The sequence below is a fragment of the Pseudomonas sp. FW305-25 genome, from assembly GCF_017351415.1.
GTDB classification, from domain to species: domain Bacteria; phylum Pseudomonadota; class Gammaproteobacteria; order Pseudomonadales; family Pseudomonadaceae; genus Aquipseudomonas; species Aquipseudomonas chlororaphis.
Genome location: NZ_JACNDE010000008.1, coordinates 1 through 111,980, shown reverse-complemented (window position 1 = coordinate 111,980; position 111,980 = coordinate 1). Strand labels below are relative to the sequence as shown.

Genomic DNA, 111,980 nt, shown 5'->3' with positions numbered 1-111,980 from the left:
GGTGGGGTTCGGCGAGCCGCTGGTGGGCCGCCTGTTGTTGATCGATGCCCTGGGCACACGCTTTCGTGAACTGCGGGTCAAGCGCGACCCGGGCTGCAGCGTCTGTGGGGGCCCACATGCGTGAGGCGCCGATCGGTGTCTTCGACTCCGGCGTCGGCGGCCTGTCGGTGCTGGCGGAGATCCAGCAGCGCCTGCCCCATGAATCGCTGCTATATGTAGCCGATTGCGGCAACATTCCCTACGGCGAGAAAACCCCCGAATTCATCCGTCAGCGTTGCAGCCTGGTCGCCGGGTTTTTCCGCGAGCAGGGCGCCAAGGCGCTGGTGCTGGCCTGCAACACTGCGACTGTGGCCGCTGTCGCCGACCTGCGTCGGGACTACCCGGACTGGCCTATCATTGGCATGGAGCCTGCGGTCAAGCCGGCTGCCGCCGCCACCCGCAGCGGCGTGGTCGGCGTGCTGGCCACCACCGGGACCTTGCAGAGTGCCAAGTTCGCCGCCTTGCTCGATCGTTTCGCCACCGATATCAAGGTCATTACCCGGCCATGTCCGGGCCTGGTGGAACGGATCGAAGCCGGGGACTTGCACAGCCCCGCGTTGCGCCAACTGCTGCAAGGTTATGTCGAACCGTTGCTGGCGGCCGGCTGCGACACCCTCATTCTCGGCTGCACCCACTATCCGTTTCTCAAGCCGTTGCTCAAGTCGATGATCCCCGAGGACATCAGCCTGATCGATACCGGGGCCGCGGTTGCCCGCCAGTTGGAGCGCCTGCTCGGCGAGCGCGAGCTGTTGGCTGCTGGGCCTGCACGCCAGGCCCGGTTCTGGACCAGTGGCGATCCGTGTCACTTCAGACATATTCTGCCGTTGCTCTGGAAAGAGGCGGGAGAGGTGCAAAGCTTCGCTTTATAAAAAAATCCTGCAGAAGCGCTGATTTACGCTGAACTTCTGTTCAAGCGCAGATTTCTATTAACGTGTCTGCGGAATCTGTACAACACCATACAAATCGTTTGAAAAGGATGTTCCTGATGAGACGAATGTTTTGTTTGGCCGCGCTTGCGGCCGCGCTGTTGGGGCAAAGTTTTTCGGCACAGGCGGCCGGCGTCGAGTTTTCGGTGGGGCAGACCAGCGATTCGACCCAGACCTATCGCCTGGGCATGCAATTTGATTGGGACAAAAGCTGGCTGCAAAGCGATGTCGGTCGCCTGACCGGCTACTGGAGCGGCGCCTATACCTTCTGGGATGGCGACGAGAAGTCCAGCAACCACAGCCTGTCGTTCTCGCCGGTGCTGGTGTACGAATTTGCCGGGCAGAACATCAAGCCTTACATCGAGGCGGGGATCGGTGTGGCGGTGTTCGCCAACACCGAGGTGGAGGACAACAAGCTCGGTTCGGCGTTCCAGTTCGAGGACCGCTTCGGTTTCGGCCTGCGGTTCAACGGCGGGCATGAAGTCGGTCTCCGTGCCACGCACTATTCCAACGCTGGCATCGCGACGCCCAACGACGGTGTAGAGAGCTACTCGCTGCATTACACCATGCCGTTGTAAGACCCTTTCAGCGATACGCCGTGGCGATGCCGCGGCGTTCGTTGAGGCAGTCCGCTTCTCCCATCTCGAATTCCCGGCAGATCAGTGGCCGCTGTTCGTAGATGCTGCACAGCATGCTGTTGCGATCCAGCGCGGCACACCAACCATCATCCAGTCGCAACATGACTTCGCCGCCCCAGTCGTCGGTGTCGATAAAACGTTCGGGCACCCCGGTTTCGGTGATCAGCATCACTTCCAGTTGGCAGCAGCAGGCCGCGCAGCTCGAGCAGGTGACCGCCGTTTCGGCGATCTGGGTGACAGGAATAGTGGTCATAGGCGCGCAGTGTAAGGCAGTGGCCGCAGGCTGTGTGAAACCACTGACGGACGCCTGCCGCCTCTTACTCCCGATATTCCTCGGCCGCCACCCGTGACGGCAGGTTCTTGAAGGCTACCAAAGCGCGCTCGCGGGACATCGACAGATCGACCATCGGCGGCGGGTAATCGGCCACGCCGAACAGGCCGCCCATGGCGGCCGGGTTGTGGATATCTTTTGCATTCAACCCCGCCAGCTCTGGCAGCCAGTGCTTGATGAACGTCCCTTGGCTGTCGAACCTCTGCGACTGGCTCAAGGGGTTGAAGATGCGGAAGTAGGGCGCCGAATCGGTGCCGGTGGATGAACTCCACTGCCAGCCACCGTTATTTGCCGCCAGATCGCCGTCGATCAGGTGGCGCATGAAAAAGCGCTCGCCCTGGCGCCAGTCGATCAGCAGGTTCTTGGTCAGGAACATCGCCACGATCATCCGCAGGCGATTGTGCATCCAGCCGGTTTCCAGCAACTGGCGCATGGCTGCATCGATGATCGGCAGGCCGGTGCGGGCCTGCTGCCAGGCCGCCAGCTCCTCGGGGGCATCGCGCCAGGCCACGGCTTCGGTTTCCGGGCGGAAGGCCCGGTGCCGGGACACCCGCGGGTAGCCCACCAGGATGTGTTTGTAGAACTCGCGCCAGAGCAGTTCGTTGATCCAGGTGACGGCGCCGGGGCTGCCGCTGGCGAACTCGCCCCGGTTGTTCTGCAGCGCCGCGTGCAGGCATTGGCGTGGCGACAGCACGCCGGCGGCGAGGTAGGGCGAAAGCTGACTGGTGCCGGGCTTGGCCGGGAAGTCGCGCTCGGCCTGGTAGTGGTCGAGCTGGGCCTCGGCAAAATGCGCCAGGCGTTGTTGCGCCGCGGTTTCACCGGCCGGCCAGAGCGTCTGCAGGTGCGGGCCGGGTGTCGGAAACCCTTCGACCTGCCGGGGCAGCGCATCGGCCTTTATCCTCAGCGCGGCTTGCGCCCTGGGAGCCGCCAGCTGTGGCGGCAGGGCGCTGTGCAGCCGGTTGTAGCAGACCTTGCGAAACTGGCTGAAGACCTGGAAGTAGCCGCCGCTCCTGGTCAGCACGCTGCCGGGCCGGAACAGCAGTTGGTCGAGGTAACTGTGGAAGCCCACGCCCTGGCTCTTCAGCAGGCTGGCCACTGCCGTATCGCGGCGACTCTCGTGAATGCCGTATTCCTCATTGACGTGCAGCGCCTCGATGGCCAGTTCCCGGCACAGCTGCAGCAGCACCTGGGGTGCCTGCTCCCAGCTCGGCGCTTGGCGGATCAGCAGCGGGATATTCAGCCGCGCCAGGTCGCCGCTCAACTGCTCAAGGTTACGCAGCCAGAAGTCGACCTTGCACGGCGCATCGTCATGCGCCTGCCATTGCCGCGGGCTCAGCAGGTACAGGGCCACGGTCGGCCCGCGCTGGGTCGCGGCGCTCAGCGCGGTGTTGTCATGCAGGCGCAGGTCGCTGCGTAGCCAGATCAGTTGCATGGGAATTCCTGCATTAGAGAAGCCCTAACCCGGTCAGGGCCTGGTGCGCCGAGAGCGGGTCTGCGGCGAGGTGCAGATTGGCGATCTCGGTAGTGCAGATGGCCAGTTCGGCGTGGTGGATGCTCACTGCTGGGCCGACGATGAGTACCGGGCGGTCGAGGCCGCCGAGCAGGCGTGGCAGTTGCCGCAGGTTGATCGACTGGCTCGAGTACAGCAGCACGCCCCGCGCTTTCAGGTGTTCGGCGGCCAGGGCCAGTTCACCGGGGGGCAGCGGCCAGTCGAAGACTTGCACCGGGCAGTCGGCATTGCTGATCAGCCAGGCGCAGAGCCACAGGTGCGGCTCCAGCGGCAGGTCCGAGTGATTGATCAGCAGCAGCGGGGCGCCTTGTAGCTGGTGATTGTTGTGATAGACCCGCACTGCGAATTTGCTGCGCAGCCAGGAATGGAAAAACACCCGCTCCATCCGCATGCCGAAGCGGCCCTGCCAGCGCTGTTCGAGTTCGCCCAGCAGCGGTAGCAGCAGGTGCTCGCACAAGGTTCGTGGCGGATAGAGTGCCATGGCCTGGTTGAAGCTTTCGTCGACCTGGCGCTCGGCCAGTTGGCTGATGGCCTGGACCAGGCGCTGGCGTTGCAGGTGCCAGTCGTTATGGGCCGGTTCGCTGGGCGCCGGCTCGGCGTCCAGCAGGTGCTTGACCTGGCTGACCGCCACCCCGCGATCGAGCCAGGTCAGGATCTTCAGGATGCGCTGCACGTGTTCGTTGGAAAACAGCCGGTGACCCTTGGCGGTGCGTTGCGGCACGATCAGCCCGTAACGACGTTCCCAGGCGCGCAGGGTGACGGCGTTGACCCCGGTCTGGCGGGTCACCTCGCGAATCGGCAACCAGCCTTGCTCATGGGCGCCATCGGATTCGCTGGCGGATGCATCCGGGTCGAGCCTCGAGTCGTTCATGGTTCAGAGCGCGTTGCGCAGGCTGAGGCTTTCCGGGTGGGGCTGCAGGTACGCCTGTTGCGCGATGTAGGGATCGGGGTGCCGGCGCAGATGATGCTTGAGCAAGGTCAGCGGCACCACCAGCGGCACGATGCCATGGCGGTACTGGGTGATGAGGTGCTGCATTTCCTGTTTGTCGTCGCGGCTGATGGCTTGCTTGAGATAGCCGCTGATGTGTTGCAGCACGTTGCTGTGGGTACGGCGGGTGGCGCACTTTTTCAGGGCCGCCATCAACTGGCTGAAATAACGCGGGCCGACGTGCGCCGGGTCGCTTTGGCCCATGCTGCCCAGCAGATTGCCGAGGACCTTGTATTGCTCCGGGTTGTGGGCCATCAGCAGGTATTTGTAGCGCGCGTGAAAGTCGGTCAGGCGGCGACGGCTCAGGCCCTGCCTGAGCACGTCCTGCCAGGCGCTGTAGGCGAATACCCGGGTCAGGAAGTTTTCCCGCAGCACCGGATCCTTGAGCCGGCCGTCTTCTTCCACCGGCAGGTCCGGATGGCGGCTGCAGAAAGCCTGGGCATGGATGCCGCGTCCGCTGAGCTCGGCGGGGCGGCCCTGGTCCTGGTAGACCTTGACCCGCTCCAGGCCGCAGGACGGAGATTTTTGCATGAAGATGTAGCCGCAGAGGCTGTCCAGTTCAGCGGCCATGCGCTGGCCGTAATCCGTGAGTGCCCGGGTGACATCCATGGTTTGGTCTACGCTGCCAACGGCCCGCGGTTGCCGCGGATCGCCCATCAGGCGGATCGGTTCGCGGGGTGTACCCAGGCCAATGGCGACTTCCGGGCACAGCGGGACAAACTCGAAAAACTCAGCGAGGGCCTGGCTGCACAGGCGCGATTCCTTGTGCCCGCCGTTGTAGCGCACAGGCGCCCCCAGCAGGCAGGCGCTGATGGCGATTCTCGGCTTGTCGGCCTGGGTTGGATTGTCGGGCATGTGAGAGGCTCCGGGTTTCATGTACAAAAATAAGATCTTGTACAACTTTGCCTCATCATAGGATCAAAGGTGTGCAAGTCAAATATTTTGTACAGGTTTGCGCCGCGGAGCCTTTCGGGTCATTTCCTGATCATCTGTCGTGCGATTGCCGGCTGGCTAACGCATGAGATTGTGGCGCGCGTTTTTCTTCGTCTCGGAACAATCCGATCAGCAGAAGGGTGTTTCGGGTTTTGGAGCGGAGGAGACAGGCTGCTGTCCATGGCGACAGCAGCAAGGTTACGCGGGGTGATGCGCTTACAGGTTTTCGTGCAACCGGCGGGCGGCCTCCTGCCCGCTGAGCCAGGCTCCTTCGACGCGACCGGACAGGCACCAGTCGCCGCACACATAGAGCCCCAGGTCGACATCCGCCAGGGCTCCCCACTCATGGCTGCTGGCCGGGCGAGCGTAGAGCCAGCGGTGGGCGAGGCTGAAGGTCGGGGCGGGCATGGCGCTGTGCAGCAGTTCGGCAAATGCGCCGTGCAGCTGTTCGATCACTGCTTCTTTCGGCAGATCGATGTGCTGGCGGCTCCAGGTGCTGCTGGCATGCAGGACCCAGGTGTCGAGGCTGTTGTCGCGCCCTGGCTTGCTGCGGTTGCGGGCCAGCCAGTCCAGCGGGCTGTCCTGTACGAAGCAGCCTTCCACCGGGGTTTCCAGCGCGGTCTCGAATGCCAGGGCGACAGCCCAGGTCGGGTCCATTTTCACCCCGGCGGCGGCACTCGCCAGTTTCGGTGCGGCGGCCAGCAGGGCGGTGGCCTGGGGGGCCGGCGTGGCGATGATCACGTGGCTGAACGGACCATGGGTGAAACCTTCGGCATCCTGCAGGTGCCAATGCTGCTCGCCGCGGTAGACCTCGGTGATGCGGCAGGCGAAATGCACCTCCGTTTCGCCCAGCAAGCCACGGGTAATGGCACTCATGCGTGGGGTGCCGACCCAGCGGGTCTGTTCGTCCGGCGACGGGGTGAGCTGGCCGCCATGGAAGTTGTACAGCTGCGGCGCCCATTCGGCGGCCCAGCCATTGGCTTGCCAGCGCTGGACTTCGGTGACGAAGCGCCGGTCGCGGGCGGTGAAATATTGCGCGCCCATGTCCAGCGCGCCGGCGTCGCTGCGTTTGCTGGACATACGCCCGCCGCTGCCGCGGCTCTTGTCGAAGAGTTGCACGACATGCCCGGCGTCTCTCAGCGCCTGGGTGGCGGAGAGTCCGGCGATGCCGGTACCAATGATTGCGATGGGTACGGTCATAGGGGCCTCGTTTACCTTTCTGTGCAGACTACGCCGTCGTTAAAATCTGTACAATTTTGTTTTTTGGTATAATTTTCGGCGTTATCGGTTTTACAGGGTGTCCTATTGTTAAACACAGAGCCTGCCCGATTGAAAAGATCCCTGCTTATAAAAATAGACTAGGGATGCGGGTAAAACGCCACGCGAGGAAGATGTCATGCACATATTGCTGACCGGCGGTACTGGTTTGATAGGACGTCAGCTCTGCCGTCACTGGTTGACCCAGGGCCATCAGTTGACCGTATGGAGTCGTCGGCCCACCGAGGTGCCCAAACTCTGCGGCGCTCAGGTTCGCGGCATCGCCCGCCTGGACGAGCTCGCAGAGGAACCGGTCGACGCCATCATCAACCTGGCGGGAGCACCGATCGCCGATCGGCCCTGGACTCACAAGCGCAAGGCGCTGCTCTGGAGCAGCCGCATTACCCTGACGGAAAAGTTGTTGGCTTGGCTGGAAAGCCGGGGGCAGAAGCCCGGGTTGCTGATCTCCGGGTCGGCCGTGGGCTGGTATGGCGATGGCGGGGAGCGCGAGCTGAACGAGGACTCGCCCCCGGTCAGTGAGGATTTCGCCAGCCAGTTGTGCATCGCCTGGGAGGAGACCGCGCAGCGTGCCGAGGCCATGGGCCTGCGTGTGGTGCTGATTCGCACGGGCCTGGTGCTGGCGGCCGAGGGCGGCTTTTTGTCGCGCCTGCTGCTGCCCTTCAAACTGGCGCTGGGCGGGCCGATCGGCAACGGTCGGCAGTGGATGCCGTGGATTCATATCAAGGATCAAATCGCCCTGATTGATTTTCTTCTGCACCGCAGTGATGCCAGCGGTCCTTATAATGCCTGCGCGCCCAGGCCGGTGCGCAATCGCGAGTTCGCCAAGACCCTGGGCAGCGTCTTGCACCGGCCGGCGGTAGTGCCGGTGCCGGCCTTTGTCTTGCGGGTCGGCCTGGGGGAATTGTCGTTGTTGCTGCTGGGTGGTCAGCGCGCGGTCCCCGCGCGGTTGCAGGCCGCCGGATTCACTTTCCAGTTCACTGATTTGCGTGCGGCCTTGGACGACCTGTCCAGCCGCCTCTGAAATAGGACGTTGCATGACCGATCACGCGTTGCTCCTGGTCAACCTGGGTTCGCCGGCCTCCACCTCGGTGGCGGATGTGCGCAGCTACCTCAATCAATTCCTGATGGACCCTTACGTGATCGATCTGCCGTGGCCGGTTCGGCGGCTGCTGGTGTCGCTGATCCTGATCAAGCGTCCGGAGCAATCGGCCCATGCCTACGCCTCGATCTGGTGGGAGCAGGGTTCGCCGCTGGTGGTGCTCAGCCGCCGCTTACAGGAAGCCATGACGCGGGAGTGGAAGCACGGCCCGGTGGAACTGGCGATGCGTTATGGCGAGCCGTCCATCGAGTCGGCATTAGTGCGTCTGCTGGCCCAGGGGCAGAAGAAGATCACCCTGGCGCCGCTCTATCCACAATTCGCCGACAGCACCGTGACCACGGTGGTGGAGGAAGCCCGGCGGGTGATTCGGGACAAGAAGCTGGACGTGCAGCTGTCGGTGCTGCAGCCGTTTTACGATCAGCCGGAGTACCTCGACGCGCTGGTGGCCAGTGCCAGGCCGCACCTGCAACAGGACTTCGATCATCTGCTGCTGAGCTTTCATGGCTTGCCCGAGCGGCACCTGAAAAAGCTCAATCCCGGCCACAGCCTGGAAGGCGATTGTTGCCGCAACGCGACACCCGAGGTGGCCGCGACCTGTTACCGCGGCCAGTGCCTGAGCACGGCCCGGGCATTCGCCGAGCGCATGGGGCTGGCGGACGGCAAGTGGTCGGTGTCGTTCCAGTCCCGTCTGGGGCGTGCCAAGTGGATCGAGCCCTACACCGAAGCGCGCCTGGATGAATTGGCCCGACAGGGGGTGAAGAAGATCCTGGTGATGTGCCCGGCGTTTGTCGCCGACTGCATCGAGACCCTGGAAGAGATCGGTGATCGCGGTCGCGAACAGTTCCGCGAAGCGGGAGGGGAGGAGTTGGTGCTGGTGCCGTGCCTGAACGACGACCCGCAATGGGCCAAGGCATTGAACACCTTGTGCGAGCGCGCGCCTTTGGCGTTGTAAACGCATCGCGGGCAAGTCTTGCTCCTACGTCAATACCGTCTGTAGGAGCGAGGCTTGCCCGCGATGGATTTCCGGCTGACGCGGATCCTCAGATCAGCGGTTCCTCAGCCTTCTTGTTCTTCCAGCCATCGTTGCCCGGCAGGATCAGGTTCAGTGCAATCGCAACGACGGCGCACAGGGCGATCCCTTTCAGGCCGAAGTCGTCCGGACCGGTACCGGTACCGATCAACACCCCGCCAATCCCGAACACCAGGGTCACCGAAACGATCACCAGATTGCGGGCTTCGCCCAGGTCGATCTTGTGACGGATCAGGGTGTTCATGCCCACCGCCGCGATCGAGCCGAACAACAGGCAGAGAATCCCGCCCATCACCGGTACCGGAATGCTTTGCAGCAGTGCGCCGAACTTGCCGATAAACGCCAGGCTGATGGCGAAGACCGCCGCCCAGGTCATGATTTTCGGGTTGTAGTTCTTGGTCAGCATGACCGCGCCAGTCACTTCGGCGTAGGTGGTATTGGGCGGACCGCCGAACAGGCCGGCAGCGGTGGTGGCGATGCCGTCACCGAACAGGGTGCGATGCAGGCCGGGCTTCTTCAGGTAATCGCGACCGGTCACGCTGCCGACCGCGATCACCCCACCGATGTGCTCGATGGCGGGTGCCAGGGCCACAGGTACAATGAACAGGATCGCCTGCCAGTTGAACTCCGGCGCGGTGAAGTGCGGCAGGGCCAGCCAGGGCGCCGCGGCGATCTTCGCGGTATCGACCACACCGAAGTAGAACGACAGGGCAAAGCCCACCAGTACCCCGGAGATAATCGGCACCAGGCGGAAGATGCCTTTGCCGAACACCGCGACGATCAGGGTGGTCAGCAGCGCCGGCATCGAGATCATCATCGCCGTCTGGTAATGAATCAGCTCGCTGCCGTCGCCGGCCTTGCCCATCGCCATGTTGGCGGCGATCGGCGCCATGGCCAGGCCGATGGAAATGATCACCGGGCCGATCACTACCGGCGGCAGCAGCCGGTCGATGAAACCGGTGCCCTTGATCTTCACCGCCAGGCCCAGGAAGGTATAAACGAAACCGGCCGCCATCACCCCGCCCATGGTCGCGGCCAGGCCGAACTGGCCCTTGGCGAGAATGATCGGGGTGATGAAGGCAAAGCTGGAGGCCAGGAATACCGGTACCTGGCGCCCGGTCACGAGCTGGAACAACAGAGTCCCGAGACCCGCCGTGAACAGCGCCACGTTGGGGTCGAGACCGGTAATCAGCGGCATCAACACCAACGCGCCAAAGGCCACGAAGAGCATCTGCGCGCCAGACAGCACCTGGCGCCAGAGCGGATCGTTGAACTCATCCCGCATGCTCAGGCGTCCTTCTGCTTGGTGCCGAAGATCTTGTCGCCGGCATCGCCCAGGCCCGGGATGATGTAGCCGTGCTCGTTGAGTTTCTGATCGATGGATGCGGTGTAGATGGTCACGTCCGGGTGCGCTTTCTCGACGGCTTCGATGCCCTCGGGGGCGGCGACCAGCACCATGGCGCGGATGTCCTTGCAGCCAGCCTTTTTCAGCAGGTCGATGGTCGCGACCATGGAGCTGCCGGTGGCGAGCATCGGGTCGATGATCATGGCCAGGCGTTCGTCGATTTCCGGAACCAGTTTTTCCAGGTAGGTGTGCGCCTGCAGGGTTTCCTCGTTGCGGGCCACGCCCACGGCGCTGACCTTGGCGCCCGGGATCAGGCTGAGCACGCCTTCGAGCATGCCGATACCGGCGCGCAGGATCGGCACCACGGTAATCTTCTTGCCGGCGATCTTCTCGACCTGGACGGGGCCGCACCAGCCTGGAATCTCATAGGATTCGAGCGGCAAGTCTTTGGTGGCTTCGTACGTCAGCAGGGCACCGACTTCCTGAGCGAGCTCGCGAAAGTTCTTCGTGCTAATGTCGGCGCGGCGCATAAGGCCAAGTTTGTGTCGGATCAGCGGATGGCGGATCTCACGGATGGGCATAGGGAAAGGCTCCGGCGGCGGGCAAAAAAACCGGCCTAGATTAATCTATCCGAGGGTGTTGTCCTATAGACATCTAAGTACGTTAGTCCAGAAACGCTTGATCTGACCGGGCCGGATGCGTACCTTTGCTCGCTTTTCCGAAACTGCCACCCCCCTGGAGAGCGCCATGTCCGCTGATCTCGAGCATATCCGTCAAATCATGCGCGAGGCTGACTGCCTGTACACCGAAGCTGAGGTCGAAGCGGCCATCGCCCGAGTCGGTGCACAAATCAATGAACAACTGGCGGAGCGCAATCCGGTGGTTTTCTGCGTGATGAACGGTGGCCTGATCTTCTCCGGCAAGCTGCTGACCCACCTGAAGTTCCCGCTGGAAGCTTCCTATCTGCACGCCACCCGCTATCGCAACGAAACCAGCGGCGGCGAGCTGTTCTGGAAGTCCAAGCCGGAAGTGTCCTTCATCGACCGTGACGTGCTGATCATCGACGACATCCTCGACGAGGGGCATACCCTGGGCGCGATCATCGATTTCTGCAAACACGCCGGTGCCCGCGCGGTGCACACCGCCGTGCTGATCGACAAGGACCACGACCGCAAGGCTCGTCCCGACCTGAAAGCCGACTACGTCGGCCTGCCCTGCGTGGACCGCTACATCTTCGGTTACGGCATGGACTACAAGGGTTACTGGCGCAACGCTGCCGGCATCTTTGCCGTCAAGGGCATGTAAGCCATGAGCGAGCCGAGCTATCTGGATCAGTCGCTGTTTGCCGAACTGGCCGAAAAAGCCTCGGCCAGCCCCCGTGGTCGCCATCACCACAATTTCCATCAGATGCAAGAGCCTTGTCACCGCATGGCGGTGGGGCTGCAGCCATCCACCTACATCCCGCCCCATCGCCATCTGAGTGACGACAAGGCCGAGACCCTGCTGGTGCTCAAGGGGCGCCTGGGCCTGCTGATTTTCGACGATGCCGGTCAGGTGCTGGGCAAGCGTGTGCTGCAGGCGGGTGGTGATTGCATGGGCGTCGACCTGCCGGTCGGCGTCTACCACGGCCTGGTGGTGCTTGAGCCCGATAGCCTGATGTTCGAATGCAAGGCCGGGCCTTATCGTCCGGTCGGCGAAGGCGAACTGGCCGATTGGGCGCCCCGCGAAGGCGAGCCGGGTGTGGCTGAATACCAGGCCTGGATGCGCGCCCAGTTCGACTGAGCGCTATCCTCGCGCTTGAGCTGTAGCCGCTGCAAAAAATCTGCGCTGACCCATGCTAGAGTGCCAGGTCTTGTGTCCGGAGCCTGTCATGAGCCTTTTGATTCGCAGTTGCGCGGCCTTTGTTCTGATCCTGAGCCTGCCCCTGGCCGCCGCCCCGGCGCCCATGCACGGGCAGTTCCTGCCTCCTGATGACCTGACCCTGCGTGACGCCGCCCCCGAGCAGCAACAGTTGTTGCAGGTCACCGAATACTCGGTGGTCATCGGCAGCCAGCGCCAATCCAACCAGCAACCGATCCCGGTCACTTCGCCGCTGCTGGTCCGGCTCAAGGGTAAGCCGCTGAACAAGGGCGCGACCATCAGCCAGGTGTTGGTGAATTTCGACGGCGAGAGCAAAAGCCTGAAAAAGCCCCAGTTCGACGCCAAGAGCAAGACCCTCACCCTGTTCTATCCATTGGCCCAGTATCGGGTGGTGATGGACCTGTTGCGCAACGACACGGTGTATTGCCAGTTCCTCAGCTACGCCAACGGCCACATCTGGGCCGATCTGCACACCGGCGCCGTACGCTCGCGTTGAGGCCCGACGCGGGCTGGGGGTAAACTGCCTGCCCCGTGAAATGTCTGCGAGCTGGAGTCGGCAATGCGTAAAGATAAGAAACAAGTGATTGGTGACGAGATCGGCGATGCGCAGATCAAACTGTTCCTCGATTTCGAGCCGGCCGATGCCACTTCGCCGTCCCTGCACAAGCTGATCAAGGCCTATCGTGGCCTGCGTATCGACGATTTCGAGCGTTTCCTGGTGTTCTTCGTCGAGGCCGGCTACGACCTGGACGGCAAGGACGAACACGGCAAGGACTTCGTGGCCCTGATCCAGGACCAGCGCAATGCCGCCGACTACATCGAGCTGATCGAAAAAGCCCGCGGCTGAAAATGCGCCGCGCCGGCTGTGGTTGTCTTTAAGCAGCCATAAAAAAACGCCCCGTTCTCCAAGAGAGCGGGGCGTTTTTCATGAGCGCGGCTTAAGCGTAGCTTTCGGCTTCGCTGCTCTGCTCGACCAGCTCCAGGCTGACGTTGTTCTCGCTGTTGATCTTGCGGTACAGCGCGGCGTCGGTTTCCAGGGCCTTTTCACGGGCCGGGAAGATTTCCTTGAGCTTAATGGCCCACTCGCCGCTGGCCTTGGCCGGGAAGCAGCGCTCGATCAGTTCCAGCATGATCGAGACGGTCACCGAAGCGCCTGGCGAAGCGCCGAGCAGGGCGGCGAGGGAGCCGTCCTTGGCCGCGACCAGCTCGGTACCAAACTGCAGCACGCCGCCTTTCTTCGGATCCTTCTTGATGATCTGCACCCGCTGGCCGGCCACTTCCAGGCGCCAGTCTTCGGCCTTGGCTTCCGGGTAGAAGCGGCGCAGGGATTCCAGGCGCTGCTCCATGGACTGCATCACTTCGCTGACCAGGTACTTGGTCAGGTCCATGTTGTTCTTGGCCACGGCCAGCATCGGGCCGATGTTGCCGGCGCGAACCGACATCGGCAGGTCCATGAACGAACCGTGCTTGAGGAACTTGGTGGTGAAGCCGGCGTACGGCCCGAACAGCAGGGACTTCTTGCCATCGACCACGCGGGTGTCCAGGTGCGGCACGGACATCGGTGGCGAACCGACCGCGGCCTGGCTGTAGACCTTGGCCTGGTGATGCTTGACCACTTCCGGGTTGTCGCAACGTAGCCACTGGCCGCTGATCGGGAAGCCGCCGAAGCCTTTGCTTTCCTCGATGCCCGAAGCCTGCAGCAGCGGCAGTGCCGCGCCACCAGCGCCGAGGAACACGAACTTGGCGTCGACTTCACGAGTGTTGCCGCTGTTGACGTCCTTGATGCTGACGGTCCAGCCGTTGTCCTTGTTGCGTTTCAGGCCGGTCACGCGCTTGCAGTACTTGACCTGGGCATCGGGTGCGCTGGTCAGGTGCTTGAGCAACTGGTTGGTCAGGGCGCCGAAGTTGACGTCGGTGCCGTTGATCACGCGGGTGGCGGCGAGGACTTCGTCAGCCGCGCGGCCCGGCATCATCAGCGGCATCCACTCGGCCATCTTGGTCTTGTCTTCGGTGTATTCCATGTCCGCGAAAGCGTGGTGCTTGCTCAGCACTTCAAAGCGCTTCTTCAGGAAGGACACACCGCTGTCGCCCTGGACGAAGCTCAGGTGCGGCACCGGGCTGATAAAGGACTTGGACGAGCCGAAGGTGCCTTTCTTGGTCAGGTAGGACCAGAACTGCTTCGACACCTCGAACTGGGTGTTGATGTGCACGGCTTTCTTGATATCGACGGAACCGTCGGCGGCCTGTGGCGTGTAGTTCAGCTCACAGAGGCCGGCGTGGCCGGTACCGGCGTTGTTCCACGGGTTGGAACTTTCCGCGGCACCCGAATCCATCAGCTCGACGACTTCCAGCTTGATCGCGGGGTCGAGCTCCTTGAGCAGTACAGCGAGGGTGGCACTCATGATGCCGGCCCCAACCAATACGACGTCTACTGCTTCGTTATGCGCCATTAACGCGTCTCCAAAATCTGCAGCACCAAATTGACGGCATAGCTGCCAGGAGTAAGGGGCGGTTCACGTTATGCCCCGGGTCACTCATGGCCAGGATCGCCATGTCCGAATCTTCGCAATTTTTCGCAACTTCGACGGACGCTACCAACCGGGCCTGATCCGCGTATGAACGCATTTCAGGGCAGGGCGGGCAATTCGACTTATGGTCAAGAGTCCGTTTGTGCAACCAAATCCGTAGCGGACAGGCTTCAAGCGCAAGTATCTGAGGCGTGCTCGGTCCTGTGTAATCGGGCTGTTGTAGACGCTAATGGTGCCAGTACAGACGCAAAACTATTCATTTGCTCGCCACACTCTTGTGAAGTTGTGAAAACCCGTTTTTTCACGCTCTTTTGAAGACGTGAACCTCAAAAAAGGGCTGTCCAAGCCTGGCACCGGCCCGAGGGGTGAATGCCGACATGGAGCACGTGGCATTAACGGGCGAACAGCTTAGTGGCCGAGCAATGGCAGCTCTGCAGATGCGCGAAAAGCGGTGGTTTGCAAGATGAACAGCAAGCACGCCGGCTTCACTCGATCTGTGTGGGCGGCTCTCTGTGGGCAATGCGGGGGAGCTGAAGCTGATGCATCAGCGATGCTGCGAGGCCCGATCAGGAGACGTCCTTATAATCGGGGGGAGATTGTAACGAAGAAACGCGCGGAAATGATCCTGTTTAATGACTTTTATTAGTCTTTTGGTCAGGTAGCCATCATCGGTTGCACCCGGGCGCGGGCAATGCGTGGGCTGACGCGGGCGCTGGCGGGTAGCGGCTGGTGCAACCAGTTGAGACGGATTTCCTCGATTTCCACCCAGCCGTCGCCCATTGGCGGCACTTTGCAGTGCTTGAAAGCCTGGCAGCGGCCCTGCGGGTCGAGCTTGGCGAAGCTGCGGTATTTCTGGCGCGGAGCGAACAAGGACCAGAGGAAATGCATGGCGATGTACCTGTTGGGCAGTTGCGATGAAGAATGCCGCCTGGGCGTTACATGGCCATGTAACGTCCATGACGGGGAGGTTACAGCAAGCGCCTTGTACCGAACCTGTATGAGAGCTGACTGACTCGCGCCGGGCCGCTGGTTAGCGGCCGCTGACCCCCGCTATACTGCGCGTCTGTCTGTGCCTGATTCCTGGAGAAATGAGCATGTTGCAACGCCTGTTGTTCGGTTTGATCACTGTGACCAGTTTGACGCTGGCTGGTTGCGCCCATAGCCCGCAACAACTCAGCCCGGAACCGAAGCTCACCACTCAGCTCGCGCCGGTCGGCCATGGCCAGCCGGTGGTCGTGAAAGTGGTCGATGGCCGTCCGTCGCCAACCCTGGGTACCCGCGGCGGGCTGTACCCTGAAACCAGCGCGATTACCGTCCAGGGCGCGCAGATCCTGCCGAAGCTGCAGGCCCAGGCCGAAGCCGCGGTACGCCTGCTGGGCTTTACCCCGACCGCCAACGCGCTGAACGCTCCGCAACTGACCGTGACCCTGGCCGAGCTGAAGTATCAGTCGCCCAAGGAAGGCCTGTACGTGACCGAGGCCACCATCGGCGCGACCTTCCGTTCCGATGTGCAGAACGCCAACCGCCGCTACAGCGGTCGCTACGGTGCGTCCCTGGACCAGCGTTTCGGCATGGCGCCGAACCAGGAAACCAATACCAAGCTGGTCAGCGACGTGCTCAGCGACGCCTTGACCCGCCTGTTCAAGGACCCGAGCATCGGCCAGATTCTCGGCGAATGATGTGAGCTTTGTGTAGCCGCTGCCGCAGGCTCGGGCCGCGTTCGGACGATAAGGCCCGAAGGGCCTTGCTTGACGGCTTCGGCGCTGTACACAAAAAAGCCCGGCTTCCACAGAAGCCGGGCTTTTTATTGACTGTCGATTTGTTTCGAGTTCGGCCTCACGCCGCCTCGACGTAAAAATCCAGCACGCTGACGCCTGTCAGCAGGTCGGTTTCCGGCAGGTCGGCATGCTGGTGCCCGCCGAGGGCGCAATACACCAGCCAGTGGCGGTCCTGGACGTTGAAGGCCAGGGCGCCGATCAAGGCTTCCTGTTCGTCGCTGGGGGCGATCAGGTAGAGGCGGTCCTGGTTTTCTGCGTGCAGCATGACAAGCTCCGTGTCGGTTTCGAGGGGCGCCAGACTGGCCTGTTTGTATGACGAACGTATGACAGGACGAATTAACCGGCAGGCGGCTTGTTATCTGTCGGAAAGCCCCAGGCAGAAAGTGGGCCTTTGGGTAAAATCCGCGCCGCGAGTCGCCAGGGCTCGTTATCCGGTTTCATTCGAGGTTCGTGATGTCGCTGCAACTGATCTGGTCGCTGTTCAGCGCCCACCCCGCCAAGCTGATCAATATTCTTGCCTTGCTGTTCGCCTTTCCCGGTAGCTGGTTGTTGCACGCCACCCGACGTCGTGAGCAGCGTGCGCTGGCCAATCTGGCCGCCCAGGGCCAATCCCGCTCCCAGGATCTGCCGGGGCAGGCATTGGACGATGCGACCTTGCGCATGAACCGGTTCTTCTACCGCTTCGGTTTTGCTTGCCTGGGGCTGGCGTTGCTGGTGTCCTGGATCAGCACCCGATTCTGAAAGCCGAGGCCGCTCTCGCGAGCAAGCTGGCGATCGGCATCGTTTCCCGGCACACATTGCACAAACGACAACGGCGCCTTCTGGCGCCGTTGTCGTGTGCGGTGAGTGTTATGGCAATGCCAGTCCCGCCTTGACCCGATACTGATTGCGCACCGGTGTCGCATATTGCAGCACCAGGTACGGGCGATGTTCCTCCGGGCAGGCGTCCAGGCGCCGTTGCCACTCTTCCTGGGCCTTGGCCAGTTCGTCCGCCGGGAACACCTGGGCCGCGCTCGGTACCTGCAGCGCCGGGTCGGCATCGCTCCACTGGGCGTAGGCCAGGTAATGCACCGGGAACAGGCGATAACCGCCGAGGATCTGCCGGTCCATCTCCACCGCCAATTGCTTGGTGTCCTCGAACAGCTCGCTGATCGGCGCGGCGAAGTTCACGTGGACCCGGCCCTTATAGCCGGTGATGCCCTTGGCGATGCTGATGTCGTCCTCGCCCGGGGCCTTGGTGTAGCTGCCGGTGGTGGCGCGGATATACAGCTCGCGGGCCTTGGCCTGATCGCAAGGGTCGTATTCGTAGCTGATCGACACCGGGGTCAGGTTCAGCGACTGGATGACCTCGCCGAACGGCTCGTCCTTGCGGCTCATGTGGAACATCTTGAGGATCGCCGACTCGGTACGGTCGTCGCCGTCCTTGGCCCGGCCTTCGGCCTGGGCAATCCAGATCGATGCGCAATCGTTGCGGATCGAGTGGTTGATGTAGGCCGACAGCAGCTGGTAGGCGGCCATCTTTTCCCGGCGTCCGGTGATAGAACGGTGCACGATGAAGCTCTTGTTCAGGCGCATCAGGTCGCTGACGAAGGGCTTTTGCAGCAGGTTGTCGCCGATGGCGATGCGCGGGGTCGGCAGCCCGGCGTGGTACACCGCGTAATTGACGAAGGCCGGGTCCATCACGATGTCGCGGTGGTTGGCGATAAACAGGTAGGCGCTGCCGGACTTGAATTGCTCGACCCCGGTGTAGGTCACGCCGTCGGTGGCCCGCTCGATGGTGCGGTCGACGTAGAACTCGACCTTGTCCTGCAGGGTCGCCACCGAAGTAACCGCGGCGAACTCACGGCGCAGCCGATGAGCTATAAGGGGTTTGAGCAGCCAGCCGAAAGCACCGGCAAAGCGCGGGAAGCTGAAGTGGGTGAGGATATCTAGAAACGCCTTGTCGCCGAGCAGTCGAGCCAGCACCGCTGGTACTTCAGTGTCGTCGTAAGGTCGGATGGCATCGAATTCGCCCATCATGCTCTCTTGTTGGAAACGGCTAGGTAAGAAAAGGTTTGGATCGAAAAATAGCCGGGCGCGGTCTGAAAAGTAAGCTCAGATCTCAATAGCCCTGCAAATAGACCGGCGATTATACGCACAAGTCACTCCGGAGGCCGCGATGCTGGAAACCGAGCGCTATCAATGTCCCTACTGTGGTGAAGAGGCCGAGGCTGTACTGGACCTGTCCGGGGGCGATCAGCAGTACATCGAGGATTGTCCGGTCTGTTGTCGGCCCATTGTGTTCACCCTGCAGACCGACGGGCAGGAATGGATGCTCGACGTGCGCAGCGAAAACGAGTGACGGGGGGCTTTATGCAGCGAATCTACGAACCGGAAAACCTGCTGGAGGCGGAATTGCTCCAGGGCATGCTGGCCAGCGAGGGGGTCGAGGCGCATCTGGTGGGGCGGGATTTGCTTGGTGGTACCGGGGAGTTGCCCATGTTCGGCCTCCTTGGGCTGGCGGTGGATAACGACCAGGCGCAATACGCTCGGGAGCTGATCGCCGCGTACAATGCCGCGCTGCCGATGCCCGGCGACGAGCCGGCCAATCATGCCGGTGTGCTGATCTGTTAGGCTGGCCGCCGATTTTCCGAGAGTTGTTTGCCCCATGTGTGGACGTTATGCCCTGTTTCGCTGGAACCAAGCGTTTGCCGCCTTGCCCGGATTTCCGGCGGACCAGCAGGCGCAGTGGAACATTTCACCCAACGATTCGGTGCTGATCCTGCGCAGCAGCGACGGCCAGCGCAACCTTGCCCGCGCCCGCTGGGGCCTGACGCCGCCCTGGCTGACCGATCTGTCACGGACCCCGGCCCATGCCCGCGCCGAAACCCTGGCCGAACAGCCGATGTTCCGCGAAGCCTTTCGCCAGCGCCGCTGCCTGCTGCCGGCCAACGGTTTTTACGAATGGCGCGGCGGCACCCGCAAACGCCCGTACTGGCTGACGCCGGGGGAGGGTTCGTCGCTGTTCTTCGCGGCGATCTGGGAAGCCTATCCGGTGCAGGAACAGGTCTGGCTGAGCACCGCGGTGGTCACCCAGCCGGCGGCCAGCCAGCGTCGGCCATTGATTCTCGATGCCCAGGGCCAGGAAGCCTGGCTCGACCCCGATACACCGTTGCCGGTGCTGCAAGCCTTGCTGGCCAGCCCACCGGCCGCCTTGCGCGAGCGGGTGCTGGCCAACCTGGTGAACGATCCGAAGCTCAACGCCCCGGAATGCCTGACTCCGGGTTGACGCCGTCCCTGAATCGCGTGGCCTGATTCGGCGAGCGCTTCGCACGGAGTGCCGCCCAACTCGATCGCAGCCTGCGGCAGCGGCTACAGAGCCCGTGTCGGGCTCTTGAATCGCGCCGCAATTCCTGTAGCCGCTGCCGAAGGTTGCGCAAGGTCCGCAGGGCCTTTTTTACACCTTGAACTGATTGATCAGGCGCCGCTGCTGCTCGGCCAGCTTGGTCAGGCCGGCGCTGGCCGCGCTGGATTCGTCGGCGCCGCCGGCCACTTCGTTGGCCACCTGGCCGATATTGATCACGTTGCGGTTGATGTCCTCGGCGACCGCACTTTGCTCTTCGGCGGCGCTGGCGATCTGGGTGTTCATGTCATTGATCACCGACACCGCCTGAGTGATGGTTTCCAGGGCCTCGGCTGCTTTTGCCGCGTGCTGCACGCTTTCGTCGGTGCGGTTCTGGCTGTCTTCCATGACCCGTACCACATCGCGGGTGCCTTGCTGCAGTTGCTGGATCATCGACTGGATTTCTTCGGTCGCCTGCTGGGTTTTCTGCGCCAGGTTGCGCACTTCATCGGCCACCACGGCAAAGCCGCGGCCCTGTTCGCCGGCGCGGGCGGCTTCGATGGCGGCGTTGAGGGCCAGCAGGTTGGTCTGTTCGGCGATGCCGCGAATGGCGATCAGGATTGCGTTGATGTTTTCGCTGTCCTTGGCCAGGGTCTGCACGACGCCCACCGCCCGGCCGATTTCCACGGCCAGGGCGCCGATGGCGGTCGAGGTGTCGCGCACGATCCGCATGCCCTGGCTGGCGGCCTGGTCGGCATGGTTGGCGGCTTGCGCGGCCTGGGTCGCGTTGCGGGCCACGTCCTGGGCGGTGGCGGTCATTTCATGCACGGCGGTGGCCACCTGGTCGATCTCGGCCATCTGCTTGTGCACGCCCTGGTTGGTGCGAATGGCGATATCGGCGGTGTGTTCGGAGGAGTCGCTGACGCTCTGCACCGAGGTCACCACCTGGCTGATCATCGCCTGCAGCTTGGCCAGGAAGGTATTGAAGCCCTTGGCGATCGAGCCCAGTTCGTCGGCGCGGTCGCTGCTCAGGCGGCGGGTCAGGTCGCCTTCGCCCTGGGCGATGTCGTCGAGCATGGCCACCATTTGCTTGAGCGGACGGGCGATGCCGTGGCCCACCAGCCAGATCACCAACAGGCCGAGGCCGGCGATGATCAGGCCGACCATGGCCATGCCGAAGGTGTCGGCCTGGCGTTGTTCGGCCAGGTCGCTCTGCAGTTTCTGCAGGTCGGCCATGACAGCGTCCAGCGGCAGTTGCAGCATCAGGGTCCAGCGGGCGTCGGCCTGGCCAATGCCGAACGGCAGGTACAGCTCGATCCGTCCGTTGGCCTGATCGACGTTGTAGTTCACTTCGCCGCGCTTGAGGTTGCCCAGCTTGGCGACTTCCTCGCTGTCGAGAATGTCGCTGACCTTTTCGCCGAACTTGCTCGGGTCCTTGGTGTAGGCCACCAGCCGGCCATTGCCACCGATCAGGGCCATTTCACCGACGCCGTTATAGAGTTTCCGGTTGGCGCCCAGGAGCATGTCCTGGATGAAGTTCACCGACAGGTCGGCGCCGACGATGCCCTGGAAGGCCCCGTCGAGCAGGATGGGCTCAATAAAGGAGGCGAGCATGACGATCTTGTCGCCGACCTTGTATGGCGCCGGGTCGATCACGCAGGATTTCCGGCTTTCCTTGGAGCACAGGTAGTACTCGCTGGCACGCACGCCAGTGGACAGGACTTTCTGGTCGTCCACGTCCACCAGTTTGTCCAGGCCCAGGCTGCCGTCTTCGTTGCGGAACCACCACGGCAGGAAGCGTCCGTTGCTGGCATCGATACCCACCACCTTGGTGTCGACATAGGCGCTGTCGTTATGGTCGATGGCGTTTTTTTCCCAGCCTATATAGGCACCGAGAATCTTCGGGTTCTGCGCGACGTTTTCCTTGATCAGGTTGATCAGCTGCTCGCGGCTGAGATTGAGCTGTGGATTGCCGTCCGCGCCCTTGCTGCCGATCAGCGCGTTGATCCGCACCAGCCCGCCGGCGATCAGCAGGGGCGCCTCGAGTTCGCGCTGGATCTGGCTGACCTGGGTCTGCGCCAGGCCGACCAGCCGTTGTTCGATGACTTGCTCGAACTGGGCCTGGGTTTGCTGCTGGACCATCTCCTGGGTCCGGGCGCCGGCGAACAGGGCGTACAGCACCAGGGCAACGACCACGCTGAGGACGATGGCACCGGCCAGGGCGGCCACGGAAAACTGGATCGACTTGAATTTCATAAGGGCTCCGGACGCAGGAATGACGTCTGCCCCGTTGTATCGGCAAGGCCCTCGCCGACCATGAGCGAGGATTGGAAAAATGGCTGTTTTGTAGGCTGGCATGTCGCAAATGGACAGCTGCCGGCCGTTGCCAGCGCGGAGGGGGAGGTTCTGTGAATTTTTTCCTACGGTGCCGTATCTGAAAACAGCGTGCTACACGTCCGTTGTATCTGGCGTCGATACACAACTGGGCCTAGGATACGCGCCATGTTTTCAGGGAGCGTTTTCATGAGTAAGAAGCAGGTTTTGGGTGCACTCACCGCTGCGTTGCTGCTGTCGGGTTGCCAGTCGGTCAACACCACCAGCGGTGGCGCTGTTGGGGTCGATCGCAAGCAGTACATGTTCAGCATGCTGTCGACCGATGAGGTCAACCAGTCCTACGCGCAGTCCTATCAACAGACGATCGGCGAGGCGAGCAGCAAGAACGTGCTGGACAAGTCCAGTGCCAATGCCAGGCGCCTCCAGGCGATCGCTAACCGGCTGATTGCCCAGGCTCCGGTGTTCCGCCCGGATTCCGCGCAGTGGAATTGGGAAGTCAACCTGATTAAGAACGATGAGCTCAACGCCAACTGTGGTCCTGGCGGCAAGATCATTTTCTACACTGGGATCATCGACAAGTTGCAACTGACCGACGATGAAATCGCCGCGGTCATGGGCCATGAAATCGCCCACGCCTTGCGCGAGCACGGTCGTGAAGCGATGTCCAAGGCCTACGGTGTCAGCGCGCTGAAGCAGATTGCGCTGATCGCCGGCGCGCCGCAGGAAGCGGTCGCCGTGGGCGACAACGGGGTCAACCTGTTGATGACTCTGCCCAACAGTCGCGGCAATGAAAACGAAGCCGACCTGATCGGCCTGGAACTGGCGGCCCGCGCCGGCTACAACCCGAACGCGGCCATCACCCTGTGGAACAAGATGAGCAAGGCTTCGGAAGGCGCGCCACCTGAGTTCCTCAGTACTCACCCGGCGTCCGGCAGTCGTATTTCCTCATTGGAAGCGGCGATTCCGAAGGTGATGCCGTTGTACCAGCAGGCCAAGAGGCCCTGATCGTCAGGCGTCGTTGTTGACGACAGGGTCGTGAACAAGCCGGCCCCCTGCAAAAGAAAGCCCCGACTGGTTCGGGGCTTTTTTGTGCTCGCAGGTTTGCCTGGAGGCGTGCCTGCTGATGGTGCGCTTACAACCAGCCGCTGCTTTGCATGGCCTTGTACACCGCGACAATGGCCAGGATGAAGAACGCCGAGGCCGCGAGGCGACGGATCAGGGTCAGGGGCAGTTTCTCCGCCGCGAAGTTGCCGGCCAGTACCACCGGGACGTTGGCGATCAGCATGCCGGCGGTGGTGCCGATGATGACCAGCCACAGTTCCGGGTATTGCGCCGCGAGCATGACGGTGGCGATCTGGGTCTTGTCGCCGATTTCAGCGAGGAAGAACGCGATCAGCGTGGTCAGGAAGGGGCCGAACTTGCGGGCGGTGCTGGCTTCGTCGTCGTCCATCTTGTCCGGCACCAGGGTCCAGAGTGCGGTCGCGGTAAAGCTCGCGGCGAGGATCCAGTGCAAGGTCGCGTCCGAGAAGAAGCTGCCGAACCAGGCGCCTACCGCACCGGCTGCCGCATGGTTGGCCAGGGTCGCGGCGACGATGCCGGCGATGATCGGCCAGGGTTTGCGAAAGCGCGCGGCGAGAATGAGGGCAAGCAGTTGCGTCTTGTCGCCGATTTCGGCCAAGGCAACGATCGCGGTGGGAACCAGTAGAGAATCCAGCATCAGGGCATTCCTAAGGGGCGGGTCGACACGGCTATGACACGTACAGCCTTCCCGCCCCGGGTAAGGTGTGCGTGTCATAGGTCTTGTCAAACCCTGCGGTCCGTCTGTGCGGACTCTTGGGTCGCATGCGCCATGATCTGAGGATCAAGTATGTTGACGCATGCCGGGCGAGCGTGGTGCTCGCGGGAGACTACTCCCCTAGGACGGAGCGGATTCTGCCTAGGCAAAATCCATTCGGCAAGCGTTCTTTTGCAAAAAGGTTTTCAGCCGCGCTTGGCGCTGTAGATGCGAAAACCCTGGCCTTCGGCCTTGATCGAACAAGGGCCGAGATGCTCTTCGATCAGCGGTTGATAACGCAGGAAGCTGTTGGCCACCAGCCGAAGTTCGCCCCCCGTTTTCAGATGTTTGGCTGCTTTTCGCAGCAGGTTCTCTGTTGCCTGGTAGTCCGTGTGGACCCCGACATGGAACGGCGGATTGGTCAGGATGGTGTTCAAGCCCATGGGCGCGGCATCGATGCCGTCACCGGTCAGGACCTCGGCTTCCAGGCCATTGGCGGCCAGGGTCAGGCGACTGCTGGCAGCGGCGAAGGCGTCGACATCCAGCAGGGTTACATTGTTATGCGGGTAGCGCCGTTTGATCGCCGCACCCAGAACGCCGGCGCCGCAACCGAAATCCAGCAGGTGGCCGCTGGGCAGTTTGTCCAGGTGTTCCAGCAACAGGGCGCTGCCGCGATCCAGGCGACCATGGCTGAACACCCCCGGCAGGCTGACCACTTTCAGCGGCCCTTCGGCCAACGGCAGTTCATATTCCTGGGCCAGGCTTTCCAGGCTGACGGCTTGTGGCGCGTTATCGACCGTCACTTGCCACAGCTGGCAGTGCCGCGCGCTGTCGAGCTTGCGCGGTTTGCCGAAGGGGTTGAGCTGCTTGGCCGCGCGTTCGATGCCGCTGCGTTTTTCCCCGACCAGATACAGGTCGCGCCCGGCCAGGCGCGAGGCGAGGGCGTTGAGCAGGTAGTCGGTCAATTCCTTGGACTTGGGCAGGAACAGCACGGCGTTGGCAAAGGCTTGCTCGGGGGCCGTCACGCCGAAGTGGCTGCGCCCGGCGAAACGCGCATCCAGGGCGGCCTGATCGCCGGCGTGCCAGCACCAGCCATGGGCGCCCGGCAGGCGGCCGAGCAGGTCATCGGCGGGCAGGCCGGCCAGCAGCAGCGAGCCTTGAAACAAGTCAGCCTGACGAAGCAGTACTTCACTGCGCGGATCCATAATCTGCTCCTGGGAAAAAAGTGGCGCAGTTTATCAACTGACGACCCGCAGCGCTGTACCGCTGAAAAACGCCTGGGCGTTTTCCGCCAGCTGGCCGACGATGCGCTGCCGGGCTTCGCGGCTGCCCCAGGCGTTGTGTGGGGTCACGATCAGCCGCGGGATGTCATGGGCCAGCAGCGGGTTGCCTGCGGTCGGTGGCTCGACGCTCAACACGTCGGTGGCCGCGCCGCCCAGGTGACCGCTGCGCAGGGCATCGGCCAGGGCCTGCTCGTCGATCAGGCCGCCACGGGCGGTGTTGACCACAAAGGCCTGGGGCTTGAGCAGGGCCAGCTCCCGGGCGCCGATAAAGTGCCGGGTGTGTTCGTTGAGCGGGCAGTGCAAGGTCAGTGCATCGACTTGTGGCAGCAATTCATCCAGCGGCAGGCGGTCGGCGCGGGCCGGGCGGCCAGGAATCTGCCCCAGCAGCACGCGCATGCCGAAGGCTTCGGCCAGGCGGGCGACGGCGCCACCCAGTTCGCCATGGCCCAGCAGACCCAGGGTCTTGCCTTGCAGTTCGACGATCGGGAAGTCCAGCAGGCAGAACTGCCGGGCCTGCTGCCAGCGACCGTCGCTGACCGCCTGGCGGTAATCGCCGAGGCGGGTGGCGAGGTTAAGCAGCAGCATGAGGGTGTGCTGGGCCACCGATGGCGTGCCGTAGCCCTGGCAGTTGGCGACGGTGATGCCCAGGGCGCGGGCGGCGGCCAGTTCGACATTGTTGGTGCCGGTGGCCGCCACCAGGATCAGTTTCAGCTCGGGGCTGGCGGCCAGGGTTTCGGCATTGAGCGGTACTTTGTTGCTGATCGCCACCTGGGCTCCCTGCAGGCGCTCGACCACCTGTTCGGGGCTGGTCCGGTCATGCAGTTGCAGTTCGTCGAAGCTGTGGCGCAGCGCGTTGAGGTCGAGGTCGCCGAGGTCCAGGGAGCTGTGGTCGAGGAAGACGGCGCGGCGATTGTTAGTCATCAACTGTACCTTTTGCACGAGGGTCTGAAGGCGTAATCTGCCGAGCCTAACAGATGAAATAATTAGATACACAGGAGTGTCCATGTACCTCGCCGAGTTCTTGACCGTCGCCCTTATTCACCTGCTTGCAGTGGCCAGCCCGGGCCCGGATTTCGCCGTCGTGGTGCGCGAAAGCGTGACCCACGGTCGCCGCGCCGGCACCTGGACCGCCTTGGGCGTCGGCACTGCGATCTTCCTGCACGTGGGGTATTCGCTGCTGGGTATCGGTCTGATCGTGTCGCAGTCGATCGTGCTGTTCAACGCGCTGAAATGGGCCGCCGCCGCTTACCTGCTGTACATCGGCTACAAGGCCCTGCGGGCGCAGCCGGCCAAGCCCGCTACCGAGAATCTGCACCTGGAAGCTGGCGAGCGCACCGCGCGCGGCGCCTTCACTTCCGGCTTCGTGACCAACGGCCTGAACCCGAAAGCGACGCTGTTTTTCCTGTCACTGTTCACTGTGGTCATCAATCCGCACACGCCCCTGGCCATCCAGGCCGGTTATGGCGTGTACCTGGCGGTGGCGACGGCTACCTGGTTCTGCCTGGTGGCGCTGCTGTTCAGCCAGCAGAAAGTCCGCGCCGGTTTTGCCCGCATGGGCCACTGGTTCGACCGCACCATGGGCGCGGTGCTGATCGCCATCGGGGTGAAGCTGGCCTTTACCGAGATGCATTGAGGCGGTCTTTCTCGTCCATGCTTATCGGATATTTCTGATCATTAATTGGGATTAATCGTACAATCGTCCGCTTTTATGGCCACTCCGGCAGGTCGAGCCCCTTGACCGTCCGGAGAGCGCGAGACCGGACGCTTGATGACGATACAAAAAGTACCGCAGCAGTTGCTCTATCTGGTTTATGGCGGCAAAGAGGTTTATCGCCATGAAGCGAAGTTCAGCATTCTGACGGCCCTCGACCAGAGCAAGAGTGCCGAGCCGCTGGTGATTCGGGTCATGACCGACCGTCCCGAGGATTACCACGGCTGGCCGGTGCAAGTGGTGCCGTTGAGTGAGCAAACGCTGGTCGAGTGGCAGGGTGACCAGGGCTACTACCACCGACGCAAGGCCTGTGCCTTTGCCGCAGGCCTCCTGCTGGCGGACAAGACCCTGTTTGTCGATACCGACACCTTGTTCGAGGCCGACCCGCAGCGGCTGTTCGATCGCATCGCACCCGGCCAATACCTGATCGATGAAGACGAGTTTCTCTGGTCCGAGGTCCGTACCCGCCCCGAGTTCGTCAAACTCGACCGCTACCTGCAGGCCAGCGGTCAGTCGGTAGCCGACGACCAGCGTCTGTTCAACAGCGGGGTTTGTGGCCTGACGGCCGGCGATGGTCCGCTGATGCAAGCCTCGATTGCCTTGATTGACGAGTGGAGCGCCCACATCAAGGACCTGCACACACTGGAACAGATCGCCTTGTCATTTGCCTTGCGCGGTCAATCCGTGGGCGAGAGCAAGAGTTGCATCTATCACTACTTCTCCGACAAGGACTTCTTCCACGCCATGCAAGCGCTGTTCTTCCAGCGCCATGGCGAAGCCTTCCGGCCGGAGTTGCTGCGCCTGCAGCGCGAGGTCCCACGGCGTAAACCCTTGCCGTCGCTGTTTCAGCGCTCGCGGATCAAGTTCTACTTGAGGCGGCAGAACAAGGACATGCAAAAAGTCGGACGCGACTTGCTGTATGGCAGCTGCGGTCCGATCTCTCCCTATGTCGAGGCTTGCCGCCATGTCTGGTGGGATCAGGGGCTGCGTCAGATCCAGCGCCGGGGCATGAGCCAGCAGGCGCCGATTCGCGCGCTGGCACGTGGCGAATGGCCGGCCGGGTTGCCCAGGCCGCGTAACCGCGATTTGGAAAAACGTCTGCGCAGCTACCTGCAACAGCATTTGCAACCGCACGGGGCTACACCCGGGGCTAACTGATGGGGCTGTAATGGGTCCTGGCGCCTTGAGCTGATTCGGGGCGCCGAGCTATTCCCGCGCAGGGTGGTCGAGCAAACGGCTTGACGCTCACGCATGTGCCTTCCCATGGCGAATGTCTGGTCGCGCGAATGCTGGCTTGGAGCTAGCATTCGTACGGCTCTGCAAATCATTCCTTTGGCTGATTTGGCAGAGCCAGCGGCGCTCTAGAGTGAGCGTTCTTCAGCCACGACCGTGCAGTCACGAAAAGGGATGCTTATGTTGCAGACTCGCGTTATTCCGCCAGCCGAAGGCGCCTACCAATACCCGCTATTGATCAAGCGGCTGCTGATGTCCGGCACCCGTTACGAGAAAACCCGTGAAATCGTCTACCGGGACAAGCTGCGTTACAGCTACCCAACCCTGATCGAGCGCGTGGCCAGGCTGGCGAACGTGTTGACGGCTGCCGGGGTCAAGGCCGGGGATACCGTGGCGGTGATGGATTGGGACAGCCATCGCTATCTGGAGTGCATGTTCGCCATCCCGATGATCGGCGCGGTGATCCATACCATCAACGTACGCCTGTCGCCGGAACAGATCCTGTACACCATGAATCACGCCGAGGACCGCTTCGTGCTGGTCAACAGCGAGTTTGTCGGGCTCTACCAGGCGATCGCCGGGCAACTGAGCACGGTGGAGAAAACCCTGCTACTGACCGACGGCCCGGACAAGAGCGCCGACCTGCCCAACCTGGTGGGCGAATACGAGCAGCTTCTGGCGGCTGCCAGCACCCAGTACGCCTTCGAGGATTTCGACGAAAACTCGGTGGCCACCACCTTCTACACCACAGGCACCACCGGCAATCCGAAGGGCGTGTACTTCACCCACCGCCAGCTGGTGCTGCACACCATGGGCGTTGCGGTGATCATGGGCAGCATAGACAGCGTGCGCCTGCTGGGCACCAGCGATGTGTACATGCCCATTACCCCGATGTTCCACGTGCATGCCTGGGGCCTGCCTTATGTGGCGACCATGCTCGGCCTCAAGCAGGTCTACCCCGGCCGTTACGACCCGGAACTGCTGGTGGAGCTGTGGCGCAAGGAGAAGGTCACCTTCTCCCATTGCGTGCCGACTATCTTGCAGATGCTGCTCAATGCCAAGGCGGCCCAGGGCACGGATTTCGGCGGCTGGAAGATCGTCATTGGCGGCAGCGCGCTCAACCGTGCGCTGTACGAGGCCTCCAAGGCCAAGGGCATTCAGCTGACGGCGGCCTATGGCATGTCGGAAACCGGGCCGCTGGTGTCCTGCGCTCACCTTAACGAAGAACTGCTGGTGGGCACCGAGGATGAGCGCACTACCTACCGGATCAAGGCCGGCGTGCCCGGACCTCTGGTGGAGGCGGCGATTGTCGATGGCGATGGCAACTTCCTGCCGGCCGATGGCGAGACCCAGGGTGAGTTGGTGCTGCGTGCGCCCTGGTTGACCGAAGGCTATTTCAACGAGCCGCAGAAGGGCGCAGAGCTGTGGGAAGGCGGCTGGCTGCACACCGGCGACGTGGCGACTCTCGACGGCATGGGCGTGATCGATATTCGCGACCGGATCAAGGATGTGATCAAGACCGGAGGCGAGTGGGTATCGTCCCTGGCCCTGGAAGACCTGATCAGCCGCCACCCGGCGGTACGCGAAGTAGCAGTGGTGGGGATCCCCGATCCGCAATGGGGCGAGCGCCCGTTTGCCTTGCTGGTGGTCCGTGAAGGGCATGCGATCGAGGCCAAGGAGCTCAAGGAGCATCTCAAGCCGTTTGTCGAACAGGGGCACTTGAGCAAGTGGGCGATTCCCAGCCAGATCGCCCTTGTTACTGAAATTCCCAAGACCAGTGTCGGCAAGCTCGACAAGAAGCGCATCCGCCTCGACATCACCGAATGGCAGGCCAACAACAGCACCTTTCTTTCGACGCTATAAACACCTCCTACCGTGCCCGAAAGGGCACGGTAGAGCCCACCAAGCAAGCGCTTGCCTTGTCAAATCCGAATTTTCAGCCATCCTTGCCGTGCCGGCATTTGCCGGACTGGCGAAAGGACCGTTCCAGAGTGGTTGGAGGCTGCAAATCACACTTTAGAGGGATCAAGCCGTACCACCTGCTGGCTATAGTCCGCCCAAGGATTTTTAAGAACGGGGCAACCGCACAACATGGGGCGATGCAACTTTGAACGACTTCGGGGCTGACTGGGTTCCGCCCGTTCAGAGCGTTTTTAAAAGTGCTCACTGCCATAACAATAAAGCACATGGAGTAGCGTCGATGACATCAGTAAACCAGTTCTGGCGCCGGGCGAAACTGCCTCTGGCCGTCAGTCTCGCCTCTACGCTCGCCGGACCTGCCTTCGGCGTCAGTTTCAACATCGGTGAAATCGAAGGTCAGTTCGACTCTTCTCTATCGCTGGGTGCGAGCTGGTCTACCCAGAGCCCCAACAAGAATCTGATTGGTGTCAACAACGGCGGTCATGGCCTGTCCCAGACCTCCGACGATGGCCACGCTAACTTCAAAAGCGGCGAAACCTTTTCCAAGATCTTCAAGGGCATCCATGACCTTGAACTGAAATACGGCGACACCGGCGTCTTCGTCCGTGGCAAGTACTGGTATGACTTCGAGCTCAAGGACGAAAGCCGCGAGTTCAAGGACATCAGCGACAGCAACCGCAAGGAAGGCGCCAAGTCCTCCGGCGGGCAGATCCTCGACGCCTTCATCTACCACAACTACTCGATCGCCGAGCAGCCGGGTTCCGTGCGCCTGGGCAAGCAAGTGGTGAGCTGGGGTGAAAGTACCTTCATCGGCGGCGGCATCAACTCGATCAACCCGATCGACGTATCGGCTTTCCGCCGTCCTGGTGCGGAGATCAAGGAAGGCCTGATCCCGGTCAACATGTTCTATGTCTCCCAGAGCCTGACCGAGAACCTCTCGGCCGAAGCCTTCTATCAGCTGGAATGGGACCAGACCGTCGTCGACAACTGCGGCACCTTCTTCTCCCAGCCGGACATCATCGCCGACGGTTGCAGCGACAACCTGCGCGTGTTGAACAAGCGCTCGACCATTCCGTCGATTGCCCTGGGGCCACTGGCTGCCGCGGGCGTCGACGTCAATCAGGAAGGCGTGCTGGTGCGTCGTGGCCCGGACCGCGATGCACGGGACAGCGGGCAGTGGGGCGTGTCCTTCAAGTACATGTACGAGCCGCTCGACACCGAGTTCGGCGCGTACTTCATGAACTACCACAGCCGTGCGCCGATCTTCAGCGCCACCGGTGCTCCGCAGTCGGTCTTCGACCGTGTCGCGGCCTTGCCTCCAGCGTTCCGCGCCCTGGGCCCACTGGTGGTGGCGGGCAGCTCCGAGTACTTCGTCGAGTACCCTGAGGACATCCGCCTCTACGGCCTGAGCTTCTCCACCACCTTGCCTACCGGTACCGCATGGAGCGGTGAGATCAGCTATCGCCCGAACGCTCCGGTGCAGCTGAACTCCACCGATATCCTGTTCGCCGGTGTTCGCCCCCTGGGCGGCACCCTGGCCAATGCCTCGTTGCTCGACGGCTCCCCGGGTCAGGACCTGCACGGCTATCGCCGTAAAGAGATCACCCAGCTGCAGACCACCTTCACCCACTTCTTCGATCAGATCATGGGCGCCAGCCGCCTGACCCTGGTTGGTGAAGTCGGCCTGACCTACGTGGGCGGCCTGGAAAGCACCTCCAAGGTTCGTTACGGCCGCGATCCGGTCTATGGCCCGGGCGAACTGCCTGCCACCGGCAGCCTGGACACCTGCTCGCAGATCCTCAATACCAGCACCATCAACGGCGCGGGCCCAGGCGCGGCGACCAACAATCGCAGCCGCAACTGTAACGACGACGGCTTCACCACCTCGACTTCCTGGGGTTATCGCGGTCGTGCAATCTGGGAATACAACGACGTGTTCGCCGGTGTGAACCTCAAGCCGAACGTGGCCTGGTCCCATGACGTCAGCGGTTACTCGCCTGGCCCTGGCGGCAACTTCGAGGAAGGTCGCAAGGCCATCAGCCTGGGCGTGGATGCCGAGTACCAGAACACCTACACCGCGAGCCTGGCGTACACCAACTTCTTCGACGGCAAGTACACCACCGTGGATGACCGTGACTTCGTGGCCCTCAGTTTCGGCGTGAACTTCTAAGCACTGCATTTTCAGGAAGAACAAGAATATGAAAGTAACCAAGAGTCTGTTGCAGGTCGGTGTCCTCGGGCTGTCGCTGCTGGCGACCGGGGTCATGGCCGCGGTCTCGGCCGATGAAGCGGCCAAGCTGGGTACCTCCCTGACGCCGATGGGCGCGGAAATGGCCGGTAACTCAGCCGGCACCATTCCGGCCTGGAAAGCCTTGCCGACCAACGCCGGCAGTGTGGATGGCAAGGGTTTCCTGTCCAACCCGTACGCCAGCGAGCAGCCGCAGTTCACCATCACCGCGCAGAACGTCGAGCAGTACAAGGACAAGCTGGCGCCAGGGCAGTACGCGATGTTCAAGCGCTACCCGGAAACCTACAAGATGCCGGTCTATCCTTCCCATCGCGGCGCCACGGTGCCAGCCGATGTGTTCGCCGCGATCAAGGAAAACGCCACCAAGACCAACCTGGTCAGCGGCGGCAACGGCCTGGAAAACTTCAAGACCGCCATTCCTTTCCCGATTCCGAAAAGCGGCGTGGAAGTCATCTGGAACCACATCACCCGCTATCGCGGCGGCAGCGTGACCCGCCTGGTGACCCAGGCGACGCCACAGGCCAACGGCTCCTTCAGCCTGGTGTACTTCCAGGACCAGTTCGTGTTCCGCGACAAGATGAAGGACTACGATCCGGCCAACCCGGGCAACATCCTGTTCTACTTCAAGCAGAAAGTGACCGCGCCGGCGCGTCTGGCCGGTGGTGTGCTGCTGGTGCACGAAACCCTCGACCAGGTGAAGGAGCCGCGTTCGGCGTGGGTCTACAACGCTGGCCAGCGTCGTGTGCGTCGCGCCCCGCAAGTGTCGTATGACGGTCCGGGTACCGCCGCCGACGGCCTGCGTACCTCCGACAACCTCGACATGTACAACGGTGCGCCGGACCGCTACGACTGGAAGCTGGAAGGCAAGAAGGAGATGTACATCGCCTCCAACAGCTACAAGCTCGACTCGCCGCAGCTGAAGTACGCCGAGATCATCAAGGCCGGCCACATCAACCAGGACTTGGCTCGCTACGAGCTGCGCCGTGTCTGGCACGTGGTCGCGACCCTGAAGGAAGGTCAGCGCCATATCTACGCCAAGCGTGACTTCTACATCGATGAAGACACCTGGCAGGCCGCAGTGATCGACCACTACGACGGTCGTGGCCAGCTGTGGCGCGTGGCCGAGGCGCATGCCGAGAACTATTACGACAAGCAAGTGCCGTGGTACGCCCTGGAAACCCTCTACGACCTGCAGTCCGGCCGTTACCTGGCACTGGGCATGAAGAACGAAGAGAAATCGGCCTACGACTTCGGCTTCACCGCCACCACCAGCGACTTCACTCCGGCGGCCCTGCGCCAGGATGGCGTTCGTTAACCCGCGGTAAATCGAGGCGCATCCTCGATCGACGCCCCGACTGGTTCGGGGCGTTTTTTATTGTCTGCGTTTTTCTACAAGGCCCGGGGTGGCCTCTGGAGCGAGCTTGCTCGCGAAAAAAACTCCAGACAATGCCACCTCCCGGTAAAACCGCGCTGCCCTTATCGCGAGCAAGCTCGCTCCTACTGGTACGCGGGGAACGCTGAAAAACCCGGTTGTATTCTTTTTCTATCCATCTGTAGCAAAAATCTTCAACAGGGGGCTTTTTACCGCTAGTCTGCCGACATCTGTATTGCCGACAACAGCACTTCAATAAGAGTTGGCCATGACTGATCTGTCCCGTATCCAGGGGCCTGCCGGTGCGGCCATTCCCGCGCCGGAAGGGCGCTTCTACCGACCTCCCTTGCCCGACGGCTACGTACTGCGGCCGCGTCTGTGCGAGCGCTTGAGCGCGGGCCTCAATGGCCGGCTGCTGTTGGTCAGCGCACCGGCCGGTTTTGGCAAGAGTTCGCTGGCGGTGGAGTTCTGCCAAAGCCTGCCGCCGCACTGGCGCAGCCTGTGGCTGGGGCTCAGTCGCCGGGACAGCGATCCGGGACGTTTTCTCGAACGCCTGCTTGAGGGGTTGCAACAATATTTCGCCCAACTGGGCAACCAATCCCTCGGGCTGCTGAAGATGCGCCAGCGCCACCAGCCCTTCGCCTTCGAAGAGTGGCTGGACGGGCTGCTCGATGAGTTGGCGGCCCATCTTTCCAGTGCTTCTCCCTTGTTGTTGGTACTGGACGATTACCACCTGGCCCAAGGGCCGGTGCTCGATCGCTGCCTGCAGTTCTTCCTCAATCATTTGCCCGATGGCTTGCTGGTGCTGGTAACCAGCCGCCAGCGCCCGGACTGGCACCTGGCGCGTCTGCGCCTGTCGCGGCAGTTGCTGGAGCTGCACGAACAGGACCTGCGCCTGACCTACGACGAATCCCTGACCCTGCTCGACTGGCACAGCAGTTCGCTGCGCGGCGAGGCGCTGGAAAACTTGATCCTGCGCAGCGAAGGCTGGGTGGCGGGGCTGCGCTTCTGGCTGTTGGCGGCCTCGGAGGCGGGCAGTGGCGCAACCTTGCCGCAGTCGCTGAATGGCGGCGAAGGCCTGATTCGCGATTATCTGCTGGAAGAAGTCATCGATTGCCTGCCTGCCGAGGTGCAGTCGTTCCTCTACGACACGGCGCCCCAGGAACGTTTCTGCAGCGACCTGTGCGATGCATTGCGCGAGTCCCACGACAGTGCCGAGATCCTGCGTTACCTGTTGGCCCACCAGGTATTCCTGGTGCCGCTGGACGAGCAGGGGCACTGGTACCGTTATCACCACCTGTTCTCCGACCTGCTGCGCACCCGGCCCACCGCCAACGCGATATTGCCGCCAGCCAGCCTGCACCTGCGGGCCTGTCGCTGGTTCAACGCCCAGGGGCTGCTGGACGAAGCGGTGGAGCAGGCGTTGCGCGCCGGGCACCTGGACGTGGCGGCGAACCTGGTACAGAACCTGTCCGAGGAACAACTGCTGGCCGAGCAGAACGTCGGCATGCTGCTGCGCTGGAAAATGGACTTGCCCGACAGCCTGCTGATCAGCACCCCGCGGCTGATCGTGCTGTACAGCTGGGCGCTGGGGCTGGCGTGCCAGTTGGATGCCGCCGAGGAGCTGGCCAGCCATTTGAGCCGCTTCCTGCCAGCCCCCTCGGCCACCGCGCAGAAATCCATGCTGGCGCAATGGCTGGCCTTGAGCGGGATCGTCGCCCGCGGACGGGGGAATCGCGAGCTGACCCTGCTGTACTGCACCGAAGCCCTGGAAACCTTGCCCCAGAAACGTTACGGGCAGCGGCTGGTGTGCCTGTCGACCCTGTCCAACCTGGCGATCGCCGATGGCGACCTGTGGCGTGCCCGGGGGCTCAACCGCGAGTCCCTGGAACTGGCGCAGCGGGTCGGCAACCCCTTGTTCGAGGCCCTGGCCCATTACGACCGGGCCCGGGTGCTGCAAGCCCGCGGCGAGATCCTGCGGGCGCTGGATGAAGTCCGCCAGGGCTTGCAGCGCTTGTATGGCCTGTCGGCGCAACGCCTGTACGCGATACGGGCGCGGCTGACGCTGTACGAAGGTTACCTGCTGGCGTTGCGCTGCCAGCCCGAGACCGGACTGGCGCGCCTGCGGGCGGGGCTGGTCGAGGCACGGGCCTGTCGCGATATCAGCGTGCTGATCGGCCATTGCGTGATCGCCAACCTGGAAGGTCACAACGGTGAATTTGCCAAGGCCTTTGCCGAGCTGGCCGAGGCTGAACGCCTGATGCACATCTGGGACGTACCGCCGATCTACTACCTGGCGATGATCACCCTGGTCAAATGCGAACTCTGGCTGGCCCAGGGCCGCACCGACCTGGCGCAGGCCTGGCTGGCTCGCCTGGGGCAGACCTACACCGGCGACCAGGCTGCCGCCGCGCCGGAGTTTCATCCACAGCTGCCGCTGCATATCGAGTTGCAGCAAGCCTTGCTCGACAGCATCCAGGGCGAGCCGACCCTGGCCGAGCAGCGCCTGGACAAACTGCTGGAGCATGGCCGGCAGACCGGGCGGCAGATGCTCAATGTGATGGCGCTGAACCAGAAGGTCGCGCTGTTGCTGGCCCAGGGGCGCGACCCCGAGGCCCGACAGGCCTTTGCCCAGGCGCTGGAGGCTGCCGTGGGCGGGGCATTGCAACCCTTCGAATGGGCGGTGCGGGCGCATCCGGCCTGGGTTCGCGAGCAACTTCAGCAGGGGGCGGCGACACCACTGCGCCAGACCTTGCTCGAACGCCTGCCGGCCGCCGTGGCACGTGATTCCCTGGAGCAGCATCACGGCGAAGCCCTCAGCTCCCGCGAGCTGGCGGTGCTGCAACTGATCGCCCAGGGCTGTTCCAACCAGGAAATCAGCGATCAGTTGTTTATCTCGCTGCACACCGTGAAGACCCATGCCAGCCATATCAACAGCAAGCTGGGGGTGGAGCGTCGCACCCAGGCCGTGGCCCGGGCCCAGGAGTTGGGATTACTGGGCTGATTGAGCGCTCAGCTGATCTTGCAGGTATCGTCCTCGGCTCGCTCCTGGGGCGAAGCAGGTGGCTCTGCGGTGTTGAAGTCCAGGGTCACGGTGAAGCGCTGTTGTTCGGTGAGGACCTGGATGTGCCAGCCCAGCCTGGCGCACAACTGGCGCATCAGCTCCAGGCCCAGGCCGTAGCCGAAGTCGCTGGATTCTTCTGACTGGCTGGTATCACGGATACGGTTGACGATGCGCAGTTGCAGCTGTTCGAAGGTGATTTCGATGCTGCCTTCTTCAGCATATTGCAGGGCATTGCGCAGAAAGTTACCAACCACGATTCGGCAGGCGGTCAGGGGCAGGCGACAAGGCTCGTTGCTGATGTCGAGGATCAGTTCGATATCCCGCTTGCCGATCAGGTAGCGATGCTCCTGGATCAATTCGTTGAACAACTCGGCCATGTCGATGGCTTCTTCCGGCAAGGGTTCAGCGCGCTCGCGGCTCATCCACAGTAGCGTCTCGGCAATGCGCTGCATGTTCAGCACCGAGCGTTCGATACGTTGCAGAGGCAGGGGCAGCGAGCCCCCGGCCTGCAGGGTCAGCAGTTCCAGGTTGGCCTTGAGCACAGCCAGCGGCGTGCGTAACTCATGGCTGGTGTAGCGCAGCAGGCGCCCTTCGCGCTGGCTGGCGGCCTGCACCTGCTGCACGCTCTGGGCCAGGGAGTCGGCCAGGACATTGAACTCCTTGAAGCGGAAATTCGGGCGTTGGCTGGACACCTCCTCCGGATCTTTCAGGGTGGTGGACCACTGGGCCAGCCGGCCGAGAGGACGCACCAGCCACCAGACCAGCAGGGCGATGATGATCAGTGCCGGGATGAATACCGCCAGACTGATGACATTAATGCTGTTCAGTTCGTGATCGAGATAGGCATCCGACAACGGGGTCTCGACCTCGCCACCTTCTTCATGGTCGTGGTCGACATCGAACATGTAGAGGATTTTGCCGTCACCCAGGGGCTGGGCCAGGATCGCCTTGACTTCATCCTGTCCATCGGCGTCCAGTTCACCGAACACCTGCACGGCGCCGAAGGACAGGGTTGGCGGCGTATCCAGTAACTGGCGAATTTTCGGCGGCAGCGCTTCCTTGCCGATAACGCTGCTGAAGAAATAGTTCTGCGGCGGGGCAAGGCTTGGGTCTTTCTTGTAGTGCCTGACGAAATACAGGGCTTCTTCTTCCATCATGGCGCTGGCGGTATAGAGCAGGCCTCGGATGCTATAGCTCGATAGCAGCTGGCTGTAGATCAGCAGCACCACGGCGATCAACAGCAGGAAACTGCCGCTGATCACCCATTTCAGACTCAGCCCTTTACGCATGGAGTCCTCAACTGCACACCGACGCCAGAAATAGTGTGGATCAGCGCTTGGCTGAAATCCTTGTCCACCGCCTTGCGCAAGCGGTGCATGTGCACCTTGAGGGTGTTGCTGTCCGGCGGCTCGTCGCCCCAGACCGTTGCCTCGAGACGTTCGCGCCCCACCGGCTCGGGACTGGCACGCATCAGGCATTCCAGCAGGGTCCAGCAGGTGGGCGACAGGTGCAGTTCCTGTCCGGCGCGGCTGACCTTGCGGGTGGACAGATCCATGGTCAGGTCGGCCACTTGCAGGCGGCTGGCCTGGCCGCTGCGCCGCAGGCTCAGGGCGCGGATCCTGGCCACCAGTTCGGCCAGTTCGAAGGGCTTGACCAGGTAATCGTCGGCGCCCATGGCAAAGCTGGCGAGCTTGTCCGGCAGGGCATCCAGCGAGGTGAGCATCAGGATCGGTGTCTGTTTGCCCTGTTCGCGCAGCTGTTTGCACAGCTGTTGGCCGTCCAGGCGCGGCAGCATGATGTCCAGCAGGATCACATCATAGTGTTGGCTCAGCGCCAGGTTCAGGCCGGTCTGGCCATTACTGGCGTGATCGCAGACGATCCCGCTGATCTCCAGGTATTCGATGACGGTGTTGGCCAGGTCGAGGTTGTCCTCGACCAGCAGCAGGTGGATATGCACGGGAACGTCCCCTTGGACCTGTGTCGCTCAGTGGCCCAGAGGATAACGGAGCCGGCGCGTTTTTTACCGATGTTTACCTGGCGTTAACCCGCCGGGCTCTAGGGTGGCGGCTTTTACACCAAGAGAGCGCCACCATGAACCTGTCTCCCGTCGTCAAAGGCATTCTGCTGGTCTTGATTGTCATCGGCCTGATGGCCTGTGCCTTGTCGCCCGGCACGTCTGTGGCGCGCCTGGGCGGGGGTGGGCCGCTGTCAGGGTTCTTGACCGGGAATGGGGGTGGGCTGGCAGCAGGATCGGGCTCTATTGCCTATGCCTTCTGAAAAGACCTGCGCGGGTTACACCGACCAGTTGGTGTTGTGCCTGTTGCTGATTCTTTGCGTGGCGCTTGCGCTGGGCACCTATATCGTCCGGCTCAATGCGCGTATCGATCAACAGCGTGAACTGTCGCCGGTGCATCTGCTGGAGTGCGGCAACGGGCGTGGGGCTTTTATCGTCGATCCCCACGGCCGGCGCAGCAGCAGTGACAATTGTTATCTGATCGAAGAGGATGAATAGCCGATGTAGCGGCCCCAGGAAAATCCGGCACTGAGTTCAAGCGCAAGAAACGTAGTTCTTGCGCTTGAATGTCGATCTACAGTGCAGGCGTACCGAGATGAAGGCCAGGTCCGGGCCTGATCTCCCTGGAAGATAAAGGAGGCTTACCATGTCCTGCGTATTCAAATTGATCAACTCGCCCGTCGGTCAACTGACCCTGGTTGCCAGAGGCACGAAGCTCGCCGCGATTCTCTGGGAGAACGAACGCGAAAACCGGGTGCGTCTCGGCCCGTTGCAGCCTGCCGACGATCATCCGGTCTTGCTGGAAACCGAACGCCAGCTCAAGGAGTACTTTGCCGGCAGCCGCGATCGCTTCGAACTGGAACTGGACTTTATCGGCACCGAGTTCCAGCGCAAGGTCTGGCAGGCGCTGCTGACCATTCCTTTCGGTGAAACCCGCAGCTACAGCCAGATTGCCGCGCAGGTGGGCAGTCCCAAGGCCGTGCGCGCAGTCGGTGCGGCCAATGGCCGGAACCCGATCTCGATCATCGCACCTTGCCACCGGGTGATCGGCGCCTCGGGCAGCCTCACCGGTTTTGCCGGCGGCCTGCAGGCCAAGCAGTTTCTGCTGGCGCTGGAAGGCGAGGAAACCCTGCAGTTGGCGTTCTGACTGTGAATGATTGCCGCCCCGGGGGCGTGGGCGGCAGTTGTCGTTGTCTGCATTGCGCGGCAAAGCAGCGGCTGCAAGCTGTGCGAGAATGGCCCATCGATTTCTTCAGGAACATCCCATGGAAGCCGCCAAGCCCACTCTTATTCGCGAAACCTTCCCCGTCGGCCCCTTGCAGTGCAACTGCACGATCATTGGCGATCCTGTTACAAAAAAGGCCATAGTCGTCGACCCGGGCGGCAATCCCGACCTGATCATGGCGCGGCTCGACGCGCTGGGGCTGAAGGTGGTGAGTATTATTCATACCCATGCCCACCTGGATCACTTCCTGGCCTCCGGACAGATGAAGGAGAAAACCGGCGCGACCCTGCACCTGCACAAGGAGGATCAGTTCCTCTGGGACAACCTGGAGATGCAGTGCAGCATGTTCGGCGTGCCTTACACGCCGGTACCGGCACCGGATCGCTGGCTGGCGGACGACGAAGAACTGGCCTGCGGTTGCGGCGTGGCCCTGCATACGCCGGGACATACCCCGGGTTCCATGAGCTTCTGGTTCGCAGAGGCTAAGCTGCTGATTGCCGGCGACACGTTGTTCAAGCGCGGGGTAGGGCGCACGGATCTGTGGGGGGGCGACCAGGCCACCATCGTGCGTTCGATCAAGCAGCGTCTGTACACCCTCGATGAAGACGCGACTGTGGTGGCCGGGCATGGTCCGGACACCCGCCTGGGCGATGAAATGCGTGAAAATCCCTTTGTCAGGGCCTGACCTTTGCTGTCAAAAGTTTCACGGAATTTTTGTCATTGGCCGTGTTCAAACGCCTGCAAAGGTCTGTTGCCAACGTCCGCTGCATCACAGAATGAAAAAAGTAGGAGCTTCTCCATGTTCACCTCGCGTCGTTTGATCGTTGTTGCTACCGCTGTGGCCTTGTTGTCCGGCTGTGCTTCGCCTAACCCCTATGACAATCAGGGGCAGGCCGACGGCTCCACGGGCATGAGCAAAACTGCAAAATACGGTGGCCTGGGTGCCTTGGCCGGTGCGCTGGCCGGTGCCGCCATCGACCACAACAACCGTGGCAAGGGCGCGCTGATCGGCGCCGCGGTAGTCGGTGCTTCCGCCGCCGGCTACGGCTACTACGCCGACCAGCAGGAAAAGAAACTGCGTGCCAGCATGGCCAATACCGGGGTCGAAGTGCAGCGCCAGGGCGATCAGATCAAACTGATCATGCCGGGCAACATCACCTTCGCCACCGATTCGGCGAACATCGCCCCAAGCTTCTATCAACCGCTGAACAACCTGGCCAACTCCCTCAAGGAGTTCAACCAGAACCAGATCGAAATCGTCGGCTACACCGACAGCACCGGCAGCCGCCAGCACAACATGGACCTGTCCCAGCGTCGCGCCCAGAGCGTGGCGACCTACCTGACCTCGCAAGGTGTCAGCGGTGCGAACCTGTCGGCCCGTGGCGCTGGCCCGGATAACCCGATCGCCAGCAACGGCGACGTCAATGGCCGTGCGCAGAACCGTCGGGTGGAAGTGAACCTCAAGGCGATTCCTGGCCAGCAGTATGGTGGTCAGCAGCAACAGCCGGGTACGGTTCAGCAGTATCCGTAACTGATCGTTTGAATGAAGAAATGCCCGATCCTGTGATCGGGCATTTTTGTGTGTGGCCTTTTCCGGCCTCTTCGCAGGCTTGCCCGCGAAGAGGTCCGATCAGCCGCTATCAAATCACCAGATACAAAAAAGCCCCCGGACAACCGAATTGTCCGGGGGCTTTTTACTGGACGCGAAGCCTGATTACTTCTTCAGACCATAATGCTCGTCGAGCATGCCAGGCGCGTTAGGCGTCTTTGGCGCGTAGTCCCGTGGTGGTTCCTGGTCGCGCGGTGGCGTCAGGCGTTCCCGTGGAGCCTGCACCGAGTCGGAGTGCAGCGCGGCCAGCAGGCGTTGGCGGGTCAACTCGTCCAGGGCCAGGCGGTTGGCGCCCTCGGCGAGGTGGTCCTGCACTTCCTGATAGCTTTGAGTGAGTTTTTTCACCAGGGTGGCGGTGCTGTTGAAGTGGGTGACCACTTCGTTCTGATAGCTGTCAAAACGTTCCTGAATATCATCCAGCTGACGTTGCGTGCGGTTAGGCGCGGCATTCGGCAGCAGGCGAGCGACCAGAAATCCAATGGCGACACCCGCGATCAGGGCAAGAGTCGGCAACAACCAAACTAGGAGCGAGTGTTCCACGAGTCCTTCCTCTATAAACGGCTTTGCTTTACGTTAACGGCTCGAACCTGCGCTGTATACCGCGATTCACTCGCAATAGATTGGCACAGACAATTTGCTAGACGAGTCGACCCGATTCGAGGTCACGGAGTTCCTTCCTTGCTTATGCGTGAAACCCCCGTAGTGATTGCCGGCCCGGTCGGCCAACTGGAAGCCCTGTATCTGGATGTCGCCGACGCCCGTGGCGTGGCGCTGATCTGCCATCCGAACCCGGTGCAGGGCGGCACCATGCTCAACAAGGTGGTCTCGACCCTGCAACGTACGGCGCGTGACGCCGGCCTGATCACCTTGCGTTTCAACTACCGTGGCGTCGGCGCCAGCGAAGGCAGCCACGACATGGGCAGCGGTGAAGTCGACGACGCGCAGGCGGCTGCCGAATGGCTGCGGGCCAAGCACCCGGACTTGCCGATGACCCTGCTCGGCTTCTCCTTCGGCGGCTTCGTCGCCGCCAGCCTCGGCGGGCGCCTAGAGGCCCGCGGCGAGCCGCTCAAGCACCTGTTCATGGTCGCTGCCGCCGTGATGCGTTTGCGCGATAGCGACCTGCTGCCGCAGAACTGCCCGCTGACCCTGATCCAGCCGGAAACCGACGAAGTGGTCGACCCGCAGCTGGTCTATGACTGGTCCGACGCGCTTGAGCGCCCCCATGAGCTGCTGAAAGTGGCAGAATGCGGACACTTTTTTCATGGCAAGCTCACCGATCTCAAGGATCTGGTACTGCCACGACTCTCGAATTGATTGCAGTCTGATAAGCGATTACCCATGACTACTCGTACGCGCATCCTCACCGGCATCACCACCACCGGCACGCCGCACCTGGGCAACTACGCCGGCGCCATCCGCCCGGCGATCCTCGCCAGCCGCGACAGCAATGCCGACTCGTTCTACTTCCTGGCCGACTATCACGCGCTGATCAAGTGCGATGACCCGCTGCGTATCCAGCGCTCGCGCCTGGAAATCGCCGCGACCTGGCTGGCCGGTGGCCTGGATGTGGAGCGCGTGACTTTCTATCGCCAGTCGGACATCCCGGAAATCCCGGAGCTGACCTGGTTGCTGACCTGCGTGGCGGCCAAGGGCCTGCTCAACCGTGCTCACGCCTACAAGGCTTCGGTGGATAAAAACGTCGAGACCGGTGAAGACCCGGACGCCGGCATCACCATGGGCCTGTACAGCTACCCGGTGCTGATGGCCGCGGACATCCTGATGTTCAACGCCCACAAGGTGCCGGTCGGTCGCGACCAGATCCAGCACGTGGAAATGGCCCGTGATATCGGCCAGCGCTTCAACCATCTGTTCGGCCAGGGCAAGGAGTTCTTCACCATGCCCGAGGCGCTGATCGAGGAAAGCGTCGCCACCTTGCCGGGCCTCGATGGCCGCAAGATGTCCAAGAGCTACGACAACACCATCCCGTTGTTCAGCAGCGCCAAGGACATGAAGGACGCGATCTCGCGCATCGTCACCGACTCCCGCGCTCCTGGCGAAGCCAAGGACCCGGACAACGCTCACCTGTTCACCCTGTTCCAGGCTTTCGCGACGCCGGCCCAGGCTGACGAATTCCGCAGCGAGCTGCTGCAGGGCCTGGGTTGGGGCGAGGCGAAGAATCGTCTGTTCCAGCTGCTGGACAACCAGTTGGGTGAGGCGCGCGAGCGTTATCACCAGTTGATCGAGCGTCCTTCGGACCTGGAAGACATCCTCCAGGCCGGCGCCAAGAAAGCCCGCGCCGTGGCCACGCCATTCCTCAACGAGCTGCGCGAGGCCGTGGGCCTGCGTTCGTTCGTCAATCAGGTACAAGTGGCGGCGACCACCAAGAAGAAAGCGGCCAAGGCCGCGCGCTTCGTCAGCTTCCGCGAAGACGACGGCAGCTTCCGTTTCCGCCTGCTGGCCGCCGATGGCGAGCAACTGTTGCTGTCGCGCAACTTCGCCGACGGCAAGACCGCAGGTGCAGTGACCAAGCAACTGCAATCCGGCCAGGCTCTGGATCTGCGCACTGAAGCGCTGGGTTTCAGCGTGTGGCTGGAAGGCGAGTGCGTGGCCGATAGCCCGGCCTTTGCCGACACGGCGGCCCGCGATGCGGCGATCGATGCGCTGCGCGTCGCCCTGGCGCCTGTGCAGGACTAACCGCAATCTCCCGACCAAGGGCTGATTGCCATTCTCAAGGGCCGTCGCTACAGTGACGGCCCGTTTTTGTTGCCTTGCTAACGAATTATGACGCCCCTAGAACGATACCAAGCTGATCTGAAACGCCCGGAGTTCTTCCACGACGCCGCGCAGGAAACCGCCGTGCGTCATTTGCAGCGCCTGTACGACGATCTGATCGCCGCGTCGAACAACAAGCCGGGCCTGCTGGGCAAGCTGTTTGGCAAGAAAGACCAGGTGCCGGTCAAGGGCCTGTACTTCTGGGGCGGGGTAGGGCGTGGCAAGACGTATCTGGTCGATACCTTCTTTGAAGCCCTGCCGTTCAAGCAGAAGGTCCGTACTCACTTCCACCGCTTCATGAAGCGTGTGCACGAGGAGATGAAAACCCTGGGCGGCGAGAAGAACCCGCTGACCATCATCGCCAAGCGCTTCGCCGACGAGGCCCGGGTGATCTGCTTCGACGAATTCTTTGTTTCCGACATCACCGACGCGATGATCCTCGGCACGCTGATGGAAGAGCTGTTCAAGAACGGCGTGACCCTGGTGGCTACCTCGAACATCGTGCCGGACGGCCTGTACAAGGACGGCCTGCAACGTGCGCGTTTCCTGCCGGCCATTGCCCTGATCAAGCAGCACACCGAGATCGTCAACGTCGACAGTGGCGTCGACTACCGTCTGCGTCACCTGGAGCAGGCCGAGTTGTTCCACTTCCCGCTGGACGAAGCGGCCCACGAAAGCCTGCGCAAGAGCTTCCGTGCGCTGACGCCGGAATGCACCCAGGCGGTGGAAAACGATGTGCTGATCGTCGAGAACCGCGAAATCCGCGCCCTGCGTACCTGCGATGACGTGGCCTGGTTCGACTTCCGCGAACTGTGCGATGGCCCACGCAGCCAGAATGACTACATCGAGCTGGGCAAGATCTTCCACGCCGTGCTGGTCAGCGGTGTCGAGCAGATGAGCGTCGCCACCGACGATATCGCCCGTCGCTTCATCAACATGGTCGACGAGTTCTACGACCGTAACGTCAAGCTGATCATTTCCGCTGAAGTCGAGCTCAAGGATCTGTACACCGGCGGCCGCCTGACCTTCGAGTTCCAGCGCACCCTCAGCCGTCTGCTGGAAATGCAGTCCCACGAGTTCCTCTCGCGGGCGCACAAGCCTTAACGGTTTCCGGATAAAAAGAAGGGCCTGCATTGCAGGCCCTTTTTCATTTACGCGGCTTGTTGGTGAAACTGCTGCCGGTACTGGTTCGGTGACAGCTCGGTGTGCTGGCGGAACAGGCGGGCGAAGAAGCTCGCATCGTCATAGCCGACCTCGTAGCTGATGGTCTTGATGCTCTTGCGCGTCCCCGAGAGCAGGCCCTTGGCGGTTTCGATGCGCAGGCGCTGCAGGTAATGCAGGGGTTTGTCGCCGGTGGCGGTCTGGAAGCGGCGCATGAAATTGCGAATGCTCATGCCATGTTCGCGGGCCACGTCCTCGAAGCGGAACTTGTCGGCGAAATGCTCTTCGAGCCAGTGCTGGATCTGCAGGATGATCACGTCCTGGTGCAGCTTCTGGCCGCCAAAGCCGATACGCCCCGGGGAATAGCTGCGCTGCACTTCATAGAGAATGTCGCGGGCCACGGCCTGGGCCACGTTGGCGCCGCAGAAACGCTCGATCAGGTAGATGTACAGGTCGCAGGCCGAAGTGGTGCCGCCGGCGCAATACAGGTTGTCGGCGTCGGTCAGGTGCTTGTCCTGATTGAGCTGGACCTTGGGGAAGCGTTCGCTGAAGGCATTGAAGAAACGCCAGTAAGTGGTGGCTTCCTTGCCGTCGAGCAACCCGGCTTCGGCCAGCCAGAACACCCCGGTGGCCTCGCCGCAGAGCACGGCGCCGCGGGCGTGTTGCTGGCGCAGCCAGGGCAGGATCTGTGGATAACGTTGGCAGAGGGTTTCGAAATCGTCCCAGAACGCCGGGAGGATGATCACGTCGGTATCTTCCAGGCCGCCGTCCACCGGCATGATCACGTTGCTGAAGCTGCATACCGGTTTGCCATCGGGGCTGACCAGGCGGGTTTCGAAGGCCGGGGTCAGGCCCTGGCCCAGCTGCTTGCCGTAGCGCAGGCTGGCCAGATGGAAGAAATCCTTGGCTTGCATGAGGGTGGAGGCGAAAACCCGGTCGATGGCCAGGATGCTGACGCGCCGCAAGGGCGTGGAGGTTTGGTTAGACATAATTCAATTGTTCTTATAGGGGAAAGTGGTCACCAGACGGCTGGATCGTCTTATTTTTTGTCGGATGTGTCCAGTGTCCTGTGTCGTACGCGTGGGCTTAGGCTCTGTGGGCCAATCCCGGCTAACAATAACGACAGGTGGCCCCATGATCCCCAGAACCTTGTTCAGCTCCGAGCACGAACTCTTTCGTGACAGCGTACGTACCTTCCTGGAAAAGGAGGCCGTGCCATTCCATGGGCAATGGGAAAAACAGGGCTACATCGACCGCGCCTTGTGGAACAAGGCCGGTGAGGCGGGAATGCTCTGCTCCCATCTCCCCGAGGAGTACGGCGGACTGGGGGCTGACTTTCTCTATAGCGCGGTAGTGATCGAGGAGGTAGGGCGCCTTGGTCTGACCGGTATCGGCTTCTCCCTGCATTCCGATATCGTCGCGCCTTACATCCTGCATTACGGCAGCGAGGCGCTGAAGCACAAGTACCTGCCGAAACTGGTGTCCGGCGAGATGGTCACGGCCATTGCCATGACCGAGCCAGGCGCCGGCTCCGACCTGCAGGGGGTCAAGACCACTGCGGTGCTGGACGGTGACGACTATGTGATCAACGGCTCCAAGACCTTTATCACCAACGGTTATCTGGCCGATCTGGTGATTGTCGTGGCCAAGACCGATCCGAAGGCCGGCGCCAAGGGCACCAGCCTGTTCCTGGTGGAGGCGGATACGCCCGGTTTTTCCAAGGGCAAACGCCTGGAAAAGGTCGGTATGAAGGCCCAGGACACTTCCGAACTTTTCTTCCAGGACGTCCGTGTGCCCAAGGAAAACCTGCTGGGGCAGGCCGGAATGGGCTTTGCCTACCTGATGCAGGAGTTGCCGCAGGAGCGTTTGACGGTGGCGGTAGGCGGTCTGGCGTCAGCCGAGGCGGCATTGCAGTGGACCCTGGAGTACACCCGCGAGCGCAAGGCCTTCGGCAAATCGATCGCCGACTTCCAGAACACCCGCTTCAAACTGGCGGAAATGGCCACCGAGATCCAAATCGGCCGGGTCTTCGTCGACCGCTGCCTGGAATTGCATCTGCAAGGCAAGCTCGATGTACCGACCGCCGCCATGGCCAAGTACTGGGGCACGGACCTGCAATGCAAGGTGCTCGACGAATGCGTGCAGTTGCACGGCGGTTACGGCTTCATGTGGGAGTACCCGGTGGCCCGGGCCTGGGCGGATGCGCGGGTGCAGCGGATCTATGCCGGGACCAACGAGATCATGAAGGAAATCATCGCGCGTTCCCTGTAGCGGCATTGGGTTGCGCGTAGGAGCGAGCCAGGTAGGCTCGCTCCTACGAGCGGGTTACGGCGCCGGATTCGGGTGGTCCTTGTGGATCGCCTCGATGCCGGCCAGCACCTCATTCGACAGCTTCAGCTCGAGACTGGCGATATTGCTGTCCAGTTGTTCGAGGGTGGTCGCCCCAATAATGTTGCTGGTGACGAACGGTTGCTGGGTGACGAATGCCAGGGCCATTTGCGCCGGATCCAGGCCGTGCTCGCGGGCCAGGGCGACATAGCGGCTGCAGGCCGCTTCCGATTGCGGGTTGAAGTAGCGGCTGAAGCGGCTGTACAGGCTCAGGCGGCCTTTGGCCGGGCGCGCGCCGCCTTCGTATTTGCCGGAGAGGAAGCCGAACGCCAGTGGCGAATAGGCCAGCAATCCACATTGTTCGCGAATGGCGATTTCCGCCAGGCCCACTTCAAAGCTGCGGTTGAGCAGGTTGTAGGGGTTCTGGATCGATACCGCCCGTGGCCAGCCGCGGCTCTCGGCGAGGGCCAGGAACTTCATGGTGCCCCAGGGGGTTTCGTTGGACAGGCCAATGTGGCGGATCTTGCCGGCCTTGACCTGCTCATCCAGGGCTTCGAGGGTTTCCTCCAGCGGGGTGAAGTCTTCTTCCTTGTGCTTGTAGCCCAGTTGGCCGAAGAAGTTGGTGCTGCGCTCTGGCCAATGCAGCTGGTAGAGGTCGATCCAGTCGGTCTGCAGGCGCTTGAGGCTGGCGTCCAAGGCTTGGACTATGTGCTTGCGGTTGTGTTTGAGCTGGTTGTCGCGAATGTAGTCGATGGTGTTGCCGGGGCCGGCGATCTTGCTCGCCAGGATCCAGTCGGCGCGATCGCCGCGAGCCTTGAACCAGTTACCGATGTAGCGCTCGGTGGTGGCATAGGTTTCGGCCTTTGGCGGCACCGGGTACATCTCCGCGGTGTCGATGAAATTGATCCCGGCAGCCTTGGCCCGTTCGATCTGGGCGAAGGCCTCGGACTCGCTGTTTTGCTCGCCCCAGGTCATGGTTCCCAGGCAGATTGCACTCACGTTCAGGTCGGTCCGGCCTAGCTGGCGATAGTCCATCGGGTGCTCCTTCGGCAAAACAATCATAAAAGCAGGTTGAATTTTTTTTCGCAATCTGCATAATTCCGCAGCTCTTTCTGCAGTGGAAGTGATGCGCCGCCTGCCGAAGAATCTTGCCGTATAACGGACGCGCTGACCCGAGCCCCCGATAGCGTCTGTATCCGGCTGCCTTTGACTTGTCAAAGTACGCACTATTCAGTAAGATCCGCCGTCTAATTTACAGGGCGGCCCCTGAGGCTATAAAGAATGAAAACTTTTACTGCTAAACCGGAAACAGTTAAGCGCGACTGGTTTGTCGTCGACGCTGCTGGTCAGACCCTGGGTCGTCTGGCCACCGAAATCGCGAGCCGTCTGCGTGGCAAGCACAAGCCTGAGTACACCCCTCACGTCGACACCGGTGACTACATCGTCGTGATCAACGCTGAGCAAGTACGTGTTACTGGCGCTAAAACCACTGACAAAATGTACTACTCCCACTCCGGTTTCCCGGGCGGCATCAAGTCGATCAACTTTGAAAAGCTGATCGCCAAGGCCCCTGAGCGCGTGATCGAGACCGCGGTAAAAGGCATGCTGCCTAAGAACCCGCTGGGTCGCGACATGTACCGTAAGCTGAAAGTCTATGCGGGCGCTGCACACCCTCATACTGCTCAGCAGCCCCAAGAACTGAAGATTTAACGGAATAGTTCATTATGTCGGCGACTCAAAATTACGGCACTGGCCGTCGCAAGACTGCAACCGCACGCGTTTTCCTGCGTCCGGGCACTGGCAACATCTCCATCAACAACCGCTCCCTGGATAACTTCTTCGGCCGCGAAACTGCCCGCATGGTAGTTCGTCAGCCGCTGGAACTGACCGAGACCGTCGAGAAGTTCGACATCTACGTCACCGTTATCGGCGGTGGTGTGAGTGGCCAAGCTGGCGCAATCCGCCACGGCATCACTCGCGCTCTGATGGATTACGACGAAACTCTGCGCAGCGCTCTGCGTAAAGCCGGTTTCGTAACCCGTGACGCACGTGAAGTTGAACGTAAGAAAGTTGGTCTGCGTAAAGCGCGTAAGCGTCCGCAGTACTCGAAGCGTTAATTCGCTTTCGCGTTCAAAAAACGCCCAGTCTCCTTACGGAGCTGGGCGTTTTTTTATGGGTGATTATTTTGCGCTGTGACAACTTGCCACATCTGCAGAGCCCCTATACTACAGGGCTTGGGGCAGGGCCAAGTTGGTAATTACCTTGTCAGAGTAGGGGCTTTTCATTACCATTCGGCAAAATTTTTATAAGTTCAGATTTTTACTTAGTAGATGCCTGATTTAACAGGCCACAAAGCTGATGGGAGAGGACTGAATGAGCAATGACGGCGTGAATGCAGGCCGGCGTCGCTTCCTTGTAGCAGCCACATCCGTGGTGGGTGCTGCAGGAGCGGTGGGGGCTGCGGTCCCGTTCGTGGGGTCATGGTTTCCCAGTGCCAAGGCGAAAGCCGCAGGGGCACCGGTGAAAGTGAATATCAGCAAGATCGACCCAGGTCAGCAGATGATTGCTGAGTGGCGTGGTCAGCCGGTATTCATCGTCCGCCGCACACAGGAAATCCTGGGGAATCTCAAAAAGATCGAGGGTCAACTTTCCGACCCCGACTCCAAGAACTCTGTCCAACCAACCTACGTCGACCCGGAAGTGCGTTCGATCAAGCCAGAGATTCTGCTGCTGATCGGTATCTGCACCCACCTGGGTTGCTCACCGACTTTCCGCCCTGAAGTGGCGCCTGCGGATCTGGGCAAGGATTGGGTAGGTGGCTATTTCTGCCCTTGCCACGGTTCCCACTACGATCTGGCTGGCCGCGTCTACAAGTCGCAACCTGCGCCTTTGAACCTGCCAGTACCCCCGCATTCCTATGAGTCGGACGACCTTATTGTCATCGGCGTCGATACGGAGAAAGCGTGATGAGCAAGTTCATGGATTGGGTTGATGCGCGCTTCCCCGCGACCAAAATGTGGGAAGACCATCTCAGCAAGTATTACGCCCCGAAGAACTTCAACTTCTTCTACTTCTTTGGTTCCCTGGCTCTGCTGGTTCTGGTTAACCAGATCGTCACCGGCGTCTGGCTGACCATGAGCTACACCCCGTCGGCGGAAGAGGCTTTCGCTTCCGTCGAATACATCATGCGCGACGTCGAGTACGGCTCGATCCTGCGTCTGTTGCACTCCACTGGCGCCTCGGCGTTCTTCATCGTGGTCTATCTGCACATGTTCCGTGGCCTGCTCTACGGTTCCTACCAGAAGCCGCGTGAGCTGGTGTGGCTGTTCGGCATGCTGATCTACCTGGCGCTGATGGCCGAAGCCTTCATGGGCTACCTGCTGCCTTGGGGGCAAATGTCCTATTGGGGCGCCCAGGTGATCATCTCGCTGTTTGGTGCGATCCCGGTCATCGGTAACGACCTGACCCAGTGGATTCGTGGTGACTACCTGATTTCCGGTATTACCCTGAACCGCTTCTTCGCCTTGCACGTAGTGGCCCTGCCAATCGTGATTCTCGGTCTGGTAGTGCTGCACATCCTGGCGCTGCACGAAGTGGGTTCGAACAACCCGGATGGCGTGGACATCAAGAAGCACAAAGACGAAAACGGCGTACCGCTGGATGGCATCGCTTTCCACCCGTACTACACCGTGAAAGACATCGTCGGCGTGGTGGTGTTCCTGTTCATCTTCTGCTCGATCGTGTTCTTCTTCCCGGAAATGGGTGGTTATTTCCTCGAGAAGCCGAACTTCGAACAGGCCAACCCGTTCAAGACGCCTGAGCATATTGCCCCGGTTTGGTACTTCACCCCGTTCTACGCGATTCTGCGCGCGGTTCCGGACAAGCTGCTGGGCGTGATTGCGATGGGCGCGGCGATCGCCGTGTTGTTCGTGCTGCCATGGCTCGATCGCAGCCCGGTCAAATCCATGCGCTACAAGGGTTGGCTGAGCAAGATCTGGCTGGTGGTGTTCTGCATCTCGTTCGTGATCCTGGGGATCCTCGGCGTTCTGGCACCGACGCCGGGTCGCACGCTGCTGTCGCAGGTATGTACCTTCCTGTACTTCGCCTACTTCATTCTGATGCCGTTCTACACCAGGCTCGAGAAGACCAAACCGGTTCCGGAAAGGGTGACTGGCTGATGAAAAAGCTATTTGCTGTACTGATTCTTGCTGCTATGCCTGTACTGTCCTTCGCGGCCGAACACGGTGGTCCCGAGCTGGAAAAAGTCGACATCGACGTCTCCGACAAGGCCGCCATGCAGGATGGCGCACGGACATTCGCCAACTACTGCATGGGCTGCCACAGCGCCAAGTTCCAACGCTATGAGCGCGTTGCCGACGATCTGGGGATTCCTCACGATCTGATGATGAGCAAGCTGGTGTTCACCGGTGCGAAAATCGGCGATCACATGAGCATCGGCATGCAGCCGGCTGACGCCAAGACCTGGTTCGGTGCGGCTCCGCCCGACCTGACCCTGGTGGCTCGTGTGCGTGGTACCGACTGGCTCTATGGCTACCTGCGCTCCTTCTACGAAGACCCTGCGCGTCCATGGGGCGTGAACAACAAGGTCTTCCCGAACGTGGGTATGCCTAACGTCCTGGTCGGCCTGCAGGGGCGCCAGGTTGTTGGCTGCAAACAGGTGCAGATCGTCGAAGACGGCAAGAAGCAATACGATCCGCTGACCGGTACCGCTTTGACCCATGAAGCCTGCGACCAGCTGACCGTGCTGCCAAAAACCGGCACGCTCAACGAAGAGCAGTTCGACGAGAAGGTCAAGAACCTGGTGACCTTCCTGGCCTACTCGGCCAACCCGGTCAAGCTGGAGCATCAACGTATCGGCACCTATGTGTTACTGTATCTGGCCTTCTTCTTCGTGTTCGCCTATCTGCTCAAGCGCGAATACTGGAAAGACGTTCATTGATAAAGCTGTAATTCATTGCTGTTAATCGTGCGCGCCCAAGGGCGTCTCTGAAGGTGTAACGAGTCTGGATCATCCAGGCGTTACGGGAGGCGCCCTCTGGGCGCGCTCGTTTTTCTGCTTCCGATAATTTCAACAAGCGAGGAGGACCGCCATGGGCGTGACCAATCGGTTGGCCTGTTACTCCGACCCCGCCGACCACTATTCCCACCGGGTACGTATCGTGCTCGCAGAGAAGGGTGTCAGCGCCGAGATCATCAGTGTGGAGGCGGGGCGTCAGCCGCCGAAGCTGATCGAAGTGAACCCTTACGGCAGTCTGCCCACCCTGGTCGATCGTGACCTGGCGTTGTGGGAGTCGACCGTGGTGATGGAATATCTGGATGAGCGTTACCCGCACCCGCCACTACTGCCGGTTTACCCAGTGGCGCGTGCCAACAGCCGTCTGCTGATTCATCGGATCCAGCGTGACTGGTGTGGGCTGGTGGATCTGATCCTGGATTCCCGGACCAAGGAAGCCGCTCGGGCTCAGGCTCGCAAAGAGCTGCGCGAGAGCCTGACCGGCGTTTCGCCGCTGTTCGCGGAGAAGCCGTTTTTCCTCAGTGAGGAACAAAGTCTGGTGGATTGCTGCCTATTACCAATACTCTGGAGATTACCGGTCCTGGGTATTGAATTGCCACGGCAAGCCAAGCCGTTGCTTGATTACATGGAGCGCCAGTTCGCCCGTGAGACGTTCCAGGCAAGTCTGTCTGGCGTCGAACGCGACATGCGCTAAGGCTTAAGGAGCCGCTATGAACTCCAGTCGACCTTATCTGGTCCGCGCGCTCTACGAGTGGATTGTGGACAACGATTGCACCCCGCATATGCTGGTCAATTCCGAATACCCGGCGGTGCAGGTGCCTCAGGGTTTCGCCAGTGACGGACAGATCGTCCTGAATATTTCGCCGAGTGCCGTGCGTCATTTGCACATGGATAACGAGGTGGTGACTTTCGAGGGGCGCTTCGGTGGCGTCCCGCATAGCTTGTACGTCCCTGTGCCGGCGATCCTGGGCATTTATGCCCGGGAGAATGGTCAGGGTATGGTGTTCGATCTGGAGTCGCCCGTGGATGACGAGGACGATGAAATCGAGCCGGATGATGATATTCCACCACCGGATAACGAGCCGCCGCGTCCAAGCGGTCGACCGAGTCTGAAGGTCGTGAAGTAATAAAAAAGGCGATCCATCCGGATCGCCTTTTTTGTGCCCGTACCTTTCGCCTGTATCAGTCGATGTATTCGAACAGTTTGACGATTTTCTGCACGCCGGAAACGCCCTGTACCAGATTGGTCGCCTGGGTGGCTTCCTGTTGGGTCAGCAGGCCCAGCAGGTAGACGATGCCGTTTTCCGTCACGACCTTGATGCGCGAGCCTGGAATGCTGGCATCGGTCAGCATCTGGGTCTTGATCTTGGTGGTCAGCCAGGCATCGTTCTGCCGGGCCAGCAGGGAAGAGGGCGGTAGAACCTGCAGTTCATTGTGGACTTTCTTCACCCGTTGCACGGCGCTGGCGGCCTGCTCGGCGAGTGTCTTGAGGTCGGCGCGCGGGGTCTGGCCAGCCAGCAGGACGATTCCGTTGAAGCTGGTCACCACGATGTGCGAATTGTGGTCCAGGTCCGGACTGGCCTTGGCGACGTTCACTTCGACTTTGGTCTGGATCAGTGAGTCATCGATCTTGCTGCCGAAGGTGCGGGTGCCGCGGTCATCTTCGATCGGGCTTTCGCGGGTGGCGGTAATCACCGAGCTGCAACCGCTGATGCTCAAGGCTAGGGTCAGGGCCAGTAGGCCAAGGCGATTAGGGGTCATTCTTCACTCCCGAACAGTTGGCTGTCGATCAAGTCGCAGAGGCAGTGGATCGCCAGCAGGTGGACTTCCTGGATACGTGCAGTGACATTGGCCGGTACGCGAATCTCGACATCTTCCGGCAATAGCAGGGACGCCATGCCGCCGCCATCGCGACCGGTCAATGCTACGACAATCATTTCGCGATCATGTGCGGCCTGGATCGCTTGAATAATATTCGCCGAGTTGCCGCTGGTGGAGATCGCCAGCAGGACATCGCCAGGCTGGCCCAGGGCGCGAATCTGCTTGGAAAAGACTTCGTTGTAGCTGTAGTCGTTGGCGATCGAGGTAATCGTCGAGCTGTCGGTGGTCAGCGCAATGGCTGGCAGGCTCGGGCGCTCGCGCTCGAAACGGTTGAGCAGTTCGGAGGAGAAGTGCTGGGCATCGCCGGCCGAGCCACCGTTGCCGCAGGAAAGCATTTTTCCTTCGTTGAGCAGGGCGTTGACCATGACCTGGCTGGCTTGCTCGATGTGCGGTGCAAGTACGTCCATCGCCTGCTGCTTGGTGTCGATACTGGCCTGAAAAAGCTGGCGAATTCGGGATTGCATGTCCATCTGTGTGACCTTAAGTGGCGCGGCTTTCTGGCACATGAATGTGCTGCCCGCAAAGCAAAGAGCAAAAATGTTGAGTGAAAATGTCCGGCTCGGCCCGAGAGCGTCGATCAGCTTTCAAAGGCATTCCGTAGCCAGTTCAAATGAGTGGTCGTACCTGGGGCGCTGTCTATGGCGACCACATCGAAACGGCAAGGGTGGTTGGACCAGCGCGACTCGCGCTGCAGGAAAAGCTGTGCGGCGAGTATCAGTTTCTGACGCTTGCGTGCGTCGATGCTGCCTAGTGCGCCACCCCATTGCGTGTGTTGTCTGTAGCGGACTTCGACGAATACTACTGTATCGCCGTCAAGCATGACCAGATCAAGCTCGCCGCGTTTGCACAACCAGTTCTGCGCCAGCAGGCGCAGCCCCTGTTGTTCAAGATGCCGGAGCGCTTGGGCTTCGGCATCCTGACCGCTTTGCTGACGTGATCGTTGTGGCATTAGCGCTGGGTGTCAGGCAGGCGAGTGATCTGGCCGCTGACGAACTCGGCCCATGGCAGCTGGCGTTGAACACGCTGGCTCGGGCTCATGGTCAGGCTGCCCGACAGGCCTTCGATGCGGCTGTCCGGCAGGGCTTTGAGTTGCCCCAGGCGTGGTGCCAGGCGGTAGGCGTCGGCGCCCATCGCATACAGTCGACCCAGGCTGCCACCGGCTTGTGGCCACTGCGCGGCGACCTGTCGGCGCAGCGGGTCATTGGCATCCAGCAGCCAAGGCGTCTCGCAGAAGCGTATGCCGTTCATGTCGTTGTACTGGTTCTGGTCGCCGCTGGCGCTGAAGACATGAGAGGTGGCGTAGACAGGTACATCGCCGGCGTACTGGAAGTTCAGGGTCGGCTTGATCTGTTGTGCCTGTTGCGGAGTGGATGCCAGGAAAATGAACTCGATGTCCTGGCGACGTGAAGGTTGTGCGGCCACTTGAGTACCAGCGGCGTTCTGCAGGCTCTTGGCGCGGGCTTCGCTCTGGCGCAGTTGGAACAGGTCGGCAATCTGCTGGGCCAGGGCTACCGGCTGATCGACGCGTTCGATACCTACCACGCTACCGCCGTTACTTTCCCAGTCCTGACGGAAAGCCTTGAGCACACGATCACCCCATTCGCCGCGTGGCACCAGGACCGCAGCGCGGTGCAGGCCGTCGGCGCGGGCGCGGCGGGAGACTTCGCGAGCCTCATCTTCGGCGGCCAGGCCGAACTGGAACAGTTGCGCGGGGCCTTGTTCGCCTTCGCTGTAGTTCAGCGCCAGGGTGGTGATAGGCAGTTGCGGGCGTGCGGCGAGCTGTTTGACCAGCGGTTTTTCCAGCGGGCCGACGACCAGTTGCACGCCATCTGCCTGGGCCTTGCGATAGAAGTCATCCAGCGAAGTCAGGCGCGAGCTGTCGTAGAACTCGATGCTGGGTGGTTTTTGACCGGCTTGCTGAGCCTGATAGTGCGCGGCCATGAAACCGTCGCGCAGGGCCTTGGAGACCGCGGCCAGCGGGCCGTCCTGCGGCAACAGCAGGGCGATCTTGGACAGTGGCTGGCTGGCCAGCTCCTTGAGTTTGGTCAGCGGCAGCGGCAGCTGAATGGCAGCCGGATGCTTGGGGTTCTGTGCGCGCCAGTTGTCGATGGCGGCCTGCTGTTGTTCCAGGGTGCCGGCGGTCTTCACTGCCAGCGCCAGGCTCATCCAGCCGCCCAGGTCATCGTTGCCGACGGCTTGCAGTTGATCGGTCGGCAGGCTGGCAATCAATGCCCAGATGGCTTCGTGGTTCTTGCTCGCGGCGTCGTCCTTGAGCAGTGGCGCAATGAAAATGCGCTCCCGTGTCGCGGCGAGGGCCTGGCCGTCAGCCTCTAGTGCGCGAGCGTGGACAGTGCCGGTGCGGATTTGCTGCTCTTCCGGCAGTTCGCTCAGGCGTTGCAGGCTCGGGTGGCTCAGGGCAGTCAGGGCGGCCTTTGGCTGGTTGCGAGTCATGGCCAGTTCGGCGGCCAGGGTGCTGGCGAAAACCTGCTGGCCGGGTTTGAGTTGCTCCATCGGCACTTGTTGCAGGATTTGCGCGGCCTGGCCGGCGTTGCCCTGACGATAGGCCAGGTCGGCAGCGCTCAAGCGCAGCAGGGCTGCCTTGTCGGGCGTTTTGCTGTTGGCGGCCTGTTCGAGCAGTTGCTCGATGCTGGCATCCGGGGTCCGTGGAAGTTCGCCAAGGCTGGAGGAGGGCGAGCTGGCGCAAGCTGCCAGGAGGGCGGCAAGGCATAAGGCAGAGAACAGCCGCAGGCAAGCGATCATGTAAGTGTTCCTGATACTCGATCAAATTAGCGTGGAATTGTACCCAAGCACTGGCCGGGGCGCGATGTTACTGGCAATAAACCGTCTATTTTAGGTCGAGCAAATGTTGCAGTGCTTTAGAACGGCAGACGCTGTCGCAGGCTTGAGGTGCCTGCGACACGCATTCCGAAGGCTTCTACGCGCTACAATGGCGCTTTTACCGATCAAGAGGTGTGCGCTTTGACTGCTCCAGGTCCTTTGAATTCCGCTGCTGGCTCGCTTTATGTGGTGGCGACGCCCATCGGCAACCTGGACGACATCAGTGCCCGGGCCTTGAAGATCTTGCGTGAGGTGGCGCTGATTGCCGCCGAAGACACGCGCCACTCGCAACGCTTGATGCAGCACTTCGGGATTTCCACGCCGCTGGCCGCCTGCCATGAACATAACGAACGGGATGAAGGCAGCCGTTTTCTCACGCGTCTGTTGGCGGGAGACAGCGTTGCGCTGATTTCCGATGCGGGCACGCCGTTGATCTCCGATCCGGGTTACCACCTGGTGCGTCAGGCGCGTGCGGCCGGTATCAATGTCGTTCCTGTTCCTGGGGCTTGCGCTCTGATTGCGGCCTTGTCGGCGGCGGGGCTGCCTTCCGATCGTTTTATCTTCGAGGGCTTTCTGCCGGCCAAGGCGGTAGGGCGGCGCGGGCGTCTTGAGCTATTAAAGGAAGAGCCGCGTACACTGATTTTCTATGAGGCGCCACACCGTATTCTCGAGTGCTTGCAGGATATGGAGTCGGTGTTCGGTGGCGAGCGCCAGGCATTGCTGGCCCGGGAGCTGACCAAGACCTTTGAAACCCTCAAGGGGCTGCCGCTTTCGGAGTTGCGGGCTTTCGTCGAGGCAGACAGCAATCAGCAGCGCGGCGAATGCGTTGTACTGGTAGCGGGATGGTCAGCGCCGGAGAGCGACGAGGCTGTGAGCAGTGAGGCGATGCGGGTTCTCGACCTGCTGCTCAACGAGATGCCACTCAAGCGTGCCGCGGCATTGGCGGCGGAAATTACCGGCGTGCGCAAGAATGTGCTCTATCAAGTGGCGCTGGATAAACAGAAAGGCGAGTAAACGCGATCGGCGGAATGGCAAAAGGCTTTTATCACTTGTTCTTCTGCCGCTCTGCCGTTAACCTGCGCGGCGGAGAGTCGATTGGACAGTCGCTGCCCTCTATGAAAATTAGAGGGGGGAGGAAAGTCCGGGCTCCATAGGGCGGAGTGCCAGGTAATGCCTGGGAGGCGTGAGCCTACGGAAAGTGCCACAGAAAATAACCGCCTAAGCACTTCGGTGCCGGTAAGGGTGAAAAGGTGCGGTAAGAGCGCACCGCACGTCTGGCAACAGTTCGTGGCTAGGTAAACCCCACTCGGAGCAAGACCAAATAGGGTTCCAAGGCGTGGCCCGCGCTGGAACCGGGTAGGTTGCTAAAGATGTCCAGTGATGGCCATCGTAGAGGAATGACTGTCCTCGACAGAACCCGGCTTACAGATCGACTCTCCACCTTTTCCCTCCCTGCTTGAATCAATAGCAGAAGCGCTTTTGTAATACCGAAAAGATCTTACTCTTAACAAATTACTTTAACTTCGCGATACAGCTTCTTGAGCTGATTGAAGTTATTGCACCAAATCCTTCGCCAAATTCCCGTTACCCCTCCTTTTAGTCTCCTAAATCTCCGTTCTATAAGGCTTTTCCGTCGCTCCGTGCCTTGACGGTGTGGTGGGCGCATTCCTATAGTGTGCGCAAGTGGCGGAAAGTGGCATGAAGTGGGTTTTTTGGACGTAAAACGCTAAAATTTGGAGAAACGCTGACGTGTTTCGCGGAGCTAACGCTATCAGTCTCGACGCAAAGGGCCGTCTCGCCATGCCGAGCCGGTACCGTGACGAGCTCGTTTCGCGTAGTTCCGGGCAACTTATCGTCACTATTGATGCCGTTGATCCGTGTTTGTGTGTCTACCCCCTCGACGAGTGGGAAATTATTGAAACCAAGCTGCGCGCGCTGCCTTCGCTACGTGAAGAAAACCGTCGCTTGCAGCGTTTGCTGATTGGTAATGCCGTCGACCTCGAACTCGATGGCAGTGGTCGTTTTCTGGTTCCGCCGCGTCTGCGCGAATATGCCAAGTTGGATAAGCGCGCAATGTTGGTAGGCCAACTGAACAAGTTCCAACTGTGGGACGAGGATGCCTGGAATGCTGTTTCCGCAGCGGACCTGGCAGCTATTCAACAACCGGGCGCCATGCCTGATGAACTGCGTGATTTGATCCTGTGACTATTGATAGCGGCTTTAACCACATCACCGTACTGCTTGACGAAGCCGTCGAGGCTCTCGCCGTACGTCCTGATGGCTGCTATCTGGATGGCACCTTCGGTCGCGGTGGTCATAGTCGTCTGATCCTCAGCAAGCTTGGGCCGGATGGCCGGCTGCTTGGATTCGACAAAGATCCTCAAGCGATTGCCACCGGGCAAGCGCTAGCGGCCGAAGACGGCCGCTTTGTCGTTGTGCAGCGCAGCTTTGCCGAGCTGGGCTCGGAAGTGGCCGAGCGTGGCCTGGATGGCAAGGTCAGCGGCGTGCTGCTCGACCTGGGAGTGTCTTCGCCGCAGCTCGACGATCCTGAGCGCGGCTTCAGTTTTCTCAATGATGGTCCCTTGGATATGCGCATGGACCCGTCCCGCGGCATCAGCGCGGCGGAGTTCGTCAACACCGCGCCGGTGGAAGAAATCGCCCGTGTATTCAAGGAATACGGCGAAGAGCGTTTCTCCGGTCGTATGGCCCGCGCCGTGGCTGAGCGCCGCGACATCAAGCCGTTTGAGCGCACCGCCGACCTGGCGGAAGTCTTGAAAGTCGCCAACCCGGCCTGGGAAAAGGGCAAGAACCCGGCAACCCGTGCGTTCCAGGGGTTGCGCATTCATGTCAACAACGAACTGGGCGATCTGGAAGCCGGCCTCGAAGCCGCGCTGGAATGCCTGGAGGTCGGCGGCCGTCTGGTGGTCATCAGTTTCCACTCGCTGGAAGACCGCATCGTCAAACTGTTCATGCGCAAGCTGGTGAAGGGCGAGGCGGACAACCTGCCTCGCAACCTGCCGGTGCGCCACGTGGCTTTCGAGCCGAAAATCAAAGTCCATGGCAAAGCGCAGACGGCCTCCGATGCCGAGCTCAAGGCCAACCCGCGTGCCCGTAGTGCTGTCATGCGCGTTGCGGAGAAGCTGCGGTGAGCAAGCTTTTCGCCAAGCCACTTCCAGGCGGAAGCTTTTTCATGCTTCTGCTGTTTATCGGCGTCCTGGTGTCCGCGATTGCGGTGTCCTATAGCGCTCACTGGAATCGCCAACTGCTCAACACGCTGTACGGCGAGTTGAGTGTGCGTGACAAGGCACAAGCGGAGTGGGGACGGCTGATTCTCGAACAAAGCACCTGGACCGCCCATAGCCGGATCGAAGTGCTGGCCACCGAGCAACTGAAAATGCGCATTCCCGGCGCGGCAGAAGTTCAGATGGTGGCGCCATGATGAAGCTTGAAGGCGCACTCTTCCCCTGGCGGTTCCGCCTGGTGCTGGGCTTGCTCGGCATCATGGTGGCGGCGATCGCCTGGCGCATCATCGATCTGCAGGTCGTCGATCGCGACTTCCTCAAGGGGCAGGGTGATGCGCGCAGCGTTCGGCATATTCCGATCCCGGCTCACCGTGGCTTGATCACCGACCGTAACGGCGAGCCGCTGGCGGTCAGTACGCCAGTGACCACTCTGTGGGCCAACGCCAAGGAAATGCAGCTGGCCAAGGACAAGTGGCCGGCATTGGCTGCTGCCTTGGGGCAAGACCCCAAGGCGCTGGCCGAGCGCCTTGAAGCGCAAGCCAATAAAGAATTCATCTACTTGGTACGCGGCCTGACGCCCGAGCAGGGCCAGCAAGTTCTCGATCTCAAAGTGCCGGGGGTGTATGGCATCGAAGAGTTCCGGCGCTTCTACCCGGCCGGCGAAGTGACCGCGCACATGGTCGGTTTTACCGACATCGACGATCGCGGTCGCGAAGGGGTCGAACTGGCTTATGACGAGTGGCTCGCCGGAGTTCCGGGCAAGCGCCAGGTCATCAAGGACCGGCGCGGCAGACTGATCAAGGATGTCCAGGTCACCAAAAACGCCAAGGCCGGCAAGCCCTTGGCGTTGTCGATTGACCTGCGCCTGCAATACCTGGCTAACCGCGAACTGCGCAATGCCATCGTCGAGAACGGCGCCAAGGCCGGCAGCCTGGTCATCATGGACGTGAAGACCGGCGAGATCCTGGCCATGGTCAACCAGCCGACCTACAACCCGAACAACCGTCGCAACCTGCAACCGGCGATGATGCGTAACCGCGCCATGATCGACGTGTTCGAGCCGGGTTCGACCATGAAGGCCATCTCCATGAGCGCGGCGCTGGAAACCGGCCGCTGGAAACCGAGCGACACCGTCGAGGTGTATCCAGGCACGCTGCAGATCGGCAAATACACCATTCGTGACGTCTCCAAGAGTGAAGGCGCGGTACTCGACCTGACCGGGATTCTGATCAATTCCAGTAACGTTGGCATGAGCAAGATTGCCTTCGATATCGGTGGCGAAGCCATCTTCCGCCTGGCCCAGAAAATCGGTCTTGGCCAGGACACCGGTCTCGGCTTTCCGGGTGAGCGAGTTGGCAACCTGCCGAATTACCGCGAGTGGCGCAAGGCCGAGACCGCCACGCTGTCGTACGGCTACGGCATTTCGGTGACCGCGATCCAGCTGGTTCACGCCTTCTCGGCCCTGGCCAATAACGGTCGCATCGCTCCGCTGACTCTGATCAAAACCGACAGGACGCCGGAAACCACCCAGGTGATTCCGGAAAAGGTCGCCAAGACCATGCAAGGCATGTTGCAGCAGGTGATCGAGGCGCCGCGCGGTGTGTTCCGTGCCCAGGTACCGGCTTATCACGTGGCCGGCAAGAGTGGTACTGCGCGTAAGACTTCGGTCGGTACCAAGGGTTATGCCGAGAACTCCTACCGCTCGCTGTTCGCCGGTTTCGGCCCGATGAGCGATCCGCGCTACGCCATAGTCGTGGTGATCGACGAGCCGAGCAAGGCCGGTTACTTCGGTGGTCTGGTATCGGCGCCGGTGTTCAGCAAAGTGATGTCCGGCACCCTGCGTCTGATGAATATCTCGCCGGACAACCTGCCACCTACCCAACAAGCCAATGCGGCACCAGCTAAAGGAGGGCGCGGCTGATGTCTCTTAGCCTGAACAAGATTTTCGCCCACGCTGGTCGTGATCTGCTGATTCGCGAACTGACCCTGGACAGCCGCAATGTGCGCGCCGGCGATCTGTTTCTTGCGGTTCCTGGCGGCAAGTTCGATGGTCGTGCGCACATCGCCGACGCCTTGCAGCGCGGTGCAGCTGCGGTGGCTTATGAAGTCGAAGGCGCGACTGTCCTGCCGATTACCGACGTGCCGCTGATTCCGGTCAAAGGCCTGGCGGCGCAGTTGTCGGATATCGCCGGGCGTTTTTATGGCGACCCGAGCCGCAACCTCAACCTGATTGGCGTGACCGGTACCAACGGCAAGACCAGCGTGACCCAGTTGGTGGCGCAGGCACTCGATCTGCTGGGCCAGCACTGCGGCATTGTCGGCACCCTCGGCAGCGGTTTTTATGGCGCGCTGCAAAGCGGCATGCACACCACGCCGAACCCGATTGCCGTGCAGGCCACCCTGGCCGACCTGAAAAAGGCCGGCGCCAAAGCCGTGGCGATGGAAGTGTCGTCCCATGGTCTGGACCAGGGGCGAGTCAGTGCTCTGGCCTTCGACGTGGCGGTGCTGACCAATCTGTCTCGCGACCATCTGGATTATCACGGCACCATGGAAGCCTACGGCTCCACCAAGGCCAAGCTGTTCGGCTGGACCGATCTGGGGTGCCGTGTCATCAACCTCGACGATGAGTTCGGTCGGCTGCTGGCCAGTGACGAACAGGATTCGCGGCTGATTACCTACAGTCTCGAGGATCCGCGGGCCTATCTGTACTGCCGCGAAGCGCAATTCGACGACGAAGGCGTGCGTGCAACCCTGGTGACTCCGCAGGGCGAACATCATCTGCGTAGCACCTTGCTCGGTCGTTTCAACCTGAGCAACGTGCTGGCCGCTGTCGGCGCCTTGCTCGGCCTGGATTACGCCCTCGACGAAATCCTTAACGTACTGCCGAAACTGGAAGGCCCGGCCGGTCGCATGCAGCGCCTGGGCGGTGGTTCGCAACCGCTGGTGGTGGTCGATTACGCCCACACCCCGGATGCCCTGGAAAAGGTACTGCTGGCCCTGCGTCCTCATGCCAAGGGCCGTTTGCTGTGCTTGTTCGGCTGTGGCGGCGATCGCGATCGCGGCAAGCGTCCGCTGATGGCGGAAGTGGTCGAGCGCCTGGCCGACGGCGTTCTGGTCACCGACGACAACCCGCGCACGGAAGATCCGGCGCAGATTTTCGACGACATTCGTGCCGGCTTCAGCGCAGTGGACAAGGTCGAGTTCGTTTCTGGTCGCGGCCTGGCCATCGCCCAGTTGGTCGCCGGCGCTTCGGCGGACGACGTGATTGTCCTGGCCGGTAAAGGTCATGAGGACTATCAGGAAATCAATGGCGTGCGTCTCGACTTCTCCGACCTGGTGGAAGCTGATCGAGCGCTGACCGCGTGGGAGGTGGCCCATGCTTAAGGCCCTGAAACTCAGTGAACTGAGCGGACCGCTGGCGGGGCGCCTGCTGGCTGGCGATTGCAGCTTCGATGGCGTGAGCATCGACAGCCGGGCGATCAAGCCGGGCCAACTTTTTATTGCCCTGGCCGGCCCACGCTTCGACGGGCACGACTACCTGAATGAAGTCGCCGCCAAAGGCGCCGTCGGTGCCCTGGTCGAACGCGAAGTGCCAGACAGCACGCTGCCGCAGCTGCTGGTCAGCGATACCCGGCAGGCGCTCGGCCAACTGGGGGCGTTGAATCGCGCGGCTTTCACCAAGCCGGTAGCGGCGATTACCGGCTCCAGCGGCAAGACCACAGTCAAGGAAATGCTTGCGAGCATCCTGCGCACGCGCGGGCCGGTGCTTGCCACACGCGGCAATCTGAACAACGACCTGGGCGCGCCCTTGACCCTGCTGGAACTGGCCCCGGAGCACACCGCGGCCGTGATCGAGCTGGGGGCTTCGCGCATCGGCGAAATTGCCTACACCGTAGCGATGACCAAGCCGCAGGTCGCCATCATCAATAATGCCGGTACCGCTCATGTGGGCGAGTTTGGCGGGCCGGAGAAAATCGTCGAGGCCAAGGGCGAGATCCTTGAAGGGTTGGATGCTTCCGGTATCGCTGTGCTCAACCTCGACGACAAGGCCTTCCCGATCTGGAAAGCCCGCGCCGCTGGCCGTCAGGTGCTGAGTTTTGCCCTGACCAACAATGCCGCCGACTTTTACGCCTCGGATATCCAGCGCGATGCCCGCGGCTGCCCGAACTTCACCCTGAACGCGGGCAACGGTTCCGAGCGTGTCCAGTTGAACCTGCTGGGTACCCATAACGTTGCCAATGCCCTGGCCGCTGCCGCTGCCGCGCATGCCCTGGGCGTGTCCCTGTTCGGCATCGCCACCGGGCTCAACGCGGTGCAGCCGGTCAAGGGCCGCACTGTCGCCCAACTGGCGAAAAACGGCATGCGGGTAATCGACGACACCTATAACGCGAACCCCACGTCAATGTGCGCGGCCGTTGATATACTCGCCGGCTTTTCCGGTCGCACCGTCCTGGTGCTCGGAGATATCGGCGAGTTGGGCGATTGGGCGGAGCAGGGGCACCGCGAAGTGGGTGCTTATGCCGCCGGCAAGGTGTCGGCGCTCTATGCCGTGGGCCCGATGATGGCCCACGCGGTCGCCGCCTTCGGTGAGCACGCCCGACACTTCGCCAGCCAGGCCGAGCTGATCGCAGCCCTGGGCGCCGAGCAAGATACAAACACCACTATTTTGATCAAGGGATCGCGCAGCGCGGTGATGGAAAACATCGTCGCGGCTTTGTGTGGTTCCAGCACGGAGAAACATTGATGCTGCTGCTGCTAGCGGAGTACCTGCAACAGTTCTACAAAGGCTTCGCGGTCTTTCAGTACCTGACCCTGCGCGGGATTCTCGGGGTACTGACTGCACTGGTGCTGTCCTTGTGGCTGGGGCCGTGGATGATCCGCACTCTGCAGACCCGTCAGATCGGCCAGGCCGTGCGTAACGACGGTCCGCAATCGCACCTCTCCAAGTCGGGTACTCCGACCATGGGCGGCGCGTTGATTCTTTCGGCAATCGGTATCAGCACCCTGCTGTGGGCCGACCTGAGCAACCGTTATGTGTGGGTGGTGTTGCTGGTCACCCTGCTGTTCGGCGCCATCGGCTGGGTCGATGACTATCGCAAGGTGATCGAGAAGAACTCCCGTGGTCTGCCGAGCCGCTGGAAGTACTTCTGGCAGTCTGTATTTGGCCTGGGCGCGGCGATCTTCCTCTATGTCACCGCGCAAACCCCGGTCGAAACCACCTTGCTGATCCCCATGCTCAAGGACGTCAGCATTCCGCTGGGCATTGGCTTCGTGGTCCTGACCTATTTCGTGATCGTCGGCTCCAGTAACGCGGTCAACCTGACCGATGGCCTCGACGGCCTGGCGATCATGCCGACCGTGATGGTAGGCGGCGCCCTGGGCATCTTCTGCTACCTGTCGGGTAACGTGAAATTCGCTGAGTACCTGCTGATTCCTTACGTTCCGGGCGCGGGTGAACTGATTGTGTTCTGCGGCGCGCTGATCGGCGCCGGGCTCGGTTTCTTGTGGTTCAACACCTACCCGGCACAAGTCTTCATGGGCGACGTCGGCGCGCTGGCGCTGGGCGCGGCCCTGGGCACCATCGCGGTGATCGTTCGCCAGGAAATCGTCCTGTTCATCATGGGCGGCGTGTTCGTGATGGAAACCCTGTCGGTGGTCATTCAGGTGGCCTCCTTCAAATTGACCGGTCGTCGTGTCTTTCGCATGGCGCCGATTCACCACCACTTTGAACTCAAGGGCTGGCCCGAGCCGCGTGTGATCGTCCGTTTCTGGATCATCACCGTGATTCTCGTGCTGATCGGCCTTGCCACCCTGAAGCTGAGGTAGAACGAGTGTCTCTGATCGCTTCTGACCACTTCCGCATCGTTGTCGGCCTCGGCAAGAGCGGCATGTCCCTGGTTCGCTTCCTGGCGAACCGGGGCGTGTCGTTTGCCGTCGCCGATACGCGGGAAAATCCACCGGAACTGGCCACGCTGCGCCGTGACTATCCGCATGTGGAAGTGCGTTGTGGCGAGCTGGACGTCGACTTCCTGTGCCGCGCCGACGAGCTCTACGTGAGCCCCGGCCTGGCCCTGGCGACCCCGGCCCTGCAAGCCGCCGCCGCCCGTGGGGTGAAACTCTCCGGCGATATCGAGCTGTTCGCGCGTAACGCGAAGGCGCCGATCGTCGCCATCAGCGGTTCCAACGCGAAAAGCACCGTGACCACCCTGGTGGGGGAAATGGCCGCGGCGGCGGGCAAGCGGGTCGCCGTGGGCGGCAACCTGGGTACGCCGGCCCTGGACCTGCTCAGCGACGACGTCGAGCTGTATGTCATGGAACTGTCCAGCTTCCAGCTGGAAACCACCGACCAGTTGGGGGCCGAAGTGGCCACCGTGCTGAACATCAGCGAAGACCATATGGACCGCTACAGCGGCCTGCCGGCGTATCACCTGGCCAAGCACCGGATCTTCCGTGGCGCCCGGCAAGTGGTGTTCAACCGCCAGGATGCCCTGACCCGGCCATTGATCGGCGAAGGCCTGCCGTGCTGGACCTTTGGCCTGAGCAAACCCGATTTCAAGGCGTTCGGCCTGCGTGAAGAGAATGGCGAGAAATACCTGGCCTTCGAATTCCAGAACCTGATGCCGGTGCGCGAGCTGAAGATCCGTGGCGCCCATAACCAGTCCAACGCCCTGGCGGCGCTGGCCCTGGGGCATGCGGTCGGCCTGCCGTTCGATGCCATGCTCTCGGCCCTGCGCACCTTTGCCGGCCTCGAGCACCGCTGCCAATGGGTTCGCGACCTGGATGGCGTGGGGTATTACAACGACTCCAAGGCCACCAACGTCGGCGCCGCACTGGCGGCCATCGAAGGCCTGGGCGCGGATATCGAAGGCAAGATCGTGCTGATCGCCGGTGGCGACGGCAAGGGTGCCGAGTTCAAGGACCTGCGCGATCCGGTGGCGGCCAACTGCCGTGCCGTGATCTTGATGGGCCGCGATTCCGACAAGATCGGCGAGGCCATCGGCGATGCCGTGCCGCTGATTCGTGTCGGCTCCCTGGTCGACGCCGTGGCGCAATGCCGTGCCGCCGCCCAGTCCGGCGACGTGGTGCTGCTGTCGCCTGCCTGCGCCAGTTTCGACATGTTCAAGAACTACGAAGACCGTGGTCACCAGTTCGTCCGCGCCGTGGAGGATCTGGCATGAACCTGAGAGACATCATCAAGCCTTATCCATCGCCGATCATCACCGGGCGCGGCGTCGACCTCGACTTCCCGATGCTCGCCGGCTGCCTGACGCTGCTCGGCCTCGGGCTGATCATGATCGCCTCGGCCTCCACCGAAGTGGCGGCGGTGCAATCGGGCAGCGCCCTGTATTACATGATTCGCCACCTGATCTACGTGGTGCTGGGCCTGGGTGCCTGCATCGTCACCATGATGATTCCGATCGCCACCTGGCAACGCCTGGGCTGGATGATGCTGCTCGGTGCCTTCGGTTTGCTGGTGATGGTGATCATCCCGGGAATCGGCCGCGAGGTGAACGGTTCGATGCGCTGGATCGGCTTCAGTTTCTTCAACGTCCAGCCTTCCGAGATCGCCAAGGTGTTCGTGGTGATCTACCTCGCCGGTTACCTGGTGCGTCGCCAGAAAGAAGTGCGCGAAAGCTGGATGGGCTTCTTCAAGCCATTCATCGTCCTGTTGCCGATGGCTGGCCTGCTGCTGATGGAGCCGGACTTCGGCGCCACCGTGGTGATGATGGGGGCCGCGGCGGCGATGCTGTTCCTCGGTGGGGTCGGGCTGTTCCGTTTCTCCTTGATGGTGGTCCTGGCGGTCGCGGCGGTGGTCCTGCTGATTCAGATGCAGCCCTATCGAATGGCGCGCCTGACCAACTTTGCCGACCCCTGGGCCGACCAGTTCGGCGCGGGCTACCAGTTGTCCCAGGCCTTGATCGCTTTCGGCCGCGGCGAATGGCTGGGCGTTGGCCTGGGCAACAGCGTGCAGAAGCAGTTCTACCTGCCGGAAGCCCACACCGACTTCGTGTTCTCGGTCCTGGCCGAAGAGCTGGGTGCCGTGGGTTCCCTGTGCACGGTGGCGTTGTTCGTCTTCGTCTGTATCCGTGGCATGTACATCGGCCTGTGGGCCGAGAAAGCCAAGCAGTTCTTTGCCGCCTATGTCGCTTATGGCTTGTCGTTCCTGTGGATCGGCCAGTTCCTGATTAACATCGGGGTGAACGTCGGCCTGTTGCCGACCAAAGGTCTGACCTTGCCGTTCCTCAGTTATGGCGGCAGTTCGTTGGTGATCTGTTGCGCCTGTCTTGGCCTGTTGCTGCGCATCGAGTGGGAGAGTCGGACCCACCTGGGCAGCGAAGAAATGGAGTTCAGCGAGAGCGACTTCGCCGAGGAGCCAAGCCATGGGCGCTAACGTGCTGATCATGGCCGGTGGCACCGGCGGTCACGTGTTCCCGGCGCTGGCCTGTGCCCGCGAATTCCAGGCGCGCGGTTATACCGTGCACTGGCTCGGCACCCCGCGCGGCATCGAAAACGAGCTGGTGCCGAATGCCGGCCTGCAGCTGCACCTGATCAACGTCAGCGGCCTGCGGGGCAAGAGCAAGCTGTCGCTGCTCAAGGCGCCATTCGTGCTGCTCAAGGCAGTGCTGCAGGCGCGCCGGATCATTCGTCAGCTCAAGCCGGTCTGCGTGCTGGGCTTTGGCGGTTATGTGACCGGCCCTGGTGGCGTCGCGGCAAAACTGTCCGGCGTGCCAGTGATCGTTCATGAACAGAACGCGGTCGCCGGTACCGCCAATCGGCTGCTGGTGCCGTTGTCGGCCCGAGTCTGCGAAGCTTTCCCGGACACCTTTGGTGCCTCCAGCAGCCGGCGTACCACCGGCAACCCGGTGCGCACCGAGCTGTTCCTCGATACACCGCGCGAGGCCCTGGCCGGACGCAAGGCGCGTTTGCTGATCCTGGGTGGAAGCCTGGGAGCAGAGCCGTTGAACAAGTTGCTGCCTGAAGCCCTGGCGCTGGTCTCCCCCGAGCTGCGTCCGGAAGTGTTTCATCAGGCCGGCAAAAACCACGATGAAGTGACTGCAGAGCGCTATCGCGCCGCCGGCGTCGAGGCGCAGGTGCAGCCGTTCATCAAAGACATGGCCCAAGCCTACGGCTGGGCTGACCTGGTGGTCTGTCGCGCAGGCGCGTTGACCGTCAGTGAACTGGCTGCCGCCGGTCTGCCTTCGATGCTCGTGCCTTTGCCTCACGCCATCGACGATCACCAGACCCGCAATGCCGATTATTTGGCTCGTGAAGGCGCTGCCTTCCTGATGCCGCAAAGAACGACTGGCGCAGCGGACCTTGCCGCTCGCCTGACAGAGGTTTTGATGCAACCGGAACGACTCAACAGCATGGCCGACGCCGCACGTCGCCTGGCCAAACCCGATGCCACCCGTAGCGTGGTCGATATCTGCCTGGAGGTGGCCCATGGTTGAGAATCAGAAAGCCATGCCACAACCGGAAATGCGCCGTATCCGTCGCATCCACTTCGTCGGTATCGGCGGCGTGGGCATGTGCGGGATCGCCGAAGTACTGCTGAACCTGGGCTACCAGGTTTCTGGCTCCGACCTCAAGGCGTCGCCGGTCACCGAGCGCCTTGAGTCCTTTGGTGCGCAGATTTTTATCGGCCACCGTGCCGAGAACGCCGCCAACGCCGATGTACTGGTGGTGTCCAGCGCCGTGAACACCTCCAACCCGGAAGTGGCCACCGCCCTGGAACGCCGTATCCCGGTGGTGCCGCGCGCGGAAATGCTCGCCGAGCTGATGCGCTACCGCCACGGCGTCGCCGTTGCCGGTACCCACGGCAAGACCACCACCACCAGCCTGCTGGCCTCGGTGTTCGCCGCCGGTGGCCTGGACCCGACCTTCGTCATCGGTGGCCGGCTGAATGCAGCTGGCACCAATGCACAGCTGGGCACCAGCCGCTACCTGATCGCCGAAGCCGATGAAAGCGACGCCAGCTTCCTGCACCTGCAGCCGCTGGTGGCCGTGGTGACCAACATCGACGCCGACCACATGGCGACCTACGACGGTGACTTCAACAAGCTGAAGAAAACCTTCGTCGAATTCCTGCACAACCTGCCGTTCTATGGCCTGGCCGTGCTGTGCCTGGACGACCCGGTGGTGCGCGAGATCCTGCCGCAGGTCAAGCGTCCGACCGTCACCTACGGTTTCAACGAAGGCGCTGACGTGCGCGCGATCAATGTACGCCAGCAAGGCATGCAGACCTTCTTCACCGTGCTGCGTCCCGATCGCGAGCCGCTGGATGTCTCGGTGAACATGCCGGGCAACCACAACGTGCTGAACGCCCTGGCGACCATCTGCATCGCCACCGACGAAGGCATCAGCGATGAAGCCATCGTCCAGGGCCTGTCGGGCTTCCAGGGCGTGGGACGTCGCTTCCAGGTCTACGGCGAACTGCCGGTGGACGGCGGCAACGTGATGCTGGTGGACGACTACGGCCACCACCCGACCGAAGTCGCGGCGGTGATCAAGGCCGTGCGCGGTGGCTGGCCTGAGCGTCGCCTGGTGATGGTCTACCAGCCGCACCGTTTCAGCCGCACCCGCGACCTGTACGACGATTTCGTCCAGGTATTGGCGGACGCCAACGTCCTGCTGTTGATGGAAGTCTATCCAGCGGGCGAAGAGCCGATCCCGGGGGCGGACAGCCGTCAGCTGTGCCACAGCATCCGTCAGCGCGGTCAGCTGGACCCGATCTACATCGAGCGTGGGGTCGACCTTGCGCCGCTGGTCAAGCCGCTGCTGCGCGCCGGCGACATCCTGCTGTGCCAGGGCGCCGGTGATATTGGCGGTCTTGCGCCGAAGCTGCTGGGCAGCCCGTTGTTCGCGGGCGCCGTGCCTGCCGGTCAGGGGAAGTCGAAATGACCGCCGCCTACGCCTCTCTGTTTTCGACCCTCGCGCCGAAGGATTTCGGTCGCGTCGCCGTGCTGTTCGGCGGCAAGAGCGCCGAGCGCGAAGTCTCGCTGAAGTCCGGCAATGCCGTGCTTGAAGCCTTGCTGAGCGCCGGTGTAGACGCCTTCGGCATCGACGTCGGTGACGACTTCCTGCAGCGCCTGCTGAACGAGAAGATCGACCGTGCCTTCATCATCCTCCACGGTCGTGGCGGCGAAGACGGCAGCATGCAGGGCCTGCTGGAATGCATGGGCATTCCCTACACCGGCAGCGGCATCCTGGCTTCGGCGCTGGCGATGGACAAACTGCGTACCAAGCAGGTCTGGCACAGCCTCGGTATTCCGACGCCACGCCACGCCGTACTTGGCTCCGAGGCCGATTGTATTTCTGCGGCTACGGAACTGGGCATGCCTTTGATCGTCAAACCGGCGCATGAAGGTTCAAGTATTGGTATGGCCAAAGTGACATCCGCGTCCGAACTGATCGACGCATGGAAAGCGGCCAGCACCTACGACTCGCAAGTCTTGGTTGAACAATGGATTCAAGGTCCGGAGTTCACCATCGCCACGCTGCGCGGCCAGGTATTGCCACCGATCGCCCTGGGCACGCCCCACACGTTTTACGACTACGACGCCAAGTACCTGGCTTCCGATACCCAGTACCGGATTCCGTGTGGCCTCGACAGCGACAAAGAGCAGGAGCTCATGGACCTGACGGCGAAAGCCTGCGGGGCGCTCGGTATCGCCGGTTGGGCGCGTGCCGACGTGATGCAGGACGCCTATGGCCAGTTCTGGTTCCTGGAAGTGAACACCGCTCCCGGCATGACCGATCACAGCCTGGTTCCGATGGCGGCCCGTGCCGCCGGTCTGGATTTCCAGCAGCTGGTTCTGGCCATCCTGGCGGAGAGTGTCGTCAGTAACGCAGAGCCGCGAGGTTAAGGCCATGCAAGGCGCCCAGCTACGTCATCAGCAACCCGCTCCCGGCCGCAAGCCGGTGCCGCGTGGTGCCAGCCGGATGGTGGCCAAGGAGCCGATGTCGGCGCGCCTGCCGAAAGCCAACTTTGGCGTGCTGAAAAGCCTGATGTGGCCGGTGCTGCTGGTCGCGCTGGGCTTCGGCACTTACGAGGGCGCGCAGCGCCTGTTGCCCTATGCCGACCGGCCGATCACCAAGGTCGCGGTGCAGGGCGACCTGAGTTACATCAGCCAGCAGGCGGTGCAGCAGCGGATCGCGCCCTACGTCGCGGCGAGCTTCTTCACCATCGACCTGGCGAGCATGCGTACCGAGCTGGAACAGATGCCATGGATCGCTCATGCCGAGGTAAGGCGTGTGTGGCCGGACCAGGTGGTGATTCGCCTGGAAGAGCAGTTGCCGGTGGCCCGTTGGGGCGACGAGGCGCTGTTGAACAACCAGGGCCAGGCCTTCACCCCGCGTGAGCTGGCGAACTACGAGCACTTGCCACAGTTGTTCGGCCCGCAGCGGGCCCAGCAGCAGGTGATGCAGCAGTACCAGGTGTTGAGCCAGATGCTTCGCCCGATGGGTTTCTCCATTGCCCGTCTGGAGTTGCGCGAGCGCGGCAGCTGGTTCCTGACCACGGGGGCCGGCAGCGCCGGTCCTGGTATCGAACTGTTGCTCGGACGCGATCACCTGGTGGAGAAGATGCGCCGCTTCATTGCCATTTATGAAAAAACGCTGAAAGAACAGATTACGAACATCGCGCGCATCGATCTGCGTTATGCCAACGGCCTGGCCGTCGGCTGGCGGGAACCTGTAGCGCCCACGACGGCCCAACCCGCCGTCGCGAAGAATTAAGAAGAGGCAGGACCATGGCAAACGTGCAAAGCGGCAAAATGATCGTCGGTCTGGATATCGGCACCTCCAAGGTGGTGGCGCTGGTGGGCGAGGTCGCGGCCGATGGCACGCTGGAAATCGTCGGTATCGGCACCCATCCATCGCGCGGCCTGAAGAAGGGCGTGGTGGTGAATATCGAGTCCACCGTTCAATCGATCCAGCGCGCGGTAGAAGAAGCGCAACTGATGGCCGGTTGCCGTATCCACTCGGCGTTCGTCGGCGTGGCGGGCAATCACATTCGCAGCCTGAACTCCCACGGCATCGTGGCGATTCGTGATCGCGAAGTGAGCTCGGCGGACCTGGAGCGGGTACTCGACGCGGCGCAGGCCGTGGCGATTCCGGCCGACCAGCGGGTGCTGCACACCCTGCCGCAGGATTACGTGATCGATAACCAGGAAGGCGTGCGCGAGCCCCTGGGCATGTCCGGCGTACGCCTGGAAGCCAAGGTGCACGTGGTGACCTGCGCGGTGAATGCCGCCCAGAACATCGAAAAGTGCGTGCGTCGCTGCGGCCTGGAAATCGACGACATCATTCTCGAACAGCTGGCCTCGGCGTATTCGGTGCTGACCGACGACGAGAAAGAGCTGGGCGTGTGCCTGGTGGATATCGGTGGCGGCACCACCGACATCGCGATCTTCACCGAAGGCGCGATCCGCCATACCGCGGTTATCCCGATTGCCGGCGACCAGGTGACCAACGACATCGCCATGGCGCTGCGTACGCCGACCCAGTACGCCGAAGAAATCAAGATTCGTTATGCCTGCGCCCTGGCCAAGCTGGCCGGTGCCGGCGAAACCATCAAGGTGCCAAGCGTCGGCGACCGTCCGCCGCGCGAGCTGTCCCGCCAGGCCCTGGCCGAAGTGGTCGAGCCGCGTTACGACGAGCTGTTCACCCTGATCCAGGCCGAACTGCGTCGCAGCGGCTACGAAGACCTGATCCCGGCCGGCATCGTGCTGACCGGCGGTACTTCGAAAATGGAAGGCGCGGTCGAACTGGCCGAAGAGATTTTCCACATGCCGGTCCGCCTGGGCGTGCCGCACACCGTCAAAGGTCTGTCCGACGTGGTGCGCAACCCGATCTACTCCACCGGCGTGGGCTTGCTGTTGTACGGGCTGCAGAAGCAGTCCGACGGTATCTCGTTCTCCGGCATCGGTAGCCGGGACAGCTACAGCAGCGACGAACCCAAGGCCGCCTTGCTCGATCGCATCAAGAGCTGGGTGCAGGGCAATTTCTGAAGATTTACCGCAACACCGTTGTAAGCAGTAGGCGAAAAAACTAGAGAAATGAAAGGAGAGGGAAAATGTTCGAACTCGTAGACAACGTCCCCGCAAGTCCGGTAATCAAGGTTATCGGTGTCGGCGGTGGCGGCGGCAACGCCGTCAATCACATGGTCAAGAGCAACATCGAAGGCGTCGAATTCATCTGCGCCAACACTGATGCTCAAGCGCTGAAAAACATCGGCGCGCGGACCATCCTGCAACTGGGTACCGGCGTGACCAAGGGCCTGGGTGCTGGCGCCAATCCTGAAGTCGGCCGTCAAGCCGCCCTGGAAGACCGCGAGCGTATCGCTGAAGTGCTGGCGGGCACCAACATGGTGTTCATCACGACCGGCATGGGCGGTGGTACCGGTACCGGTGCTGCGCCGATCATCGCCGAAGTGGCCAAGGAAATGGGCATCCTCACCGTTGCGGTGGTGACCCGTCCATTCCCGTTCGAAGGCCGCAAGCGCATGCAGATCGCCGATGAAGGCATCCGCGCGCTGAGCGAAAGCGTCGATTCGTTGATCACCATTCCCAACGAAAAACTGCTGACCATCCTCGGCAAAGACGCCAGCCTGCTGTCGGCTTTCGCCAAGGCCGACGACGTCCTGGCCGGTGCCGTTCGCGGTATCTCCGACATCATCAAGCGTCCGGGCATGATCAACGTCGACTTCGCCGACGTACGCACCGTGATGAGCGAAATGGGCATGGCGATGATGGGCACTGGCTGCGCCAGCGGTCCTAACCGTGCACGTGAAGCGACCGAAGCGGCGATCCGCAATCCGCTGCTGGAAGACGTGAACCTGCAAGGCGCGCGCGGCATCCTGGTGAACATCACCGCCGGTCCCGACCTGTCCCTGGGCGAGTACTCCGACGTGGGTAGCATCATCGAAGCCTTCGCTTCCGAGCACGCGATGGTCAAGGTCGGTACCGTTATCGATCCGGACATGCGCGACGAGCTGCACGTGACTGTGGTTGCCACAGGTCTGGGCGCGAAAATCGAGAAGCCTGTGAAGGTCATCGACAATACCGTGCAAACCTCCATGGCCGCTGCACAGGCGCCAGCACCTGCTCGTCAGGAACTGCCGTCGGTCAACTACCGTGATCTGGACCGTCCGACCGTCATGCGCAACCAAGCTCAGGCCAGTGCTGCGACTGCGGCGAAGCTGAATCCGCAAGATGATCTGGACTACCTGGACATCCCGGCTTTCCTGCGTCGCCAGGCCGATTGATGGAATGTATCAGGGGTATTAGGGTGATTGGTGTTCAGCAAAGGTCTGGTCTGCTATTATCGCCAGCCTTTGTTGATACCAGTTCGCAATTTGCGCTGAAGCGGCCCAAGCCATGATTAAACAACGCACCCTGAAGAATATTATCCGTGCCACAGGTGTAGGCCTGCACTCCGGGGAGAAGGTTTACCTGACCCTCAAGCCTGCGCCTGTCGACACCGGCATTGTGTTTTGTCGTGCCGACCTGGACCCTGTGGTGCAGATTCCTGCTCGCGCGGAAAACGTTGGTGAAACCACTATGTCGACCACCCTGGTCAACGGTGACACCAAAGTGGACACGGTGGAGCACTTGCTCTCGGCCATGGCTGGCCTGGGCATCGATAACGCCTACGTCGAGCTCTCCGCGTCCGAAGTCCCGATCATGGATGGCAGCGCTGGACCCTTCGTATTCCTGATTCAATCTGCCGGCCTGGAAGAACAGGACGCAGCCAAGAAGTTCATCCGCATCCTTCGCGAGGTGACAGTGGAAGACGGCGACAAGCGCGCCACTTTCGTGCCTTTCGACGGTTTTAAAGTGAGCTTTGAGATCGATTTCGATCACCCGGTTTTCCGTGACCGCACCCAGAGTGCAAGCGTGGACTTTTCCAGCACTTCGTTCGTGAAGGAAGTCAGCCGCGCCCGTACCTTTGGTTTCATGAGTGATATCGAGTACCTGCGCAAGCACAACCTCGCACTCGGCGGCAGCGTGGAAAACGCCATCGTGGTCGACGCGGATGGTGTACTGAACGAGGACGGCCTTCGCTACGAAGACGAATTCGTGAAGCACAAGATCCTCGACGCAATTGGTGACCTCTACCTGCTGGGCAACAGCCTGATAGGTGAGTTCAAAGGCTTCAAGTCGGGCCATGCACTGAACAACCAGCTTCTGCGCAAGCTCATTGAGCAGAAAGACGCTTGGGAAGTCGTGACCTTCGAAGATGCCAGCACTGCACCGATCTCTTACATGCGTCCGGTTGCGGCCGTGTAAGTAACACTCTCTTTCCTTTAGTTTTTAAAGGCTGCCCTCGGGTGGCCTTTTTTTATGTCCGCAGATTCCTGCGCGGCTGATGAGGTTATCGCGGGCAGCACGGGACCAATAGAAGCGAGGCTTGGCCACGATGGGCTCAGCCCGCCACGACCCGGTTTCGCCCTTCGGCCTTGGCCTGGTACAGCGCCTTGTCGGCCATCGAGCACAACGCTTCCAGGCTGGACTTCGGCGTGCCCGCCCAGGTGCTGAGGCCGATGCTGATGGTGATTGGCGAGGCGCCATCCCGGATCGGCGGCAGGCGCTCGATCGCCAGGCGGATATGCTCGGCGATACGCCGGGCGCCTTCGTTATCGGTCTCCGGCAGGACCACGGCGAACTCTTCGCCGCCGTAGCGTGCGGCCAGGTCGCCGGGGCGACGGATATTGTCACTGATCACCCGGGCCACGATGCGCAGGGCTTCATCGCCAAGCGGGTGCCCGTGGCGGTCGTTGAAGGCCTTGAAGTGATCCACGTCCAACATCAGCAGCGACAGGGCGCTGTGGGAGCGTTGCGCGCGTCCCCATTCGCGGGCCAGGGTCTGGTCCAGGCTGCGGCGGTTGTCCAGGCCGGTGAGAGCGTCAGTGGCGGCCAGTTGCGCGAGTTCCTGCTCGGCGCTCTGGCGGCGGCGCAATTCCCGGCAAAGCAGCCAGGTCAGCCACAACAGGCCCAGGCACAGCGCACCGGTGGCGCCGCCGACCACCAGGGCGGTGCGCTGCCAGGAGGCGAAGACTTCATTGCTGGAAAGCGCCACGATCACGATCAGCGGCAGGTCTCCGACCTGGGAGAAGGTATACAGGCGCGGCTGCTGGGTGCTGGACATGCCTTTGAAGCTGCCGTTCCCCTCGCGCAGGATGCGGATGAAATTGGGCCGTTGGCTGAAGTCCTGGCCGATCAGGTTGTCCGCTCGCGGCGGTTCCTGGGCCAGCAGGATACCGTCGCGACTGATCAGGTTGACCGAGCTGTCGCGGCCGACATTCAGGCTTTTGAACAATTGGCTAAAGTAGTCCAGGCGCATGGCCGCTTCGGCCACTCCGAGGAACTCCCCGCGCTCGCCGGACACCCGCCGGCTGAAACTGATGCGCCAATCCAGCTCGGGCGGGCGGGCGCGGAACGGTCGGCTGATCAGCATGCCCGGATCAGGGTTATTCACATGGGACTGGAAATACTCCCGGTCGGCAAAGTTGCCCTGGCGCGGTTCGACCGAGGCGGAGTCGGCGAGCACGTTGCCGCGCGAGTCGAACAGCAGGATGTTGCCCTTGTAGGGGGCCGCGGTGGCCCGGTCGAACAGCGCCATATGGCGAATGGTCGGCGATACCTGTTTCAGGTCGTCGCGTTGCGAGGCGCTGATCAGGCCACGCAGGGATACGTCGTACAGCTCGACATTGCGCAGCACGTCGGCGTCGATCAATTGCACGATGTTGGAGGCCGCGCGGGTGGCGGCCATTTCGGCGCTGCCGCGTTCGCGAATCAGCAAGAAGGTCACGATGCTCAGGATGGAGATGACCATCAGTGAGCTTCCAAGAATCAGCATCCTTTCCGACCGGGTCAAAGTGGTCGTGTTGCGGGGTGTCGCACTACTCACACTCATAGTTCTGACTTCTGCGGTGTGTACGTTTCAGGGGTGTTTCCGGATGAAGCAAGCAGAGTTGCAGAGACCGATCGCGCCTGCGGGCGCATGTATAAATCGCAGACAAAAAAAAGGCCAGCAAAATGATGCTGGCCTTTTGCTTAACCGAGCTTAGAACACATTGAATGGGTAATCGACGATTACCCGGTATTCGTCGGTGTCATTGTCCAGCGCGCCATAACCGTTGCCGCCACGGTTGGTGGCCCACTGCAGGCGGACCGCCAGATCCTTGGCCTGGCCACCCTGCACCACGTACTTGAGGTCAAGGTCGCGTTCCCAGTGCCTGGCGTGCTCGCCGCCGGCGCTGTACCAGTTGGCGTAGCCAAGGCTGTGCGGGTCGACCTTGGTCAGGTCCAGCTCGCCGCGCGAGTAGGAGAGCGCCGAAGTCAGGCCCGGCAGGCCGAGGCCGGCGAAGTCGTAGGCGTACTTGAGTTTCCACGAACGCTCGTTGGGGCCGTTGAAATCCGAATACTGCTGGGAGTTGTCCAGGTAGATGCTGTCACCCTGGTTGATGTAGTCGAACGGGGTGTTGCCATTCACCCGCTGGTAAGCGGCGGTGAGGCTGTGATGGCCGATGCCCAGGGTGAAATGCAGGCTGTAGGTGTTGTTGTCGATGTCGCCCAGCAGCGCGTCGCCGGTGTCTTGGGTGTGATAGAAGTGCAAGCCCGGGTTCAGGGTCACCAGCTCGTTCAGCGCGTAGCTGTAGTCGAGGTCGTAGTAGTACTGGTTCCAGATGTCCTTGAGTTCGGCGGCGTACAGGCTGCTGGTCAGCCCGGGCACGCCGCTCCAGGCCACGCCGGCCCAGTTCAAGTGGCGGCTTTCGTCGCCATTCGCCAGTTTGCCGTAGGCCGTGTCGATACGTCGGCGGCCGCTCTGGTTATAGGGCTTGGTGAAGCTGGCCTGGCCACCTTCGAGCAGCCAGCCGTCGAAACTGTGGTTGGCCAGGCTGACCCCGCGGAAGGTCTGCGGCAGCATGCGGCTCTGGCCACCGGCGATCACCGGATTGTTGAGAAACAGATCGCCGGCCTTGAGCTCGGTGTCGAAGGCGCGGATTTTCAGGGTGGCGCCAGCCGTGGAAAACGACGTCGGCGCTTTGCCGCTGCCATCGCTGACCGGCAGGATGCTCGAGCTGTCGGTGCCGCCACCGCCATCGAGTTTCAAGCCGAGCATGGCGTTGGCATCGATGCCGAAACCGACAGTGCCCTGGGTATAACCCGACTCGAAGATCCCCAGGAAACCCTGGCCCCATTCGATATTGTCGGGAGCCTGCTGGTGGCGGTTGCGATTCATGTAGTAGTTGCGGGCGTTGAGCTTGAGGCTTGCGCCTTCGACGAAGCCTTCGGGGCTGGCCTCGTCGGCGGCCTGGACACTGGGGGCGATAGTTGCAGCCATTGCAATGAACAACGGGCTGAGAGTGGAAGTGACCTTCACCGGTAAAAAGCTCCTTGGATGAATGATGACAGTTGTTATTGTCGATTCGGGTGTTTCTTGTTCTGGGTGAAACGAATGAAACAGGCAGTTCTACATGGCAAAAAAAAGCCGCTGTTATCAGCGGCTTTAAGACAACTTACTCCGGGGTTAGAGCAGAGAAGTTGTCGAGGGAAACGAGTCGGTAGCAGGTGTCAGCTGTCCTTCTGAACGTCCGGCTGGCGTTGTTCCGCCGTGATCTCCTGCGGCTGCTTGCCGTTCTGTTGCTTGGTAGCCAGCGCTTCCTGGGCGTCCTGGAAGGCAGCGGCGCGCGCGGCGTTATGCGCGGCGAAAGTCTGCGATTCTTCGGCCATGGCCATAGGGGCCAAGAACAGGGAGGACAAAACAAAGGCGCTGGCAATACCCATACTGTTGGACATTTCTGAAGACCTTCTTGCAGAGCAAGTTCAAATTAGGTGCGACAAAAATATAACTTCAAGACGGCTGGAAAAAGCGCCGAACAGGATAAGCACTGTTACGCCAAAAGCAATAGTTGACACCACTTCTGTAGGCGCCAGGCTTGCCGGCGATGGGGCAATGCGCTGTGCCTGATGCACCGCCATCGCGAGCAAGCTTCGCTCCTACAGGTCCGTGGCGAGCCTGCTTCTGTAGGAGCCAGGCTTGCCGGCGATAGAGGTAATGCGATGTATCTGACATGCCGCCATCGCGAGCAATCGCGCGTCGACCGGCTGCTCCTACAGAGGAGAGGGAGAGGTCAGATCGGCAGGTAGAGGCCGAAGGTGTTCATGCCGTCATCGCTGCGCACGAACACGTCGCCGCCGTGCATCAGGGCGATGGCCTTGACGATCGCCAGCCCCAGGCCGTGGTTGGCGCCGCTGTTGCTGCGGGAGGCGTCGACCCGGTAGAAGCGCTCGAACAGCCGGGGCAGGTGCTCGCTGGCGATGGCCTGGCCGGGATTGCTCACGGCGATGGTCACCTGGTGTTCCTGCACATCGATCTGTACCTGGATCACCTGCCCGGGCTCGGTGTGCTGCACGGCATTGCTCAGCAGGTTGATCAGCGCCCGGCGCAGGTGGGCGATCTCGATCTGCACCTGGGCATCGCCGCGGACCTCGACCTTGACCTGGGCGTCTTCGAGGATGAAGTCCAGGTAGTCCAGGGTGGTCGCCACTTCACTGGCCAGGGAGGTGCTGGTGAGCTTGGTGGCCTTGCTGCCCTGGTCGGCGCTGGCCAGGAACAGCATGTCGTTGATGATCGAGCGCAGCCGTTCCAGCTCTTCGAGATTGGATTGCAGCACCTCGAAATAATGCTCGGCGGAACGCCCGCGGGTCAGCGCCACCTGGGTCTGGCCGATCAGGTTGGTCAGGGGCGAGCGCAGTTCGTGGGCGACGTCGGCATTGAAGGATTCCAGGCGCGAATAGGCTTGCTCCACCCGCTCCAGGGTCGAGTTGAACGAGTTGGCGAACTGCGTCAGCTCCGGCGGTAGCGACGACAGTTGCAGGCGTCCGGAAAGCCTCGGCGGGGCCAGGCGCTGGGCCTCTTCGGACAGCCCGATCAAGGGCTTGAGGCCGATGCGCGCCACCCAGTAGCCCAGCGCCGAGGCCAGCAGCACGCCGACGATGGCCAAGCTGATCAAGGCAATCAACAGCTGGTGCTGGGTCTCGTAGAAGGTCTCGGTGTCGATGGCGATCAGAAAGCGCAGCGGCGGGCGCAGCTCCTTGGCCGGCAGCTGGCTGACCAGCACTTTCAGCGGATAGGGATGCCCGGGCAGGGTCAGGTCGCGCATGCCCAGCGGGCCCTGGGCAAAGCGGCGGATCTGCGGGTCGGGGTTGCCGTATTCGTAGGCGGGGTCGCCGCTGACCACCCAGAAACGGATGCGCTTGTCTTCTTCGCTGAGCAGCTTGAGCTTGTTGTTGATCTTGGCCCAGTGCTCCGGGTTGCCGAAGCGCGTCAGGGCCGACTCCAGCACGCTGTAGCGCGCATCCAGCTCGGCCTCGGGCAGCAGGCCCAGGCCCTTGTCCACCTGTTGATAGAGCGCGCCGCCGATCAGCAGGAAGATCAGCAGGGCCACCAGGGTGAAAAGCCCGCTCAGGCGCAGGGCTATCGAGTTACGAGACACCGCGGTTCTCCAGCACATACCCCATGCCGCGGATGGTGTGCAGCAGTTTCTGTTCGAACGGCCCGTCGAGCTTGGCCCGCAGGCGCTTGATCGCCACTTCGACGACATTGGCGTCGCTGTCGAAGTTGATGTCCCAGACCATCTCGGCGATCGCGGTTTTCGACAGGATCTCGCCCTGGCGCCGGGCGAGCACGCTGAGCAGCGAGAACTCCTTGGCGGTCAGGTCCAGGCGCGTACCGGCGCGGCTGGCCTTGCGGCTGATCAGGTCGATCCACAGGTCGGCGATGCTGATCTGCACCGGTTCGTGGCCGCCGCTGCGGCGGGTCAGGGCCTGCAGGCGCGCCACCAGTTCGAGGAAGGAAAAGGGCTTGCCCAGATAATCGTCGGCGCCATCGCGCAGGCCCTTGATGCGGTCTTCGACGCGCTCGCGGGCGGTGAGCATGATCACCGGCGTCTGCTTGCGCGCGCGCAGCGCCCGCAGCACGCCGAAGCCGTCGAGGCCGGGCAGCATCACGTCGAGCACGATCACCGCGTAGTCGCCTTCCAGAGCCAGGTGCAGGCCCTCGACGCCGTCGCGCGCGAGGTCCACGGTGTAGCCTTGTTCGGTCAGGCCGCGGTGCAGATAGTCCGCGGTTTTCTCTTCGTCTTCGATAATCAGAACGCGCATGACCCCGCCTCAGGATGTGCTTGCCAGCGCTGGCGCTGGTGTGGGCCGATGGAATAGCCGCTCGAGCCACAAGTATATGACCGGAGTGGTGAACAGCGTCAGCGCCTGGCTCACCAGCAGGCCACCGACCACGGCGATCCCCAGCGGCTGGCGCAACTCCGCTCCGGCGCCATAGCCGAGCATCAGCGGCAAGGCGCCGAGCAGCGCGGCGAGGGTGGTCATGATGATTGGCCGGAAACGGGTGATACAGGCCTGGTAGATCGCCTCCTGCGGCGACAGCCCGCCCTTGCGCTGGGCTTCGAGGGCGAAGTCGATCATCAGGATGCCGTTTTTCTTGACGATGCCGATCAGCAGCACCAGGCCGATCAGGGCCATGATCGAGAAGTCCTGGCCCAGCAGCCAGAGCATGATCAGCGCGCCAAGGCCGGCCGAGGGCAGGGTGGAAATGATCGTCAGCGGGTGGACGAAACTCTCGTAGAGCACGCCGAGGATGATGTACACCGCCACCAGCGCCGCGAGGATCAGCCACGGCTGGCTGGCCAGGGAGCTCTGGAAGGCCTGGGCCGCGCCCTGGAAATTGCCGGCGATGGAGGCGGGCATGCCGATCTGGTTTTTCGCCTGGTCGAGCATGATCACCGCGTCGCCCAGGGCCACGCCCGGCGCCAGGTTGAACGACAGGTTGGCGGCCGGGAACATGCCGTCGTGGGCGATGGACAACGGGCCGACGGTGGGCGGATCGACCTTGGCCAGCGCCGACAGCGGCACCATCTCGCCGCTCAGGGGCGAGCGCAGGTAGAAGTAATTCAGGCTCTCGGCCTTGCCGCGCTGCCGGGCGTCCAGTTCGAGGATCACGTTGTACTGGTTGGTCTCGGTCTGGAACTCGTTGACCTGGCGCTGGCCGAAGGCGTCGTAGAGCGCTTCGTCGACGTCGGTGGCGGTCAGGCCGAAACGCGCCGCGGCGCTGCGGTCGATGCTGATATGGGTGATGCTGCCGCCCAGTTGCAGGTCGTTGGACAGGTCGCGAAAGGCCGGGTTGGCCCGCAGTTTTTCCGTCAGGCGCTGGGTCCAGGTATTCAGCGTCGGCCCGTCGTTGCTCTTGAGCACGTACTGGTACTGGCTGCGGCTCGGCCCGGAGCTGAGGTTGATGTCCTGGCCGGCCCGCAGGTACAGGACGATGCCCGGGACCTTGGCCAGCTGCGGGCGAATGCGGTCGATGAACTGGCTGGCGGAGACGTCCCGCTGGCCGCGGTCCTTGAGGGCGATCCAGAAGCGGCCGTTGGCGATGGTCTGGTTGTTGCCGGTGACGCCGACCGAGTGGGAGAAGGTTTCCACCGCCGGGTCGGCGCCGAGGATCTTCGCCAGGGCCAGGTGCTTTGCCACCATGTCCGGGTAGGAAATATCGGCCGCCGCTTCGCTGGTGCCGAGCACGAAGCCGGTGTCCTGGACCGGGAAGAAACCCTTGGGAATGAATACATAGCCGGCGATGGCCAGGCCCAGGGTCAGGCCGAACAGGCCGAGCATCAGCCGTTGATGGGCCAGGGCTCGGCGCAGCCCACGCTCGTAGAGTGCCAGCAGGCGTTCGCCGAAGCCTGGGCGATCGTGGGGATGATCAGTCGGCGCGCGCATGAACAGCGCCGCCAGGGTCGGCGCCAGGGTCAGCGACACCACCACCGAAATCAGGATGGTCGAGGTGGCGGTCAGGGCGAACTCCTTGAACAGCCGCCCGACCACGCCGCCCATGAACAGCAGGGGAATGAACGCGGCGATCAGCGAGAAGCTGATGGACACCACGGTGAAGCCGATTTCGCCGGCGCCCTTGATCGCCGCCTCGCGCATGCCATCGCCGGCTTCCAGATGGCGATGGATGTTCTCCACCACGACAATCGCGTCGTCGACCACGAAGCCCACCGAGATCACGATGGCCACCAGGGTCAGATTGTTCAGGCTGAAGCCCATCACATACATCAGCGCGAAGCTGGCCACCAGCGACACCCCGAGCACGCTGGAGACGATCAGCGTCGCCGACAGCTGGCGCAGGAACAGCGCCATCACCGCCACCACCAGCAGCACCGCGATCAGCAGGGTGATTTCCACTTCATGCAAGGACGCGCGGATGGTCTTGGTGCGGTCCGAGAGCACGGTCACGTCCACCGAGGCCGGCAGCATGGCCTCCAGGCGCGGCAACTCGCCCTGGATGCGGTCCACGGTGTCGACGATGTTGGCCCCCGGCTGGCGGAAGATCACCAGGTTGAGCCCCGGCTGGTCGTTGGACCAGGCCTGCACGTAGGCGTTTTCCGGGCCGCTGATGACCCGGGCGACGTCCTTGAGCTGCACCGGCGCGCCGTTCTTGTAGGAGACGATCAACTGGCCGTAGTCCTCGGGATGGAACAGCTGGTCGTTGGTCGACAGGGTCGAGATGCTCGACTCGCCATACAGCGCGCCCTTGGCCAGGTTGAGGCTGGCCTGCTGCAGGGCGACGCGGATATCGGCCAGGGTCAGGCCGATGGCCGCCAGCCGGTCGGGCGAGGCCTGGACGCGGATCGCCGGGCGTTGCTGGCCGGTGATGTTGATCAGGCCGACACCGTCGATCTGGCTGATCTGCCGGGCCAGCAGGGTTTCCACGTAGTCGCTCAGTTCAGTGCCGGGCATCTGCGTGGAACTGATGCTGAGGATCAGCACCGGGCTGTCCGCCGGGTTGACCTTGCGCCAGGTGGGCAGGCTCGGCATGTCGTTGGGCAGCTTGCCCGAGGCGGTGTTGATCGCCGCCTGCACTTCCTGGGCGGCGGTGTCGATGCTCTTGTCGAGGGTGAATTGCAGGGTCAGGTTGGTCGAGCCCAGGGCGCTGCTGGAGGTCATCTGGGTCATGCCGGGGATGGCGCTGAACTGCACCTCCAGCGGTGTGGCCACCGAGGAAGCCATGGTTTCCGGGCTGGCGCCGGGCAGCTGCGCGGTGACCTGGATGGTCGGGAATTCGGCCTCCGGCAGCGGCGCTATGGGCAGCCGGGGAAAGGCGATGGCGCCCAGCAGCACCAGGGCGAAGGTCAGCAGCAGGGTGGCGACCGGATGGTCGACGCACCAGGCGGAGATCGAGCCGTGGCCCTTCATGGCTGTGGCTCCGCGTTCGCCGCCTGGATCTGTTGCGGCGGTTCGCTGAGCACTTCGATATGTGAGCCGGCCTTGAGCCGCGACTGGCCGTCACTGACCAGCAGGTCGCCGGCCTGCACGCCCTTGATGATGTTCTGGCCGCTGTCATGATAGACCATCTGCACCGGGACGATTTCCACCTTGTCGTCCTTGACCCGATACACGAAGTGTTTGTCCAGGCCGCGTTGCACCACGCCGGGCGGTACCACCAGGGCGGCTTTTTCCACGGCGGTCTGGATCTTGATGGTCACCAGTTGGCCGGGCCAGAGCTTTTGCCCGGGGTTGCTGAATTCGGCCTTGGCGCGGATGGTCCCGGTGTTGGTGTCGATCTGGTTGTCGATCAGGCTCAGGTGGCCTTCGCCCAGGCGCTCGCCCGTGTCGGAGTCGGTATCGGCGCCCAGGTAGGCGTCCACCGAGGCCGGGTGCTCGGCGACCAGCAGCCCCTGCAGGGTCGGCAGCATCTGTTGCGGCAAGGAAAACTCGACCGCGATCGGGTCGATCTGGGTCACCGAGAACAGGCCCTGGGTATCGCTGGTGCGCAGGAAATTGCCTTCGTCGACGGTGCGGATGCCGACGCGGCCGGACACCGGCGAGCGGATCTGGGTATAGGACAACTGCACCTGCGCCGCATCGATGGCGGCCTGGTTGCCCTGGACGCTGGCCTTGAGCTGGTTGACCAGCGCCTGCTGCTGGTCGTAGGTCTGCTTGGACACGCCGTCATCCACCGACAGCAGCTTGTAACGCTTGAGGTTGACCTGGGCCACTTGCAGTTGCGCCTGGTTTTCCGCCAGTTGCGCCCGGGCCTGATCGAGGCTGGCGCGGATCGAGCGGTCGTCGATGGTCGCCAGCAGGTCGCCGGCCTTGACCAACTGGCCTTCCTTGACCAGCAGCCGGGTGAGGATGCCGTCCACCTGGGGCCGGATCACCACGTTGTGCAGCGACAGTACCGAACCGATGCCACTGACATGCCGCGGCACATCCTGCTGGGCGACGCTGATCACCCGCACCGGCACCGCGGTCGGCGCCGCCAGCTTGGTGCTGGGCGGCTTGAGCAGGGACCACAGGCCAGCGGCGGCGAGAACGGTGAGCACGCCTGCGAGCACAAGGGTTGTTTTTCGATTACGCATGGACGCCAGCGCCGGGGGGTAAGGGGGACGGGAGGATGGCCAGAATCGATGGCCCCTTTATAGCCGGCCGACCCGGTCAGCAACGTGACGCCTGCCTGACAGCGCTGTCAGCAAAGGCCGACCGATGACCTTTGGCCGATGACGGTCGCGGCCGCTCAACGATCCGCAACGCGGGTATACTGCCGGCCTTCGCGGCCCGCTTCCCCGGGCCCGGCCTTTGCTTTTCACCCGGAGCTTCCATGACTACCCCAGCACAACCGCCTGTGTCCGACGCGCCCAGCGCCGACCAGGTCGATGACGCCAGCGCGCCTGGCGAAGGCAAGCCGGCGATCGCGCCGTTCAAGTTTCCGTTCAAGCCGTCCGAGTTCGCCCAGGCCAAGAATGCCCAGCAACCCTGGTACAAGAACGGCGCCACCAACGGCCACACCAAGACCCCAGGCGCGGCGCCACCCGGCACCCGCCGCTCGATGGGCAAGCGCTGAGTCCAAGCTTCTGTAGCCGCTGCCGAAGGCTCGGGCCGCGTTCGGACGATCGACCGCGAAGCGGGCGCACGACCTTAAGATCGCCGAAGGCCTTCGGCCTTATCGCAGCCTGCGGCAGCGGCTACAAGTTCCGCGAATGCCGCGATATCCCAATCCGTGCAGCCGCTGCCGCAGGCTGCGTACGAGCGGCACGCTCGCAATGATTTGACGGACACCGGAGACTCTGCGGGTCAGCGGCAGGGCTTCATGCTGCCCGCAAGGAAATGAAGGCGTAGGTGAGCGGCGCCTCGGTCACCACCTGGGCACCGGCGTCCTGCACTTGCCCGGCAATGTCTTCACCGGATACATGAAACAGCCACTCGCCGGCCGGCGCCGCCAGCGGTTGCGCCTGGACCCGCTCGATGGCTTCGGCCAGGGCGGCCATGTCCGGCAGGTAGGCGGTAAAGCCGTCGCCCTTGAGGGCGGTGGTGTGAATGCCCAGTAGTTGGCAGATGGCTTGTTTGCTGTGGATATCGTCGCGGTCGGCCTGGCGCGAGCGCTGGATCAGTTCAGCCAGTTCCCGGTCCACCAGTTCGCCACCGACGATCAGCTCCGGGCCTTTTTCCCAGGACTCGGGCGGGCAATCCTTGACCGCCGGGTTGAGCGGGATGTGCGGATTGATTTCCATCGGGTAGATGCGGCACACCAGCGGCCGGCGTTCATAGATCCGGCACAGCTGGTCTTCGTCAAGATTCCGGCAGGGGCCGACGTTGTAGGCGGCGAAGGTGATCGCCACGTGGGCCTGGGTATTGCCGCTGGGCACCACGCAGGAACGCCGCTCGGCGTGCTCACGCTGCTGGGCCGGCAGCCCCAGGCCATTGCTCAGGAAGCCTTCCACCAGCACGATCACCTGGCCGCCATCCAGCGCCCACTGGTGGGCTTCGCCGAGGGTCAGGGGAACGTGGTGATCGTTGCAGCACTTGCCGCAGCCTACGCAGGAAAAACGAGTATTCATTGAGCCGGCAGCCATAGTCGAAAGGCGGAAGCGGCGACGGAATGACTCACATCGCCCTCTAGATAGCGCTCTCGAAGCAAGTTATGCGCCAGTCACCGGCCCTTGGCCTCGAGGGCGGGACGGATCGAATCCCACTCGGTGACGTGGGCGTTCTTGCGCTGTTTGTCGTACAGGCACAGTTCCACGCCAATCTGGCCCTTCATGTGTTTTTGCGGGTACTGGCCCTGGAGCAGCAACGCGCTGTAGCCGACCCGGTCGTCGAACTGCGCGGCGTTGCCCAGCACTTTGACATTCTTCAACTGGCTGGCCTTGGTGCAACTGGCCCGCACCTGCATGTCGAAGGTCGCCCAGGCGTCCGGGCTGGAGGCCTGGGCCTGGCTGGCGAGGAGGGTGAGGCAGGTGAAGATCAGGGACAGGGCTTTCATGGCGGGGCGCTCCTTCGTTCACGAGTGTGCGCGGGAGTATGCCTGAGGCGCCGACAATGAAAATCGCTGTAGCCGCCGCGGCAGGCTCGGGCCGCGTTCGGACGATCGGCCGGAACGGCCGCGGCGATCTTGAAGTCGCTGAAGGTCCTGCGGACCTTATCGCAGCCTGCGGCAGCGGCTACAGGTTACAGCGGCGTGTGGGGAACCTGCTCGCGGCGGATCACCCGCATGCCGACGCTGTCGTACAGTCCACGAGCGCGCTGGTTGTCTTCCAGCACCCGCAGGTCGACAAAGGCTTCGCGGCGCTGGCGGAAGACCTCGAAGGCCTGCAGCAGCAAGGCCCGTCCCAGACCCTGGCGGTGGACCCGCGGATGCACCACCAGGTCCTTGATATAGGCGCTGGTCCAGCACTGAATCACCCCGACGACGCCTTCACCGTCCTGGGCCACCAGGCACAGTTGCGGGTCGTATTCGGCGTCGCTTTCGAAACGCTGGCGCCAGCTGTCCAGCTCCGGCACGCGCCCGCCGCCGTCCTGGTAGCCGAGGTGCATCAGGCCATGCACCGCTGCGGCCAGCTCCGGCCGATAGCTGTCGAGGCTGAAGGCGGCCGGCCAACTGGCGGGAGCCGGTTGCCCGGTCAGGTCGCGGCGCATCAGCAGGCAGTAGTCGTCGGCCACGGCTCAGGCGCTCTGGGCGGCGACGTGACGGGCCGCTTCGATCAGGCAGCGGGTCAGGTCCGGCGAGGAGAACTTGGTCAGCACCGCGTTGGCGCCGGCCAGGCGGGCCTTTTCCGCGTTCATGGCGCTGTCCAGGGAGGTATGCAGCAAGACGTAGAGGTGGGCGAAGTCCGGGGTCTCGCGCAGGGTGCGGGTCAGGGCGTAACCGTCCATCTCCGACATCTCGATGTCCGAGACGATCAGGTTGATCTCCTGGGCGGTGCCTTGCAGGTCCAGCAGGCAGTCGATGGCCTCCTTGGCGCTGCGCGCGGTGTGGCATTGCAGGCCGAGGTTGCGCAGGGTATGCACCGACTGCTGCAGGGCCACCTGGCTGTCGTCGACCACCAGGATCCGCGCATTCCCCAGCAGTTCGGCGTCTTGCATGCTCAGCTCGGTCGGCGCGGTTTCGATCTGCGCCGGGGCGATGCCATGGATGACTTTCTCGATGTCCAGCACCTGCACCAGGGTGCCGTCGACCTGGGTGACCCCGGTGATATAGGACTTGACCCCACCGGAGCCATAGGGCGGCGGGCGGATATCGGTGGTCAGGCAATGCACGATCTTGCTCACCGCCTGCACATGCAGGCCCTGCTTGGAACGGCTGACGTCGGTGACGATCAGGCAGCCGCCCTCCGGGTCTTCCAGCGGCCGTTCGCCGATGGCCCGGCTCAGGTCGATGACCGACAGCGAATTGCCGCGCAGGGTGGCGATGCCTTTCACGTGCGGGTGCGATTCCGGCAGTTTGGTCAGCGGTGGGCAGGGAATGATTTCACTGACTTTGAGCAGGTTGATCGCCATCAGCTTGCCGCTGCGCAAGGTGAACAGCAGAAGCGAAAGAGAGTCTGCGCGGGCTTTGTTGGAAGACATAAAAACCTTCTGTGGAAAAAAGGTGGTTCGCGCCATGGGCCGCGAACAGCTAGCGATAACGGGTTATCGACGCGCAAAGGGCTGGCTTTAGGCTTAATCCCAATATCCGCGACCCGCGCAATCCGTAGCCGCTGCCGAAGGCTGCGATCGAGGACGCCGTCCTCGCAAGATCAGCCACTGCGTCGTTTCGGTCACACCTCATGTATCGGGTTCATGGCCGTTTCGTGGCAATGCCGCCCAAGCCAATCGCAGCCTTCGGCGGCTACAGGTGAGTCACTTCAAGCCTAGCCTCTTGGCCATGCGCCCCAGGTTGGCGCGGTCCAGGCCCAGCTCGCGGGCGGCACTGGCCCAGTTGTGCTGGTGGCGCTCAAGGCAGGCACTGATCAGTTGGCGCTGGTAGTTTTCGGTGGCCTGCCGTAGATCGCCGGTGCCGGGAAGGTCGGCCATGGCCGTCGCAGCCGGGGGCGGGGGCGTGAGCGGCGCCGAGGCGTCCGGCAGGTCCAGGTCGGCGGCGCTCAGGCTGAGGATCTTCGGCCGTTCGCGGCAATTGCCCAGGGCCTTGAGGGCGCTGCGGCCGATCAGGTGTTCCAGCTCACGCACGTTGCCCGGCCAGGCGTAGGCCAGCAGCGCCGCCTGGGCATCGCTGGTCAGGCGCAGGCTGCCCAGGCCCATGCGCGAGCGATTCTGTTCGAGGAAGTAGCCGCTGAGCAGCAGCACATCGCGGCCGCGGTCGCGCAGGGCCGGCACCAGTAGCGGGTAGACGCTGAGGCGGTGATAGAAGTCCGCGCGATAGCGGCCGCTGCGCACTTCTTCGGCCAGGTCGCGGTTGGTGGCGGCGATCAGCCGCACGTCGACCTGATGTTCCTGGTCCGACCCCAGGCGTTGCAGCTGGCCGCTTTGCAGCACGCGCAGCAGCTTGGCCTGCACGGTCAGCGACAACTCGCCCACCTCATCGAGAAACAGCGTGCCGCCATTGGCCAGCTCGAATTTGCCGCGGCGGTCGTTGGTGGCGCCGGTAAAGGCGCCCCGCACATGGCCGAACAGTTCGCTTTCCACCAGGGTATCGGGCAGGGCGGCGCAGTTGAGGCTGATGATCGGTTTGTCGGCACGGGGCGAGGCGGCGTGGATGGCCTGGGCCACCAGTTCCTTGCCGACCCCGGTTTCACCGGTGATCAGCACCGTCAGGTCGCTGCCGCCGACCAGTCCGATTTCCTCCAGTAGGCGTTTGTGGGCTTTGCTCTGGCCGATCATCTCGCGGTTCTGGCCGCTGGCCTGGCGATAGACCTCGGCGCGCTGGTGTTCGTCTTCGGCGCGCAGGGCCAGGCGCTCGATGCGCTCGGCGGCGTTGACGGTGGCCGCCGCCAGGCTGGCGAACGCCTGCAGGGCATCCAGTTCGATCGGCTCGAAGCGCTGCGGGTCGAGGGCATCCAGGGTCAGCAAGCCCCAGGGGCGCTCGTCGATAAACAGCGGGCAGCCCATGCAGTCGTGGACTTCCAGATGTTCGTGCAGGCCATCCACCAGGCCGTCGTAAGGGTCCGGCAACTCGCTGTCGCTGGCGAAGCGGGTAGGGCCGGGGTGGCTGAGCAGGGCGGCGAAACGCGGGTGTTCGCTGACCTTGAAGCGTCGGCCCAGGGTGTCGGTGCTCAAGCCGTCCACCGCCAGCGGCACCAGCCATTCGCCATCCAGGCGCAACAGCGCGGCGGCGTCGCAGGGCAGCAGGGCGCGCATGGCTTCCAGCAGGCGGCGGTAGCGCTCGCCTTCGGGCAGTTCGCGGGACAGGTCGGAGACCAGGGGCAACAAGGCGGTGAGCAGGGATTTTGCGGTCATAATGACTCCGTATGGTCTTAATGACTATAAATGCGGTTTTGTCGATATGACTACAAGTATTTCAAGCAATTGATTTATATGGTTTTTATTGTTGGCACGAAAACTGATTGGTAAAGGGCAACCTGCAAGTAGTCAGAAAGCTCAGGAGTTGTACTTATGCTTAGCGTCGAAGATCGTGCCATCATCAAATCCACCGTTCCGTTGCTGGAAAGCGGTGGCGAAGCCCTGATCACCCACTTCTACCGGATGATGCTCTCCGAGTATCCGCAAGTGCGCCCGCTGTTCAACCAGGCGCACCAGGCCAGCGGCGACCAGCCTCGGGCCCTGGCCAATGGCGTGTTGATGTACGCCCGGCACATCGACCAGCTCGACCAATTGGGCGACCTGGTGGCGAAGATCATCAACAAGCACGTGGCCCTGCAGATCCTGCCGGAGCATTACCCGATCGTCGGCAGTTGCCTGCTGCGCGCCATCTCCGAAGTGCTGGGCGAAGAGATCGCCACGCCGGCGGTGATGAGCGCCTGGGGCGCGGCCTATAACCAGCTGGCGGACATCCTGATCGGTGCCGAAGGCGCGATCTACGACCAGAAGGCCCAGGCCCCGGGCGGCTGGCGTGGTGCGCGGGAATTCAAGCTGGTCCACCGCGAGCAGGAGAGCGCCGAAATCACCTCGTTCTATTTCGAGCCTGTGGATAACGGCCCGATTCTCGCCGCCGAGCCGGGTCAGTACATCGGCATGCAGCTGTTCCTCGAGGGTGAGGAAATCCGCCGCAACTACTCGCTGTCGGCCCTGTCCGACGCCGGCCAGTATCGCATCAGCGTCAAGCGCGAGGCCGGTGGCCGCGCTTCCAACTACCTGCACGACCAACTGCAGATCGGCGCCAGCATCCAGCTGTTCCCGCCAGCGGGCGAATTCACCCTGGCGGACAGCGACAAGCCGCTGGTGCTGATCAGTGGTGGCGTCGGTATCACCCCGACCCTGGCGATGCTCGAAGCCGCGCTGGCCACCGAGCGTCCGGTGCACTTTATCCACTGCGCGCGCAACGGCGGGGTGCATGCGTTCCGCGATTGGGTCGACGGCCTGGCCGCGCGTCATCCACAACTCAAGCGCTTCTACTGCTACGCCGAAGACGACGGTGTCAGCCCGGCGGCGGACAAGGTCGGCCTGCTGAGCCAGGAGCAACTGGCCGAATGGTTGCCGCAGGAGCGTGACCTGGACGCCTACTTCCTCGGCCCGAAAGCCTTCATGGCGGCGATCAAGCGCCACCTCAAGGCCCTGGGCGTACCGGAAAAACAAAGCCGCTACGAGTTCTTCGGCCCGGCCGCGGCGCTGGAGTAACCCCTCCGGCCAGCCTCCGCCCGGAGGCTGGCCTCTTTGTAGCCGCTGGCGCAGCCTGCGATCGAGCGCGCAGCGCTCGCAATGCTTTCCCCCGAGTACCTCAGGCAAACCGCGAGCTCAGGCTTGACGGTCGCTGCGCAACCGATCGCAGGCTGCGCCAGCGGCTACAGGGGCGCACTCGTAAAAATCCTTTAAAGGTTAATCCGTTCTTAACCTGTTTATCGTTAATTCCCCGATGCTGATGATAGGCGCTCGTTCGCACTGATCAGGATCATCCCATGCAACTCTCAGCCATTTCCCGCATCACCCTGGCCGCGACCCTGCTCGCCAGTCCCCTGGTTTTCGCCGAGCCGGCCTTGCTTCAACCGCAGACCCTGATCGCCGATCAGAGCCTGCCCAAGGCCCAGCGTGAAGCCATGGAGCTGGCTGCGCGGCGCTACGGCAGTTTCTGGAACAGCGGCGATGAAAGCCTGGCCAGGGTCGCGCTGGCGGAGAACTTCGTCGATATGACGCCGCCTGCAGGGCGGGTCCAGGGGCCGACGGGGCCGCTGCTGGCGTCGCGGTTCTTTCGCACGGCGGTGCCGGACCTGAGCGCAGACATCGAGCAGATGATCGTGGCCGGGGATCGGGTGGTGCTGCACCTGCATTTTCGCGGGCACTTCAGCGGGACCTTCAATGCACTCAAAGGTCATGGTCAGCGTGTAGACTTCCGGGCAACCGACATCTATCAGATCGCCGATGGCCGGATCACCGCCAATTGGCATATCGAAGACAACCTCAGCCTGATGCAGCAGTTGCAAACGCTGCCGTCGGGTTGAGCCACAGACAGAAAGGAATTGAGGATGACTGACGACACACTGCGTTTGGGGCGCGAGCGACGTTTTCTGGTGTTGCTGGGGGTGATCTGCCTGGCGCTGATCGGCGGCGCGCTGTACATGCAGGTGGTGCTGGGCGAGGCGCCTTGCCCGTTGTGCATCCTGCAGCGCTACGCGTTTCTGCTGATCGCGATTTTCGCCTTCATCGGCGCGGCCATGCGCAGCCGTCGCAGCCTCACCGTGCTGGAAGCGCTGGTAGTGATCAGCGCGCTGTTCGGGGCGGCGGTGGCGGGGCATCACGTCTACACCCAGGCCCATCCCGCGGTCAGCTGCGGCATCGATGTGTTGCAGCCGATCGTCGACAGCCTGCCGCTGGCGACCGTCTTCCCGCTGGGGTTCCAGGTCGATGGCTTCTGCTCCACGCCGTACCCGCCGGTGCTGGGCCTGTCCCTGGCGCAGTGGGCGCTGGTGGCCTTTGTGCTGACCCTGGTGCTGGTGCCGCTGGGCATCATTCGTAACCGTCGCAAGAGCGCCTGACCCGGCGCAAAAAGCCCCGGTCCCGATGTTCGGGGCCGGGGCTTTTTTGCGTGTAGGACAATGTGTGAAGGGGGTGTGATATGGGGCAATCGGATGCGCGATAAAAGTGCGACATGTTGTCACATGGCGGTGTCGCAGCTGTGTTTCAGAGGATGACGTCGAGACGATTTTTCTTGCGCCAGGAGCGAAAAAAGTCTGTCAGTTCGTGTCGGCGGGGTGAACGGCCAGGCAAGCATAGCCTGCTATCTAAATAAATCGGTTCAGCCCTCGTTTTATAAGGGGTAGCGCGATGCCATCGGTGGGTTTTATACGGGTGAAAGGCGCCTTTTTCGACTTGGCTGGAAGGCGTTTTTGGGGCTTTTTATTGCGAATGAATCTCGATATGATCGCGACCCGTTGCAATAATCGCCACGCATTGTTGCGCGAGCCGATAAAAATTATTTCGGGATAAGACATGGTTTATAAAACGCTACATATCTACAATCGCCCGCACTGAATTTCCGGCGCTGCTCACCCCTGAGCATACGGCGGCGGTCGAGGGGCGTTGGACGCTCCATGCGACCCCAGGTGTCGGCACCTTCCAAATATCCGCACCAAATGGAATTGGTCTGTAACAAGGCCTTTGACCACGAATTCGAATAAGAACTCACTGCTAGCCCAGGATTTGTCAAACAACGCGTAACGCGTCGGGCAGGCCCTTATTCAATCGAAGAAAAAATGCCAACCCTTGGCACGGTGAAGTGTTGGCGATCAAAACCCAACTGCATGGCGCAAGCTGCTTTAGAGGTCGTGAGATGAGTAAAAACAGGTACCCCCGATTACTAGGCTTTTTGCCGCTGCTTGGCATGATGTTAATGCTGGGAGGCTGCAAGTGGACCTTGCTCGACCCGAAGGGACAGGTCGGTCTGGATGAGCGAAACCTGATCATCACCGCTACCCTGCTGATGCTGCTGGTCGTGATTCCGGTGATCGTGATGACCTTCGCGTTCGCCTGGAAATACCGCGCGTCCAACACCAACGCGACCTACGCGCCCAAGTGGTCGCACTCCACCAAGATCGAAATCGCGGTGTGGCTGGTCCCGATCCTCATCATCATTGCCCTGGGTTATGTGACCTACAAGTCCACCCACGCGCTGGACCCGTATCGTCCGCTGGAATCCGACGTCAAGCCGATCAACATCGAAGTGGTCGCGCTGGACTGGAAGTGGCTGTTCATCTACCCGGACCAGGGTATCGCCACTGTTAACCAGATCCGGTTCCCGGAGCACACTCCGCTGAACTTCAAGATTACCTCCGACGCCGTGATGAACTCGTTCTTCATCCCTGCTCTGGGCGGCCAGATCTACGCGATGGCAGGCATGCAGACCAAGCTGCACCTGATCGCCAACCAGAAAGCTGAAATGGAAGGCATCTCCGCTAACTACAGTGGCGCTGGCTTCACCGGCATGAAATTCAAAGCGATCTCGACGAGCCAGGAAGATTTCGACGCCTGGGTAGCCGAAGTCAAGGCCGCACCTAAACAGCTTGATCAAGCTGAATACGAAGCCCTTGCCAAGCCAAGCCAGAACAACCCTGTCGCGCTGTACTCCTCGTACACGCCGGACCTGTTTCAGAAAATCGTCGACAAGTATGAAGGCATGAAACCAGGCAAGCCGGTCAAGCACGAGAAGAAAGAAGTGGCCGCTGTGGAAGGGACTGACATGAGCTCGCATTCAGCTGCTGGGGCAGAGGAGTAAACGATGTTTGGTAAATTAAGTCTGGACGCGATACCGTTCCACGAGCCGATTGTCATGGTGACCGTTGCCATGATCATCCTCGGTGGTCTGGCGCTTGTCGCGGGTATCACGTACTTCAAGAAGTGGTCCTACCTGTGGACCGAATGGCTGACTTCGGTCGACCACAAGAAAATCGGCGTGATGTACATCATCGTCGCCATGGTCATGCTCCTGCGCGGCTTCGCCGACGCGATCATGATGCGTACCCAGCTGGCCATGGCCACCGAGGGTTCGCCGGGCTACCTGCCTCCTGAACACTATGACCAGATCTTCACCGCCCACGGTGTGATCATGATCATCTTCATGGCGATGCCATTCTTCACCGGCCTGATGAACCTTGCAGTGCCGCTGCAGATCGGCGCGCGTGACGTTGCCTATCCGTTCCTCAACTCCCTGAGCTTCTGGCTGCTGGTTTCCGGCGTCGTGCTGATCAACCTGTCCCTGGGCGTCGGCGAATTCGCCAAGACCGGCTGGGTTGCCTATCCGCCGCTGTCGGGCCTGCAATACAGTCCGGGCGTGGGTGTCGACTACTACATCTGGGCGCTACAGCTATCAGGGCTAGGGACGACGCTGACGGGGGTCAACTTCCTGGCCACCGTGCTGAAAATGCGTACCCCGGGCATGAAGATGATGGACATGCCGATCTTCACCTGGACCTGCACCTGGGCCAACGTGCTGATCGTGGCTTCGTTCCCGATCCTGACCGCTACCCTGGCACTGCTGACGCTTGACCGTTACATGGATTTCCACATTTTCACCAATGAACTTGGTGGCAATCCAATGATGTACGTGAACCTGTTCTGGGCTTGGGGTCACCCTGAGGTGTACATCCTGATCCTGCCGGCGTTCGGTATCTTCTCCGAAGTCATCTCGACCTTCTCGGGCAAGCGCCTGTTCGGCCACCACTCGATGATCTACGCTTCCGGCGCGATCTCGGTACTGGGCTTCATGGTCTGGCTGCACCACTTCTTCACCATGGGTTCGGGGGCCAGCGTCAACGCCTTCTTCGGCCTGGCGACCATGCTGATTTCCATCCCGACGGGGGTGAAGCTGTTCAACTGGCTGTTCACCATCTACCACGGCCGTCTGCGTATCACCAGCCAGGTTCTGTGGACCCTGGGCTTCATGGTGACCTTCGCCATCGGCGGCATGACCGGCGTACTGCTGGCCATCCCGGGTGCTGACTTCGTCCTGCACAACAGCCTGTTCGTGATCGCGCACTTCCACAACGTGATCATCGGTGGTGCCGTATTCGGCTACATCGCCGGTTTCAGCTTCTACTTCCCGAAAGCGTTCGGCTTCAAGCTGCACGAAGGCTGGGGCAAGGCTGCATTCTGGTTCTGGATCTCGGGCTTCTTCGTCGCGTTCATGCCGCTCTATGCACTGGGCTTCATGGGCATGACCCGTCGTCTGAACGCCACGACCAACCCTGAGTGGGTGCCGTACCTGTACGTCGCCATGTTCGGTGCGGTGATGATCGCCATCGGTATCGCCTGCCAGCTGATCCAGTTGTACGTCAGCGTGCGTGATCGCAAGCAGAACCAGTGTGTTTCCGGCGACCCATGGAATGCCCACACCCTGGAATGGTCGACTTCGTCGCCACCACCGTTCTACAACTTCGCCGTACTGCCGAAGGCCAATGGCATCGACCCGTTCACCGAAGCCAAGGAAAACGGTACCGCGTACCAGAAGCCTGCTCGCTATGAACCGATCCACATGCCGAACAACACCGCCACCGGCCTGGTGATGGGTGCTCTGTTGACCGTCTTCGGTTTCGCGATGATCTGGCACATCTGGTGGCTGGCGATCGCTAGCCTGGCCGGTACCGTGATCTATTTCGTGATCCACGCGGCTCGCGATGATCAAGGCTACATGGTGCCGGTCGACGTGATCGAACGCATCGAAGCCGAGCAGCACGCTCGCCTGGTAGCCGAGAAGAAGATTCCGGCCAACCGTGTAGAAACCTCGTTGGAACAGGCTTAAACCATGTCGAACTTAGTGACCAATGCTGGACACACCCATGTCGATGACCATGGGCACGATGACCATCACCACGACTCGGGCGAGATGACCGTATACGGTTTCTGGCTCTACCTGATGACCGACTGCATTCTGTTTGCGTCGATCTTCGCGGTGTACGCGGTACTGGTAAACAACGTAGCGGGTGGCCCGTCGGGCCACGACATCTTCGAACTGCCTTACGTGCTCGGCGAAACCGCCTTGCTGCTGTTCAGTTCGATCACCTACGGCTTCGCCATGCTGGCGTTCTTCCGGGGCAACAAGAAGCAGGTCCTGGGCTGGCTGGCCCTGACCTTCCTGTTCGGCCTGGGCTTCATCGGCATGGAGATCAACGAGTTCCACCTGCTGATCTCCGAAGGCTACGGCCCTAGCCGCAGCGGCTTCCTGTCCGGGTTCTTCACCCTGGTCGGCACCCACGGTCTGCACGTGACCGCCGGCCTGATCTGGATGGCGATCATGATGTATCAGGTCAACAAGCACGGCCTGACCGCAACCAACAAGACCCGCCTGAGCTGCCTGAGCCTGTTCTGGCACTTCCTGGACGTGGTCTGGATCTGCGTCTTCACCGTTGTTTACCTGATGGGGACTATGTAATGGCTAATGCACACTCCCATGACAGCCATGATGCGGGCCACGGCAGCGTAAAGTCGTACGCCATCGGCTTCATCCTGTCGGTGATCCTGACGATCATCCCGTTCGGCCTGGTGATGTACCCGACCCTGCCGAAGTCCATCACCCTGATGATCGTGCTCGCCTTCGCGGTGATCCAGGTCCTGGTTCACCTGGTGTACTTCCTGCACCTGGACCGCTCCGAGGCCCAGCGTAACAACGTGATCGCGTTCGTCTTCGCTGCCCTGGTGATCGTCCTGCTGGTTGGTCTGTCGTTGTGGATCATGTTCAGCATCCACACCTACATGATGGCGAAGTGAGGTAAGACCCGATGTCGCTCAAGCACTTTATCCAAATCACCAAACCGGGGATCATTTTCGGTAACGTGCTTTCTGTGGCGGGCGGTTTTTTCCTGGCCTCCAAGGGACATGTCGATCTGGCCATCTTCCTGGCCGCGATGATCGGCACGTCCCTGGTGGTGGCTTCCGGTTGCGTGTTCAACAACTGCATCGACCGTGACATCGACCTGAAGATGGAACGCACCAAGAACCGTGTGCTGGTCCAGGGCCTGATCTCCCTGAAAGTGGCACTGGTCTACGCGACCCTTCTGGGTGTCGCTGGCGTTGCGTTGTTGTACAAGGTGGCCAATCCGCTGGCGGCGCTGTTCGCCGTGATCGGCTTCGTCATCTATGTCGGCTTCTACAGCCTGTACCTCAAGCGCAAGTCGGTGCACGGCACGCTGGTGGGCAGCCTGTCGGGGGCGATGCCGCCGGTGATCGGCTACGTGGCCGTGAGCAACAGCTTCGACATGGCCGCGCTGACCCTGCTGGTGATGTTCAGCCTGTGGCAGATGCCGCATTCCTATGCCATCGCGATCTTCCGCTTCAACGATTACCTGGCCGCATCGATTCCGGTGCTGCCAGTGAAGCGCGGCATCCTGGTGGCCAAGAAGCATATCCTGCTCTACATCCTGGCGTTCCTGGTGGCGACCCTGATGCTGACCTTCAGCGGGTATGCCGGCATGAGCTACCTGGCCGTCGCGGCCGCGATGGGCATGTACTGGCTGTACATGGCCTGGACCGGCTACAAGGCGGTGGACGACACCGTCTGGGCGCGCAAGCTGTTCGTGTTCTCGATCTTCACCATCACCGCGCTGAGCGTGATGATGTCCCTGGATTTCAAGGTACCGAGCGAGCTGCTGCTGACCTACGCGCCATAAGCTGCAAACGCTATGAAAAAGCCCCGCCTTCGAGAGAAGCGCGGGGCTTTTTTATTGAGTGTCAGTCAGTGGGCTGTTTAAATATTCAAATGACTCTATTCATGCAGGAAGCAGAATGATGAAGAAAAAAGCTGTTGTCGTATTTAGTGGCGGGCAGGACTCGACGACCTGTCTGATCCACGCATTGCCGCTCTATGATGAAGTGCACTGCATTACCTTTGATTACGGTCAGCGCCACCGCGCGGAAATAGAAGTGGCGCAGCAACTCGCGAAGCAACTGGGGGCAACAGTCCACAAAGTGCTGGATGCTTCGCTACTCAATGAATTGGCGATCAGCAGTCTCACTCGGGACAATATCCCGGTTCCCACGGTGAACAGTTCAGGCGAAAGCCTGCCCAGCACTTTCGTGCCGGGAAGAAATATTCTGTTTTTAACCCTGGCCTCTATCTATGCCTACCAGGTAAAGGCTGAAACGGTCATTACCGGGGTGTGTGAAACGGACTTCTCCGGCTATCCCGATTGCCGCGACGAGTTTGTAAAGGCCTTGAACAAGGCCGTCGAGTTGGGCATGGAATACCGCCTGCGCCTTGAGACTCCGCTGATGTGGTTGAACAAGTCGGAGACCTGGGCGCTGGCGGATCATCACCATCAGTTGAGCCTGGTTCGCGAGCAGACCCTGACCTGCTACAACGGCGTTATCGGCAGCGGCTGTGCCAATTGCGATGCATGCAATCTTCGCAGCAGAGGGCTGAATGAATATCTGGGGAACAAGGCAGAAGTCATGAACAGCTTGAGAAGCAAGATGAACTTGCAATGAAGGCTTGATCGACCGTCTCAATGGAATTCAACACTGCATCTGCCTGCTGGATGAGTGTTGAATCCATCAGCTTGAGCCAAGCGTGGTCGTACTATTTTGCCTGGCTGTCCGTTATGTATTTCTTGAACAGTGACCTTGCGCCATAGGCAGGCAAGATGTTGAAGAAGGCAAAACATACCTTGATCGCGATCTGCACATAAATCATGTTCAGGATGTCGTTGTTCTCCATCGAGCCGTAAAAGGCAATGTAGCAAAACACGAAGCTGTCAATAATGACCGCGAACAGCGTGCTCAAGAATATCCGCAGGAACAGGAATCTGGAGTTGGTCAGCTCTTTTATCTTGCACAGCAAGTAAGAGTTTATGTTTTCCGAAACCAGGAACGAGACCGAAGACGCCACCAGCACGGATGACACATGAATGATGACGTCATTGTACGGGGTGTCGAGCTTCCAGCCCGGCAGGCCGGGAAGAAAGGTCGAGCCATACAGAAGGACGATAATCATGGCGTTGCTGGCGAAGGCAAAGAAGATCGCCCTTCTTGCCAACCTGAGGCCAAAGTTCTCGTTCAACAGGTCAACGATCAGGAAGGTCAGAGGGTAAAGAAAGGTACCCGGAGTGATAATGATGCCAAGTGATTCAAGATAAATGGGCTTGGTGGCGGCAATGCTGGTGAATATATAAAATGTAAAGAGCAATAGGTTCAGGATGATATAAATCATCCATGAGCTTTCGTGGCGGTCATTCAGGTCGTATGCGGTAAGTGCTCCTCCTTGGGAGTAGAACTTCTTGTAAATGTTTTTAACTTCCATTTTGTTCAGGTTTTCCATTATTTCGCTGTTAAGCACTTCGCTTAATTTGATCTTTATGACTTTGCCTGTGGCGATGATCATGATCACGGCCAGGTTCTTGTTGTTTTCAAAGCCCAGAAGTTTATATTTGCTGTTCTCGAGTTCGCCTTCATAAGCTGCCATTGAACCGCTCCTCGATGATGTCACCCACCACAAATATTCGATCTGAGTCGGAGCATGGCTCATTGATGATGAACAGCTTTTTTGTCTGCCTGTCGTAAACCAGTTTCTCCTTGTCGTCGGTCGACGTTGCCTTTTGAATGATCAACAGGTCACCGGCCTCGTACATGCCCTTGATCTCATTCTCGAGCAGCACCGCTATCAAGTTGTAGGATGCGCCGAAGTAATAGGTCAGTGGGTGAAGTATGGCCAGTTCGCCAATCCGTTTGTCCATGTTGATCATCAGCAGGCTTTCCTTGAGGATCGGAACCGCCGCCGGGTTCATGTTTCCTTGTGGGGAAATACTGCTGTCGATGATCTCCTTCTCTTCAAAATCGACGGTTTCTATTTCTTCGTAGGAGACACCGAAGAAATCGGAGATTTTGCGAATGGTGGATTGCTGTACGTTGCTGACCTTGCCTTCCAGGATGTTGTAGATGGTCGTTCGGGTCAGGCCGCTGGCATTGCACAAAGACAGTTGCGTCTCGCCGCGACTTTTTATCAGGTATTTGATGTTGCTCTTCAAATACTCTGTTCTTTCTCTTCTGTGCATCAAATGCTCACCATTTCCTTATAGTCGCCACGCATAGGGTCTTTCATGGAATGCGTGCCGTGCATGACATTCAACTGCTCGACGCCAAAGGTGAGAACAGTCGGATTGATGCGGCTAGAGCTTGTCGGGTTCTTTCGTGGCCTGTACCAACTCGCTAGCACTCCTTTAGCCAGCCTGCATCCATCCTGGGATATTTCGCTGTCGGTATGGGGCGCGCTCGGAATTGTCGGGAGGGGCCGGACCGGAGGCGCTGCGGCGGCAAGTGTTGCATGTCCCAGTCATGACAATAAAGCCCCGAAACGTCCGGTGCCCTGGCCTCGATTGACGAACATTCAGCGGCAACGCAAATCTGCTGTCCCCTCCTGATTCTCGGAAAAGAAGCATTTTGTTTGGAAAATGTTTAATTCTTTGATTAATTAGCGACTCGCGAACGTTAAATCAGGAAGCGTGCTGTCGTTCGTGGCACGCAAATGACAAGGAAGGAATACCGAACGATGGCAGCTTATACAGCACCACTGAGGAACCAGGCCGACCTGCTGCGACGAGGTTTGGCGGATCTGCGGGCAGAAGACGCCGAACTGGCTGGGATCCTGGACGCTGAAGTCAGGCGTCAACACCGCACACTGTCCCTGGTTTCATCTTCCTGCGCGGCCAACCCTCGAATCCTCGCGGCGTCTGCCTCGGCACTGGTCAACGTCACCGCCGAGGGCATACCAGGCAAGCGCCATCATGTCGGCTGCGAGAACGTCGATCTGGTCGAGTCCCTGGCGATTCGCAGGGCGCGGGAGCTGTTCGGGGCGCAATATGCCAGCGTACAGTCGCATTCCGCCTCCAACGCCAACTACCAGGTGCTTGCTGCCCTGCTCGAACCCGGGGACACCATTCTTGGCATGGCCCTCGATCATGGCGGGCACCTGACCCACGGCAGCCCTGTCGCATTCACAGGCACTCACTACAAGGCGATCCGCTACGGCACCACATCGCAGGGCGTGATCGATTACGCAGAGGTACGCCATCTGGCGCTCGCCCATCGTCCGCGCATCATCATCTGCGGTGCGACGGCCTATTCCCGGGTCGTGGACTTCCAACGCTTTCGCGCTATTGCCGACGAGGCCGGGGCCATCCTGCTGGCGGATATCTCCTCTATCGCCGGGCTGGTCGCAACGGGTCGACATCCGAGCCCGATCGACGTGGCGCATGTCACCACCGCGTGTACCCACAAGCAGCTCGCGGGGCCTCGTGGCGGCCTCATCCTTTCCGGCCGGGATGCCGACACCAAGGTTCCCGGCTTGAGGGCGAGCTTCAGTCGTGTCCTTGAGCAAGCGGTATTCCCCGGGATGCAGGGCTCGCCGGCGGTCAACATGATCGCCGCCAAGGCGGCTGCGCTGGGCTACGCGATGACCCCGGAGTTCGACGCCTACATGGGACGGATTCGCAGCACGGCCGATGCAATGGCCAGCGCATTCATGGCACAGGACTACGAAGTCGTGGGCGGGGGGACGGAGAACCACACGATTCTGCTCAGGCTGCGTGGTGGGGTTAGCGGTTCGATTGCCGCCTCGGCACTGGAGCGATGCGGCATCATCGTGAGTAAAAACCGCGCACTGGGGGAAACCCGATCCTCATTCGTCGCCAATGGCTTGTGTATCGGCACGGGTTCCATCGCCCAACGCTACATCGATCCTCAGGGCTGTCGTGAAGTCGTCGAACTGGTCTGCCGGATACTGGACAAGGTGACGCCCCTCAGCGAGCAGAAGTACCGCCTGGAGCCTGAGCTGCAGGAACAGTTCCGTCTTCAGACCGAGGCTTTGTGCGCGATGTATCCCATCGCCGATTACCGGGGCAACTGAGGGGGCCCCGGCCTTTGATTCGTAGGAGCCAGCCGGCGGAAGGGCGCGCTGCACTGTTGCCCTATCCGCCGTCTGCGCGAGCAAGCCCGCGGGTACGGGTTACTGCTGTTGTAGAGCGCTGTAGCCTTCGAACGCGGTCTGCTGCTGGATCGCGGTGACGATGTTCTTGCGCGTGGCCGGCTGTTCGTTGCCGTCCTTGTCGAAGAACACTTCGCTTTCCAGTTCCGCTTCGTCGCCTTCGCCGACAAAGGCGAAACCGAGGAACTCGAAGGCTTCACGGTCGACGTTGGCCTTGGAGCGCGGGCGGATCGGCAGGGTGACGCTGATGCCGTCCTTGCTGATGGCGAACACTTCCATTTCCTTCTTGGCCCGCGAGGCCTTGCTCTTGCCGCCACCCGGGTTGCTGATAGCCTGGTGGGTCTGGTTCAGCACCTTCAGCGCCAGGCTGTAGACCAGCTCCTGGAAGCTCGGGTCGTCCTTGTAGCTGGACAGGATGCGGCTGATCGGGAATTTGCTGCTCAGGTTTTCCAGGGCGGCGCTGTCGGAGGCCTCGGCGTCCTTGAGCTGTTTGAGCTGGCCCATGAGTTCATAGGCGCGGTCGTCGTCGAAGCGGTCGTGAGCCTGGCGGATCTCGGCGCGCAATTCGCGGATCTGGTCGCTTTCCTTGGTGGACTGGAAAGCGTCGAGGACCATCTCGCTGATGGTCTTGGCCTGGGAGACATGCTGTGAAAGATTGATGGCGTTTTCGTATTCCGCTTTGGACGACAAGGCGTTTACGGATTCTTCTGTATTGGAATCGGACATTGATATTTCACTACTTCGTTTAACTGGAAATGAGGCTAGAAAAGCACCGGGCCTTTTCAGGGCGCCTAATTTATGGGACCGAGGCCCCATTGTCACGGACCAACGGACCGGTGCGAAAAGGCGTGGCTCTACTGACCCGCGATCGACGGGAAAATTCCGGCGCCGATCATCCCTGGCGAGCGTTCACCGGGCAACGCTTGGCGTCGCACGGCAGCCGTTCCTGTCGCATTTCCTTCAGCGTTGCGCTTGCTGGTGAAACTCGGCGAACGAGACCATGCGCTGGCGCGCCGGGTCCCATAGCTTGAGCCGCAGGCAGCGGTAGATATCCCGCGGGTGCAGTGAGGTGGTGATCGGCGATTGCAGCGCCGGGATCGCCGCCATGGCTTGCGGCAGGCGGTAGAAGGGGATGCCCGAGTTGGCGTGGTGCACATGGTGGTAGCCGATATTGGCGGTGAACCAGGCCATCAGTGGGCCGGTGCGCATGTAGCTGGAGGAGAACACCGCGGTGGCCGCGTAGTCCCAGTCGGCGCGCTCGGGGTAACGCACGCCGGGGAAGTTGTGCTGGCAGTAGAACATATAGGCGCCCAGCGCCGAGCCGGACAGGCTGGGGACCAGCACCCCATACAGCAGGATGTCCGGCGCCAGCAGCGCCAGGGCGACGGCGCTCGCCAGGTTCAGCGCCAGGGCCAGCAGCGACCACAGTCGATGCCGCGGCTGGGTGATCAGCGAGACCAGGCAGATGCTGAAAATAAAGATACTGAATGACGCCAGCAGGATCATCAGCGGGTGCCGGGCGACGCGGTAGCGCAAGCGCTTGAGGCGCCCGGCGCGGGCATATTCCTCGGTGGACAGCAGGGGAAAGGTGCCCAGGTCAGTGTGAGTAGAGAGCAGCGGCAGGCGTTTTTTCTCCGCGCCGACATACTGGCAGCTGTGGCCGTGGTGGTAATCGTGGGACTGCTTCCACAGTGTCGGCGGGGCCATCAGCAGCAGGCCGAAGGTCTTGAAAAACACCTCGGCAAAACGCGAGCCCTTGAGGATCGCACCGTGCATGTAGTCGTGGTACAGCACGAACATGCGCACCAGGGACAAGCCCAGCAGCACGCTGCACCCTAGGCGCAGCGGCCACCACAGCGGCAGGGCCACGGCCGAGCCGAACAGCCCGATCACCAGCAGCGTCGAGTAGAAATGCCACCAGCTCAGGCGGCGGTTTTCCACGGTGAAGGGCAGGGTCTGGCGAATCAGCTCCTTGCCATAACGCGCCAGTTGCTCGCGGTCCAGGCCGTCGGTGGGCCAGGGGATGGCCCCCGGCAGAGGCTGCTCCTGGCCTGCGCCGGCACGGCAACAAGCAGAGGCGGTCGAGGTGTCCAGCGTGCGCATGCTCGGTGCTCTCCTTAGCCGATAACCGCTTCGTCGGGGCTGTGCTGCATGAACAACTGTGGCCGCCGGTCCTTCCACGGGCGTGCCTGTTCCAACTGGCCGGCCAGGCGGAACAACAGGCCTTCCTCGCCAAAGGCGGCACTGAGCATCAGGCCGATCGGCAGGCCCTCGGCGTTCCAGTGCAACGGCAAGGAAATCGCCGGTTGCCCCGAGGCGTTATGGATGGCGGTGAACGGGCTGTAGTCGATCAGCGGGCCGTAGGTGCTTTCCAGGTCGCTGGAATGGATATCCACCACGCCATTGCGCAGCGGCGGCCGGGCCAGGGTCGGGGTCAGCCAGCAGTCGTAGGTCTGGTGGAAACGCGCCATTTCCCGACCCACCTGCTGCAACACCAGCTCGGACATCTGGTACTCCACCGCGCTGACGCCAAGGCCGCGTTGATGCACGGCGCGGGTCAGGTTTTCCAGCTCGCCGGGCAGCGGGCCGCGTCCCAGTTGCAGGCTCATCAGTTCCACGGCGAAGGCAATGCCGGAGAACCACAGGGCACTGAAGGCTTCCGCGAAGCTTTGCAGGTCCAGCTGCGGCGCGGCTTCTTCCACATGGTGGCCGAGGGATTCGAGCAGGCGCGCGGTGCTTTCCACCGCTGCGATGCAGTCGGGGTGCAGCGGCCGCCCGGCCGGGTCGGTGCTGGAATAGGCGATGCGCAGGCGTCCCGGTTCGCGACCGAACTGGTCGAGAAAACGCCCCTGCATAGGCGGCGCGCGATACGGGTCGCCCGGCACCACGCCGTGGGTGGCGTCGAGCAGGGCGGCGCTGTCGCGCACGCTGCGGGTCAGCACATGTTCGTCCAGCAGGCCGCTGAGCAGCTCGCCGAAGTCCGGGGCCAGGGAGTTGCGCGCCCGGGTCGGCTTGAGGCCGACCAGGCCGCAGCAGGACGCGGGAATGCGGATCGAGCCGCCGCCGTCATTGCCATGGGCCGCCGGGACCATGCCGGTGGCCACCGCGGCGGCCGCGCCGCCACTGGAGCCGCCGGTGGAATATTCCAGGTTCCACGGGTTGCGCGCCGGGCCATGGAAGGCGCCTTCGGTGGTGGGCAGAATGCCGAACTCCGGGGCGTTGGTCTTGCCGACGAACACCAGCCCGGCCTGGCGAAAGCGCTTCACCAGCTCGCAGTCCTGGGGCATGACCCGCGCTTGCAGCATGCGCGAGGCCAGGGTCGAAGGCAGGTCCTGACAGTCGCCGAGAATGTCCTTGAGCAGGAACGGCACGCCGTGCAGCGCGCCGGTCGGCGGCGCCTTGTCCTGTGCGGCGGCCTGTGCCCGGGCCTTGTCGTAGGCTTTGTAGACCACGGCGTTGACCGCCGGGTTGAAGGCTTCGATGCGGCGTATGGCTTCCTCCAGCAGTTCGGAGGGGCGTACCTGCCCGGTTTTGACCAGATCGGCCAGGCCGACCGCATCGAAGGTGGCGTATTCGCTAAAAGACATCCTGTTCTCCCGTGCTGCGCACGCTGCTGGCGATACCGGGGCGCTCCCGCTCCGGCCTGGGTTTGATGACATGGCCGGTTACACAGGCCCGGCTTGCACGGGCCTGGATATCGGCTTCACATCCTTGGAAAAGGCTGATGACTGCAAGCGGCATGGCAAAAAGCCATGCATGCATCGAGCTGTGAGGCGAATATGCGCCGGGGGCGGAAATTGCGGGTATACGCCGTTCGGAGTATTAACTTCGACTGCGCGCTCCCAGAGGATGATCAAGCGTAATGGATGCGCAAGGCCGCAGATTTCGGGCCTTGCGGGAGATGGCTAAGTACGGCTGCCTGGACACAAAATAATGACTACGAACGACCACGATAGCGACGTTCCGTATGCGAATTTTTCGGAATGTCTGCAGCTTCACGCCCATACGATCCCGGACCGATTGGCCTATCGTTTTCTGCACAACGGGCGAGACGAAGAAACCCTGATCACCTTCTCTGAACTGGACCGCGCGGCCCGAGCGGCGGCGGCCCGGTTGCAGGGGCATTGCCAGGCGGGGGACCGGGTGCTGATCCTGCTCAAGCCAGGCCTGGACTATGTGATCGCCTTCATGGGCTGTCTGTATGCCGGGCTGGTGGCGGTGCCGGCCTATCCGCCGGGGGCGACCAAGACCCTGGACCGGCTGGACGGCATCATCGACGACTGCCAGCCGACGGCGGCACTGGCCAGTGGCGAGGATGTCCCGACCATCCTCGCCCGGCTGGGGCAGGCGCAGAGTCCGCGGGTGCTGGACATGGCGAGTCTCGACCTGGCCCTGGCCGGCGAGTGGCGGGCCGTCCCGGTAACCCGGGACGATATCGCCTTTTTGCAATACACCTCCGGCTCCACCGGGATTCCCAAAGGAGTGGCGGTGACCCACGGCAACCTGATTCACAATTCGCGCAGCATCAGCCGCGGTTTTTTGACCCACAAGGACAGCCACCTGGTCAGCTGGCTGCCGCCGTATCACGACATGGGGCTGATCGGCGGCATCCTGCAATCCTTGTTCGTCGGCTTCGGCTCGACCCTGCTGGCGCCGATCCACTTCCTGCAACGGCCGCTGCGCTGGTTGCAGGCCATCAGCACCTACCGCGGCACCGTCAGCGGCGGGCCGAACTTCGCCTATGAATTGTGCCTGCGCAAGATCAAGGACGAAGAACTGGCGGGCCTCGACCTGAGCAGCTGGGAGGTGGCGTTCAACGGCGCCGAGCATGTGCGGGCGCAGACCATTGCCGCCTTCCATGAGCGTTTCGCCCGCGCCGGTTTTGCCAGCACCTCGGCCTTTCCCTGCTACGGGCTGGCCGAAGGCACGCTGATGGTCAGCGCCGGCGGCAGCAAGCGCGAGCCGGTGATCCGCCAGTTCCATGCCGGCTTGCTGGAGGACAATGTGGCACGCCTGCATGACGGCCCGGGCAGCGACGCCGAGTTGCGCCTGCGCACCCTGGTCAGCAGCGGTCGCGGCATTCCCGGGCAGGGCCCGTTCATCTGCGACCCGCACACCGAGCAGCCGCTGGAGGACGGGCGGGTCGGGGAAATCTGCATCCTCGGCGACAGCGTCGCCAGCGGTTACTGGCAGCGCCCGGAGAGCACCGCCGCGGCCTTTCGCCCGGCGCCGCCGGCGCTCGGCTGGTCGCGCTACTTTCGCACCGGCGATCTGGGCTTCCTGCTCGACGGCGAGCTATTCGTCACCGGGCGGCTCAAGGACCTGATCATCGTCAATGGCGTCAACCATCACCCTGGTGATATCGAGAACACCGTGCTGCGTACCCATGACAGCTTTCGCCCGGACGGCACCGCGGCCTTCAGCATCGAGACCGGCGACAGCGAGCAGGTGGTGATCGCCCAGGAAATCGAACGGCGGGCCTTGCGCAGCCTCGACCTGCCGCAGCTGTTCAGCGACTTGAAAGCGCGGCTGTGGCAACAGCACCAACTGGCGCGGCCGGTGCTGTTGCTGGTGTTCGGCGGGTCGTTGCCGCGTACCTCCAGCGGCAAGATCAAGCGCCAGGAGTGCCGCAAGCAGTTCGCTCCCTGGTTGGCGGCACTCGATGATGCCGCGCCGGCCGAAGCCCACCCGCTGGACAAGTCGGTGATCGCGGTGGAGAGCAATGGCCGGGTATTGCGTGACATCACCGTCGACAGCCAGGTCGTGGAAGCATGACCAGTCTATCGATCGGCCCGGTGCATGCGCCCAAGCCCGCGGCGCTGCTGTTCGCCCAGCCGGCCTTCTGCGAACCGCGGCTGGAACTGGCCAGCCGCCCGCGGTCGGTGCTGTCGTTGCCGCCCACCGACAGCCAGCAACGGCTGCAGTTGACCAGCGTGCTCAACTCCATCACCTCGGCGCGCAGCATCGCCGAGCTGACGCAGCAGACCCAGCTGGCGCTGCCGCAGATCCTGCCCTGTGAGAACTTCGTGTTCGCCAGCGGCAGGGTCCGCGCGCACCGGGTGTTCTTCTCGCACCTGATTCATCCGGACAGCGTCTCCGATGACCTGATCAAGGCCATCGTCGGTCGCGACGGCATGATTCCGCCGCTGGGCATCGACCCCATCGAGCACTGCGGGCGCCCCAAGTTCACCACCCTGGAGCGGCTGGGCAACTCGCCGGACCAGGTGTGGGCGAAGATCTTTCGCGAGCATGGGATACGCAACCTGGGCTGGACCCTGCTGCCCGGATTGCACCGCAACACCTTCACCGGCTACTTCTTTCACAACATCTCGGCCACCGTGGCCCACGAAAGCAAAATGCGCATGATGGTCTTCGCCCCGTACCTGCACATTGCCCTGAACCGGGCGCTGGGCAGCAAGCTGTTGCGCCACAACCCGGGGCCGAACCATCAACTGTTGTCCATCCTGTCCAGCCGCGAAGCGGAGATTTCGCGCTGGGTGGCCCGAGGCAAGACCAACTGGGAGATTGGCCAGATCCTCGGCATCAGCGACAAGACCGTGAAAACCCATCTGCAGAACATCTTCTCCAAACTCCAGGCGTCGAGTCGGGCGCAGATCGCGGCGTTGTTCTGCGACGAGTGAGTGCTGCCTGTCTTTCATCCGGTAACCCTTCCACAGTGCTGACGGGGGTCAGTGCTTCGGCGTCGCCTGCGCCTCTGTAGGAGCGGCCGGTCGACGCTCGATTGGTCGCGATGGCGGTGGTGGTTTCGCTGCTTGTTTTGGACGGGGTACATATCCATTCTTGGCTGACGGCAGGGGGAGGCTTCTGTAGGAGCGAGGCTTGCCCGCGATGACGATGGTGGCCTCGCTGGGGATGTTGGACGGTGTACATATCCGTTTCTGCGGTCACGGCTGCTGGCGGTTTCGCCCTTACGGCGACTCACTTTTTTCAGACGCCA

Annotated in this window: 109 protein-coding genes, 1 other RNA gene, 1 pseudogene and 1 riboswitch (1 of these 112 running past the window's edge); of the genes and pseudogenes, 68 read left to right on the top strand and 43 right to left on the bottom strand. The window is 61.9% G+C overall.

What is annotated here, in order from left to right; genetic code table 11:
* The 3 genes from J4E58_RS10380 to J4E58_RS10370 all read left to right on the top strand — a co-directional run.
* Window positions 1–124: the final stretch of a molybdopterin-synthase adenylyltransferase MoeB gene (locus J4E58_RS10380; protein WP_087092035.1), read on the top strand. 632 nt of this gene lie to the left of the window's left edge; 124 of the gene's 756 nt are visible here — the last part of the coding sequence; its start codon lies off the left edge, out of view; it ends in the stop codon at window positions 122–124.
* Window positions 117–908, top strand: a complete 792-nt coding sequence (gene murI, locus J4E58_RS10375; protein ID WP_087092034.1) for a glutamate racemase — start codon at window positions 117–119, stop codon at window positions 906–908. The genes J4E58_RS10380 and murI overlap by 8 nt, the downstream gene beginning before the upstream one ends.
* 116 nt (window positions 909–1,024) lie before the next feature.
* Window positions 1,025–1,543 (top strand): acyloxyacyl hydrolase, encoded by a 519-nt coding sequence (locus tag J4E58_RS10370; protein WP_087092033.1) that lies wholly within the window; start codon window positions 1,025–1,027, stop codon window positions 1,541–1,543.
* A 7-nt stretch (window positions 1,544–1,550) separates the two neighbouring features.
* Here J4E58_RS10370 and J4E58_RS10365 read toward each other — a convergent pair whose 3' ends face one another.
* From J4E58_RS10365 to J4E58_RS10345, 5 genes are all read right to left on the bottom strand, one after another.
* Window positions 1,551–1,856: a YkgJ family cysteine cluster protein gene (locus J4E58_RS10365; RefSeq protein WP_007928363.1), complete on the bottom strand. Its 306-nt coding sequence runs from the start codon at window positions 1,854–1,856 to the stop codon at window positions 1,551–1,553.
* Window positions 1,857–1,920: 64 nt separating this feature from the next.
* On the bottom strand, window positions 1,921–3,366 hold the full coding sequence (phrB, locus tag J4E58_RS10360) for a deoxyribodipyrimidine photo-lyase (protein WP_087092032.1): 1,446 nt from the start codon (window positions 3,364–3,366) through the stop codon (window positions 1,921–1,923).
* A 13-nt stretch (window positions 3,367–3,379) separates the two neighbouring features.
* Window positions 3,380–4,315, bottom strand: coding sequence for a MerR family transcriptional regulator (locus tag J4E58_RS10355; protein ID WP_087092031.1), 936 nt, complete (start codon window positions 4,313–4,315; stop codon window positions 3,380–3,382).
* Window positions 4,316–4,318: 3 nt separating this feature from the next.
* Window positions 4,319–5,287, bottom strand: a complete 969-nt coding sequence (locus J4E58_RS10350) for a DUF523 and DUF1722 domain-containing protein (RefSeq protein WP_087092030.1) — start codon at window positions 5,285–5,287, stop codon at window positions 4,319–4,321.
* 294 nt (window positions 5,288–5,581) lie between these two features.
* Window positions 5,582–6,565 carry an NAD(P)/FAD-dependent oxidoreductase gene (locus tag J4E58_RS10345; protein ID WP_053262593.1) on the bottom strand — a complete coding sequence of 328 codons (984 nt, stop codon included), beginning with the start codon at window positions 6,563–6,565 and terminating at the stop codon, window positions 5,582–5,584.
* A 196-nt stretch (window positions 6,566–6,761) separates the two neighbouring features.
* Here J4E58_RS10345 and J4E58_RS10340 point away from each other — a divergent pair, with 196 nt between their 5' ends.
* Together J4E58_RS10340 and hemH are read left to right on the top strand one after the other, a co-directional pair.
* Window positions 6,762–7,664 carry a TIGR01777 family oxidoreductase gene (locus J4E58_RS10340; RefSeq protein ID WP_087092029.1) on the top strand — a complete coding sequence of 301 codons (903 nt, stop codon included), beginning with the start codon at window positions 6,762–6,764 and terminating at the stop codon, window positions 7,662–7,664.
* A gap of 13 nt (window positions 7,665–7,677) precedes the next feature.
* Window positions 7,678–8,694 carry a ferrochelatase gene (hemH, locus tag J4E58_RS10335; protein WP_087092028.1) on the top strand — a complete coding sequence of 339 codons (1,017 nt, stop codon included), beginning with the start codon at window positions 7,678–7,680 and terminating at the stop codon, window positions 8,692–8,694.
* Between the two features lie 88 nt (window positions 8,695–8,782).
* On the opposite strand, the gene J4E58_RS10330 is transcribed toward hemH, so the two are convergent.
* Together J4E58_RS10330 and upp are read right to left on the bottom strand one after the other, a co-directional pair.
* Window positions 8,783–10,057, bottom strand: coding sequence for a uracil-xanthine permease family protein (locus tag J4E58_RS10330; protein ID WP_053262590.1), 1,275 nt, complete (start codon window positions 10,055–10,057; stop codon window positions 8,783–8,785).
* Window positions 10,058–10,059: 2 nt separating this feature from the next.
* The gene (upp, locus tag J4E58_RS10325) at window positions 10,060–10,698 is read right to left on the bottom strand and encodes a uracil phosphoribosyltransferase (RefSeq protein WP_007928379.1); all 639 of its coding nucleotides are present in this window, start codon (window positions 10,696–10,698) and stop codon (window positions 10,060–10,062) included.
* Between the two features lie 166 nt (window positions 10,699–10,864).
* Between upp and J4E58_RS10320 the strand changes: the two genes are divergently transcribed.
* From J4E58_RS10320 to J4E58_RS10305, 4 genes are all read left to right on the top strand, one after another.
* On the top strand, window positions 10,865–11,422 hold the full coding sequence (locus J4E58_RS10320) for a hypoxanthine-guanine phosphoribosyltransferase (RefSeq protein ID WP_007928381.1): 558 nt from the start codon (window positions 10,865–10,867) through the stop codon (window positions 11,420–11,422).
* 3 nt (window positions 11,423–11,425) lie between these two features.
* Window positions 11,426–11,899 (top strand): WbuC family cupin fold metalloprotein, encoded by a 474-nt coding sequence (locus J4E58_RS10315; RefSeq protein ID WP_087092027.1) that lies wholly within the window; start codon window positions 11,426–11,428, stop codon window positions 11,897–11,899.
* A gap of 88 nt (window positions 11,900–11,987) precedes the next feature.
* Complete coding sequence (locus tag J4E58_RS10310) at window positions 11,988–12,473, top strand: hypothetical protein (protein ID WP_087092026.1); 486 nt, start codon at window positions 11,988–11,990, stop codon at window positions 12,471–12,473.
* 63 nt (window positions 12,474–12,536) lie between these two features.
* Window positions 12,537–12,824 carry a PA4642 family protein gene (locus J4E58_RS10305; protein ID WP_007928384.1) on the top strand — a complete coding sequence of 96 codons (288 nt, stop codon included), beginning with the start codon at window positions 12,537–12,539 and terminating at the stop codon, window positions 12,822–12,824.
* A 91-nt stretch (window positions 12,825–12,915) separates the two neighbouring features.
* On the opposite strand, the gene mqo is transcribed toward J4E58_RS10305, so the two are convergent.
* Together mqo and J4E58_RS10295 are read right to left on the bottom strand one after the other, a co-directional pair.
* Complete coding sequence (gene mqo, locus J4E58_RS10300; RefSeq protein ID WP_087092025.1) at window positions 12,916–14,427, bottom strand: malate dehydrogenase (quinone); 1,512 nt, start codon at window positions 14,425–14,427, stop codon at window positions 12,916–12,918.
* 732 nt (window positions 14,428–15,159) lie between these two features.
* A complete protein-coding gene (locus J4E58_RS10295; RefSeq protein ID WP_025806225.1) occupies window positions 15,160–15,393 on the bottom strand; it encodes a hypothetical protein in 234 nt (77 codons plus the stop codon).
* Window positions 15,394–15,599: 206 nt separating this feature from the next.
* Between J4E58_RS10295 and J4E58_RS10290 the strand changes: the two genes are divergently transcribed.
* Entirely contained in the window at window positions 15,600–16,184 is a 585-nt protein-coding gene (locus J4E58_RS10290) for a YajG family lipoprotein (protein WP_009045547.1), read from the top strand.
* 157 nt (window positions 16,185–16,341) lie between these two features.
* Here the strand turns inward: J4E58_RS10290 and J4E58_RS10285 are convergent, their stop codons facing one another.
* Window positions 16,342–16,548, bottom strand: a complete 207-nt coding sequence (locus J4E58_RS10285; protein ID WP_087092024.1) for a hypothetical protein — start codon at window positions 16,546–16,548, stop codon at window positions 16,342–16,344.
* Between the two features lie 188 nt (window positions 16,549–16,736).
* Here J4E58_RS10285 and J4E58_RS10280 point away from each other — a divergent pair, with 188 nt between their 5' ends.
* The gene (locus J4E58_RS10280) at window positions 16,737–17,024 is read left to right on the top strand and encodes a hypothetical protein (protein WP_053262585.1); all 288 of its coding nucleotides are present in this window, start codon (window positions 16,737–16,739) and stop codon (window positions 17,022–17,024) included.
* Window positions 17,025–17,132: 108 nt separating this feature from the next.
* Here the strand turns inward: J4E58_RS10280 and J4E58_RS10275 are convergent, their stop codons facing one another.
* Window positions 17,133–18,299, bottom strand: coding sequence for a 1-acyl-sn-glycerol-3-phosphate acyltransferase (locus J4E58_RS10275; protein WP_007928394.1), 1,167 nt, complete (start codon window positions 18,297–18,299; stop codon window positions 17,133–17,135).
* A gap of 142 nt (window positions 18,300–18,441) precedes the next feature.
* On the opposite strand from J4E58_RS10275, the gene J4E58_RS10270 reads away from it, so the two are divergent.
* From J4E58_RS10270 to J4E58_RS10260, 3 genes are read left to right on the top strand one after another with little or no spacing between them, the layout of a single operon-like run.
* Window positions 18,442–18,624 (top strand): CPXCG motif-containing cysteine-rich protein, encoded by a 183-nt coding sequence (locus J4E58_RS10270; RefSeq protein ID WP_007928395.1) that lies wholly within the window; start codon window positions 18,442–18,444, stop codon window positions 18,622–18,624.
* An 11-nt stretch (window positions 18,625–18,635) separates the two neighbouring features.
* Window positions 18,636–18,896, top strand: coding sequence for a putative signal transducing protein (locus J4E58_RS10265; RefSeq protein ID WP_007928396.1), 261 nt, complete (start codon window positions 18,636–18,638; stop codon window positions 18,894–18,896).
* A gap of 34 nt (window positions 18,897–18,930) precedes the next feature.
* Window positions 18,931–19,551: an SOS response-associated peptidase gene (locus J4E58_RS10260; protein ID WP_009045543.1), complete on the top strand. Its 621-nt coding sequence runs from the start codon at window positions 18,931–18,933 to the stop codon at window positions 19,549–19,551.
* Between the two features lie 168 nt (window positions 19,552–19,719).
* Here J4E58_RS10260 and J4E58_RS32250 read toward each other — a convergent pair whose 3' ends face one another.
* A complete protein-coding gene (locus tag J4E58_RS32250) occupies window positions 19,720–20,463 on the bottom strand; it encodes a methyl-accepting chemotaxis protein (RefSeq protein ID WP_370686835.1) in 744 nt (247 codons plus the stop codon).
* Window positions 20,464–20,574: 111 nt separating this feature from the next.
* Window positions 20,575–20,772 (bottom strand): annotated as a pseudogene (locus J4E58_RS32245) (HAMP domain-containing protein); the annotation flags it as partial.
* 1,356 nt (window positions 20,773–22,128) lie between these two features.
* Between J4E58_RS32245 and J4E58_RS10250 the strand changes: the two are divergent.
* Window positions 22,129–22,944, top strand: a complete 816-nt coding sequence (locus J4E58_RS10250; RefSeq protein WP_007928401.1) for a M48 family metallopeptidase — start codon at window positions 22,129–22,131, stop codon at window positions 22,942–22,944.
* A gap of 127 nt (window positions 22,945–23,071) precedes the next feature.
* On the opposite strand, the gene J4E58_RS10245 is transcribed toward J4E58_RS10250, so the two are convergent.
* The 3 genes from J4E58_RS10245 to J4E58_RS10235 all read right to left on the bottom strand — a co-directional run bounded on the left by J4E58_RS10245 (window position 23,072) and on the right by J4E58_RS10235 (window position 25,917).
* Window positions 23,072–23,656, bottom strand: a complete 585-nt coding sequence (locus tag J4E58_RS10245) for a TMEM165/GDT1 family protein (protein ID WP_009045541.1) — start codon at window positions 23,654–23,656, stop codon at window positions 23,072–23,074.
* 89 nt (window positions 23,657–23,745) lie between these two features.
* Window positions 23,746–23,867, bottom strand: a riboswitch (yybP-ykoY riboswitch).
* Window positions 23,868–23,919: 52 nt separating this feature from the next.
* Window positions 23,920–24,918: a class I SAM-dependent methyltransferase gene (locus J4E58_RS10240; protein WP_087092022.1), complete on the bottom strand. Its 999-nt coding sequence runs from the start codon at window positions 24,916–24,918 to the stop codon at window positions 23,920–23,922.
* 33 nt (window positions 24,919–24,951) lie between these two features.
* Window positions 24,952–25,917 (bottom strand): 2-hydroxyacid dehydrogenase, encoded by a 966-nt coding sequence (locus tag J4E58_RS10235; RefSeq protein ID WP_087092021.1) that lies wholly within the window; start codon window positions 25,915–25,917, stop codon window positions 24,952–24,954.
* Between the two features lie 82 nt (window positions 25,918–25,999).
* Here J4E58_RS10235 and J4E58_RS10230 point away from each other — a divergent pair, with 82 nt between their 5' ends.
* The 6 genes from J4E58_RS10230 to J4E58_RS10205 all read left to right on the top strand — a co-directional run bounded on the left by J4E58_RS10230 (window position 26,000) and on the right by J4E58_RS10205 (window position 36,484).
* Window positions 26,000–26,629: a LysE family translocator gene (locus J4E58_RS10230; protein ID WP_007928409.1), complete on the top strand. Its 630-nt coding sequence runs from the start codon at window positions 26,000–26,002 to the stop codon at window positions 26,627–26,629.
* 135 nt (window positions 26,630–26,764) lie between these two features.
* Window positions 26,765–27,865 (top strand): hypothetical protein, encoded by a 1,101-nt coding sequence (locus J4E58_RS10225; protein WP_087092020.1) that lies wholly within the window; start codon window positions 26,765–26,767, stop codon window positions 27,863–27,865.
* A gap of 255 nt (window positions 27,866–28,120) precedes the next feature.
* Window positions 28,121–29,803, top strand: coding sequence for a fatty acid--CoA ligase (locus J4E58_RS10220; protein WP_053262578.1), 1,683 nt, complete (start codon window positions 28,121–28,123; stop codon window positions 29,801–29,803).
* Between the two features lie 337 nt (window positions 29,804–30,140).
* Complete coding sequence (locus J4E58_RS10215; RefSeq protein ID WP_087092019.1) at window positions 30,141–32,030, top strand: DUF1302 domain-containing protein; 1,890 nt, start codon at window positions 30,141–30,143, stop codon at window positions 32,028–32,030.
* Between the two features lie 28 nt (window positions 32,031–32,058).
* On the top strand, window positions 32,059–33,423 hold the full coding sequence (locus tag J4E58_RS10210) for a DUF1329 domain-containing protein (protein ID WP_007928419.1): 1,365 nt from the start codon (window positions 32,059–32,061) through the stop codon (window positions 33,421–33,423).
* Window positions 33,424–33,748: 325 nt separating this feature from the next.
* On the top strand, window positions 33,749–36,484 hold the full coding sequence (locus J4E58_RS10205; protein WP_087092018.1) for a LuxR C-terminal-related transcriptional regulator: 2,736 nt from the start codon (window positions 33,749–33,751) through the stop codon (window positions 36,482–36,484).
* A gap of 8 nt (window positions 36,485–36,492) precedes the next feature.
* Here J4E58_RS10205 and J4E58_RS10200 read toward each other — a convergent pair whose 3' ends face one another.
* Window positions 36,493–37,833, bottom strand: coding sequence for a HAMP domain-containing sensor histidine kinase (locus tag J4E58_RS10200; protein WP_087092017.1), 1,341 nt, complete (start codon window positions 37,831–37,833; stop codon window positions 36,493–36,495).
* On the bottom strand, window positions 37,818–38,501 hold the full coding sequence (locus J4E58_RS10195) for a response regulator transcription factor (protein WP_087092016.1): 684 nt from the start codon (window positions 38,499–38,501) through the stop codon (window positions 37,818–37,820). The genes J4E58_RS10200 and J4E58_RS10195 overlap by 16 nt, the downstream gene beginning before the upstream one ends.
* Before the next feature lie 134 nt (window positions 38,502–38,635).
* Here J4E58_RS10195 and J4E58_RS10190 point away from each other — a divergent pair, with 134 nt between their 5' ends.
* From J4E58_RS10190 to J4E58_RS10170, 5 genes are all read left to right on the top strand, one after another.
* On the top strand, window positions 38,636–38,821 hold the full coding sequence (locus J4E58_RS10190) for a hypothetical protein (RefSeq protein ID WP_087092015.1): 186 nt from the start codon (window positions 38,636–38,638) through the stop codon (window positions 38,819–38,821).
* Window positions 38,811–39,056: a hypothetical protein gene (locus J4E58_RS10185; RefSeq protein ID WP_172963001.1), complete on the top strand. Its 246-nt coding sequence runs from the start codon at window positions 38,811–38,813 to the stop codon at window positions 39,054–39,056. The genes J4E58_RS10190 and J4E58_RS10185 overlap by 11 nt, the downstream gene beginning before the upstream one ends.
* Window positions 39,057–39,204: 148 nt before the next feature.
* On the top strand, window positions 39,205–39,705 hold the full coding sequence (locus J4E58_RS10180; protein WP_087092013.1) for a methylated-DNA--[protein]-cysteine S-methyltransferase: 501 nt from the start codon (window positions 39,205–39,207) through the stop codon (window positions 39,703–39,705).
* Between the two features lie 118 nt (window positions 39,706–39,823).
* Window positions 39,824–40,468, top strand: a complete 645-nt coding sequence (locus tag J4E58_RS10175; RefSeq protein ID WP_007928426.1) for an MBL fold metallo-hydrolase — start codon at window positions 39,824–39,826, stop codon at window positions 40,466–40,468.
* Window positions 40,469–40,582: 114 nt separating this feature from the next.
* Window positions 40,583–41,314 carry an OmpA family lipoprotein gene (locus J4E58_RS10170; RefSeq protein ID WP_009045527.1) on the top strand — a complete coding sequence of 244 codons (732 nt, stop codon included), beginning with the start codon at window positions 40,583–40,585 and terminating at the stop codon, window positions 41,312–41,314.
* A gap of 183 nt (window positions 41,315–41,497) precedes the next feature.
* Here J4E58_RS10170 and J4E58_RS10165 read toward each other — a convergent pair whose 3' ends face one another.
* Window positions 41,498–41,932, bottom strand: coding sequence for a YhcB family protein (locus J4E58_RS10165; protein ID WP_007928428.1), 435 nt, complete (start codon window positions 41,930–41,932; stop codon window positions 41,498–41,500).
* Window positions 41,933–42,076: 144 nt separating this feature from the next.
* On the opposite strand from J4E58_RS10165, the gene J4E58_RS10160 reads away from it, so the two are divergent.
* From J4E58_RS10160 to zapE, 3 genes are all read left to right on the top strand, one after another.
* Window positions 42,077–42,706 carry an alpha/beta hydrolase gene (locus J4E58_RS10160; protein ID WP_053262572.1) on the top strand — a complete coding sequence of 210 codons (630 nt, stop codon included), beginning with the start codon at window positions 42,077–42,079 and terminating at the stop codon, window positions 42,704–42,706.
* 24 nt (window positions 42,707–42,730) lie between these two features.
* Window positions 42,731–44,086, top strand: a complete 1,356-nt coding sequence (locus J4E58_RS10155) for a tryptophan--tRNA ligase (RefSeq protein WP_087092012.1) — start codon at window positions 42,731–42,733, stop codon at window positions 44,084–44,086.
* Between the two features lie 87 nt (window positions 44,087–44,173).
* Window positions 44,174–45,268 (top strand): cell division protein ZapE, encoded by a 1,095-nt coding sequence (gene zapE, locus J4E58_RS10150; protein WP_007928431.1) that lies wholly within the window; start codon window positions 44,174–44,176, stop codon window positions 45,266–45,268.
* A 47-nt stretch (window positions 45,269–45,315) separates the two neighbouring features.
* On the opposite strand, the gene J4E58_RS10145 is transcribed toward zapE, so the two are convergent.
* Window positions 45,316–46,215, bottom strand: coding sequence for a GlxA family transcriptional regulator (locus J4E58_RS10145; protein WP_172963002.1), 900 nt, complete (start codon window positions 46,213–46,215; stop codon window positions 45,316–45,318).
* Between the two features lie 244 nt (window positions 46,216–46,459).
* Between J4E58_RS10145 and J4E58_RS10140 the strand changes: the two genes are divergently transcribed.
* Window positions 46,460–47,596 (top strand): acyl-CoA dehydrogenase family protein, encoded by a 1,137-nt coding sequence (locus J4E58_RS10140; protein ID WP_016703546.1) that lies wholly within the window; start codon window positions 46,460–46,462, stop codon window positions 47,594–47,596.
* A 54-nt stretch (window positions 47,597–47,650) separates the two neighbouring features.
* On the opposite strand, the gene J4E58_RS10135 is transcribed toward J4E58_RS10140, so the two are convergent.
* Window positions 47,651–48,688, bottom strand: coding sequence for an NADP(H)-dependent aldo-keto reductase (locus tag J4E58_RS10135; protein ID WP_087092011.1), 1,038 nt, complete (start codon window positions 48,686–48,688; stop codon window positions 47,651–47,653).
* A 246-nt stretch (window positions 48,689–48,934) separates the two neighbouring features.
* Between J4E58_RS10135 and rplM the strand changes: the two genes are divergently transcribed.
* The 7 genes from rplM (at window position 48,935) to J4E58_RS10100 (ending at window position 53,815) form a co-directional block, all read left to right on the top strand.
* Window positions 48,935–49,363 carry a 50S ribosomal protein L13 gene (rplM, locus tag J4E58_RS10130; RefSeq protein WP_007928449.1) on the top strand — a complete coding sequence of 143 codons (429 nt, stop codon included), beginning with the start codon at window positions 48,935–48,937 and terminating at the stop codon, window positions 49,361–49,363.
* 14 nt (window positions 49,364–49,377) lie between these two features.
* A complete protein-coding gene (gene rpsI, locus J4E58_RS10125) occupies window positions 49,378–49,770 on the top strand; it encodes a 30S ribosomal protein S9 (protein WP_003228056.1) in 393 nt (130 codons plus the stop codon).
* Between the two features lie 256 nt (window positions 49,771–50,026).
* Complete coding sequence (gene petA / locus J4E58_RS10120) at window positions 50,027–50,620, top strand: ubiquinol-cytochrome c reductase iron-sulfur subunit (protein WP_007928454.1); 594 nt, start codon at window positions 50,027–50,029, stop codon at window positions 50,618–50,620.
* Complete coding sequence (locus tag J4E58_RS10115; RefSeq protein ID WP_007928456.1) at window positions 50,620–51,831, top strand: cytochrome bc complex cytochrome b subunit; 1,212 nt, start codon at window positions 50,620–50,622, stop codon at window positions 51,829–51,831. Before petA ends, J4E58_RS10115 begins: the two co-directional genes overlap by 1 nt.
* Window positions 51,831–52,613, top strand: coding sequence for a cytochrome c1 (locus J4E58_RS10110; protein ID WP_007928459.1), 783 nt, complete (start codon window positions 51,831–51,833; stop codon window positions 52,611–52,613). The genes J4E58_RS10115 and J4E58_RS10110 overlap by 1 nt, the downstream gene beginning before the upstream one ends.
* Before the next feature lie 151 nt (window positions 52,614–52,764).
* Window positions 52,765–53,382, top strand: a complete 618-nt coding sequence (locus J4E58_RS10105; protein ID WP_087092010.1) for a glutathione S-transferase N-terminal domain-containing protein — start codon at window positions 52,765–52,767, stop codon at window positions 53,380–53,382.
* A 16-nt stretch (window positions 53,383–53,398) separates the two neighbouring features.
* Window positions 53,399–53,815, top strand: a complete 417-nt coding sequence (locus J4E58_RS10100) for a ClpXP protease specificity-enhancing factor (RefSeq protein WP_007928461.1) — start codon at window positions 53,399–53,401, stop codon at window positions 53,813–53,815.
* 55 nt (window positions 53,816–53,870) lie between these two features.
* Here the strand turns inward: J4E58_RS10100 and J4E58_RS10095 are convergent, their stop codons facing one another.
* The 4 genes from J4E58_RS10095 to J4E58_RS10080 all read right to left on the bottom strand — a co-directional run bounded on the left by J4E58_RS10095 (window position 53,871) and on the right by J4E58_RS10080 (window position 57,329).
* Window positions 53,871–54,449: a BON domain-containing protein gene (locus tag J4E58_RS10095; protein ID WP_007928462.1), complete on the bottom strand. Its 579-nt coding sequence runs from the start codon at window positions 54,447–54,449 to the stop codon at window positions 53,871–53,873.
* Window positions 54,446–55,039, bottom strand: a complete 594-nt coding sequence (locus tag J4E58_RS10090) for a phosphoheptose isomerase (RefSeq protein ID WP_007928463.1) — start codon at window positions 55,037–55,039, stop codon at window positions 54,446–54,448. Before J4E58_RS10090 ends, J4E58_RS10095 begins: the two co-directional genes overlap by 4 nt.
* Before the next feature lie 107 nt (window positions 55,040–55,146).
* Window positions 55,147–55,518: a YraN family protein gene (locus J4E58_RS10085; RefSeq protein ID WP_023967295.1), complete on the bottom strand. Its 372-nt coding sequence runs from the start codon at window positions 55,516–55,518 to the stop codon at window positions 55,147–55,149.
* Window positions 55,518–57,329, bottom strand: a complete 1,812-nt coding sequence (locus J4E58_RS10080; RefSeq protein WP_053262564.1) for a penicillin-binding protein activator — start codon at window positions 57,327–57,329, stop codon at window positions 55,518–55,520. The genes J4E58_RS10085 and J4E58_RS10080 overlap by 1 nt, the downstream gene beginning before the upstream one ends.
* Before the next feature lie 237 nt (window positions 57,330–57,566).
* On the opposite strand from J4E58_RS10080, the gene rsmI reads away from it, so the two are divergent.
* The 18 genes from rsmI to lpxC all read left to right on the top strand — a co-directional run bounded on the left by rsmI (window position 57,567) and on the right by lpxC (window position 76,941).
* Entirely contained in the window at window positions 57,567–58,421 is an 855-nt protein-coding gene (gene rsmI / locus J4E58_RS10075; protein ID WP_172963003.1) for a 16S rRNA (cytidine(1402)-2'-O)-methyltransferase, read from the top strand.
* Between the two features lie 73 nt (window positions 58,422–58,494).
* Window positions 58,495–58,848: RNase P RNA component class A (gene rnpB, locus J4E58_RS10070), an RNA gene on the top strand.
* 308 nt (window positions 58,849–59,156) lie between these two features.
* Complete coding sequence (gene mraZ, locus J4E58_RS10065) at window positions 59,157–59,612, top strand: division/cell wall cluster transcriptional repressor MraZ (RefSeq protein WP_003205355.1); 456 nt, start codon at window positions 59,157–59,159, stop codon at window positions 59,610–59,612.
* Window positions 59,609–60,556 carry a 16S rRNA (cytosine(1402)-N(4))-methyltransferase RsmH gene (gene rsmH / locus J4E58_RS10060; RefSeq protein WP_007928467.1) on the top strand — a complete coding sequence of 316 codons (948 nt, stop codon included), beginning with the start codon at window positions 59,609–59,611 and terminating at the stop codon, window positions 60,554–60,556. The genes mraZ and rsmH overlap by 4 nt, the downstream gene beginning before the upstream one ends.
* The gene (gene ftsL / locus J4E58_RS10055) at window positions 60,553–60,846 is read left to right on the top strand and encodes a cell division protein FtsL (RefSeq protein ID WP_009050721.1); all 294 of its coding nucleotides are present in this window, start codon (window positions 60,553–60,555) and stop codon (window positions 60,844–60,846) included. Before rsmH ends, ftsL begins: the two co-directional genes overlap by 4 nt.
* Window positions 60,846–62,570 (top strand): penicillin-binding protein 2, encoded by a 1,725-nt coding sequence (locus tag J4E58_RS10050; RefSeq protein WP_164485859.1) that lies wholly within the window; start codon window positions 60,846–60,848, stop codon window positions 62,568–62,570. The genes ftsL and J4E58_RS10050 overlap by 1 nt, the downstream gene beginning before the upstream one ends.
* Window positions 62,570–64,033, top strand: a complete 1,464-nt coding sequence (locus tag J4E58_RS10045) for a UDP-N-acetylmuramoyl-L-alanyl-D-glutamate--2,6-diaminopimelate ligase (RefSeq protein WP_087092008.1) — start codon at window positions 62,570–62,572, stop codon at window positions 64,031–64,033. The genes J4E58_RS10050 and J4E58_RS10045 overlap by 1 nt, the downstream gene beginning before the upstream one ends.
* A complete protein-coding gene (murF, locus tag J4E58_RS10040) occupies window positions 64,026–65,393 on the top strand; it encodes a UDP-N-acetylmuramoyl-tripeptide--D-alanyl-D-alanine ligase (RefSeq protein WP_087092007.1) in 1,368 nt (455 codons plus the stop codon). Before J4E58_RS10045 ends, murF begins: the two co-directional genes overlap by 8 nt.
* Window positions 65,393–66,475 carry a phospho-N-acetylmuramoyl-pentapeptide-transferase gene (mraY, locus tag J4E58_RS10035; protein ID WP_007928475.1) on the top strand — a complete coding sequence of 361 codons (1,083 nt, stop codon included), beginning with the start codon at window positions 65,393–65,395 and terminating at the stop codon, window positions 66,473–66,475. Before murF ends, mraY begins: the two co-directional genes overlap by 1 nt.
* 5 nt (window positions 66,476–66,480) lie before the next feature.
* Entirely contained in the window at window positions 66,481–67,827 is a 1,347-nt protein-coding gene (gene murD / locus J4E58_RS10030) for a UDP-N-acetylmuramoyl-L-alanine--D-glutamate ligase (protein ID WP_007928476.1), read from the top strand.
* Window positions 67,824–69,041, top strand: a complete 1,218-nt coding sequence (ftsW, locus tag J4E58_RS10025) for a putative lipid II flippase FtsW (protein WP_007928477.1) — start codon at window positions 67,824–67,826, stop codon at window positions 69,039–69,041. Before murD ends, ftsW begins: the two co-directional genes overlap by 4 nt.
* On the top strand, window positions 69,031–70,101 hold the full coding sequence (murG, locus tag J4E58_RS10020; protein ID WP_009050717.1) for an undecaprenyldiphospho-muramoylpentapeptide beta-N-acetylglucosaminyltransferase: 1,071 nt from the start codon (window positions 69,031–69,033) through the stop codon (window positions 70,099–70,101). Before ftsW ends, murG begins: the two co-directional genes overlap by 11 nt.
* Window positions 70,094–71,551, top strand: a complete 1,458-nt coding sequence (gene murC, locus J4E58_RS10015; RefSeq protein WP_007922136.1) for a UDP-N-acetylmuramate--L-alanine ligase — start codon at window positions 70,094–70,096, stop codon at window positions 71,549–71,551. The genes murG and murC overlap by 8 nt, the downstream gene beginning before the upstream one ends.
* Window positions 71,548–72,516, top strand: a complete 969-nt coding sequence (locus tag J4E58_RS10010; RefSeq protein WP_087092006.1) for a D-alanine--D-alanine ligase — start codon at window positions 71,548–71,550, stop codon at window positions 72,514–72,516. Before murC ends, J4E58_RS10010 begins: the two co-directional genes overlap by 4 nt.
* Window positions 72,517–72,520: 4 nt before the next feature.
* Window positions 72,521–73,387, top strand: a complete 867-nt coding sequence (locus tag J4E58_RS10005; RefSeq protein WP_007922133.1) for a cell division protein FtsQ/DivIB — start codon at window positions 72,521–72,523, stop codon at window positions 73,385–73,387.
* 14 nt (window positions 73,388–73,401) lie between these two features.
* Window positions 73,402–74,661, top strand: coding sequence for a cell division protein FtsA (gene ftsA, locus J4E58_RS10000; RefSeq protein WP_007922131.1), 1,260 nt, complete (start codon window positions 73,402–73,404; stop codon window positions 74,659–74,661).
* Window positions 74,662–74,726: 65 nt separating this feature from the next.
* Window positions 74,727–75,917: a cell division protein FtsZ gene (ftsZ, locus tag J4E58_RS09995; protein WP_007922129.1), complete on the top strand. Its 1,191-nt coding sequence runs from the start codon at window positions 74,727–74,729 to the stop codon at window positions 75,915–75,917.
* Window positions 75,918–76,029: 112 nt separating this feature from the next.
* Entirely contained in the window at window positions 76,030–76,941 is a 912-nt protein-coding gene (gene lpxC, locus J4E58_RS09990) for a UDP-3-O-acyl-N-acetylglucosamine deacetylase (RefSeq protein WP_009045509.1), read from the top strand.
* Between the two features lie 136 nt (window positions 76,942–77,077).
* Here lpxC and J4E58_RS09985 read toward each other — a convergent pair whose 3' ends face one another.
* The 8 genes from J4E58_RS09985 to J4E58_RS09950 form a co-directional block, all read right to left on the bottom strand.
* On the bottom strand, window positions 77,078–78,568 hold the full coding sequence (locus J4E58_RS09985) for a sensor domain-containing diguanylate cyclase (RefSeq protein ID WP_087092005.1): 1,491 nt from the start codon (window positions 78,566–78,568) through the stop codon (window positions 77,078–77,080).
* Between the two features lie 150 nt (window positions 78,569–78,718).
* Window positions 78,719–79,999, bottom strand: a complete 1,281-nt coding sequence (locus J4E58_RS09980) for an OprD family porin (protein WP_087092094.1) — start codon at window positions 79,997–79,999, stop codon at window positions 78,719–78,721.
* Window positions 80,000–80,229: 230 nt separating this feature from the next.
* Window positions 80,230–80,454, bottom strand: coding sequence for a hypothetical protein (locus J4E58_RS09975; RefSeq protein ID WP_007922123.1), 225 nt, complete (start codon window positions 80,452–80,454; stop codon window positions 80,230–80,232).
* Between the two features lie 27 nt (window positions 80,455–80,481).
* Entirely contained in the window at window positions 80,482–80,646 is a 165-nt protein-coding gene (locus J4E58_RS09970; RefSeq protein WP_156376430.1) for a hypothetical protein, read from the bottom strand.
* A 143-nt stretch (window positions 80,647–80,789) separates the two neighbouring features.
* Window positions 80,790–82,154: a heavy metal sensor histidine kinase gene (locus tag J4E58_RS09965; protein ID WP_087092004.1), complete on the bottom strand. Its 1,365-nt coding sequence runs from the start codon at window positions 82,152–82,154 to the stop codon at window positions 80,790–80,792.
* Window positions 82,144–82,821 carry a heavy metal response regulator transcription factor gene (locus J4E58_RS09960; RefSeq protein ID WP_087092003.1) on the bottom strand — a complete coding sequence of 226 codons (678 nt, stop codon included), beginning with the start codon at window positions 82,819–82,821 and terminating at the stop codon, window positions 82,144–82,146. The genes J4E58_RS09965 and J4E58_RS09960 overlap by 11 nt, the downstream gene beginning before the upstream one ends.
* Before the next feature lie 9 nt (window positions 82,822–82,830).
* On the bottom strand, window positions 82,831–85,926 hold the full coding sequence (locus J4E58_RS09955) for a multidrug efflux RND transporter permease subunit (protein WP_087092002.1): 3,096 nt from the start codon (window positions 85,924–85,926) through the stop codon (window positions 82,831–82,833).
* Complete coding sequence (locus J4E58_RS09950; RefSeq protein ID WP_087092001.1) at window positions 85,923–87,092, bottom strand: efflux RND transporter periplasmic adaptor subunit; 1,170 nt, start codon at window positions 87,090–87,092, stop codon at window positions 85,923–85,925. The genes J4E58_RS09955 and J4E58_RS09950 overlap by 4 nt, the downstream gene beginning before the upstream one ends.
* Before the next feature lie 239 nt (window positions 87,093–87,331).
* Between J4E58_RS09950 and J4E58_RS09945 the strand changes: the two genes are divergently transcribed.
* Window positions 87,332–87,574 (top strand): hypothetical protein, encoded by a 243-nt coding sequence (locus J4E58_RS09945; RefSeq protein WP_007922116.1) that lies wholly within the window; start codon window positions 87,332–87,334, stop codon window positions 87,572–87,574.
* 244 nt (window positions 87,575–87,818) lie between these two features.
* Here J4E58_RS09945 and J4E58_RS09940 read toward each other — a convergent pair whose 3' ends face one another.
* From J4E58_RS09940 to norR, 5 genes are all read right to left on the bottom strand, one after another.
* Window positions 87,819–88,568, bottom strand: coding sequence for a YkgJ family cysteine cluster protein (locus J4E58_RS09940; RefSeq protein WP_087092000.1), 750 nt, complete (start codon window positions 88,566–88,568; stop codon window positions 87,819–87,821).
* Window positions 88,569–88,660: 92 nt separating this feature from the next.
* A complete protein-coding gene (locus J4E58_RS09935; protein ID WP_087091999.1) occupies window positions 88,661–88,993 on the bottom strand; it encodes a hypothetical protein in 333 nt (110 codons plus the stop codon).
* 185 nt (window positions 88,994–89,178) lie between these two features.
* Window positions 89,179–89,670 carry an N-acetyltransferase gene (locus tag J4E58_RS09930; protein ID WP_087091998.1) on the bottom strand — a complete coding sequence of 164 codons (492 nt, stop codon included), beginning with the start codon at window positions 89,668–89,670 and terminating at the stop codon, window positions 89,179–89,181.
* Window positions 89,671–89,673: 3 nt separating this feature from the next.
* Window positions 89,674–90,576: a chemotaxis protein CheV gene (locus J4E58_RS09925; protein WP_009045497.1), complete on the bottom strand. Its 903-nt coding sequence runs from the start codon at window positions 90,574–90,576 to the stop codon at window positions 89,674–89,676.
* 273 nt (window positions 90,577–90,849) lie between these two features.
* Entirely contained in the window at window positions 90,850–92,403 is a 1,554-nt protein-coding gene (gene norR / locus J4E58_RS09920; RefSeq protein ID WP_087091997.1) for a nitric oxide reductase transcriptional regulator NorR, read from the bottom strand.
* A gap of 156 nt (window positions 92,404–92,559) precedes the next feature.
* Here norR and hmpA point away from each other — a divergent pair, with 156 nt between their 5' ends.
* From hmpA to queC, 9 genes are all read left to right on the top strand, one after another.
* Window positions 92,560–93,741: an NO-inducible flavohemoprotein gene (gene hmpA, locus J4E58_RS09915; protein WP_087091996.1), complete on the top strand. Its 1,182-nt coding sequence runs from the start codon at window positions 92,560–92,562 to the stop codon at window positions 93,739–93,741.
* 278 nt (window positions 93,742–94,019) lie between these two features.
* Window positions 94,020–94,559 carry an ester cyclase gene (locus J4E58_RS09910; protein WP_087091995.1) on the top strand — a complete coding sequence of 180 codons (540 nt, stop codon included), beginning with the start codon at window positions 94,020–94,022 and terminating at the stop codon, window positions 94,557–94,559.
* A 24-nt stretch (window positions 94,560–94,583) separates the two neighbouring features.
* Entirely contained in the window at window positions 94,584–95,093 is a 510-nt protein-coding gene (locus tag J4E58_RS09905; protein WP_007929696.1) for a disulfide bond formation protein B, read from the top strand.
* A 794-nt stretch (window positions 95,094–95,887) separates the two neighbouring features.
* On the top strand, window positions 95,888–96,829 hold the full coding sequence (gene cyoA / locus J4E58_RS09900; RefSeq protein WP_009045491.1) for a ubiquinol oxidase subunit II: 942 nt from the start codon (window positions 95,888–95,890) through the stop codon (window positions 96,827–96,829).
* A 3-nt stretch (window positions 96,830–96,832) separates the two neighbouring features.
* Complete coding sequence (gene cyoB, locus J4E58_RS09895) at window positions 96,833–98,851, top strand: cytochrome o ubiquinol oxidase subunit I (RefSeq protein WP_009045490.1); 2,019 nt, start codon at window positions 96,833–96,835, stop codon at window positions 98,849–98,851.
* A gap of 3 nt (window positions 98,852–98,854) precedes the next feature.
* Complete coding sequence (locus J4E58_RS09890; protein WP_007929702.1) at window positions 98,855–99,481, top strand: cytochrome o ubiquinol oxidase subunit III; 627 nt, start codon at window positions 98,855–98,857, stop codon at window positions 99,479–99,481.
* Window positions 99,481–99,816, top strand: coding sequence for a cytochrome o ubiquinol oxidase subunit IV (gene cyoD / locus J4E58_RS09885; protein ID WP_007929704.1), 336 nt, complete (start codon window positions 99,481–99,483; stop codon window positions 99,814–99,816). The genes J4E58_RS09890 and cyoD overlap by 1 nt, the downstream gene beginning before the upstream one ends.
* An 11-nt stretch (window positions 99,817–99,827) precedes the next feature.
* Window positions 99,828–100,715: a heme o synthase gene (gene cyoE / locus J4E58_RS09880; RefSeq protein WP_007929705.1), complete on the top strand. Its 888-nt coding sequence runs from the start codon at window positions 99,828–99,830 to the stop codon at window positions 100,713–100,715.
* A gap of 118 nt (window positions 100,716–100,833) precedes the next feature.
* Entirely contained in the window at window positions 100,834–101,532 is a 699-nt protein-coding gene (queC, locus tag J4E58_RS09875; RefSeq protein WP_007929707.1) for a 7-cyano-7-deazaguanine synthase QueC, read from the top strand.
* Window positions 101,533–101,623: 91 nt separating this feature from the next.
* Here queC and J4E58_RS09870 read toward each other — a convergent pair whose 3' ends face one another.
* Together J4E58_RS09870 and J4E58_RS09865 are read right to left on the bottom strand one after the other, a co-directional pair.
* The gene (locus J4E58_RS09870; protein ID WP_087091994.1) at window positions 101,624–102,505 is read right to left on the bottom strand and encodes a queuosine precursor transporter; all 882 of its coding nucleotides are present in this window, start codon (window positions 102,503–102,505) and stop codon (window positions 101,624–101,626) included.
* Window positions 102,492–103,094, bottom strand: coding sequence for a helix-turn-helix transcriptional regulator (locus tag J4E58_RS09865; RefSeq protein ID WP_087091993.1), 603 nt, complete (start codon window positions 103,092–103,094; stop codon window positions 102,492–102,494). The genes J4E58_RS09870 and J4E58_RS09865 overlap by 14 nt, the downstream gene beginning before the upstream one ends.
* Before the next feature lie 494 nt (window positions 103,095–103,588).
* Between J4E58_RS09865 and glyA the strand changes: the two genes are divergently transcribed.
* Window positions 103,589–104,944, top strand: a complete 1,356-nt coding sequence (gene glyA, locus J4E58_RS09860; protein ID WP_007929713.1) for a serine hydroxymethyltransferase — start codon at window positions 103,589–103,591, stop codon at window positions 104,942–104,944.
* 99 nt (window positions 104,945–105,043) lie between these two features.
* Here the strand turns inward: glyA and J4E58_RS09855 are convergent, their stop codons facing one another.
* The 3 genes from J4E58_RS09855 to J4E58_RS09845 form a co-directional block, all read right to left on the bottom strand.
* Complete coding sequence (locus J4E58_RS09855) at window positions 105,044–105,748, bottom strand: hypothetical protein (RefSeq protein WP_087091992.1); 705 nt, start codon at window positions 105,746–105,748, stop codon at window positions 105,044–105,046.
* A gap of 234 nt (window positions 105,749–105,982) precedes the next feature.
* Window positions 105,983–107,125 carry a fatty acid desaturase gene (locus tag J4E58_RS09850; protein WP_087091991.1) on the bottom strand — a complete coding sequence of 381 codons (1,143 nt, stop codon included), beginning with the start codon at window positions 107,123–107,125 and terminating at the stop codon, window positions 105,983–105,985.
* A gap of 14 nt (window positions 107,126–107,139) precedes the next feature.
* Window positions 107,140–108,609 (bottom strand): amidase, encoded by a 1,470-nt coding sequence (locus J4E58_RS09845; protein ID WP_087091990.1) that lies wholly within the window; start codon window positions 108,607–108,609, stop codon window positions 107,140–107,142.
* Between the two features lie 346 nt (window positions 108,610–108,955).
* Between J4E58_RS09845 and J4E58_RS09840 the strand changes: the two genes are divergently transcribed.
* Window positions 108,956–110,797, top strand: coding sequence for a fatty acyl-AMP ligase (locus J4E58_RS09840; RefSeq protein ID WP_087091989.1), 1,842 nt, complete (start codon window positions 108,956–108,958; stop codon window positions 110,795–110,797).
* On the top strand, window positions 110,794–111,663 hold the full coding sequence (locus tag J4E58_RS09835; protein ID WP_038576055.1) for a LuxR C-terminal-related transcriptional regulator: 870 nt from the start codon (window positions 110,794–110,796) through the stop codon (window positions 111,661–111,663). The genes J4E58_RS09840 and J4E58_RS09835 overlap by 4 nt, the downstream gene beginning before the upstream one ends.
* Window positions 111,664–111,980 lie beyond the last annotated feature (317 nt).

Coding starts and splice junctions, on each gene's coding strand:
- murI (WP_087092034.1), top strand. CDS start 117: ATGCGTGAGGCGCCGATCGGTGTCTTCGACTCCGGCGTCGGCGGCCTG.
- J4E58_RS10370 (WP_087092033.1), top strand. CDS start 1,025: ATGAGACGAATGTTTTGTTTGGCCGCGCTTGCGGCCGCGCTGTTGGGG.
- J4E58_RS10365 (WP_007928363.1), bottom strand. CDS start 1,856: ATGACCACTATTCCTGTCACCCAGATCGCCGAAACGGCGGTCACCTGC.
- phrB (WP_087092032.1), bottom strand. CDS start 3,366: ATGCAACTGATCTGGCTACGCAGCGACCTGCGCCTGCATGACAACACC.
- J4E58_RS10355 (WP_087092031.1), bottom strand. CDS start 4,315: ATGAACGACTCGAGGCTCGACCCGGATGCATCCGCCAGCGAATCCGAT.
- J4E58_RS10350 (WP_087092030.1), bottom strand. CDS start 5,287: ATGCCCGACAATCCAACCCAGGCCGACAAGCCGAGAATCGCCATCAGC.
- J4E58_RS10345 (WP_053262593.1), bottom strand. CDS start 6,565: ATGACCGTACCCATCGCAATCATTGGTACCGGCATCGCCGGACTCTCC.
- J4E58_RS10340 (WP_087092029.1), top strand. CDS start 6,762: ATGCACATATTGCTGACCGGCGGTACTGGTTTGATAGGACGTCAGCTC.
- hemH (WP_087092028.1), top strand. CDS start 7,678: ATGACCGATCACGCGTTGCTCCTGGTCAACCTGGGTTCGCCGGCCTCC.
- J4E58_RS10330 (WP_053262590.1), bottom strand. CDS start 10,057: ATGCGGGATGAGTTCAACGATCCGCTCTGGCGCCAGGTGCTGTCTGGC.
- upp (WP_007928379.1), bottom strand. CDS start 10,698: ATGCCCATCCGTGAGATCCGCCATCCGCTGATCCGACACAAACTTGGC.
- J4E58_RS10320 (WP_007928381.1), top strand. CDS start 10,865: ATGTCCGCTGATCTCGAGCATATCCGTCAAATCATGCGCGAGGCTGAC.
- J4E58_RS10315 (WP_087092027.1), top strand. CDS start 11,426: ATGAGCGAGCCGAGCTATCTGGATCAGTCGCTGTTTGCCGAACTGGCC.
- J4E58_RS10310 (WP_087092026.1), top strand. CDS start 11,988: ATGAGCCTTTTGATTCGCAGTTGCGCGGCCTTTGTTCTGATCCTGAGC.
- J4E58_RS10305 (WP_007928384.1), top strand. CDS start 12,537: ATGCGTAAAGATAAGAAACAAGTGATTGGTGACGAGATCGGCGATGCG.
- mqo (WP_087092025.1), bottom strand. CDS start 14,427: ATGGCGCATAACGAAGCAGTAGACGTCGTATTGGTTGGGGCCGGCATC.
- J4E58_RS10295 (WP_025806225.1), bottom strand. CDS start 15,393: ATGCATTTCCTCTGGTCCTTGTTCGCTCCGCGCCAGAAATACCGCAGC.
- J4E58_RS10290 (WP_009045547.1), top strand. CDS start 15,600: ATGTTGCAACGCCTGTTGTTCGGTTTGATCACTGTGACCAGTTTGACG.
- J4E58_RS10285 (WP_087092024.1), bottom strand. CDS start 16,548: ATGCTGCACGCAGAAAACCAGGACCGCCTCTACCTGATCGCCCCCAGC.
- J4E58_RS10280 (WP_053262585.1), top strand. CDS start 16,737: ATGTCGCTGCAACTGATCTGGTCGCTGTTCAGCGCCCACCCCGCCAAG.
- J4E58_RS10275 (WP_007928394.1), bottom strand. CDS start 18,299: ATGGGCGAATTCGATGCCATCCGACCTTACGACGACACTGAAGTACCA.
- J4E58_RS10270 (WP_007928395.1), top strand. CDS start 18,442: ATGCTGGAAACCGAGCGCTATCAATGTCCCTACTGTGGTGAAGAGGCC.
- J4E58_RS10265 (WP_007928396.1), top strand. CDS start 18,636: ATGCAGCGAATCTACGAACCGGAAAACCTGCTGGAGGCGGAATTGCTC.
- J4E58_RS10260 (WP_009045543.1), top strand. CDS start 18,931: ATGTGTGGACGTTATGCCCTGTTTCGCTGGAACCAAGCGTTTGCCGCC.
- J4E58_RS32250 (WP_370686835.1), bottom strand. CDS start 20,463: ATGGCCGAGATCGACCAGGTGGCCACCGCCGTGCATGAAATGACCGCC.
- J4E58_RS10250 (WP_007928401.1), top strand. CDS start 22,129: ATGAGTAAGAAGCAGGTTTTGGGTGCACTCACCGCTGCGTTGCTGCTG.
- J4E58_RS10245 (WP_009045541.1), bottom strand. CDS start 23,656: ATGCTGGATTCTCTACTGGTTCCCACCGCGATCGTTGCCTTGGCCGAA.
- J4E58_RS10240 (WP_087092022.1), bottom strand. CDS start 24,918: ATGGATCCGCGCAGTGAAGTACTGCTTCGTCAGGCTGACTTGTTTCAA.
- J4E58_RS10235 (WP_087092021.1), bottom strand. CDS start 25,917: ATGACTAACAATCGCCGCGCCGTCTTCCTCGACCACAGCTCCCTGGAC.
- J4E58_RS10230 (WP_007928409.1), top strand. CDS start 26,000: ATGTACCTCGCCGAGTTCTTGACCGTCGCCCTTATTCACCTGCTTGCA.
- J4E58_RS10225 (WP_087092020.1), top strand. CDS start 26,765: ATGACGATACAAAAAGTACCGCAGCAGTTGCTCTATCTGGTTTATGGC.
- J4E58_RS10220 (WP_053262578.1), top strand. CDS start 28,121: ATGTTGCAGACTCGCGTTATTCCGCCAGCCGAAGGCGCCTACCAATAC.
- J4E58_RS10215 (WP_087092019.1), top strand. CDS start 30,141: ATGACATCAGTAAACCAGTTCTGGCGCCGGGCGAAACTGCCTCTGGCC.
- J4E58_RS10210 (WP_007928419.1), top strand. CDS start 32,059: ATGAAAGTAACCAAGAGTCTGTTGCAGGTCGGTGTCCTCGGGCTGTCG.
- J4E58_RS10205 (WP_087092018.1), top strand. CDS start 33,749: ATGACTGATCTGTCCCGTATCCAGGGGCCTGCCGGTGCGGCCATTCCC.
- J4E58_RS10200 (WP_087092017.1), bottom strand. CDS start 37,833: ATGCGTAAAGGGCTGAGTCTGAAATGGGTGATCAGCGGCAGTTTCCTG.
- J4E58_RS10190 (WP_087092015.1), top strand. CDS start 38,636: ATGAACCTGTCTCCCGTCGTCAAAGGCATTCTGCTGGTCTTGATTGTC.
- J4E58_RS10185 (WP_172963001.1), top strand. CDS start 38,811: ATGCCTTCTGAAAAGACCTGCGCGGGTTACACCGACCAGTTGGTGTTG.
- J4E58_RS10180 (WP_087092013.1), top strand. CDS start 39,205: ATGTCCTGCGTATTCAAATTGATCAACTCGCCCGTCGGTCAACTGACC.
- J4E58_RS10175 (WP_007928426.1), top strand. CDS start 39,824: ATGGAAGCCGCCAAGCCCACTCTTATTCGCGAAACCTTCCCCGTCGGC.
- J4E58_RS10170 (WP_009045527.1), top strand. CDS start 40,583: ATGTTCACCTCGCGTCGTTTGATCGTTGTTGCTACCGCTGTGGCCTTG.
- J4E58_RS10160 (WP_053262572.1), top strand. CDS start 42,077: ATGCGTGAAACCCCCGTAGTGATTGCCGGCCCGGTCGGCCAACTGGAA.
- J4E58_RS10155 (WP_087092012.1), top strand. CDS start 42,731: ATGACTACTCGTACGCGCATCCTCACCGGCATCACCACCACCGGCACG.
- zapE (WP_007928431.1), top strand. CDS start 44,174: ATGACGCCCCTAGAACGATACCAAGCTGATCTGAAACGCCCGGAGTTC.
- J4E58_RS10140 (WP_016703546.1), top strand. CDS start 46,460: ATGATCCCCAGAACCTTGTTCAGCTCCGAGCACGAACTCTTTCGTGAC.
- J4E58_RS10135 (WP_087092011.1), bottom strand. CDS start 48,688: ATGGACTATCGCCAGCTAGGCCGGACCGACCTGAACGTGAGTGCAATC.
- rplM (WP_007928449.1), top strand. CDS start 48,935: ATGAAAACTTTTACTGCTAAACCGGAAACAGTTAAGCGCGACTGGTTT.
- rpsI (WP_003228056.1), top strand. CDS start 49,378: ATGTCGGCGACTCAAAATTACGGCACTGGCCGTCGCAAGACTGCAACC.
- petA (WP_007928454.1), top strand. CDS start 50,027: ATGAGCAATGACGGCGTGAATGCAGGCCGGCGTCGCTTCCTTGTAGCA.
- J4E58_RS10115 (WP_007928456.1), top strand. CDS start 50,620: ATGAGCAAGTTCATGGATTGGGTTGATGCGCGCTTCCCCGCGACCAAA.
- J4E58_RS10110 (WP_007928459.1), top strand. CDS start 51,831: ATGAAAAAGCTATTTGCTGTACTGATTCTTGCTGCTATGCCTGTACTG.
- J4E58_RS10105 (WP_087092010.1), top strand. CDS start 52,765: ATGGGCGTGACCAATCGGTTGGCCTGTTACTCCGACCCCGCCGACCAC.
- J4E58_RS10100 (WP_007928461.1), top strand. CDS start 53,399: ATGAACTCCAGTCGACCTTATCTGGTCCGCGCGCTCTACGAGTGGATT.
- J4E58_RS10095 (WP_007928462.1), bottom strand. CDS start 54,449: ATGACCCCTAATCGCCTTGGCCTACTGGCCCTGACCCTAGCCTTGAGC.
- J4E58_RS10090 (WP_007928463.1), bottom strand. CDS start 55,039: ATGGACATGCAATCCCGAATTCGCCAGCTTTTTCAGGCCAGTATCGAC.
- J4E58_RS10085 (WP_023967295.1), bottom strand. CDS start 55,518: ATGCCACAACGATCACGTCAGCAAAGCGGTCAGGATGCCGAAGCCCAA.
- J4E58_RS10080 (WP_053262564.1), bottom strand. CDS start 57,329: ATGATCGCTTGCCTGCGGCTGTTCTCTGCCTTATGCCTTGCCGCCCTC.
- J4E58_RS10050 (WP_164485859.1), top strand. CDS start 60,846: ATGAAGCTTGAAGGCGCACTCTTCCCCTGGCGGTTCCGCCTGGTGCTG.
- J4E58_RS10045 (WP_087092008.1), top strand. CDS start 62,570: ATGTCTCTTAGCCTGAACAAGATTTTCGCCCACGCTGGTCGTGATCTG.
- murF (WP_087092007.1), top strand. CDS start 64,026: ATGCTTAAGGCCCTGAAACTCAGTGAACTGAGCGGACCGCTGGCGGGG.
- mraY (WP_007928475.1), top strand. CDS start 65,393: ATGCTGCTGCTGCTAGCGGAGTACCTGCAACAGTTCTACAAAGGCTTC.
- ftsW (WP_007928477.1), top strand. CDS start 67,824: ATGAACCTGAGAGACATCATCAAGCCTTATCCATCGCCGATCATCACC.
- murG (WP_009050717.1), top strand. CDS start 69,031: ATGGGCGCTAACGTGCTGATCATGGCCGGTGGCACCGGCGGTCACGTG.
- murC (WP_007922136.1), top strand. CDS start 70,094: ATGGTTGAGAATCAGAAAGCCATGCCACAACCGGAAATGCGCCGTATC.
- J4E58_RS10010 (WP_087092006.1), top strand. CDS start 71,548: ATGACCGCCGCCTACGCCTCTCTGTTTTCGACCCTCGCGCCGAAGGAT.
- J4E58_RS10005 (WP_007922133.1), top strand. CDS start 72,521: ATGCAAGGCGCCCAGCTACGTCATCAGCAACCCGCTCCCGGCCGCAAG.
- ftsA (WP_007922131.1), top strand. CDS start 73,402: ATGGCAAACGTGCAAAGCGGCAAAATGATCGTCGGTCTGGATATCGGC.
- ftsZ (WP_007922129.1), top strand. CDS start 74,727: ATGTTCGAACTCGTAGACAACGTCCCCGCAAGTCCGGTAATCAAGGTT.
- lpxC (WP_009045509.1), top strand. CDS start 76,030: ATGATTAAACAACGCACCCTGAAGAATATTATCCGTGCCACAGGTGTA.
- J4E58_RS09985 (WP_087092005.1), bottom strand. CDS start 78,568: ATGAGTGTGAGTAGTGCGACACCCCGCAACACGACCACTTTGACCCGG.
- J4E58_RS09980 (WP_087092094.1), bottom strand. CDS start 79,999: ATGGCTGCAACTATCGCCCCCAGTGTCCAGGCCGCCGACGAGGCCAGC.
- J4E58_RS09975 (WP_007922123.1), bottom strand. CDS start 80,454: ATGTCCAACAGTATGGGTATTGCCAGCGCCTTTGTTTTGTCCTCCCTG.
- J4E58_RS09960 (WP_087092003.1), bottom strand. CDS start 82,821: ATGCGCGTTCTGATTATCGAAGACGAAGAGAAAACCGCGGACTATCTG.
- J4E58_RS09955 (WP_087092002.1), bottom strand. CDS start 85,926: ATGAAGGGCCACGGCTCGATCTCCGCCTGGTGCGTCGACCATCCGGTC.
- J4E58_RS09950 (WP_087092001.1), bottom strand. CDS start 87,092: ATGCGTAATCGAAAAACAACCCTTGTGCTCGCAGGCGTGCTCACCGTT.
- J4E58_RS09945 (WP_007922116.1), top strand. CDS start 87,332: ATGACTACCCCAGCACAACCGCCTGTGTCCGACGCGCCCAGCGCCGAC.
- J4E58_RS09940 (WP_087092000.1), bottom strand. CDS start 88,568: ATGAATACTCGTTTTTCCTGCGTAGGCTGCGGCAAGTGCTGCAACGAT.
- J4E58_RS09935 (WP_087091999.1), bottom strand. CDS start 88,993: ATGAAAGCCCTGTCCCTGATCTTCACCTGCCTCACCCTCCTCGCCAGC.
- J4E58_RS09925 (WP_009045497.1), bottom strand. CDS start 90,576: ATGTCTTCCAACAAAGCCCGCGCAGACTCTCTTTCGCTTCTGCTGTTC.
- norR (WP_087091997.1), bottom strand. CDS start 92,403: ATGACCGCAAAATCCCTGCTCACCGCCTTGTTGCCCCTGGTCTCCGAC.
- hmpA (WP_087091996.1), top strand. CDS start 92,560: ATGCTTAGCGTCGAAGATCGTGCCATCATCAAATCCACCGTTCCGTTG.
- J4E58_RS09910 (WP_087091995.1), top strand. CDS start 94,020: ATGCAACTCTCAGCCATTTCCCGCATCACCCTGGCCGCGACCCTGCTC.
- J4E58_RS09905 (WP_007929696.1), top strand. CDS start 94,584: ATGACTGACGACACACTGCGTTTGGGGCGCGAGCGACGTTTTCTGGTG.
- cyoA (WP_009045491.1), top strand. CDS start 95,888: ATGAGTAAAAACAGGTACCCCCGATTACTAGGCTTTTTGCCGCTGCTT.
- cyoB (WP_009045490.1), top strand. CDS start 96,833: ATGTTTGGTAAATTAAGTCTGGACGCGATACCGTTCCACGAGCCGATT.
- J4E58_RS09890 (WP_007929702.1), top strand. CDS start 98,855: ATGTCGAACTTAGTGACCAATGCTGGACACACCCATGTCGATGACCAT.
- cyoD (WP_007929704.1), top strand. CDS start 99,481: ATGGCTAATGCACACTCCCATGACAGCCATGATGCGGGCCACGGCAGC.
- cyoE (WP_007929705.1), top strand. CDS start 99,828: ATGTCGCTCAAGCACTTTATCCAAATCACCAAACCGGGGATCATTTTC.
- queC (WP_007929707.1), top strand. CDS start 100,834: ATGAAGAAAAAAGCTGTTGTCGTATTTAGTGGCGGGCAGGACTCGACG.
- J4E58_RS09870 (WP_087091994.1), bottom strand. CDS start 102,505: ATGGCAGCTTATGAAGGCGAACTCGAGAACAGCAAATATAAACTTCTG.
- J4E58_RS09865 (WP_087091993.1), bottom strand. CDS start 103,094: ATGCACAGAAGAGAAAGAACAGAGTATTTGAAGAGCAACATCAAATAC.
- glyA (WP_007929713.1), top strand. CDS start 103,589: ATGGCAGCTTATACAGCACCACTGAGGAACCAGGCCGACCTGCTGCGA.
- J4E58_RS09855 (WP_087091992.1), bottom strand. CDS start 105,748: ATGTCCGATTCCAATACAGAAGAATCCGTAAACGCCTTGTCGTCCAAA.
- J4E58_RS09850 (WP_087091991.1), bottom strand. CDS start 107,125: ATGCGCACGCTGGACACCTCGACCGCCTCTGCTTGTTGCCGTGCCGGC.
- J4E58_RS09845 (WP_087091990.1), bottom strand. CDS start 108,609: ATGTCTTTTAGCGAATACGCCACCTTCGATGCGGTCGGCCTGGCCGAT.
- J4E58_RS09840 (WP_087091989.1), top strand. CDS start 108,956: ATGACTACGAACGACCACGATAGCGACGTTCCGTATGCGAATTTTTCG.
- J4E58_RS09835 (WP_038576055.1), top strand. CDS start 110,794: ATGACCAGTCTATCGATCGGCCCGGTGCATGCGCCCAAGCCCGCGGCG.